At 70.5% G+C, this 114,733-nt stretch carries 100 protein-coding genes (2 of these 100 cut by a window edge); 50 read left to right on the forward strand and 50 right to left on the reverse strand.

The window, feature by feature from the left end; all coding sequences use genetic code 11:
• From mvaD to ACFOW8_RS27575, 6 genes are all read right to left on the reverse strand, one after another.
• Positions 1-574: the 5' portion of a diphosphomevalonate decarboxylase gene (gene mvaD / locus ACFOW8_RS27550; protein ID WP_378554466.1), read on the reverse strand. Its footprint begins 461 nt before the window's first position; the window shows 574 of its 1,035 coding nt (coding positions 1-574); its start codon is at positions 572-574; its stop codon lies off the left edge, out of view.
• The gene (mvk, locus tag ACFOW8_RS27555; RefSeq protein WP_378554467.1) at positions 571-1,599 is read right to left on the reverse strand and encodes a mevalonate kinase; all 1,029 of its coding nucleotides are present in this window, start codon (positions 1,597-1,599) and stop codon (positions 571-573) included. Before mvk ends, mvaD begins: the two co-directional genes overlap by 4 nt.
• Positions 1,600-1,674: 75 nt before the next feature.
• Positions 1,675-2,478 (reverse strand): methyltransferase family protein, encoded by an 804-nt coding sequence (locus ACFOW8_RS27560; RefSeq protein ID WP_378554468.1) that lies wholly within the window; start codon positions 2,476-2,478, stop codon positions 1,675-1,677.
• The gene (locus tag ACFOW8_RS27565) at positions 2,469-3,461 is read right to left on the reverse strand and encodes a fatty acid desaturase (protein WP_378554469.1); all 993 of its coding nucleotides are present in this window, start codon (positions 3,459-3,461) and stop codon (positions 2,469-2,471) included. Before ACFOW8_RS27565 ends, ACFOW8_RS27560 begins: the two co-directional genes overlap by 10 nt.
• 58 nt (positions 3,462-3,519) lie before the next feature.
• The gene (locus ACFOW8_RS27570) at positions 3,520-4,794 is read right to left on the reverse strand and encodes a hypothetical protein (protein WP_378554470.1); all 1,275 of its coding nucleotides are present in this window, start codon (positions 4,792-4,794) and stop codon (positions 3,520-3,522) included.
• Positions 4,791-5,873 (reverse strand): polyprenyl synthetase family protein, encoded by a 1,083-nt coding sequence (locus ACFOW8_RS27575; protein WP_378554472.1) that lies wholly within the window; start codon positions 5,871-5,873, stop codon positions 4,791-4,793. Before ACFOW8_RS27575 ends, ACFOW8_RS27570 begins: the two co-directional genes overlap by 4 nt.
• A 662-nt stretch (positions 5,874-6,535) precedes the next feature.
• Here ACFOW8_RS27575 and ACFOW8_RS27580 point away from each other — a divergent pair.
• Positions 6,536-7,027 (forward strand): HIT family protein, encoded by a 492-nt coding sequence (locus ACFOW8_RS27580; protein WP_378554473.1) that lies wholly within the window; start codon positions 6,536-6,538, stop codon positions 7,025-7,027.
• 4 nt (positions 7,028-7,031) lie between these two features.
• Here ACFOW8_RS27580 and ACFOW8_RS27585 read toward each other — a convergent pair whose 3' ends face one another.
• A complete protein-coding gene (locus ACFOW8_RS27585; protein ID WP_378554475.1) occupies positions 7,032-7,640 on the reverse strand; it encodes a hypothetical protein in 609 nt (202 codons plus the stop codon).
• 265 nt (positions 7,641-7,905) lie between these two features.
• The gene (hutC, locus tag ACFOW8_RS27590; RefSeq protein WP_378554700.1) at positions 7,906-8,685 is read right to left on the reverse strand and encodes a histidine utilization repressor; all 780 of its coding nucleotides are present in this window, start codon (positions 8,683-8,685) and stop codon (positions 7,906-7,908) included.
• A gap of 137 nt (positions 8,686-8,822) precedes the next feature.
• On the opposite strand from hutC, the gene hutU reads away from it, so the two are divergent.
• Both hutU and ACFOW8_RS27600 read left to right on the forward strand, forming a co-directional pair.
• Positions 8,823-10,502, forward strand: a complete 1,680-nt coding sequence (hutU, locus tag ACFOW8_RS27595; protein WP_378554476.1) for a urocanate hydratase — start codon at positions 8,823-8,825, stop codon at positions 10,500-10,502.
• A 230-nt stretch (positions 10,503-10,732) separates the two neighbouring features.
• Positions 10,733-11,863 (forward strand): Fic family protein, encoded by a 1,131-nt coding sequence (locus ACFOW8_RS27600; protein ID WP_378554478.1) that lies wholly within the window; start codon positions 10,733-10,735, stop codon positions 11,861-11,863.
• A gap of 49 nt (positions 11,864-11,912) precedes the next feature.
• On the opposite strand, the gene hutH is transcribed toward ACFOW8_RS27600, so the two are convergent.
• Positions 11,913-13,469, reverse strand: a complete 1,557-nt coding sequence (gene hutH / locus ACFOW8_RS27605) for a histidine ammonia-lyase (protein WP_378554479.1) — start codon at positions 13,467-13,469, stop codon at positions 11,913-11,915.
• Positions 13,470-13,735: 266 nt separating this feature from the next.
• On the opposite strand from hutH, the gene hutI reads away from it, so the two are divergent.
• Positions 13,736-14,920, forward strand: coding sequence for an imidazolonepropionase (gene hutI, locus ACFOW8_RS27610; RefSeq protein WP_378554480.1), 1,185 nt, complete (start codon positions 13,736-13,738; stop codon positions 14,918-14,920).
• Positions 14,917-15,834 (forward strand): formimidoylglutamase, encoded by a 918-nt coding sequence (gene hutG, locus ACFOW8_RS27615; RefSeq protein ID WP_378554481.1) that lies wholly within the window; start codon positions 14,917-14,919, stop codon positions 15,832-15,834. The genes hutI and hutG overlap by 4 nt, the downstream gene beginning before the upstream one ends.
• Positions 15,835-15,849: 15 nt before the next feature.
• On the opposite strand, the gene ACFOW8_RS27620 is transcribed toward hutG, so the two are convergent.
• The 4 genes from ACFOW8_RS27620 to ACFOW8_RS27635 form a co-directional block, all read right to left on the reverse strand.
• Positions 15,850-17,043, reverse strand: coding sequence for a cation:proton antiporter (locus tag ACFOW8_RS27620; RefSeq protein WP_378554701.1), 1,194 nt, complete (start codon positions 17,041-17,043; stop codon positions 15,850-15,852).
• 10 nt (positions 17,044-17,053) lie between these two features.
• Positions 17,054-17,536 carry a cation:proton antiporter regulatory subunit gene (locus tag ACFOW8_RS27625; RefSeq protein WP_378554483.1) on the reverse strand — a complete coding sequence of 161 codons (483 nt, stop codon included), beginning with the start codon at positions 17,534-17,536 and terminating at the stop codon, positions 17,054-17,056.
• A 64-nt stretch (positions 17,537-17,600) separates the two neighbouring features.
• On the reverse strand, positions 17,601-18,080 hold the full coding sequence (locus tag ACFOW8_RS27630; RefSeq protein WP_378554484.1) for a cation:proton antiporter regulatory subunit: 480 nt from the start codon (positions 18,078-18,080) through the stop codon (positions 17,601-17,603).
• A 216-nt stretch (positions 18,081-18,296) separates the two neighbouring features.
• Complete coding sequence (locus ACFOW8_RS27635; RefSeq protein ID WP_378554485.1) at positions 18,297-18,821, reverse strand: pyridoxamine 5'-phosphate oxidase family protein; 525 nt, start codon at positions 18,819-18,821, stop codon at positions 18,297-18,299.
• 186 nt (positions 18,822-19,007) lie between these two features.
• Between ACFOW8_RS27635 and ACFOW8_RS27640 the strand changes: the two genes are divergently transcribed.
• Positions 19,008-19,343, forward strand: a complete 336-nt coding sequence (locus ACFOW8_RS27640) for an STAS domain-containing protein (RefSeq protein WP_378554486.1) — start codon at positions 19,008-19,010, stop codon at positions 19,341-19,343.
• A 64-nt stretch (positions 19,344-19,407) separates the two neighbouring features.
• Here the strand turns inward: ACFOW8_RS27640 and ACFOW8_RS27645 are convergent, their stop codons facing one another.
• A complete protein-coding gene (locus tag ACFOW8_RS27645) occupies positions 19,408-20,445 on the reverse strand; it encodes an LLM class F420-dependent oxidoreductase (protein WP_378554488.1) in 1,038 nt (345 codons plus the stop codon).
• 151 nt (positions 20,446-20,596) lie between these two features.
• Between ACFOW8_RS27645 and ACFOW8_RS27650 the strand changes: the two genes are divergently transcribed.
• The 3 genes from ACFOW8_RS27650 (at position 20,597) to ACFOW8_RS27660 (ending at position 23,909) form a co-directional block, all read left to right on the forward strand.
• Positions 20,597-21,256, forward strand: coding sequence for a cyclodeaminase/cyclohydrolase family protein (locus ACFOW8_RS27650; protein ID WP_378554489.1), 660 nt, complete (start codon positions 20,597-20,599; stop codon positions 21,254-21,256).
• A gap of 265 nt (positions 21,257-21,521) precedes the next feature.
• Complete coding sequence (locus ACFOW8_RS27655; protein WP_378554490.1) at positions 21,522-22,274, forward strand: L,D-transpeptidase; 753 nt, start codon at positions 21,522-21,524, stop codon at positions 22,272-22,274.
• Between the two features lie 84 nt (positions 22,275-22,358).
• The gene (locus ACFOW8_RS27660; RefSeq protein ID WP_378554492.1) at positions 22,359-23,909 is read left to right on the forward strand and encodes a hypothetical protein; all 1,551 of its coding nucleotides are present in this window, start codon (positions 22,359-22,361) and stop codon (positions 23,907-23,909) included.
• 19 nt (positions 23,910-23,928) lie between these two features.
• Here ACFOW8_RS27660 and ACFOW8_RS27665 read toward each other — a convergent pair whose 3' ends face one another.
• The gene (locus ACFOW8_RS27665) at positions 23,929-24,780 is read right to left on the reverse strand and encodes a bifunctional 5,10-methylenetetrahydrofolate dehydrogenase/5,10-methenyltetrahydrofolate cyclohydrolase (protein ID WP_378554494.1); all 852 of its coding nucleotides are present in this window, start codon (positions 24,778-24,780) and stop codon (positions 23,929-23,931) included.
• Between the two features lie 170 nt (positions 24,781-24,950).
• Here ACFOW8_RS27665 and ACFOW8_RS27670 point away from each other — a divergent pair, with 170 nt between their 5' ends.
• Together ACFOW8_RS27670 and ACFOW8_RS27675 are read left to right on the forward strand one after the other, a co-directional pair.
• On the forward strand, positions 24,951-25,823 hold the full coding sequence (locus ACFOW8_RS27670) for a YdcF family protein (protein ID WP_378554496.1): 873 nt from the start codon (positions 24,951-24,953) through the stop codon (positions 25,821-25,823).
• A 33-nt stretch (positions 25,824-25,856) separates the two neighbouring features.
• On the forward strand, positions 25,857-26,675 hold the full coding sequence (locus ACFOW8_RS27675) for a putative protein N(5)-glutamine methyltransferase (protein WP_378554497.1): 819 nt from the start codon (positions 25,857-25,859) through the stop codon (positions 26,673-26,675).
• 90 nt (positions 26,676-26,765) lie between these two features.
• Here the strand turns inward: ACFOW8_RS27675 and ACFOW8_RS27680 are convergent, their stop codons facing one another.
• Both ACFOW8_RS27680 and ACFOW8_RS27685 read right to left on the reverse strand, forming a co-directional pair.
• Complete coding sequence (locus ACFOW8_RS27680) at positions 26,766-27,593, reverse strand: SDR family NAD(P)-dependent oxidoreductase (protein WP_378554498.1); 828 nt, start codon at positions 27,591-27,593, stop codon at positions 26,766-26,768.
• A 35-nt stretch (positions 27,594-27,628) separates the two neighbouring features.
• Positions 27,629-29,203: a succinic semialdehyde dehydrogenase gene (locus tag ACFOW8_RS27685; protein WP_378554499.1), complete on the reverse strand. Its 1,575-nt coding sequence runs from the start codon at positions 29,201-29,203 to the stop codon at positions 27,629-27,631.
• A gap of 122 nt (positions 29,204-29,325) precedes the next feature.
• Between ACFOW8_RS27685 and ACFOW8_RS27690 the strand changes: the two genes are divergently transcribed.
• The 4 genes from ACFOW8_RS27690 (at position 29,326) to ACFOW8_RS27705 (ending at position 34,492) form a co-directional block, all read left to right on the forward strand.
• The gene (locus tag ACFOW8_RS27690) at positions 29,326-30,006 is read left to right on the forward strand and encodes a TetR/AcrR family transcriptional regulator (RefSeq protein ID WP_378554500.1); all 681 of its coding nucleotides are present in this window, start codon (positions 29,326-29,328) and stop codon (positions 30,004-30,006) included.
• 124 nt (positions 30,007-30,130) lie between these two features.
• On the forward strand, positions 30,131-30,832 hold the full coding sequence (locus tag ACFOW8_RS27695) for a response regulator (protein ID WP_378554501.1): 702 nt from the start codon (positions 30,131-30,133) through the stop codon (positions 30,830-30,832).
• Positions 30,829-31,848, forward strand: coding sequence for a HAMP domain-containing sensor histidine kinase (locus ACFOW8_RS27700; protein WP_378554502.1), 1,020 nt, complete (start codon positions 30,829-30,831; stop codon positions 31,846-31,848). The genes ACFOW8_RS27695 and ACFOW8_RS27700 overlap by 4 nt, the downstream gene beginning before the upstream one ends.
• A gap of 1,378 nt (positions 31,849-33,226) precedes the next feature.
• Entirely contained in the window at positions 33,227-34,492 is a 1,266-nt protein-coding gene (locus ACFOW8_RS27705; protein WP_378554503.1) for a DUF4153 domain-containing protein, read from the forward strand.
• A gap of 376 nt (positions 34,493-34,868) precedes the next feature.
• Here ACFOW8_RS27705 and ACFOW8_RS27710 read toward each other — a convergent pair whose 3' ends face one another.
• The 3 genes from ACFOW8_RS27710 to recC form a co-directional block, all read right to left on the reverse strand.
• Complete coding sequence (locus tag ACFOW8_RS27710) at positions 34,869-37,019, reverse strand: AAA family ATPase (RefSeq protein WP_378554504.1); 2,151 nt, start codon at positions 37,017-37,019, stop codon at positions 34,869-34,871.
• A gap of 70 nt (positions 37,020-37,089) precedes the next feature.
• Positions 37,090-40,455: a UvrD-helicase domain-containing protein gene (locus ACFOW8_RS27715; protein WP_378554506.1), complete on the reverse strand. Its 3,366-nt coding sequence runs from the start codon at positions 40,453-40,455 to the stop codon at positions 37,090-37,092.
• Entirely contained in the window at positions 40,452-43,820 is a 3,369-nt protein-coding gene (gene recC, locus ACFOW8_RS27720) for an exodeoxyribonuclease V subunit gamma (protein ID WP_378554507.1), read from the reverse strand. The genes ACFOW8_RS27715 and recC overlap by 4 nt, the downstream gene beginning before the upstream one ends.
• A 191-nt stretch (positions 43,821-44,011) precedes the next feature.
• Between recC and ACFOW8_RS27725 the strand changes: the two genes are divergently transcribed.
• From ACFOW8_RS27725 to ACFOW8_RS27740, 4 genes are all read left to right on the forward strand, one after another.
• Entirely contained in the window at positions 44,012-44,218 is a 207-nt protein-coding gene (locus ACFOW8_RS27725) for a hypothetical protein (RefSeq protein ID WP_378554508.1), read from the forward strand.
• A gap of 214 nt (positions 44,219-44,432) precedes the next feature.
• The gene (locus ACFOW8_RS27730) at positions 44,433-45,185 is read left to right on the forward strand and encodes a tat pathway signal sequence (protein ID WP_378554702.1); all 753 of its coding nucleotides are present in this window, start codon (positions 44,433-44,435) and stop codon (positions 45,183-45,185) included.
• A 203-nt stretch (positions 45,186-45,388) separates the two neighbouring features.
• Positions 45,389-46,816 (forward strand): NAD(P)/FAD-dependent oxidoreductase, encoded by a 1,428-nt coding sequence (locus tag ACFOW8_RS27735; RefSeq protein ID WP_378554509.1) that lies wholly within the window; start codon positions 45,389-45,391, stop codon positions 46,814-46,816.
• Between the two features lie 173 nt (positions 46,817-46,989).
• A complete protein-coding gene (locus tag ACFOW8_RS27740; RefSeq protein ID WP_378554510.1) occupies positions 46,990-47,799 on the forward strand; it encodes a hypothetical protein in 810 nt (269 codons plus the stop codon).
• 91 nt (positions 47,800-47,890) lie between these two features.
• Here the strand turns inward: ACFOW8_RS27740 and ACFOW8_RS27745 are convergent, their stop codons facing one another.
• Genes ACFOW8_RS27745 through ACFOW8_RS27760 form a run of 4 tightly spaced genes read right to left on the reverse strand, consistent with a single transcriptional unit; the run spans position 47,891 to position 51,512 of the window.
• On the reverse strand, positions 47,891-48,580 hold the full coding sequence (locus tag ACFOW8_RS27745) for an urease accessory protein UreD (RefSeq protein WP_378554512.1): 690 nt from the start codon (positions 48,578-48,580) through the stop codon (positions 47,891-47,893).
• Positions 48,570-49,277 (reverse strand): urease accessory protein UreG, encoded by a 708-nt coding sequence (gene ureG, locus ACFOW8_RS27750; protein WP_378554513.1) that lies wholly within the window; start codon positions 49,275-49,277, stop codon positions 48,570-48,572. The genes ACFOW8_RS27745 and ureG overlap by 11 nt, the downstream gene beginning before the upstream one ends.
• 39 nt (positions 49,278-49,316) lie before the next feature.
• A complete protein-coding gene (locus ACFOW8_RS27755; RefSeq protein ID WP_378554514.1) occupies positions 49,317-49,967 on the reverse strand; it encodes an urease accessory protein UreF in 651 nt (216 codons plus the stop codon).
• Positions 49,968-50,015: 48 nt separating this feature from the next.
• Positions 50,016-51,512, reverse strand: coding sequence for an MFS transporter (locus tag ACFOW8_RS27760; protein WP_378554516.1), 1,497 nt, complete (start codon positions 51,510-51,512; stop codon positions 50,016-50,018).
• Between the two features lie 92 nt (positions 51,513-51,604).
• Between ACFOW8_RS27760 and ACFOW8_RS27765 the strand changes: the two genes are divergently transcribed.
• Both ACFOW8_RS27765 and ACFOW8_RS27770 read left to right on the forward strand, forming a co-directional pair.
• Positions 51,605-52,291 (forward strand): TetR/AcrR family transcriptional regulator, encoded by a 687-nt coding sequence (locus tag ACFOW8_RS27765; protein ID WP_378554517.1) that lies wholly within the window; start codon positions 51,605-51,607, stop codon positions 52,289-52,291.
• Positions 52,292-52,338: 47 nt separating this feature from the next.
• Entirely contained in the window at positions 52,339-53,319 is a 981-nt protein-coding gene (locus ACFOW8_RS27770) for a zinc-binding dehydrogenase (protein ID WP_378554518.1), read from the forward strand.
• Between the two features lie 58 nt (positions 53,320-53,377).
• Here the strand turns inward: ACFOW8_RS27770 and ACFOW8_RS27775 are convergent, their stop codons facing one another.
• Together ACFOW8_RS27775 and ACFOW8_RS27780 are read right to left on the reverse strand one after the other, a co-directional pair.
• A complete protein-coding gene (locus ACFOW8_RS27775) occupies positions 53,378-54,643 on the reverse strand; it encodes an MFS transporter (RefSeq protein ID WP_378554520.1) in 1,266 nt (421 codons plus the stop codon).
• 77 nt (positions 54,644-54,720) lie between these two features.
• A complete protein-coding gene (locus ACFOW8_RS27780; RefSeq protein WP_378554521.1) occupies positions 54,721-55,953 on the reverse strand; it encodes a DUF418 domain-containing protein in 1,233 nt (410 codons plus the stop codon).
• Positions 55,954-56,141: 188 nt separating this feature from the next.
• Here ACFOW8_RS27780 and ACFOW8_RS27785 point away from each other — a divergent pair, with 188 nt between their 5' ends.
• Both ACFOW8_RS27785 and ACFOW8_RS27790 read left to right on the forward strand, forming a co-directional pair.
• A complete protein-coding gene (locus tag ACFOW8_RS27785; protein WP_378554522.1) occupies positions 56,142-57,149 on the forward strand; it encodes an alcohol dehydrogenase catalytic domain-containing protein in 1,008 nt (335 codons plus the stop codon).
• A 61-nt stretch (positions 57,150-57,210) separates the two neighbouring features.
• On the forward strand, positions 57,211-57,333 hold the full coding sequence (locus tag ACFOW8_RS27790) for a hypothetical protein (protein ID WP_378554523.1): 123 nt from the start codon (positions 57,211-57,213) through the stop codon (positions 57,331-57,333).
• 43 nt (positions 57,334-57,376) lie between these two features.
• Here the strand turns inward: ACFOW8_RS27790 and ACFOW8_RS27795 are convergent, their stop codons facing one another.
• The 4 genes from ACFOW8_RS27795 to ACFOW8_RS27810 are packed head-to-tail and all read right to left on the reverse strand — an operon-like array spanning position 57,377 to position 62,400.
• Positions 57,377-58,624, reverse strand: a complete 1,248-nt coding sequence (locus ACFOW8_RS27795) for a cytochrome P450 (protein WP_378554524.1) — start codon at positions 58,622-58,624, stop codon at positions 57,377-57,379.
• 31 nt (positions 58,625-58,655) lie between these two features.
• Positions 58,656-59,951, reverse strand: a complete 1,296-nt coding sequence (locus ACFOW8_RS27800; protein ID WP_378554525.1) for an FAD-dependent oxidoreductase — start codon at positions 59,949-59,951, stop codon at positions 58,656-58,658.
• Positions 59,948-61,165, reverse strand: coding sequence for a cytochrome P450 (locus ACFOW8_RS27805; RefSeq protein ID WP_378554526.1), 1,218 nt, complete (start codon positions 61,163-61,165; stop codon positions 59,948-59,950). The genes ACFOW8_RS27800 and ACFOW8_RS27805 overlap by 4 nt, the downstream gene beginning before the upstream one ends.
• Positions 61,162-62,400: a cytochrome P450 gene (locus ACFOW8_RS27810; protein ID WP_378554527.1), complete on the reverse strand. Its 1,239-nt coding sequence runs from the start codon at positions 62,398-62,400 to the stop codon at positions 61,162-61,164. Before ACFOW8_RS27810 ends, ACFOW8_RS27805 begins: the two co-directional genes overlap by 4 nt.
• A 214-nt stretch (positions 62,401-62,614) precedes the next feature.
• On the opposite strand from ACFOW8_RS27810, the gene ACFOW8_RS27815 reads away from it, so the two are divergent.
• From ACFOW8_RS27815 to ACFOW8_RS27840, 6 genes are read left to right on the forward strand one after another with little or no spacing between them, the layout of a single operon-like run.
• Complete coding sequence (locus ACFOW8_RS27815; RefSeq protein WP_378554528.1) at positions 62,615-64,267, forward strand: AMP-binding protein; 1,653 nt, start codon at positions 62,615-62,617, stop codon at positions 64,265-64,267.
• Between the two features lie 39 nt (positions 64,268-64,306).
• On the forward strand, positions 64,307-65,095 hold the full coding sequence (locus ACFOW8_RS27820; protein ID WP_378554529.1) for a ferritin-like domain-containing protein: 789 nt from the start codon (positions 64,307-64,309) through the stop codon (positions 65,093-65,095).
• Entirely contained in the window at positions 65,095-65,637 is a 543-nt protein-coding gene (locus tag ACFOW8_RS27825; RefSeq protein WP_378554530.1) for a PaaI family thioesterase, read from the forward strand. The genes ACFOW8_RS27820 and ACFOW8_RS27825 overlap by 1 nt, the downstream gene beginning before the upstream one ends.
• Positions 65,634-65,897, forward strand: coding sequence for an acyl carrier protein (locus tag ACFOW8_RS27830; RefSeq protein WP_378554531.1), 264 nt, complete (start codon positions 65,634-65,636; stop codon positions 65,895-65,897). Before ACFOW8_RS27825 ends, ACFOW8_RS27830 begins: the two co-directional genes overlap by 4 nt.
• The gene (locus tag ACFOW8_RS27835; RefSeq protein ID WP_378554532.1) at positions 65,894-66,727 is read left to right on the forward strand and encodes an SAM-dependent methyltransferase; all 834 of its coding nucleotides are present in this window, start codon (positions 65,894-65,896) and stop codon (positions 66,725-66,727) included. The genes ACFOW8_RS27830 and ACFOW8_RS27835 overlap by 4 nt, the downstream gene beginning before the upstream one ends.
• A gap of 6 nt (positions 66,728-66,733) precedes the next feature.
• Complete coding sequence (locus ACFOW8_RS27840; protein ID WP_378554533.1) at positions 66,734-67,576, forward strand: acyl-ACP desaturase; 843 nt, start codon at positions 66,734-66,736, stop codon at positions 67,574-67,576.
• A 49-nt stretch (positions 67,577-67,625) separates the two neighbouring features.
• On the opposite strand, the gene ACFOW8_RS27845 is transcribed toward ACFOW8_RS27840, so the two are convergent.
• On the reverse strand, positions 67,626-68,093 hold the full coding sequence (locus tag ACFOW8_RS27845; protein WP_378554534.1) for a PaaI family thioesterase: 468 nt from the start codon (positions 68,091-68,093) through the stop codon (positions 67,626-67,628).
• 152 nt (positions 68,094-68,245) lie between these two features.
• Here ACFOW8_RS27845 and ACFOW8_RS27850 point away from each other — a divergent pair, with 152 nt between their 5' ends.
• The 4 genes from ACFOW8_RS27850 (at position 68,246) to ACFOW8_RS27865 (ending at position 71,388) form a co-directional block, all read left to right on the forward strand.
• Positions 68,246-69,472, forward strand: a complete 1,227-nt coding sequence (locus ACFOW8_RS27850; RefSeq protein ID WP_378554535.1) for a cytochrome P450 family protein — start codon at positions 68,246-68,248, stop codon at positions 69,470-69,472.
• A 297-nt stretch (positions 69,473-69,769) separates the two neighbouring features.
• Positions 69,770-70,666 (forward strand): alpha/beta fold hydrolase, encoded by an 897-nt coding sequence (locus tag ACFOW8_RS27855; protein WP_378554537.1) that lies wholly within the window; start codon positions 69,770-69,772, stop codon positions 70,664-70,666.
• A gap of 105 nt (positions 70,667-70,771) precedes the next feature.
• A complete protein-coding gene (locus tag ACFOW8_RS27860) occupies positions 70,772-71,110 on the forward strand; it encodes a type II toxin-antitoxin system RelE/ParE family toxin (RefSeq protein WP_378554538.1) in 339 nt (112 codons plus the stop codon).
• On the forward strand, positions 71,110-71,388 hold the full coding sequence (locus ACFOW8_RS27865) for a helix-turn-helix domain-containing protein (RefSeq protein ID WP_378554539.1): 279 nt from the start codon (positions 71,110-71,112) through the stop codon (positions 71,386-71,388). Before ACFOW8_RS27860 ends, ACFOW8_RS27865 begins: the two co-directional genes overlap by 1 nt.
• Positions 71,389-71,392: 4 nt before the next feature.
• Here the strand turns inward: ACFOW8_RS27865 and ACFOW8_RS27870 are convergent, their stop codons facing one another.
• Positions 71,393-72,328: a PDR/VanB family oxidoreductase gene (locus ACFOW8_RS27870; protein WP_378554540.1), complete on the reverse strand. Its 936-nt coding sequence runs from the start codon at positions 72,326-72,328 to the stop codon at positions 71,393-71,395.
• A gap of 162 nt (positions 72,329-72,490) precedes the next feature.
• On the opposite strand from ACFOW8_RS27870, the gene ACFOW8_RS27875 reads away from it, so the two are divergent.
• From ACFOW8_RS27875 to ACFOW8_RS27910, 8 genes are read left to right on the forward strand one after another with little or no spacing between them, the layout of a single operon-like run.
• Positions 72,491-73,651 (forward strand): acyl-CoA dehydrogenase family protein, encoded by a 1,161-nt coding sequence (locus tag ACFOW8_RS27875; RefSeq protein ID WP_378554541.1) that lies wholly within the window; start codon positions 72,491-72,493, stop codon positions 73,649-73,651.
• A 12-nt stretch (positions 73,652-73,663) separates the two neighbouring features.
• Positions 73,664-74,188 carry a YiiD C-terminal domain-containing protein gene (locus ACFOW8_RS27880; protein ID WP_378554542.1) on the forward strand — a complete coding sequence of 175 codons (525 nt, stop codon included), beginning with the start codon at positions 73,664-73,666 and terminating at the stop codon, positions 74,186-74,188.
• Positions 74,185-75,105: an alpha/beta hydrolase family protein gene (locus tag ACFOW8_RS27885; protein ID WP_378554543.1), complete on the forward strand. Its 921-nt coding sequence runs from the start codon at positions 74,185-74,187 to the stop codon at positions 75,103-75,105. The genes ACFOW8_RS27880 and ACFOW8_RS27885 overlap by 4 nt, the downstream gene beginning before the upstream one ends.
• An 8-nt stretch (positions 75,106-75,113) precedes the next feature.
• Entirely contained in the window at positions 75,114-76,244 is a 1,131-nt protein-coding gene (locus ACFOW8_RS27890; RefSeq protein WP_378554544.1) for an ABC transporter ATP-binding protein, read from the forward strand.
• Between the two features lie 33 nt (positions 76,245-76,277).
• Positions 76,278-77,645: an ABC transporter substrate-binding protein gene (locus ACFOW8_RS27895; RefSeq protein WP_378554545.1), complete on the forward strand. Its 1,368-nt coding sequence runs from the start codon at positions 76,278-76,280 to the stop codon at positions 77,643-77,645.
• On the forward strand, positions 77,645-78,496 hold the full coding sequence (locus tag ACFOW8_RS27900; protein WP_378554546.1) for a metallophosphoesterase: 852 nt from the start codon (positions 77,645-77,647) through the stop codon (positions 78,494-78,496). The genes ACFOW8_RS27895 and ACFOW8_RS27900 overlap by 1 nt, the downstream gene beginning before the upstream one ends.
• Before the next feature lies 1 nt (position 78,497).
• Positions 78,498-79,451: a carbohydrate ABC transporter permease gene (locus tag ACFOW8_RS27905; RefSeq protein WP_378554547.1), complete on the forward strand. Its 954-nt coding sequence runs from the start codon at positions 78,498-78,500 to the stop codon at positions 79,449-79,451.
• The gene (locus ACFOW8_RS27910; RefSeq protein WP_378554548.1) at positions 79,441-80,253 is read left to right on the forward strand and encodes a carbohydrate ABC transporter permease; all 813 of its coding nucleotides are present in this window, start codon (positions 79,441-79,443) and stop codon (positions 80,251-80,253) included. Before ACFOW8_RS27905 ends, ACFOW8_RS27910 begins: the two co-directional genes overlap by 11 nt.
• Positions 80,254-80,537: 284 nt before the next feature.
• On the opposite strand, the gene ACFOW8_RS27915 is transcribed toward ACFOW8_RS27910, so the two are convergent.
• Complete coding sequence (locus ACFOW8_RS27915) at positions 80,538-81,755, reverse strand: pyridoxal phosphate-dependent aminotransferase (protein WP_378554549.1); 1,218 nt, start codon at positions 81,753-81,755, stop codon at positions 80,538-80,540.
• Between the two features lie 87 nt (positions 81,756-81,842).
• On the opposite strand from ACFOW8_RS27915, the gene ACFOW8_RS27920 reads away from it, so the two are divergent.
• The 4 genes from ACFOW8_RS27920 (at position 81,843) to ACFOW8_RS27935 (ending at position 83,585) form a co-directional block, all read left to right on the forward strand.
• Positions 81,843-82,406: a winged helix-turn-helix transcriptional regulator gene (locus ACFOW8_RS27920; protein WP_378554550.1), complete on the forward strand. Its 564-nt coding sequence runs from the start codon at positions 81,843-81,845 to the stop codon at positions 82,404-82,406.
• Positions 82,407-82,598: 192 nt separating this feature from the next.
• Positions 82,599-83,075 carry an excisionase family DNA-binding protein gene (locus ACFOW8_RS27925; protein WP_378554551.1) on the forward strand — a complete coding sequence of 159 codons (477 nt, stop codon included), beginning with the start codon at positions 82,599-82,601 and terminating at the stop codon, positions 83,073-83,075.
• A 133-nt stretch (positions 83,076-83,208) separates the two neighbouring features.
• Positions 83,209-83,457, forward strand: coding sequence for a hypothetical protein (locus tag ACFOW8_RS27930; protein ID WP_378554552.1), 249 nt, complete (start codon positions 83,209-83,211; stop codon positions 83,455-83,457).
• Positions 83,430-83,585: a hypothetical protein gene (locus ACFOW8_RS27935; protein ID WP_378554553.1), complete on the forward strand. Its 156-nt coding sequence runs from the start codon at positions 83,430-83,432 to the stop codon at positions 83,583-83,585. The genes ACFOW8_RS27930 and ACFOW8_RS27935 overlap by 28 nt, the downstream gene beginning before the upstream one ends.
• A gap of 3 nt (positions 83,586-83,588) precedes the next feature.
• Here the strand turns inward: ACFOW8_RS27935 and ACFOW8_RS27940 are convergent, their stop codons facing one another.
• The 12 genes from ACFOW8_RS27940 to ACFOW8_RS27995 form a co-directional block, all read right to left on the reverse strand.
• Positions 83,589-85,256, reverse strand: coding sequence for a carboxyl transferase domain-containing protein (locus tag ACFOW8_RS27940; RefSeq protein WP_378554555.1), 1,668 nt, complete (start codon positions 85,254-85,256; stop codon positions 83,589-83,591).
• Positions 85,253-86,809 carry a PfaD family polyunsaturated fatty acid/polyketide biosynthesis protein gene (locus ACFOW8_RS27945; RefSeq protein WP_378554556.1) on the reverse strand — a complete coding sequence of 519 codons (1,557 nt, stop codon included), beginning with the start codon at positions 86,807-86,809 and terminating at the stop codon, positions 85,253-85,255. Before ACFOW8_RS27945 ends, ACFOW8_RS27940 begins: the two co-directional genes overlap by 4 nt.
• The gene (locus ACFOW8_RS27950) at positions 86,809-89,085 is read right to left on the reverse strand and encodes a beta-ketoacyl synthase (RefSeq protein ID WP_378554557.1); all 2,277 of its coding nucleotides are present in this window, start codon (positions 89,083-89,085) and stop codon (positions 86,809-86,811) included. Before ACFOW8_RS27950 ends, ACFOW8_RS27945 begins: the two co-directional genes overlap by 1 nt.
• Positions 89,082-95,585, reverse strand: coding sequence for a beta-ketoacyl synthase N-terminal-like domain-containing protein (locus tag ACFOW8_RS27955; RefSeq protein ID WP_378554558.1), 6,504 nt, complete (start codon positions 95,583-95,585; stop codon positions 89,082-89,084). Before ACFOW8_RS27955 ends, ACFOW8_RS27950 begins: the two co-directional genes overlap by 4 nt.
• A gap of 12 nt (positions 95,586-95,597) precedes the next feature.
• Positions 95,598-96,206, reverse strand: a complete 609-nt coding sequence (locus tag ACFOW8_RS27960; RefSeq protein ID WP_378554560.1) for an SGNH/GDSL hydrolase family protein — start codon at positions 96,204-96,206, stop codon at positions 95,598-95,600.
• On the reverse strand, positions 96,203-97,450 hold the full coding sequence (locus ACFOW8_RS27965; RefSeq protein ID WP_378554561.1) for an NAD(P)/FAD-dependent oxidoreductase: 1,248 nt from the start codon (positions 97,448-97,450) through the stop codon (positions 96,203-96,205). Before ACFOW8_RS27965 ends, ACFOW8_RS27960 begins: the two co-directional genes overlap by 4 nt.
• A gap of 142 nt (positions 97,451-97,592) precedes the next feature.
• Positions 97,593-99,263: an AMP-dependent synthetase/ligase gene (locus tag ACFOW8_RS27970; RefSeq protein ID WP_378554562.1), complete on the reverse strand. Its 1,671-nt coding sequence runs from the start codon at positions 99,261-99,263 to the stop codon at positions 97,593-97,595.
• 87 nt (positions 99,264-99,350) lie between these two features.
• A complete protein-coding gene (locus ACFOW8_RS27975) occupies positions 99,351-100,274 on the reverse strand; it encodes a LysR family transcriptional regulator (protein WP_378554563.1) in 924 nt (307 codons plus the stop codon).
• Positions 100,275-100,491: 217 nt separating this feature from the next.
• A complete protein-coding gene (locus ACFOW8_RS27980; RefSeq protein WP_378554564.1) occupies positions 100,492-101,163 on the reverse strand; it encodes an O-methyltransferase in 672 nt (223 codons plus the stop codon).
• A gap of 27 nt (positions 101,164-101,190) precedes the next feature.
• Positions 101,191-102,174, reverse strand: coding sequence for a WXG100 family type VII secretion target (locus ACFOW8_RS27985; protein ID WP_378554565.1), 984 nt, complete (start codon positions 102,172-102,174; stop codon positions 101,191-101,193).
• A 2-nt stretch (positions 102,175-102,176) separates the two neighbouring features.
• Positions 102,177-102,506 (reverse strand): type VII secretion target, encoded by a 330-nt coding sequence (locus ACFOW8_RS27990; RefSeq protein ID WP_378554566.1) that lies wholly within the window; start codon positions 102,504-102,506, stop codon positions 102,177-102,179.
• A 113-nt stretch (positions 102,507-102,619) separates the two neighbouring features.
• A complete protein-coding gene (locus ACFOW8_RS27995) occupies positions 102,620-103,153 on the reverse strand; it encodes a YbaB/EbfC family nucleoid-associated protein (RefSeq protein WP_378554567.1) in 534 nt (177 codons plus the stop codon).
• Positions 103,154-103,414: 261 nt separating this feature from the next.
• Here ACFOW8_RS27995 and ACFOW8_RS28000 point away from each other — a divergent pair, with 261 nt between their 5' ends.
• Positions 103,415-104,719: a lipase family protein gene (locus ACFOW8_RS28000; RefSeq protein WP_378554568.1), complete on the forward strand. Its 1,305-nt coding sequence runs from the start codon at positions 103,415-103,417 to the stop codon at positions 104,717-104,719.
• Positions 104,720-104,776: 57 nt separating this feature from the next.
• Here ACFOW8_RS28000 and ACFOW8_RS28005 read toward each other — a convergent pair whose 3' ends face one another.
• The 4 genes from ACFOW8_RS28005 to ACFOW8_RS28020 all read right to left on the reverse strand — a co-directional run bounded on the left by ACFOW8_RS28005 (position 104,777) and on the right by ACFOW8_RS28020 (position 107,628).
• Entirely contained in the window at positions 104,777-106,498 is a 1,722-nt protein-coding gene (locus ACFOW8_RS28005; protein WP_378554569.1) for an urease subunit alpha, read from the reverse strand.
• On the reverse strand, positions 106,495-106,830 hold the full coding sequence (locus ACFOW8_RS28010) for an urease subunit beta (protein ID WP_378554570.1): 336 nt from the start codon (positions 106,828-106,830) through the stop codon (positions 106,495-106,497). The genes ACFOW8_RS28005 and ACFOW8_RS28010 overlap by 4 nt, the downstream gene beginning before the upstream one ends.
• A gap of 9 nt (positions 106,831-106,839) precedes the next feature.
• A complete protein-coding gene (locus ACFOW8_RS28015; RefSeq protein WP_218716289.1) occupies positions 106,840-107,142 on the reverse strand; it encodes an urease subunit gamma in 303 nt (100 codons plus the stop codon).
• Between the two features lie 102 nt (positions 107,143-107,244).
• Complete coding sequence (locus tag ACFOW8_RS28020; RefSeq protein WP_378554703.1) at positions 107,245-107,628, reverse strand: PaaI family thioesterase; 384 nt, start codon at positions 107,626-107,628, stop codon at positions 107,245-107,247.
• A gap of 369 nt (positions 107,629-107,997) precedes the next feature.
• Here ACFOW8_RS28020 and ACFOW8_RS28025 point away from each other — a divergent pair, with 369 nt between their 5' ends.
• From ACFOW8_RS28025 to ACFOW8_RS28035, 3 genes are all read left to right on the forward strand, one after another.
• On the forward strand, positions 107,998-108,510 hold the full coding sequence (locus ACFOW8_RS28025; RefSeq protein ID WP_378554571.1) for a L,D-transpeptidase: 513 nt from the start codon (positions 107,998-108,000) through the stop codon (positions 108,508-108,510).
• A gap of 2,423 nt (positions 108,511-110,933) precedes the next feature.
• Entirely contained in the window at positions 110,934-111,971 is a 1,038-nt protein-coding gene (locus tag ACFOW8_RS28030; protein WP_378554573.1) for an alpha/beta hydrolase, read from the forward strand.
• Positions 111,968-113,386, forward strand: coding sequence for a wax ester/triacylglycerol synthase domain-containing protein (locus tag ACFOW8_RS28035; RefSeq protein WP_378554575.1), 1,419 nt, complete (start codon positions 111,968-111,970; stop codon positions 113,384-113,386). Before ACFOW8_RS28030 ends, ACFOW8_RS28035 begins: the two co-directional genes overlap by 4 nt.
• Here ACFOW8_RS28035 and ACFOW8_RS28040 read toward each other — a convergent pair.
• Entirely contained in the window at positions 113,383-114,087 is a 705-nt protein-coding gene (locus ACFOW8_RS28040) for a hypothetical protein (protein ID WP_378554577.1), read from the reverse strand. The genes ACFOW8_RS28035 and ACFOW8_RS28040 overlap by 4 nt on opposite strands.
• A gap of 111 nt (positions 114,088-114,198) precedes the next feature.
• On the opposite strand from ACFOW8_RS28040, the gene ACFOW8_RS28045 reads away from it, so the two are divergent.
• Positions 114,199-114,733, forward strand: the 5' portion of a protein-coding gene (locus tag ACFOW8_RS28045) for a FecCD family ABC transporter permease (protein WP_378554578.1). Its footprint extends 512 nt past the window's final position; only the first 535 of its 1,047 coding nucleotides appear in the window; it begins with the start codon at positions 114,199-114,201; its stop codon lies off the right edge, out of view.

Here is a 114,733-nt window from a genome sequence, read left to right on the forward strand (position 1 = left end):
CCGGATCCAGGTCGCCGCCGCCGATCGGCTCGGCGTAGGAGCTGAGGTCGCCCGCCGCCCCGTCGCCCTCGCCCGCGTGCCACACGACGAAGCCGCCGAAGATCGAGCGCGACGCCGAACCGGAGCCGCGCCGTGCCAGCCGCGACAACGCGCGCCCGTCCAGGTCGAGCCCATAGGCGGCGGCAGCGGCAGCGGCCAGTGCGGCGAACCCACTGGCCGAGGACGCCAGGCCCGCTCCGGTCGGACCCGCGTTGGCGGTCACGACTTCGGCCCGGTCGGTGCGGCCCGCGTGCGCACGGACCAGGTCGAGGAACTTCTCGATCTTGGTCAGCGCGGCGCCGGTGGCGGGGCGGTCGTTGAACAGGACGGTGTCGGCGGGGCCGTCGATCAGCCGGACCGCCGTGGTCGTCGGGAACACGTCGAGCGTCATCGACAGACTGCCGGTGACCGGCAGGAACAGGGTCTCGTCGCGCTTGCCCCAATATTTGACCAGGGCGATGTTGGGGTGGGCGACGGCGACGGCTCGCTCCCCCGGTCGCACGGACACGGCCGGGGCCGCGGAAGTGGATGTCATGACGTGATCTCGCGTTCCGGTATCGGGGTCGGGGACGAGCGCAGGCTCTGCGCGGTGACCGTCCAGGTCCGCACGGCACCGGCGCGGCGCAGGGCGTCACGCACCGCGGGCGCGGTGCCGGTGGCGGCGAGCGCGAGCACGCAGCCACCGAGTCCGGCGCCGGTGAGTTTGGCGCCGAACGCGCCGGCGTCGAGCGCGGCGCGCACGAGCTCATCGATCTGCGGGGTGCTGACGCCGAGTTCGGCTAGCAGCCCCTGGAATTCGAGCATCGCCGCGCCCAGCGCCGCCGTCCGTCCCGCGGCGAGATCGGCGGCGGCGGACGTGATCAGCGCATCGGCTCGGTCGAGCTGCCCGCGCGCGGCGCGCGGATCGCGCGCGAGTCTGCGCCGCACTCCGGCGACCGCCTGCTGGGTGGAGCCGGGTACCCCGGTGTCGGCGAGCACGAGGTCGGCGTCGACCGCGAACGCGATCGGCCGGGCGATACCCCGCTCGAACAGGATCGGTCCGCTCGCCAGCACCGCGCCGGCGTCGATCCCACTGGCGCGGCCGTGGGCGACCTGCTCACCGCACTGCACCAGCTCGTACAGGCTGCCGGGATCGACGATCCGCCCGTACAGGTCGGCGACGGCCCGCACCGCGGCACCCGCGCACGCGGCACTGGAGCCGAGCCCGCGCGCCAGCGGGATATCGCAGTCGATGCGCACCTCGACGGGTTCGCCGCCGAGCCCCCAACGCCGCAGTGCCTCCTCGACCGCCACCCGCGGCCCCGACTCGGTCCCGTCGGCGCCGACCGCTCCGACCGAAAACCGGAAATGGCCCGCGGCGCCGGGGCCGAAGTCCGTATCGTGGAGACCACGGCGGGCGATCGCGCGAACGGGCAAGGCGGGCAACGGAAACGCGACCGCCGGGGTGCCGTGCACCACGGTGTGCTCACCGAGCAGGATCGCCTTGGCATGCGAATGTCCCACGCCGACGGCCGGATCCGGCACGGTGGCGCGGCGATCTCGAACGGGCTGACCGTTCACGTCGATTCCTCTCCCGAACCAGGGCAGTGTCCGCCCAGCGTGCTCCGGCACCGGAGCACGCTGGGCGGCACAAGCTTACGGTTGCCGATTCGATCGGCCGAAGCTGCGGAGCACGGACGGGAAGAACGCGGGGACCTGCGCGGCGTAGGCGCGGTAGGACGCGCCGAAGCGCGCGATCAGATCACGTTCCTCGAGATAGGTGCCGAGCAGGATGTAGCCGGTCAGACCGAGCGCCCACACCAGATGACCCACGGTGAACGTGCTGGCGAACCAGAACGACACCAGCAGACCGGTCATCAGCGGATGCCGCACGAAGCGGTACACGCCGTGTACCTGCAGCCGGTCGACGGTGGCGTCGGGCACCTGGAGTACGTACTCGCGGTAGGCCTGGCTGATGCCGAGCAGGTGGAAGTGGTTGAGCAGCAGCGTCGCCGCGTACACCAGCACGAAGCCCACCCAGAACCCGGCGTCGAGGACCAGCCCCGCGGTGCCGTCGGCCGACCACAGCTCGATCGGGATCGGCTGCCAGGCCAGCATGATCACCCACATGACCAGGCACACCATCACGATGTAGACCGTGCGTTCCAGCGCCTCCGGCACCCAGCGGGTGACGAAGGCCTTGAACGCGGGCCTGGCCATACCCGAATGCTGCAGCCCGAACAGCGCCAGCAGCGCCACATCGATGGCCAGGGCCGGGACGGTCGACAGGTGCGGACCCTTGTCGATCGTCTTCGGCAGGAACCAACCGCCGGCGAACAGCAGCATCAGCGGCACGGTGATCCCCGCGACGCCGTAGACGGCGAAGGCGAACAGGAACCCGGCGAGCCGCGAACGGCTCGTCAGGACCTCCCGTGCCTGGGTGGGCGTGATCAGATCCATGCGAACCACGGCAGGTACCGCGACCGCACGGTCCCGGCTTCGAGCCGCTGCTCCAGCCGGGCCTTCCACTTGGTGCCGTAGCGCTCGTTGAGGAAGCCGCCCGGCCAGAACAGCCGCCAACCGGACTGGGCCACCATCCAGTAGGGCACGATGACGCCGGGGTTCACGTCACGCATGTAGTCGAGCTTGTCGGGGATCTGGCTCCAGTGGATACCCGGGTAGCGGTGGTGCACGCTGTGGTAGCCCTGGTTGAAGATCAGGAAGTTCAGCACGTTGCCCGCGTTGTTGAGCGAGGTGCTCGGGTCGTCCTCGAACTCCTTGGCCGGGGCGTGGCTGAGCCAGGCGAAGTACCCCGCGTTGACCTGGGTGATGAAGAACGGCACCCAGTAGAACAGCACGAACCGGTCGAAGTCGACCAGATACCAGACCGTGCCGATGACCACGGCGTACAGCGCCATGTCCAGGATGAACTGGTGCCTGGTGCGCTTGCGGCGCGGCGCCGGATCGGGCGCGAAAATGGTACGCACCGTGTGGATCTTGACGATGGCGCCGTAGCGGACCCAGTACCAGATGGCGCCGAGGCCCTTCTCCATGCCGGTGGTCGAGGTGACGTCACCCGGCCCGTCGTTGAAGCGGTGATGATTGAGGACGTGCACCTCGCGCATCTCCGCGGCCGTGAGGTTGCCCGGCAGGCAGCACAAGACGTCGACCACCCGGTTCGGGAACTTCGAGACGAACAGCGGCCGGTGGGTGTGCATGTGCATCACGCCGATGGTCAGCGAGAGGTTCAGCAGCGACAGCACGATGATCAGCGGTACCGCCAGGTACCAGTTGGTCGCGGCGGGCACGAAAAGGCCGAGCGCGAGCATGCCGATCCACAGCGCGATGTGCAGCAGCGGACCGACGTTGGAGGCGTGCTCGAGCTTGAGCACGCGCTTGCTGAACGGCGCCTGTTCCGGTGCGACGGGCGTTCCGGTGCTCATAGCAGAGCTCCTTCGCTAGAGGTGTCGAGAACGATGAGCGAGGATCTGGTGCGGATGCTCATGGGCGGCTCCCTGAGGTGCTCGGGTCTAGGGCGGCGAGTTGGAGTCTGGTGGCGAGGGCGGCCAGCGCCTCAGGTTCGTGCGGCGACACCCGCTCCATGGCACCGAAGGCCAGGTGATCGGCGATCATCATGGTGCGGACCTCGGCGTCGGGGAGTTCGCCGGTGAGCTTGTCCTCCGGCAGGGTCCGCACGAGGGTGAAGGTGGTGTCGACGATCAACGGCACCAGCGAAGTGGGCATCGTGCGCGGATCGCCCGCCCCGAGCACCTCGGTGGTGCGGCGCCCGCCGTCGGCGGCGGCTTCGGGTGCGGCGTCGAGCATCCGGTGGATCGCCTGGTCGGCGCTGCGGCGAACCCGGTCCAGCATCCTGGTCCAGTGCTTCGAGGAGGACGCCGCCAGCAGGGCGGCACCGACCTTGCGCCGGTACGGCGCCGGCGCGTCGACGACCGCGCACAGGAACGCCGAGGTCGTGATCGTCATATAGGCCATGGCCGCGCGGGCACCGAGGCTCGGGGTGCCCGGTCCGAGCCTGCCGAGCAGGGCGAACCCGCCCAGCGCCGGGGCGAGCAGCTGCAGCATCACCCGCCGCTTCAGTTCCTCGGCGTCGGCCACCCCGTAGATCTCGAACTCGCCGTCGCGCAGGTCGTTGGCGGACTGCGCGATGACCGCGACACAGCCGGTGAGTTCCCGCAGGTCCGCCTCCGAGAGCACATCGCCGGCGACCAGTTCGCACGCGTAGCGGGTCACCCGGCCGAGCACACCCTCGCTGTAGGCCACCCGTGACAGCGGCGAGTCGAGATTGTGTGCCATCACGCCGGCCACATCGCAGATCACCGCGCCGACCCGCCCGCGCGCCGCAGGCGAGAGCGCGTTCACCAGGGCCCTGATGTCGGCGATCCGCGCGGCCAGCAGCCGGTCGACTGCTTCGCTGTCGCGGGTGTCGGCGGTGTCACCGGGCAGCGCGGGCGGGGCGGTGTCGGAAGTGCCGTCGAGATAGTCGGCGGCGGCGAGCACCGCGGCGGCGGCCGTCGTACGGTCGCTGAGGTCCTCGAACGCGTCGAGGACCCGGCAGGCCAGCAGTGCCGCGGTGGCCTCGGCCCGTAGGTGCGCGGGCAGGAAACTCACCGAGATCCCGAGATTGCGCCCGGCCGGGATCAGCGCGAGCCGCGCCAGCTCCTCGGGTGTCTTCGCGGCGGCGAGCGCGGTCAGGTCGGGGGCGCGGCGCAGGTGCCGCAGGCCGTAGGCCAGCGCGCCGATTCTGGTCCGTCTCATCGGTTGATCACCTGCTGCAGAAGTTCGCGGAGGTCGTCGGCGGCAGGCGAGGACGGGAAGATATCCAGTGCGGCGCTCGCCTTTTCGGTGGCGCCGATGGCGAAGTCACGGGCCGCGGCGGTCGCCCCGGTCTCGACCAGGTCGGCCTGCAGCGTCGCGCTGGGTGTCTCGTCGGACAGCCACATCTCCCTGGCACCGGGGCGGGTCGCGAGCCATTCGATCACCGGCCAGGTCGGCACGCGGCGTTCCAGGTCGCCGCCGGCATCCTTGCCCAGTTCGGGACCGCCCTCGACATCGCGGACGTCGTCCATGATCTGGAAGGCGAGAGCCAGCTGGTCGGCGTACTCCATCAGGGCCCGCAGCTGCCCGGCATCGGCGCCGCCCGCGGTGCCGCCGTAGGAGCAGGACAGCCGGAACAGGGTGCCGGTCTTCGCGCCGGCCACCAGTTCGTAGTGGCGACGCAGCGCGGTCGCGTCGACGGCGGGCGGCATCGTCTCGATGAGCTGGCCGAACGACAGGTCCGAGAGCCGGTCGGCGTAGGTGACGCCGGGCGCGTCACCTACCCCGGCGAACACCGCGGGATGCGCGGCCAGCACCTGGGCCACCACGCCCATCGCGGTGCCGGCCAGATGGAAACCGGCCCTGGCCGCCAGGCGCACGCCGAAGGCGGCGGGCACCGAGGGCGCGCCACGGCGCAGCAGCGAACCGTCGCAGATGTCGTCGTGCAGCAGCGAGGACTCGTGCAGCATCTCCATCGCGCAGGCCAGGTCGATCGCGGCCGACGGCGGCGCCGCGGCCACCTCGGGCAGCAGACCGGCGCAGGAGAGCACCAGCCTGGCCCTGACCCGCTTGCCCGGCGCGGCCAGCACGTGCCGGTAGATCTCGTCGAAATCACCGCCGGTGAGCAGGACTTCACGGAGCCGAGCGGTCACCGGACCGAGTAGCTCGGCGGGCGCCGCGGCCGGTCTCGGCATGACCGCGACCTGGTCGCCCCGGCGCTCGGCGGGATGGTCATCCTGGTGGTGCGCTGCAGATAGCGCGGGATTGTCCATGGCGCTGAACTCCTTAGGTGTGGTCACGGTGGCAGTGCGAATCACCCCGACTGGCGCACAGCGGGTTCCGGTGTCCCGAGATCAGCACGCTGCGCGATCACATCGCGCACCGTCGGATCCGAGGATCCCGATCGCCGGGCTACCGACGGGTAGTTTTGTAGACAGATCAATTAATTGTCAAGCGGTACAACAGATTTCAAGTTTCGTGCACGTATCTCACAGGGCGCCGACGCGACCCGGGGCCGATTTCAGATCATGACGCGGCAGACGCCGCTTGACGTTTGCGCAGGAAACGGCACATCCGTTGTGCTCCACTGCCTTTCGTGATCGTACGGCGGGAGCGTTGCATCCACGTTGCATGCCGATCACGGCTACCCCGGCGCGACCCACCTCGATGTGCGCGCGCCTCGACGACGGCGCGGCCCGATCCGCGCTCGTCGCGAGCCTATGCCCACGCTCCGGCTTCCGCGAATCGAGCCGGTCGCATGGTGAACATCTCCGACATTCCCGCCGCCCGATTTGGCAGATTTCCCAAATCCGATCCGCCATGTCAGCGAAGCACGTTCCCGCGTTTGACAATTAGCCAATCGATGGCAAATCGGCATAGCCCGGCCGACCGTATTCTCGACCTGCGAGCCGACCAGGCGTGTAGCATCGCGGCCTGCCCACCGGCGAACGAACGGACACCGATGACCATCGACTACGATGCGACCGACGATTGGCGAGCCGACCGCGCAGGCACCGCGGCGGCGGGCACGAACCCGACCGTCCTGTGCCGGATGGCCACCGGATGGGCGGTCATCGGCGATACCCAGCAGCTCCCCGGCTACTGCGTGCTCATCTACGACGGTGCCGCCGACCAGCTCACCGAGCTGCCACGGCCGGAACGGATCGCCTTCATGGCGGATCTGGTGATCCTCGGAGAGGCGGTCGAACGCGCCTGCCGCGCCGCTGATCCCGCGTTCCTGCGGATCAACTACGAAGTACTCGGCAACACATGGGGACACCTGCACGGCCACGTGCACGCGCGGTACCGATGGGAGCCCGACGAGCTGCGCGTCGGCCCCGTACACCTCTACGGTGCCACCCGGTACGCACCGGAATACGCGCTGGCCGCGCGCCATGACCAGTTACGCACCGCCCTCACCGTGGCGTTGACCGAGATCCTGGCCGAGGGCTGAGCGTTCAGCGCGCCGCGGTGGCGCCGAGGACCAGCAGGTCCGGCCGCGGCTGGGCGCGATCAGCGGCCGGACGCGCCTGCGCCGGTACCGGCGCGCGCCGCACGACCGCGCAGCGGCGGGCCACCACCGCACCGCAGGTATCGATCGTCGTGGTGATCAGATCCTCGGCCAGCGGCAGGTCGTCGTCGCGGAATCCGTACACCGAGAACCGTACGGCCACTGGATCGGTCATCGCCCCCGACCGCGCGACCGCCCCGGCCGGACACCCCGACAGCAGGGTGATCGCGGCGGCGAAATCGTGCAGCGGATCGCGTGCGGCGATCTCGCGGCCCGCGGCGATGCTCGTACACATCGCGCGCAGGCACACCTGCTCGGGAATCTCGGGATCGGCGCCGCGGTACTGCGCCCACCGGTACAGGCCGGGATGACCGGTCACGTCGGTGCGCGCACGCCACCGCCGCCTGCCGCAGGCGAACAGCCGGGCCGTCGCCGCGTGCCATGCGCCGGGTTCATCGATCAGGGCCACGATCCGCAGGTGCCGGTACTCGTCGGCGCCGGGCATCGGCTCGACGACGGGAATTCCGGCACCGAACGCCGGACGATGGGTTTGCATGGCACCTCCCGAGAAACCCGCGATCGTGGGCTACTCAAGGTATACCCAGCGACACCGAATCCACGTCTTTCGTCACGAAAAGGAGATAACCCGATACCGCCGCAAATCACCGTGAACTGCATCTATGCAGGTGGCAAACCATTTGTGAGTTAGCCGACAATTTGCCAGACGGCTCGAATATCCCGTTCGCATAACAGTTCATCGCATTCGGTGAACGTGCAGAATTCGCCCTCGCGAGTGTGCGTACCGGTCGGAATGGAAACCGCTATTCCCCCACGTTCGACACCGGCCCGAAACTTCCCTCCAGCCGGTTCCGCGACCCGGGATGAACCAGGCGTGCCGCGCTCACCAGCCCACCCGCAGACCAGGTCCGGCGCCGGATGAGCAAGCACGGCTCGTCGAGTTCGATCCGCAACAGCGCGCACTCCTGCGGCGTCGCGCGGACCGCCTCCACCACATGCTCACCACGCAGCAGTGGGGCCACCTCGCTGAGATAGGTGTTGGGCGTGACAGTGGCGAAATCCTGGGCCAGATACTCCGGCGCCTGCACCGGGTCGACGTAACGGTCCTCCACCTGGATCGGCACCTCGTCCTCGATATGCACGAGCAAGGAGTGGAAAACCCTGCCGCTCATGGCATTTCCGAGCACGGGATGCCGGGCATCGGCCTCCTCGGCGCGGACGAACACCACCTCGGTGCGATGCCGATGCCCACGCCGGGAGATCTCGTCGGCGATGTTGCGCACCTCGAACAGCGACGAGGCGGCTTTGGCGGGTGCGACGAAGGTGCCCACCCCCATCACCCGGTTCAGCACACCGTCGGCGGTGAGGTCGCGCAGCGCGCGGTTGATCGTCATGCGGGACAGGCCGAGCGCGGTGACCAGCTGGTTCTCCGAGGGGATCTGCGCGCCCTCGCCCCAGCGCCCCGCCGCGATCTGCGCCATGATCAGCTGCTTCACCCGCTCGTACGCCGCGAACTCGGTCCCCAGTTCGCCGTACTGCGCGGCCAGGTCCGCCTCGACCACTTCGATCGCCACCACCGATATCCGTTCCCTCAGTTCCCCAGAGAATACGTTGCCCCGACGGGAGCCCCGCGCTTGACAATCTGCTTGTATATACAGGACTATACCACTGATCCGGGTATCGGTGACCCAGGACACAGACGCCCTCCGAGGAGTGAACGATGACCGACGCACCCGTCCCCCCAATCACGGGCCCACGCCCCGTGTCCGCTCCGCGCGGCACCGAGCTGCACACCCGCGGCTGGCAGCAGGAGGGCGCGCTGCGGATGCTGATGAACAACCTCGACCCCGAGGTCGCCGAGCGTCCCGACGATCTCGTCGTCTACGGCGGCACCGGCCGGGCGGTCCGCAGCTGGGCGGCGTTCGACGCGATCGTGCGCACCCTGGAAACCCTCGCCGGCGACGAGACGCTGCTGGTACAGTCCGGCAAGCCGGTCGGGGTGTTCCGCACCAACGAGTGGGCGCCGCGCGTGCTGCTCGCCAACTCCAACCTGGTCGGCGACTGGGCGAACTGGGACGAGTTCCGCAAACTGGAACAGCTCGGCCTGATGATGTACGGCCAGATGACCGCGGGCTCCTGGATCTACATCGGCAGCCAGGGCATCCTGCAGGGCACCTACGAGACGTTCGGCGCGGTGGCGCGCAAGCGGTTCGGTGGCACGCTGGCCGGGACGATCACCCTCACCGCGGGCGTCGGCGGCATGGGCGGCGCGCAGCCACTGGCCGTCACCATGAACGGGGGCGTCGCGTTGTGTGTCGACTGCGATCCGGCCCGCATCGAACGGCGCATCGCGCACGGCTACCTCGACACCAAGGCCGAATCCCTGCGACAGGCGCTGGATCTGGCGATCGCGGCGCGCGACGAGCGCAGGGCACTGTCGATCGGTCTCGTCGGCAATGCCGCCGAGGTGTTCCCCGCGCTGCTGGCGATGCGGGCGCCGATCGACATCGTCACCGACCAGACCTCGGCCCACGATCCGCTGTCCTACCTGCCGATCGGGGTGGCACTAGAGGACTGGCACACCCTGGCGGAGAAGGATCCGGTCTGGTTCACCGCCGAGGCACAGGCGTCGATGGCCAAGCATGTCGAGGCGATGGTCGGGTTCCTCGATGCCGGCGCCGAAGTGTTCGACTACGGGAATTCGATTCGCGACGAGGCCCGCAAGGGCGGTTACGACCGGGCGTTCGCGTTCCCCGGCTTCGTTCCCGCCTATATCCGGCCGTTGTTCGAGGAGGGGCTCGGCCCGTTCCGCTGGGCGGCGCTGTCCGGGGATCCGCGCGATATCGCCGCCACCGACCGCGCCATCATGGAGCTGTTCCCCGACAACGACCATCTGAAGCGCTGGCTGACGATGGCCGGGGAGAAGGTGCAGTTCGAGGGCCTGCCGGCGCGAATCTGCTGGCTCGGCTACGGCGAACGGCACCGCGCCGGCCTGAAGTTCAACGAGATGGTCGCCTCGGGCGAGCTGTCCGCCCCGCTGGCCATCGGCCGCGACCACCTCGACTCCGGTTCGGTGGCCTCCCCCTACCGCGAAACCGAGGCCATGGCCGACGGTTCCGACGCCGTCGCCGACTGGCCGTTGCTCAACGCCCTGCTCAACACCGCCTCCGGTGCCTCGTGGGTCTCGATCCACCACGGCGGCGGCGTCGGCATGGGTCGATCCATCCACGCGGGCCAGGTCTGCATCGCCGACGGTACTCCCCTCGCCGCCGAGAAGCTGGCACGGGTGCTCACCAACGACCCCGGCATGGGCGTCATCCGCCACGTCGACGCCGGCTACGAGCACGCCGCCGAGATCGCCCGCACCCGCGGGGTTCGAATCCCCATGCAGGAGAGCTGATCCCCGCCGCCCGCGCCCTTCCCGGCGCGGGCGAGACCGATCACCGGGTGCGGCGCTACTGGGACCTGACCGGCAGGATCCTCGGTCCGCGCATCACCGTGGGCCGGGCGCTGAGCTGGGTACACGGTGCGCTGACCCACTCCGTCGAGGCGGCGGCGCGGTAGCCACGCAGGGAACCTGCGAAACACCGCAATGCCAGAATCATTAAAGCATTTTGGTATTATCGTCTTGTGCTGTACACACCACCCGCTCTCGAAGCAGTCGACCACGAAGTGCTCGGCGAGCTGGACAGCCTTCGGGAATCGCTGCGCCACCAGGTCTCGGAACCTCGACGATGGACCGGGGCCCTACGCCGGACCCTGATAGCCGCGGCGATCCGGGGGTCGAACTCGATCGAGGGATATCAGGTCACCCAGGATGATGCCGAGGCCGCTGTTCGCGGAGACGATCCGCTCGACACCGATTCCGATACCTGGTCCGAGATCACCGGGTACCGGGATTCACTCACCTACGTTCAGCAACTCGCCGACAACGAACAATTCGCCTGGGAGCAGATGCTGCTCAGCGCCCTGCACTTCATGCTGCTTCGGCACCACATCCTGATCGGTCCCGGCCGGTACCGGAAGGGCCCCATCTACGTGTCGGACTCGACAACCGGCACCGTCGTCTACCGCGGCCCGGAAGCGGATCGGGTTCCCGAGTTGGTGGACGAACTGTGCACCGGCTTGGCCGAGGACACCACCGATCTGCACGTGTATGTGCGGGCAGCGATGGCGCATCTCAATCTGGTCAGCATCCATCCGTGGCGTGACGGCAACGGCCGGATGTCTCGATGCCTGCACACCCTCGTGCTTGCCAGGGACGGAGTCCTCGCTCCGGAGTTCTCCTCCATCGAGGAATGGCTCGGAACCGGCCGAAACACCTACGACTACTACGACGCGCTCCGCGACGTGCAGCGCGGCGTGTTCGAACCGCACGGCGACACGCTGAGCTGGGTTCGGTTCTGTCTGCGTGCCCATCATTTGCAGGCCCAACTGGTCCAGCAGCGCTTCGACGCCGCGGGACGGCTATGGTCGGCCGTCGAAGACCTCGTGACGGCACGCGGACTGCCGGAGCGGACCGCGTCGGTACTGTTCGATGCCGCGATGGGATCGAGAGTCCGCCGCACAGGGCATCAACGCGACGAGCATCTCACCCTCGATCAGGCGGTCCGCGACTTGCGTGAGCTGTTGCGGGCCGGGCTGCTGGAACAGCGTGGGCAAACCCGTGGCCGCCACTACGTCGCTTCGGACATGCTCCGCGACCACGTCGCGGATGTGCGCGCCGACCTTCGACCGCCGCGCGACCCCTACGCGACCTGACCGCACCGGTCCCGTCTCCGCATTCGGCGGAGCTGCGAAGCCTGCTCGATCAGTCCAGCGGGCCGACCACCGTTTCGGCGGCGGTGACCAGCGCTCCCGACGCGGCAAGGGCGACGGCCGCCTCGATGTCCGGCGCCAGGTATCGGTCGGGGCCGGGGCCGGGAACGCGGGTGCGCAGGGCGTCGCGGACCGCGGCGGTGGCGGGGGACGGCACCAGCGGGGCGCGCAGGTCGAGGGCGCGGGCCGCGGTGAGCGCCTCGATGGCCAGGACGCGGGTGAGGCCGTCGACCGCGCGGCGGAGTTTGCGGGCCGCCGACCAGCCCATGGAGACGTGGTCCTCCTGCATGGCCGAGGACGGGATGGAGTCGACCGAGGCGGGCGCGGCCAGACGCTTGAGCTCGGAGACGATGGCGGCCTGGGTGTACTGGGCGATCATGTGCCCGCTGTCGACACCGGGATCGTCGGCCAGGAACGGGGGCAGGCCGTGGTTGCGGGCCTTGTCGAGGAAGCGATCGGTGCGGCGTTCGCTCATACTGGCGACGTCGGCGACGACGATGGCGAGGAAGTCCAGGACGTAGGCGACCGGCGCACCGTGGAAGTTGCCGTTGGATTCGACCCGGCCGTCCAGGGTGACCACGGGATTGTCGACGGCGCTGGCCAATTCGCAGGAAGCGACCCGCTCGGCGTGGGCCAGGGTGTCACGGGCGCCACCGGCCACCTGCGGCGCGCAGCGCAGCGAGTAGGCATCCTGCACGACGGTGCAATCGGGCGTGGCGTGGCTGGCCACGATCGGCGAATCGGCCAGCAGCCTGGTCATGTTGGCGGCGGCGACGGCCTGGCCCGGCTGTGGTCGCAGCGCTTGCAGATCGGCTGCGAAGACCTTGTCGGTCCCCATCAGGGCCTCGACGCTCATCGCGGCGGTGACATCGGCCAGCCGCAGCAGCGCGCGTAGGTCGTGGCAGGCCAGCACCAGCATGCCGAGCATGCCGTCGGTGCCGTTGATCAGCGCGAGCCCCTCCTTCTCGGCGAGTTCGACCGGCGCGATGCCGGCGGCGGCCAGTGCGTCCGCCGCGGGTAGCAGGGTGCCCGCGGCGTCGCGGACCGTGCCTTCGCCGAGCACCGCCAGCGCGACATGGGCCAGCGGGGCGAGGTCACCGGAGCAGCCGAGGCTGCCGTACTCGTACACCACCGGGGTGATCCCCGCCGACAGCAGCGCGGCATAGGTCTGCGCGACCACCGGACGCACCCCGGTCCGGCCGGTGGCCAGGGTCGACAGGCGCAGCAGCATCAGCGCGCGCACCACCTCCCGCTCCACCTCGGCGCCGGAACCGGCGGCGTGCGAGCGAACCAGGCTGCGCTGCAACTGCTTGCGAAGTTCCTGCGGGATGTGCCGCACGGCGAGCGCGCCGAATCCGGTCGATACCCCGTACACCGGCTTCGGGTCGGCGGCCAGCGCCTCGATCCGGCGTCTGCTGTCCGCGATCGCGGTGAGCGCTTCCTCGGACAGGGCGACCGGGGCGCCACCCCTGGCCACCCGCACCAGCTCCGGTGCCGCCACCGGTCCGGTGCCGACGACCACCGGGGCAAGGTCCGAGTCGATGCTCACTGTGTTTCTCCATTCCGAATCGGCGGGCGGGACGAATCCCTCGCACTGCTCACCGCCCGATCGCCACGGGTCGCCCGTGGGGCCGGTCACAGCGACGGTACATGTATAAACCTGTATAGACAGCCCTGTCAACGACGTGAGGAACCGCCCGCAGCGTACCGCTTGACGCGGTTGTCTATACAGGCCTATACATATCGAGTGACCCACCATACACATCCTGGCGCGATCACCGCCCCGCTCGTCGCCCGCAGCTAGGAGGACACCCGGTGCCATCCACCGCACTGACCGCCATCGGCACCCTGGTCACCAACGATCCGGCGCTCGGCGATGGACCGCTCGGCCTGCGCCGCGACGCCGCCGTGGTCTTCGAGGACGAGACGGTGGTGTGGGTCGGTGACAGCGCCGCGGCCCCGGCCGCCGATACCGGCGTCGACCTCGGTGGTCGCGCCGTCCTGCCCGGATTCGTCGAATCGCACGCGCACCTGGTGTTCGCCGGTGATCGCGCCGAGGAGTTCGCCGCCAGGATGGCGGGGCGGCCGTACGCGGCGGGCGGTATCCGCACCACCATCGCCGCGACCAGGGCAGCCTCCGACGACGCGCTCGCCGCGAACCTCGCGCGCCTGTTCGACGAATCGGTCCGTGCGGGCAGCACCACCGTCGAATGCAAGAGCGGCTACGGCCAGACCGTGGCCGACGAGCTGCGCAGCGTACGGATCGCGGGCCGGTTCACCGGCGAGGTGACCCTGCTCGCCGCGCACGTCCCGCCGCCGGAGTACGCGGGCAGAGCCGACGACTACGTGGCGATGGTGATCGCCGAGATGATCCCGCGCTGCGCGCCGCACGCGCGCTGGATCGACGTGTTCTGCGAGCAGGGCGCGTTCGACCGGGACCAGGCGCACGCGGTGCTCTCGGCCGGCATCGAGCACGGCCTGGTGCCGCGGGTGCACGGCAATCAGCTGCACCAGGGTCCGGGCGTTCGGCTGGCGGTGGAGCTCGGTGCGGCCTCGGTCGACCACGTCGCCCATGTGTCCCCCGCCGATATCGACGCGCTCGCGGGCAGCGACACGGTGGCCACGCTGCTGCCGGGCGCCGACTTCTGCACCCGCAACAGCTATCCGCCCGCCAGGGCACTCATCGATGCCGGGGTCACCGTGGCGCTCGGCGCCGACTGCAATCCCGGTACCAGCTACACCACCAGCCTGCCGTTCTGTATCGCGCTCGCGGTGCGGGAGCTGCACATGACCCCGGACGAGGCGGTGTGGGCGGCGACCGCGGGTGGCGCGAAAGCACTGCGCCGCACCGATATCGGCAGACTGACCCCCGGGGCTCGGGCCGACGCGATCGCACTCGGCGCGCCGTCGCATCTGCACCTCGCCTATCGCCCCGGTGTTCCGCTGATCGACCGGGTGTGGCGCGCGGGCGCCGTCGTGCACGCGGGTCTGCCGCGATGACTGCCGCATCCTGGACCGGCCGCGTCGACGGCACCACACCCGAACATCTGCGGTGGCACCAGGCCGTCACCGAATACGTGCCGGGCGGCGACACCGGCGCGTGCGCGTTCCTCGGCTTCGCCAGCGATGCCGGCATACGCCGGAACAAGGGCCGCCCCGGCGCCGCGCAGGGCCCCGGCGCGCTGCGCAGAGCACTGTCACCGATGGCGCTGCGCACCCCGCTGCGCGCTGTCGACGCGGGCACCGTCACGGTGTTCGGCGACGATCTCGAGGGCGGTCAGCACCTGCTCGGGACAAAAGTATCCGGCCTGCTCGACGACGGCGCCTTTCCGGTGGTCCTCGGTGGTGGGCACGAAGTCGCCTACGGCACCTATCTCGGGGTGGCAGGCTCGACCCGGCGCACCACGGGCACCAGGGTCGGCATCCTGAATCTGGACGCGCATTTCGATCTGCGCCCGGATCCGGTCCCCAGCTCGGGGACACCGTTCCGGCAGATCCTCGACGCCGACCCGGACGTGCGCTACGCCGTGCTCGGCATCAGCCAGCCGAGCAACACCACCGTGCTGTTCGACACCGCGGACCGCTTCGGCGTGTCCTATCTGCTCGACGACGACTGCGAGCCCACTCGCGCGGGTGATTTCGTCGCCGGGTTCCTGGCCGGGATCGATCTGCTCCACCTGACCATCGACCTGGACGTGCTGCCCGCAGCGGTCGCACCCGGCGTGAGCGCGCCCGCCGCCTTCGGTGTCCCCCTGTCGGTCGTGCAGGCGGTCTGCGACCAGGTGACCGGTTCCGGAAAACTGGCGGTGGTCGATGTCGCCGAGCTCAATCCCGCGCTCGACCCCGATCAGCGCACCGCCCGCACCGCCGCCAGACTGATCCACCGCATCGTCACCGGGCACGTGCGCGGCTGAACCTGCCTTCGGTGGTCACTCGGCCACCGGGACCTCCGCGCCCCTGCTCCTTCGGCTCACGATCCCGCGCATGACCGGTTCGACGACGCGTGCCGCGATCGGGCCGATGATCGCCATCAGCAGCACATAGGTCGTGGCCAGCGCTGCGAATCCGGTCGGGACCGCGCCCGCGGCCACGGCGAGGCCCGCGATGACGATGGAGAACTCGCCGCGGGCGACCAGCGCGGTACCCGCTCGCGCCCGGCCCAGCTGCGAGGCGCCTGCCCGTTTGGCCGCCCACCAGCCGGTGGCGATCTTGGTCGAGGTGGTGACCACGGCGAGCAGCAGCGCCCAGCCGAGCACGGGCGGGATGTTCGCCGGGTCGGTGCTCAGCCCGAACAGGACGAAGAACATGGCCGCGAACAGGTCGCGCAGCGGTTCGAGGATCTTGGTCGCCTCGTGCGCGGTGGAGTCGGAGATGGCGATACCGAGCAGGAACGCGCCGACCGCCGCCGACACCTGCACCGCCGAGGCGAGACCGGCGACAAGCAGCGCCGAACCGAGCAGCTTGAGCAGGAAGATCTCGCGATCCTCGCTGGCCACGATCGCCGAGACATACCGGCCGTAGCGCAGCGCGACGAGCAGTACCAGGGTCACCGCGACGAGCGCGATGCCGACGGTGGTCATCCCGGCCACGAACCCGACACCGGCCAGCACCGCGGTGAGCACCGGCAGATACACCGCCATCGCCAGGTCCTCGAAGACCAGGATCGACAGCACCACCGGGGTTTCCCGGTTGCCCAGCCTGCCCAGATCGTTGAGCACCTTCGCGACGATGCCGGAGGAGGAGATATAGGTGACGCCCGCCATCGCGATCGCCCCGGTGGGGCCGAGTCCGAGCATGAGCGCGACGATCACGCCCGGCGTCGCGTTGAGCACCAGGTCGACCAGCCCAGCCGTCCACGACTTGCGCATGCCGGTGACCAATTCCCCGGCCGTGTATTCCAGACCGAGCAGCAACAGCAGCAGGACCACGCCGATCTCGCTGGCGATGTGGATGAAATCGTCCACCTCGTGCAGCTCGATGAGTCCACCGGTGCCGAACACCAGGCCGCCGAGCAGATAGAGCGGGATGGGTGAGAGACCGACGCGGGCCGCGATCCGGCCGAGCACACCGAGCCCGAAGAAGACCGCGCCCAGCTGGATCAGGGCGAGTGCGGAACCACTGATGTGCACCGGCTCAGCCGTCGCTGAGGATCACGGCGGCGGCATCGAGCCCCGCCTTGGTACCGACGACGACCACCATGTCCCCACCGAGGAATTCGAACTCGGGGCCGGGCGAGGCGTGCACCTGGCCCGCCCGCAGCACCGCGACGATCGAGGCGCGGGTTCTGGTACGCATCTCGGTCTCGCCGAGGCGGCGGCCCGCGTAGGCCGAGTGCGCCGGCACCGGCATCGAACGGGTACTCACGCCGTCGAGGTCGCGGTGCTCCTCGCGCAGCTGTGCGACCAGTTGCGGTGCGCCGAGCAGGCCGGCCAGGGTGCGGGCTTCGGCATCCGACAGCGGGACCTGGACCGTGGTGTCCGGGTCACCGACCTTGGTGAAGATCAGATCGGTGCCACCGTCCTTGCGATCCACCACACCGATGCGGCGGTCCACCTTGGTCAGCGAAAACTCTTTCCGCACACCGATACCCGGCAGCGAAGTGACATCTACGTTCATTGTTGGATCACCTAACCTCAGCTAGGCGATACCTTACCTGCCCTTTACCCTTCGGGCGTTCTCGTCAGCCCTGGTCGAGCAGGCGGCCCGCCGCTTCCAGACCCTCGTCGGTGCCGACGACCACCACCAGATCGCCGGCGATGAAGGTGAAATCCGTTCCCGGCGACGGGGTCACGTCACCGGCGCGGACCACCGCGACCACCGAGGCCTTGGTCCGCGTCCGCATGGCGGTGTCGCGCAGCTGCCTGCCGTCGAAGGGGCTGCCACGGTCGATCGCGAACTGGCGGGTCGTCAGCTCGCCCACGCCGAGTGACTCCGGGGTCTTCTCCACCACTTGCGGCGCGCCGAGCAACCCGGCCAGGACGCCGATCTCGGTACCGGACAGGGGAATCGACGTGGTGGTGTCGTAGTCCCCCGCTCGCGAGACGACCAGATCCACCGAGCCGTCGCGGTGTTCGACCACGCCGATCCGGCGCCGGGCCTGCGCCAGCGGAAAATCCTTGCACACGCCGATCCCCGGAAGTGGCGTCACATCGATGTTCACGCCCTCACAGTACGACTAGTCGGGAACAACTACAGCCCCACCCTCGTACTCCCGCGTTCGCCGGATCATCGGCGAGGCATCGGCCATATTTGTTGCCCTCGGCGCGTGTCCCGACCACCACCGCACCCCGGCCACCTGTCGGTCGGCCGGCGCTCTCGCCTGCGACTGCCCTGCTTGCTCGGTCCCGCGGCTGGAACTCACGCCCGTACCGATGGGCTAGGGCGCGAACTTCCAGCGGGTGGCCCCGTGCGGATCGGTGAGCGCCACCCCGACCGCTACCCGCGGCACGAAGCGATACAGGTACCACGGAGCCGGGCCCGCGCTCTGCGCGCTGAACGGGGCGGTGACCGCGTCGCCGTCCCGTTCGGCGGGCCAGCCGCCGTCACGGTAGACGGCGGTGACCCGGTCGAGTTCGGCGTGGTCGGTGGTGCGGGTGGCCACGCCTTCGAACACGACGTCGATGTCGTCGACGAAGCGGAACGACAGCGTGCACGCCGGGTTGCCGGTCAGATGCCGGGATTTGCGGCTTCCCGGCCCGCTGGTGAAGTAGAGACAACCGCCGACCAGGCACGCACCGATCCCGGCGGAGTGCGGGCGCCCGTCGGCGCCGACGGTACCGAGGAACTGGGTGGTCTCCAGCGCGGCGAGCCGCTCGTCCAGCGCGGTGCGCACCCGGCTCCACGGCAACTGGTCGGTGTTGTAGATGTTGAGGTCGGTGGCCTCGACCGGGTCGGGCAGCATCGGTACTCCTCTACGCGGCGGGGCCCCGGCGGCGACGCGGGTCCGGGGTCGAGGGAGGACTCACAGTGCCCGTCGAGTATAGGTGCGCACGGGCCGGGAGGTCGTTGGCTTGCGCATTCCGGCGAAGTTGTGTGTTGTTGAGTCGTGACCAACTCATCCGGAGACGCGTATCCCCTCACGGACACGATGACCACCACGACGGCGGTACACGACGGCGTCACGGTGCTGACGGTGACCGGCGAGGTCGATCTGGCGACCGCACCCGCGCTCGACGCCACGCTCGAAGCCGTCCTCGCCGCCAAGCCCGCGACGCTGGTGATCGACCTGACCGCCGTCGGTTTCCTGGCCTCGGCGGGCATGGCGACGCTGGTCGCCGCGCATCAGCGGGCAGGCGACACCACCGCCATCGCGGTCGTCGCCGACGGGCCTGCCACCAGCCGTCAGCTGAAGATGACCAGCCTGGACCAGGTGTTCGCCATGCACACCACGCTGGCCGCCGCCCTGGCATCGTTCACGTCCTGACCTGCGAGACAACGCGCCGCCGTCCGGATCACCCCGGCGGCGGCGCGTTGCGTCGTCCGCGCGGTCAGCAGAGACCGCGCAGCTGCTCGATCAGCTTGACCCGGCCCGCCGCGTTCTCGGCAAGCGGCGTCACGTTCAGCGTGGTGACCCCGGCCTCGGCCATGGCCGCGATGCGGTCCTTGACGAAGCTCTCCGGGCCGATCAGCGAGACGTCACGCACCAGGTCGTCCGGCACGGCCTGCGCGGCGGCCTGCTTGTCCCCGGCCAGATACAGCTCCTGGATCCGGTCGGCGGCCTCGCCGTAGCCGTACTTGGTGGCGAGCGTGTGATAGAAGTTCTTGCCCTTGGCACCCATGCCGCCGATGTAGAGCGCCAGGTGCGGCTTGACGAATTCCAGCAGCGGTGTGACGTTCTCGCCGATGGCCAGCGCCGGACCGGCGAAGACCTCCAGCTCGCCGAGCGCCGGGTCGCGCTTGGCCTTGCCCGCGGCCAGCGCGTCGCCCCACACCTCGCCCGCCTTCTCCGGCAGGAAGAAGATCGGCTGCCAGCCCTCGGCCAGTTCGGCGGCCAGCTCAACGTTCTTCGGGCCGAGCGCCGCGAGCAGCACCGGAATGCGTTCGCGCACCGGGTGATTGATCAGCTTGAGTTCTTTGCCGAGTCCGGTGCCGCGGTCGGCGGGCAGCGGGATCTGGTAGTGCTTGCCCTGATAGTTCAGCTTCTCCCTGCGCCAGACCTTGCGGCAGATCTCCACCAGCTCGCGGGTGCGGCCGATCGGGGCGTCGTAGGGCACACCGTGGAAACCCTCGATGACCTGCGGACCCGACGCGCCGAGGCCGAGGATGAACCGGCCGTCGGAGACGAAGTCGAGGCCGGCCGCGGTCATCGCGGTCAGGCTGGGGGTTCTGGTGTAGATCTGCAGGATGCCGGAGGCCAGCTGCACCCGTTCGGTGCGGGCGGCCAGGAACCCGAGGGCGCTCACCGCGTCGAACGAGTACGCCTCCGGGACGAAGACGATGTCGAGTCCGGCGCGTTCCAGGTCGGCGACCTCGGCCGCGACCTCCTTGAAACCGCCCGAGTAGTTGATGCTCAATCCGATCCGCATGTCACCCAACATAGCCCCGTCGGCACCGGCCACCCCGACCGGTCGGTCCGCGCGCGCTGCCGCAGGTCGGCCGGGGTGAGCGGGCACGCACGCGGTAGCGTTGACGGCGATTCCCCGAGTTCTCCGCACCGCACCGAAAGGCCACCACGTCGTGTCGCAGCCCACCGCCTCGCCGCAGCAGATCGCCCCCTCCATCGGTGCGGTGACGATCGAGCACTATCTCTCGGAGCTGGGCGCGAAGGTGCCCGCGCCCGGTGGCGGTGCGGTGGCGGCCCTGCACGCCGCGCAGGCCGCGGCGCTGGTGGCGATGGTCGCGCGCTACACCACCAGGGCCAAGGACGCCGAGCACCGCCCGGTCGTCGACCGGCTCATCGAGGCCGCCGACGCCGCGCGGGAACGGGCGCTGGCACTGGCCGATGCCGATGCCGCCGCATTCACCGCGGTCGGCGCGGCCTACAAACTGCCCAAGGACACCGACGCGGAGCGCGCCGCCCGCACCGAGGCGATCAATGCCGCGCTGGTCGAGGCCGCCCGGGTGCCCGCCGCGGTGGTCGACGAGGCCGACGAGATCCTGTCGCTGGCCGCCGAACTGCTGCCGATCGGCAACCCGAACGTGGTCACCGACATCGGCGCCGCCGCCGACGCGGCCCGTGCCGCCGCGATGAGCTCCCAGCTCAATATCGAGATCAATGTCGGCTCGCTGCCCGCCGCCCTCGGCGACGGCTTCGCCACCGCCCTGCTGCGCGTCGACACCGTCGCCGCCCGCGCCGACGCGCTGCACGCCGACGTGCTGCACGCCGTCCGCGGCTGAATCAGGCCGCGGCAGGAACGCGCCGCCGACGAGATCGCCACCACCAGTACCGAATTCGACGTCTTCACGCGGATCGGACCGACATCGTCGCCGCGCGGCGGGCTGCCCAGGTCTCGAATCAGGACACCGCCACGGGCGCCTTACCAGCGCGAACACAAGACGACACTCCGATGGACAAGCAGGCCGTTACCACTTCGATAGGTCTAGTTGATCATGGCGGCCTAGACTTGGAGTCCGCCTACGAGTGACCGAAGGGGTGGCGTTTATGAGGAACGCACTTCGTTTCCTGTTCGTCGCGTTGCTGGCGGCACTACTGGCCGCATTCTGGTCGGGGGCCGCGTCGGCGGCGCTCGTCGGGGGAAGTCAGGGTCCGCGGGTCACCGCGATCTCACCGGCGCCCGGCCAGGTGGTCGGCATCGCCGCGCCGGTCACGTTCAGTTTCGCCGCGCCGGTCACCGACCGCGCCGGCGCCGAACGGGCCGCCTCGATCAGCGCCACCGAGACGCTGCCCGGCACCTTCGCCTGGCTCGACGACGCCACACTGCGCTGGTCACCCACCGGCACGCTGCCCGCCGCCGCGCCGATCTCGGTGCGGTTCGGCGAGCTGCGCACCGAGTTCCGGACCAACGGTGGCGTCTACGCCGAGGCGAACCTGTCGGCGCACACGTTCACGGTGAGCATGGGTGGCCAGGTGGTGCGGCAGATGCCGGCCTCGATGGGCAAGCCCGGCTTCGAGACACCGACCGGCACCTTCCCGGTACTGGAGAAGTTCCGGTCGCTGGTGTTCGACTCGCGCACCATCGGCATCCCGCTCGACGACCCGGAGGGCTACATCATCGACGGCGAGTACGCCGTGCGGCTCACCTGGGGCGGGGTGTTCGTGCACTCGGCACCGTGGTCGGTGGACTCGCAGGGCTACGCCAACGTGAGCCACGGCTGCATCAATCTCGCCCCCGCCGACGCCGCCTGGTACTACGAGAATGTCGGGATCGGTGACCAGGTCTACATCCACTGGTGAGTATTTCCCTCGTGGCGTTCGGCGATCCCTCGTCCTGCGCAGTATCGTGCCCCGTAACGAAATCGTTGTGATGAAGGCGGGGCAATGGATCGACCGGATGCGCACAGACCGACCGGGGCTCGACAGCACGACCCTGGATCGGTCGGTGGTCCGTTCGGCGCTGCCCCCGGCAGGCATTCGGCGCGCGATCTCGGCGCCCCGCCACCCCGCCGGGTGACCGCCACCGCCGACTCCGACACCGGTCCACGGCACCGGCTCGGCGGCGGACCACGCACCCCCGCCGGCATCCCGGTCATCTCGTTGCCGCCGGTTCCCGCACTGAACATGGGCACCAAGGACGGGTACGCCACCGACCGGCTGCCGATCGTCGGTGGCCCCCTCGACCCCGGTGCGCACCACGCACTTGCCGACATCCCCTCTCCGGCACCGACACACGGCAGCGGTCCGGCCACCGAACGGTTCCCGACCAGCACCGACACCGCGTTCGGGCACGCCCCCGGTGCCGGGACGCACGCTCCGGACGCGATGTCCGCCTCCACCGGGACACACACGCCGGTGCCATCACCCGCACCGACCCCGGCGCCCGGATCCACCGCGACAGACCCCCGTCCCGCGGCCCCGGCACCCACCGCAAGGCAGCCGCGTGTGCCATCGCCGGCACGCGTCCAGGCGTACGCCCCGGCCACCTCCGCCACGACCCGAGCGCCGATGTCCGCACCAGCACCCGCCCGCATCGCGACAGACGCCACGCGACGCCACGCACCCGCGGCTACACCCGCGCCGATCTCACCGCGCGGGCACTCATCGACGCCCGCTCGCCCGGCACCGCACGGACTTACCCCATCCCCCACACCCGCCGCCGTTTCCACACCGGTCTCCTGGCACGGGCCTGCCGCGACATACGAATCCGCACCGACGGCAGCCGCCGCACCCGCCGCGGTGCACGCGCCGACGACACCGCGCGCATCCACCGCCGCATCGCAGGCACCTGCCGCGTCCGCTACCGATCCCGATTCCCTTCTCGCCCAGCACGATCCCGATCCGTCGCGCCCCGCTCCCGATTACGGTGGCGACGACGAGGTGTTCGTCAGGATGATCAACCGGTCCAAGCGCCGTCGGCCGCCGCGCTGGGCGGCGCCGCTGGCGGCGTCGATGGCCGGTGCCCTGCTGATCGGTGGCGGGTACTTCCAATTGCGTGGTCCGGCACCGGAATCCGCCGCGGCAAGCAGCCCGATCGGCGCGGGCAGCGCCCCCGCGCCGAGCAGGTGCCCCGCCGAGCAGGTGGGCAGCAGGATCCAGGGCAACGGGCCTGGCGGTACCGAGAACGGGGTCGCGGCGATCCTGGCGTTCCAGCACGCGTACTACGTGGCCCGCTCGGGCGATCAGGCCCGCACCTTGGTGTCCAAGAACTCCGACCTGCCCTCGGGGGCCGACATCCAGGCCGGGATCGACACCATTCCGGCGGGCACCACGCACTGCCTGTCGATCACCCCGGCGGCCGACGCCGGACAGTACTTCGTCGAGATCACCGAGTTCCGGCCGGACGAGGTGCCGATCACCTACAACCCGCAGCTGGTCGGCACCGCCGAGGTGGGCGGCAAGTACCTGATCACCTCGATCGGGCCCGCCCGCTAGCCACCGGGGCGAAAGCCGCTCAGCCGCGCGCCTTCTCGGCCGCCACCACCACGTGCCGCATCAGCAGCGCGGTGGTCACCGGGCCGACACCGCCGGGGACGGGGCTCAGCGCGGCGGCCTTCCCGTCGACCGAGGCCGCGTCGACATCGCCGACGATGCCGCCGTCGGCGGCCTCGTTGGTGCCGACGTCGATCACCACGGCGCCGTCGCCGATGTGCTTGCCGGTGACCAGCCCGATCCGGCCCGCCGCGGCGACCACGATGTCGGCGGGGGTGGTGACGGCGGCGAGGTCGGCGGTGCGGGAATGGGCGACGGTGACGGTCGCGTTCTCGGCGAGCAGCAGCTGGGCCAGCGGCTTGCCGACGACATTGGACCGGCCGACGACGGTCACCAGGCGGCCCCGCAGCGCGATGCCGTGGTGCTTCAGCAGTTCGACCACGGCCTCGGAGGTGGCGGGGACGAAGCCGTCCAGGCCTGCGGCGAGCAGGCCCAGCGAGAGCGGGCTGACCCCGTCGACGTCCTTGTGCGCGGCGATGGCCGAACTCACGTCGTCGAGGCTCACGCCCGCGGGCAGCGGGGTCTGCAGCATGATCGCGTCGGTGGCGGGGTCGGCACTGCGCGCGGCGAGCTCGGCACGGATGGTCTCGGCGCTCGCGTCGGCGCCGAGATCGATCCGCTCGCACGCGATTCCGAGCCGTTCGGCCGCCTTGCGCAACGAGTTCACATACCAGGCGCTGGCCGGGTCGTCGTTGGCGACGATCAGCGCCAGCGTCGGCGCGGGGCCCGCGGCGGTGAGCGCGGCGGCGCGTTCCTTCGTGTCGGCGTTGATGGCGGCGGCGAGTTCCTTGCCGGTCAGCGAAGCGGTATCCACGGTGGGTCAGCTTATCCGCCGCTACCGACCCCGGTGCGCACCGGGCGGCGACGCGCGGAAGGTCGTCGGGGTCCGTAGCCCGCGCGGGCCGCGGCCGTAGGGTGTCGCCAGCTCTGCCAGCAGCTCTGCCAGCACGTACCGAACCGTTCGCGGGAAGGGTGTCGACTGTCGTGACGATCTCGAGGCATTGGAAGCAGGCGGCCGCCGCCGTACTCGCGGCGGTCGCGATCACCAGCGCCGGGGCGGGTCCGGCCACCGCCGAGGCGGACGTGACCGCGCTGTACAACTCCGCGCAGCAGCACTTCACCAACGGCGACGACGCCGCGGGACGGGCCGATCTGCGTGCCCTGATCGACGCCGATCCGAACGACGCCGAAGCGCTCGCGTTGCAGGCCATCTGGTCGCATTACGCGGGTGATCCGGCCGCGGTCGGCGCGGCGATGGCCCGCCTCGGCGCGCTCGACGCCGGGATGGCCGCCGGCACCTCGAACGTGTTGCGGGCGGTCACCGCCGCGGCCGCGACCCTGCCCAATCCGCTGCCCGCGTTGATCGGCCCGCAGACCGGGATCGTGGTGCTCGGCTACGGGCTGCTGCCCGACGGCGCGCTGCGCCCGGAACTGGAGAACCGGCTGACCGCGGCCTGGCTGCAGGCGATCGCGGCGCCGCTCTCCCCCGTGATCGTCACCGGCGGCAATCCGCGCAACGGCATCTCCGAGGCGGAGGCCATGCGGCGCTGGCTGGTCGGGCGCGGCCTGCCGAACGAGCGCATCCACGTGGAGGACCGGGCCGGATCGACAGTGCAGAACGCGCTGTTCAGCTCGCGCCTGCTGCGTGATGTCGGCGCGCACAGTGCCGTGGTGGTGACCTCGCCGAACCACATCCGCCGCGCGGTCGCCGATTTCCTGGTGGCGGGGACGAACGTGGTCGGGGCGATGACCTCGCTCGAGCAGCTGGTCTCCCAGCTGCCGCCACCGGCGCGGGCCGCGCAGCGCGGCATCTACCTCGACGCCACCCGCACCTTCCAGCTCGCCACCGCGCGCTGAAAATTCGGTTGTCCCGTCGGGGACAATCGCCACATGGGTGTTTCGGTTCCCGGCGATGTGGTCGTCGCGCTGCGCACGGCGGGTTGCGTCTTCGCCGAGGACGAGGCGGCGCTGCTGCTCGAGGCCGCCGCGGGTGACCAGGCCCGGCTGGCGGCGCTGGTCGCGCAGCGGGTGGCGGGCACGCCGCTGGAGTACCTGCTGGGCTGGGTGGAGTTTCGCGGGCTGCGGATCGGAGTGCGGCCGGGCGTGTTCGTGCCGCGGCAGCGGACGGCGTTCATGGTCGAGCAGGCGCTGGCCACCGTCGCGCCAGGCAACCAGCAGGTCTGTGTGGTCGATCTGTGTTGCGGCTGCGGCGCACTCGGGCTGACCGCGGCGACCGAACTCACCGCGCGCGGTCACACGGTCGAGCTGGCCGCCGCCGATATCGATCCGGTGGCGGTGGCATGCGCGCGGGAGAACCTGGCGCCGTTGCACGCACCGGTGTTCGCCGGCGACCTCTTCGACGCGCTGCCCCGTGATCTGCGCGGCCGGATCGAGGTGCTGCTGGCGAATACCCCGTATGTGCCGAGCGACCGGGTCGCGGAGATGCCGCCGGAAGCGCGCGAGCACGAGCCGCTGGTCGCGCTCGACGGCGGCACCGACGGTCTCGCGGTGTTCCGGCGGGTCGCGGCGGACGCGGCGGACTGGCTCGCGCCCGGCGGCACGGTCGCGGTGGAAGTGTCGACCGGACAGCTGGATTCGGCCCGCGCGATCCTCAGCGGGCACGGGCTGCCGACACGGGTGGCGGAGTCGGCGGAGCACTACGCGACCGTGGTCCTCGGCACCAAGCCCTTGCGGGCGGTGCACCACTGACCCGTACATCGGCAGTGGGTGCACCACCGCACCCACTGCGCGCGCAACGACGATGCCCCGGCGAGCTGCTCACCGGGGCATCGGACACACCTACTTGCGGCCGGTGAACTGGTCCATCGAGTGGTACACACCCACCGCGTTGAGGTAGAAGTCGCGCACCTTGATCGGCAGCAGGCCGGTCAGCGCGCGGTTCATCCGCGAGGTCCACGGCAGTACCACCAGCGCGCCGCCGTTCTTCATCTCCCGCCACGCGGTGTCGACCACATCGTGCTGCTCGAGCATCGGTGTGAACAGGATGCCCTTGGCGCCGTCGAACATGCCGGTGTTGATGTAGGTCGGGCACAGGGTGGTGACCTTCACGTGGTCGTGCCCGGCCTGCTCCAGCTCCAGGCGCACCGAGTCCGACCAGCCGAGTGCGGCCCACTTCGAGGCCGCGTAGACGGCCATCCGCGGGTTGGCGACCAGACCGGCCGAGGACGCGATGTTGAGCACGCGCGCCTGCCCCGCGCCCGCGACCATGCCCGGCAGGAACTCGAGCGTGAGGTACATCGGCGCCAGCGAATTGATCGCCATGGTCTTGTCGATATCGGCGCGGTTCTCGGTTTCCCAGAAGTAGGTGTTACCCCGCACGATGCCCGCGTTGTTGACCAGGATGTCGATCCCGCCGATTTCGGCGCGCACGGCGGCGGCGGCCTCGCGGATCGCTTCCTGCGAGGACACGTCGACGACGTACTGGTGCACCTTGCCGCCTTCGGCGGCGAGCTGGGCGGCGGTCTCGCGCAGGGCGAGCTCGTTGACGTCCCACAGCACCACCGCGTCGGCGCCCTCACGCACCGCGTGCTCGGCGAACAGCTTGCCGAGTCCCATGGCGGCACCGGTGACCAGCACCCGCTTGCCCGCGACCGTTTCCAGTTTCATGTCCTGCCTACCCCTGCTTCGTCCGGTCCTCGCCGCTACTTCTGCCGCAGCGTCTTCATGACGCCGAAGACCAGCGTCATCGTCTTGGCCCAGGTCTGCTCGGACATGCCGGGCAGCGGGGCGATGGGGAGCACCCGCTGGACCGCGACGGTCTGGGTGTCCACGTACTTGAGCAGGCCCTCAGGACCGTGCCTGCGGCCCTGGCCCGAGATGCCGAGACCGCCCGACGGCGCGTCGATGCTGCCCCACGCGGCGATGAAGCCCTCGTTGACGTTCACCGAGCCGGCGTTGATCCGGGCCGCGACGGCCTTGCCGCGCTCGACGTCCTTGCTCCACACGCTGGCGTTGAGGCCGTAGGCGGTGTCGTTGGCCGCCTCGACGGCGTCGTCGTCGGAGTTCACCCGGTAGATCGAGACGACCGGGCCGAAGGTCTCCTCGCGGTACACCGTCATTCCGGGTGCCACGTCGACCAGCACGGTGGGCTCGTAGAAGTACGGGCCGAGGTCGGGGCGGGCGCGGCCACCGGCGAGCACCTTGGCGCCCTTGGCGACGGCGTCGTCGACATGCGCGGAGACGGTGTCGAGCTGACGCTGGAAGGTCAGCGAGCCCATGTCCCTGCTGTAGTCGAGCTCGCCACCGAGCGTCATGTTCTTGACATTACCGACGAATTCGGCCACGAACTGGTCGTAGACCGTCGCGTCGACGTAGATGCGTTCCATCGACTCGCACAGCTGCCCGGCCGAGGCGAAGCAGGCGCGCACGGCCAGCTTGGCGGCCTTGGAGACATCGGCGTCCGAGAGCACCAGCAGCGGGTTCTTGCCGCCGAGTTCGAGCGAGTAGCCGATCAGGCGCTCACCCGCCTGCCGGGCGATGGTGCGGCCGGTGGCGCTGGACCCGGTGTAGTCCACGTAGTCGGCTCTGGCGATCACGTCGCCGCCGATCTCGCGGCCGCGCCCGAGCACGGCCTGCCACAGCCCCCGCGGCATGCCTGCGCGTTCGGCGGCGTCGATGGCCCACAGTGCCGACAGCGCGGTCTGGTTGTCCGGGCGCGCGATGACGGCGTTGCCTGCGACGAGGGCAGGCAGCGCGTCGGAGGCCGACAGGGCGAGCGGGTAGTTCCACGGCGAGATCACCGCGACGACGCCCTTGGGCCGGTTGTGCACCTCCACCGAGGTGAGCACCGGCAGCACGCCGCGCGGCTTGCGGTCGGCCAGCAGCTTGGGCGCGACCGCGGCGTAGTAGCGCGAGTTCAGCGCGACGTCGCCGACCTCGTCGAAGGCGTGCGAGCGGCACTTGCCGGTCTCGGTCTGCACGATATCGAGGATGGTGTCCTGCTCGGCGAGCACGATGTCGTGGAAGCGGCGCACGATCTCCACCCGCTGCTTGACCGGCACCTTGGCCCAGTCACGCTGGGCGTGCCTGGCGACGGCGAAGGCGCGGTCGATATCGGCGATCGAGGACTGCGGCAGGTCACCGATCTTGTGTCCGGTGGCCGGGGCGAAGACCGGCACCGACGGGGCACCGCCCGCCACCGCGCGGTCGAACAGGGGCTTGACCAGCGCGGCGGGCAGCGCGGTCGGTTCGGCGGTCAGCTCGGGGGCTGTCGTCATTGTCGGCCCTTCTCCTCAGGCGGATGGCTCGCGGCGGTTCTGCTATTTGCTGAACACTGGTGTTAGATTAATGGTTGCCGCCGGTGCCGTGTCAAGCTTCCAGTGGTTGTGAGGGAGGTGTGATGTCCGGTGATTCCGCAGTGGTGCGCCGTGGGCGGCCGCCGCAGACCCAGGAGCAGGCCGAAGAGGTCCGCGCCAGGATCGTGGAGGCGGCCGCGGCCGTGTTCACCCGCAACGGGTCGCGTGGGCTGAGCGTCGCCCAGATCATCGAGCAGGCCGGGCTGGCCAGGCCGACCTTCTACCGGTATTTCGGTAATGCGACCGAGCCGTTGCACGTGGTACTCACGGCCTCCAACGACGGCTTGGTCGGCGGGATCGCCGATGCGCTCACCGGCAGCGGCGAACCGGTGCAGCTGGGCATCCGGCTCATCGACGCCTACGTGGACTGGGCGCGTGGGCACGGCCCGATGCTGCGTCCGCTGTTCGCCGAGCTGCACGACCCCGGCTCCCCCGTGTCGGCCTACCGGGAGCGCGCGCTCGACGACATCCGCGATCTGGTGCGCAAGACCTTCGGGGAACTCGGCCGCCCCGTCCCCGCCCCGCTGGACCTCGATGCCGCCCTGCACGTGTGCGAGTACGTGGTCTACCGGCTCACCGTCGGTGCCGATCCTGACCACGATCCCGCGCCCGACCTGGTCTCGGAGGCCAGACTGACGATGATCCGGATGCTGCTCGTCACCCTCGGCACCAAGGACGACCTCGCCTACGCGATGGAACTGCCCGGCTTGTTCCCCGACGCCTGAGGCTCACTCGGCAGCTCCCTCGCACAGCGGCGCACTATGCGCCCGCGCCCGGTCGTATCGGGCGCACACAGAATCTCCACAAGTGGCGCCGGATCCCTCCACACCGGCTCGCTAAGGTCGCACCATGGAATTCAGTGGGGGCTCGGCCGCGTCTCCGGCCCGCCGGGTACTCGTCGTCGACGACGAGGTGACGATCGCGGAGTCGGTGGCGGCCCGCTTGCGGGCCGAGGGATTCGCGGTGGCGGTGGCGCACGACGGGCCGGGTGCGGTGGCGGCGGCCGCCGCGGGGGAACCGGACCTGGTGGTGCTGGATGTGATGCTGCCCGGGTTCGACGGGCTCGAGGTGTGCAGGCGAATCCAGGCCGACCGGCCGGTCCCGGTGCTCATGCTCACCGCACGGACCGACGAGACCGATCAGCTCGTCGGGCTCGGCGTCGGCGCCGACGACTATCTGACGAAACCGTTCTCGATGCGGGTGCTCGCCGCCCGCGTGCACGCCCTGATGCGCCGGGTCGACCGGGCCGCCGAACGGGACGCCAGCACCATCGTGGTCGGCGATCTGCGCATCGATCTCGACGAGCGCCGGGTCTGGCGCGGCGGGACCGAGGCCAGGCTGACACCGCTGGAATTCGAGCTGCTGGCCCGGCTCGCGCACCGGCCACGCGCGGTACTCGGCCGGGAACGGCTGCTCGAGGACATCTGGGACTGGTCGGACGCGGCGGGCACCAGGGCGGTCGACAGCCACATCAAGGCGTTGCGCCGCAAGCTCGGCGCCGATCTGATCCGCACCGTGCACGGGGTCGGCTACGCGCTGGACGCCCGATGAGCACCGTGGGCGACCGGCTGGCCGAACTGCTGCCGCGGCCATTGGATCCGCTGCGGTCGATCAAGCTGAAACTGGCCGTGCTGATGGTGAGTTCGGGGGCGGTGGCGTTCGCCTACTTCTGGTACCGGATCGGCTGGCTGCCGACCTTCACCACCCTCACGGCGATGATCATCGCGCTGGTGACTTCGCAGTTCCTCGCCCACGGCATCACCAGGCCGCTGCGCGAGATGACCGCGGCGGCGCGGCGAATGGCCCACGGCGACTACAGTTTCCGGGTGCGGGCCAGCTCCCGTGACGAGGTGGGGCAGCTCGCGAACGCGTTCAACCAGATGGCGGCCGATCTCGCGGCGGCCGACCGGCAACGCCGCGATCTCATCGCCAATGTCTCACACGAACTGCGCACTCCGGTGACGGCACTGCACGCGGTGCTGGAGAACATCGTCGACGGGGTGAGCGAGCCGGATCCGGCGACGCTGCGGACCGCGCTGGCCCAGACCGAACGGCTAGGCCTGCTCGTGTCGGAGCTGCTCGATCTGTCCAGTATCGAGGCGGGCGCGTTCACCCTCGACCGCGAGATCCTGCCGGTGGCACCGCTACTGGCCGAGGTGATCGCCGAGGCCGAGGTGATGACGGCCGCGCTCGGCCGCGGCGTCCGGTTCACCACGAGGATCGAACCGGAAGCGATGACCGTCGACGCCGACCGGGCCCGGCTGCACCAGGTGCTGTTCAATCTGCTCGACAATGCGGCCAGGCACGGTCCAGCAGGCGGCGAAGTGCGGGTCAGCACCCGGGCGGTACCCGGCGCGACCGTACTGGAGATCGCCGACGACGGCCCCGGCATCCCGGAGGCCGACCGCGCCACCGTCTTCGACCGGTTCACCCGAGGTGGGCCGACCGACGGCGGCGGGACCGGCCTCGGCCTGGCCATCGCCCGCTGGGTGATCGACCTGCACGGCGGCACCATCGCCGTCGCCGACCCAGGCTCCCGCATCCGCGTCGTCCTGCCCACGACCTGACCCCATTCACCTACCAGCCCCGGACCACCAGTCCAGGGCCGATTCCACACACCTTCCGGAGGGGACAACCATGCCAGAACACACCGCGACCGGCGATCAGGACGACGGCACCGAGACCACGCCTCAGGTGCCGACGGCGCAGGAGGGGATGTCCCGCGCTGAACCCGCCGCTCCCGCGCAGAACCACACCCTGCTGGCGGGCTCGGGCGTGACACCAGGATCCGCTGCCGCGCACGGCAGTAGCCCGGAGCCGCAACCGGGACCGGCCACCACGCCCGAACCTGCTGTCGCACAGAGCCGAAGATCGCCGGAATCATCGGCGCAGGGGTCGACGTCCGCGATGGAAGGCGAGGAGAACCACAGCCCGGCGGAGCCACCGGGCCCGAGCGTGGCACCCGAATCCGCTGCCACCCAGGGCAGCAGCAAGCCGGAGTCGCAACAGGGTCCGGCCGCCGAGCCCGAACGGGTCCCCGCGCCGAGCCAACGACCGACGGAACCACCCGCGCCGACCACGGCATCCGGGCCCGGTGCCGCGTATGGCAAGAACACCGAGCAGCCACCGTGGACGCCAGGACGGCAACCGCCCATGCCGCCCCTTCCCCCTCCGCCGCCGCGGGTCCGGGCGCGGTGGGAGCGGGTCGCACGGCCCGCAGGCGTCCTGCCCGCCGCCGCGATTACCGGAATCGTCGGCGCCACAGTGATTCCCATCGACCGGCCCGGCATCGGCTGGCTCGTCGCGGGCGCGACGACCGCCGCGGCCCTGTGCGCCGTCGACTACCGGGCGCGCTCCCGCCGCGCGAACACGGCACCGCCGCCGACACCAGCGGTGGCGGCGCCGTCCGTCCTCGGCGACCTGTCGTTGTCCGCAGGTGCGCCGGGACCGGATGGGGGTCCAACCACCCCGGCGAGCACAGGCTCGGAGACGCCGCCGAACCCGGCGCCCACTACCGCGGCGAACGCCGCACCCAGCGCCACACCGGCGAACCCAGCGCCCACTACCGCGACAGCTAACGCGGCACCGAGCATCACCTCGGCAGCTGATGTCGCGTCGGAGTCCGCGATGCCGCTTCCCGGTGGGCAGGCACACGCCGGTGGGCAGGCACACGCACCGGGGGCTGCCGTCCGACCGACGCCCGCGACAGCGGCTGCGACCATGTCAGGGGCGGGACCGTCGCAGGCAGCCGCACAATCGGCAGCGGCAGCACCGTCTACGCCAGGTGCAGAACCGTCGTCGGCAGCAGCACCACCAGCAGCGGCACCGCCGTCTACGCCAGGGGCGGGACCGTCGCCGACCGCGGCACAATCGGCAGCGGCAGCACCGTCTACGCCAGCGGCAATACCGCCGTCGGCAGCAGCACCATCAGCAGCAGCGGCGCCTGTGCCAGGGGCGAAGTCCGCCGCCGCCGACGCTACCGACGTCGCGGATGTGCCGGTCGCGGGGCGGGATCGGCTGTGGTGGGGTGCGGTGGCGCTGGCGTTGCTCGGGGTCGGAGCGGTGCGGGCGGCGGGGTGGCTGTTCGTGCTGTGTGTGCTGGCCGCCGGGGTGGCCGGGTCGCTGGCGGTGCTCGGGCGGCGCAGTTCGCGCGGGATCGCGCACGATGTGCTCGCGGTGCCGTTGGCGACGTTCGGCGCGGTGCCGTGGGCGTTCTCCGGGCTGCGGGAATCGGGGTCGGCGCGGGTGTCGGGCCTGCGCAGGTACGGTGTGTCGGTCGCGGCGACCGTCGGTGTGCTCGTGGTCTTCGTTCCGCTGCTCGGTGGTGCCGACGCGACGTTCGCCGAACTGCTGAGCGGGGTGGTGCCGTCGGTGGATCCGGCCGGTACCTGGCAGTGGCTGGGGCTGTTCGGGGTGGTCGCGGTCGGTGCGCTCGGCGCGCTGTATCTGCTCGCCGGTCCGCCCGCCCCGGCACCGGCGGGTCAGCGGCCTGCCCGGCAGTGGTCGCGCAGCGAGTGGGTACTGCCGGTGAGCGCGTTGACGCTGCTGTTCGCGGTGTTCGTCGGCGCCCAGTTCGTCGCCCTGTTCGGCGGCGACGACTACGTGCAGCGCACCGCCGGACTCACCTACGCCGAGTACGCCCGCAGCGGATTCTGGCAGCTGTCGGTGGTGAGCATCCTGACCCTGGCGGTGATCCTGGCCGTACTGCACTGGGCCACACAGGAGTCCGCGGCCGACCGGCGCTGGCTGCGGGTGCTGCTCAGCGCGGCGAGCGTGCTCGCCCTGGTGATCGTCGGCTCGGCGCTGGCCAGGATGTGGACCTACCAGCAGGCCTACGGCTTCACCGTGCTCCGGCTCCTGGTCGAGGTGTGTGAGCTGTGGGTGGGCCTGGTGTACGTGCTCGTCCTCGTGGCGATCGCCGGGTTGCGCTGGCGCTGGATGCCGCGCGCGGCCATCGGCACCGCGCTCGGCACGCTGCTGGCGCTGGCGCTGCTGAATCCGGAACGCCTGGTCGCCGAACGCAATATCGACCGCTGGGCCACCGGCGAGCGCCTCGACTCCTACTATCTCAGCACCCTGTCCCCCGATGTCCTCCCGGCGCTCACCCGCCTGCCCGCGCCACTGCGCACCGATATCGAGGACCCCATTCTGGACAGACTCGACGACGACCCCTGGTGGTCGTGGAACTTCGCCAGGAGCACAGCCCGCTGACCGAACGGGACACGGCCGTCGACCTCGCTGCCCCACCGGCCCGTGCGATGGGACCGCCTGGCACCGGCGCCGGAACCGGTTCGCGCGCATCGCCTTCCGGGACGAGCCGAGGACAGGCACAGCGCAGCATCGGTCGCCGAGCCTCGCCATCGACGGCCCGCTCCGGTCGGCTCGACGGAGATCTCCGGTGGGCGCGGAAGTTCGCGGGTAGCACCTCGCGGACCTCCGAAGATGCTGCGCGACACCGCCCGCAGCACCGGACAAGTCCATCGCTGTCGTCGAAGGTTACCGGGTTCGGATCTCCGAGACAGACACGAAGCGGCACGGAGACGAGGAGGCGATCGGGTCGGTCGCGGGACTTCCGCACCGCGTCCGGTCAGCTAGGCGTGCTGCGGGACAGTCCACTGGCCCGCAGCACCCGGCGTCCGATCGCGGCGCGGATCGCGTCCTCGCTGCCGATGACGCGGACGTGGGTGCGGGCGCGGGTGATGGCGGTGTAGAGCAGTTCCCTGGTGAGCAGCGTGGATTCGGGTTCGGGCAGCACCACCGAGACGGTGTCGTACTGGCTGCCCTGACTGCGGTGGATCGTCATCGCGAACACGGTGACCACGGCGGGAAACTGGGTGGGATGCACCAGGTACGGCTCGCTGCCACGTTGCAGCGCGGCGCGCAGCGAGCCGTCGGGGCGGCGCACGATGACGCCGGTGTCACCGTTGTAGATGCGTGCCTCGTGATCGTTGGCCGTCACCAACAGCGGCTGACCCGGATACCAGACCTGCTGTGGCGCAGCGGGTCCCGCCCCGCCTGCCGCCGCCCACTCCGCCGCCATCCGGTCCCAGCGTTCGACACCGAACGGGCCCTGCCGGTGCGCGCACAGCAGCCGGTGCGATTCCAGCGCGGTCAGCGCACCGACCGCATCGCCCGCCTCCGCCGCCGCGGTGACCGCCAGCGCCGTGCCGGTGACATCGGCGCGCACCGCGGCCGTGTCGTCGGTGGCGCACAGCGAGACATCCACCCCACCGGCACGCAGGATCGACAGCGCGGTATCGGCGTCGCCGGCGCGCACCGCGATCGCCAGCTCCGCGATGCGCCCACCGAATCGCCTGCCCCTGGTGAGCCGCACGATCCCACCGGCGAGCCTGCGCTGCTCGACGGCGCTCAACGCGCCGCCGCCTGCGCCGGGGCGCCCCGCAGGAGGCACCCAACCGCCTGGCGCACCGTACACAGCGCCCACCTCACCGCCGGGCCGTCCAGCGCGACCCGCCGAACCGTCGGTCCCGGACCGGGGCGTTCCCGTGTCAGGAGACTCAGCTGGGCCGCCATCGAGCACCCGACCGCTGCTCGCCGACTCCGCAGGCACACCGGGGCGGTCCGCTCCGGTGACCGGGTGGACCTGTACGGGTGTGCCCGAGGCCGCGCACTCGGCGATCGACCACGCGCCGAGCGCCGGATCCGCGGCGACCAGGTCCCACAGCGACGGGTTGGGTGCGGCGCCGACCGGGCCTGCGACCAGGTCGGCCAGTACGGCGCCCGCGTCGACGGAGGCGAGCTGGTCGGGGTCGCCGACGAGCACGAGCCTGGTATCGGGCCGCAGCGCGGAGAACAGGTGACTCATCATGGTGAGCGAGACCATCGACGTCTCGTCGACCACCACCACGTCATAGGGCAGCCGATTGTGTTCGTGATGCCGGAAGCGGGTGCTGCGGCCGCGCTGCCAGCCGAGCAGCCGGTGCAGGGTGGCGGCGGTCAGCTCGGGCAGGCCGAGTGCGGCGGCCTGCCCGCGGACGGCTTCCTGGAGCCGGGCCGCGGCCTTGCCGGTGGGCGCGGCCAGTGCGATGCGCAACGCGGGCAGTCGCGGCGTGGCGCGCCGCTGCGCGGTGAGCAGCGCCAGGATGCGGGCGATGGTGTGGGTCTTGCCGGTGCCGGGCCCGCCCGCGACCACGGTGGTCCAGTGTGTGGCGGCCAAGGCGGCGGCCAGCCGCTGCCGATCCGGCCCGTCGCCCGCGGGGCCGGGGAACAGCCGATCCAGCTCCGCACGGACGAGATCGGTATCGATCACGGGGTGGTCGGCACCGCGTTCGGTGAGCACCCGGCGCAGCGTCTGCTCCTGCTGGTAGTACCGGTCCAGGTACAGCAGCGCCCCGCCGTCGGTGTCGGCTTCGACCAGGCGCAGCGGTCGCAGCGGCCCCGCGACCCCGCCCTGGATCAGCGGGCTGCGGCGCAATGCCGCCAGCACCACATCGGTCTCCGGCCACGGCAACGTCGCCGGATCGAGTCCGGTTGCGGCGTCGCGGCTTTCGTCGGCATCGATGCCGATCTCGCGCATCCGCGCCACCTCGAGGCAGACCGATCCCGAACGCACCGCGCGCACCGCCAGCGCCGCCGCGAACAGCACCTCCGCGCACTCCTCGCGGCCCATCCGGCCCAACCGCACCGCGACGTGCACGTCGGCGGCCGAGAGCACCCCGGCCTCGTTGAACACCCGCAGCAGCCCGGTCCCCCGCTGCGCCACCTGAATCGATGTCATCGCCCACGCTCCCTGTCGGCGACCGGACCGGCGTCGGATCGGGTGACGGCCGTGCCGAGCCACAGCTCGGTCATCGCGCACCGCCGGCGAGCAGATCCGACAGCGCCACAACGAGTCCGGCGGGCGGGCGCCAGTCGAAGACACCGTGCCCCTGCGGTGTCGCCGCGCCGATCATGCCGCGTACGAACAGGTAGCGCGCGCCGCCGAGGTGCCGTGCCGGATCGTAGCCGGGCAGCCGCCAGCGCAGATAGCGGTGCAGCGCCACCGCGTAGAGCAGGGCCTGCAGCGGGTAGTGCGAGCGGATCATCTCGGCCGCCATGTGCTCACGCCGGTAATGCTCCACGGTGAGGTCGCCGGTGCCGAGCCGGTTGGTCTTGTAGTCGACGAGCAGGTAGCGGTGCGCGCCCGCGTCGTCGGGCACCCGCAGGACGGCGTCGATGCTGCCGGTGAGATAGCCGCGCAGCACGGTGTCGGGCAATGCGGCCAGGTGCTCGGCGTAACCGGCCAGCACATCGTCGGCGGGCAGGTGTGCGCGCAGCAGCGCGGCGATGTCGCTCGTGCTCGCGGGGCGCGCGGCCGACCGGTCGCCCCCGCCGAGCGGAAGCTCGAACTCCAGCTCGCACAGTCGGTCCCGCGTCGCCACGGCCGCGAGCGAGCCGAAATCGGATGGTGTGCGCAGGACTTCGAGCAGCGCGTGCGCGAGCAGCTCGGTATCGAGCTCGGCCATGGTGTGCTCGACGACCTCGCGGGTGCGCGCCCGCACCTCGGCGGCGAGGTCGGGAACCGAGGTGTCGACCTTCTCCAGGACGCCGTGCACGAGGGTGCCGAACTCGGCGCCGTAGGGCAGCGCGTTCATCAGCGAGGGCGCGCCGGTGCCCCCGCTCGGCGCGTCGAGCGGCGCGTCGGCGGGTTCGTCGTCGGGGCCGGGCCCGTCCTCGGGCTCGGCCGCGGCGACGCCGCCGAGCTCGTGCGCGCCCGCGGTGAGCGCCGAATAGGACGTACGCCGCCACTGCTGATCGAGCGCCCTGGTGAACTCGGCGGCGGCGAGTTCCCCGGTCGGCAGGTCGGTCCGCACCCGGCGCGGGGCGATATCGTCGGGGCGGTCCACCGCGGTCACCGAGATCACCTCGGCGGCAGGCGCCGCCCACTCCGACATCCGCGCCGCGGCAGCGCGCTCGGCGGGGATGTCGGCACGCCGCGGCACCTGCGCCGATCCGGGCCTGCGGCCGAACAACATCCGGTGCAACGGTGCGGCGGCGGTGGTCACCGCGGGCGCCCACCAGGCGACGACCTGACACATGGCCCTGGTCAGCGCCACATACAGCAGCCGCAGCTCTTCCCCCGCCTCCTCGGCCTCACAGCGCAGCTGCCGTTCCCCGTACCCTGGCGCCTCCTTGCCGCCGATATCGAGGACGCGGGTGCCGTTGTCGTCGTGGAACAGCAGGGTCGCCGGATACGGGTTCTTGGCGCTGTCCCACGCGAAAGGCAGGTAGACGACCGGGAATTCGAGTCCTTTGCTGGCGTGCACGGTGGCGATCTGCACGGCCGCGGCGTCGCGGTCGAGACGCCGGGACCGCCCGCTGACGCTGCCGGCCTCCGGGTCACGGACCCGGTCGGCCAGCCAGCGGGTCAGCGCGGTCAGCCCGAGCCCCTCGGCGAGGGCCACCTCGTCGAGCAGCTGGGCGAGATGACGCAGGTCGGTGAGCTCGCGTTCCCCGTTCTCCAGCGCGAGCAGCCGGGGCGCCAGCTCGGTGTCGGTGGCGAGTTTGTCGAAGACGGCGGCGAACCCGGCCCGCCCGAACAGCCGGGCGGCTTCGCGCAGCTGAGTCGACACCCGGCCGACGAGATCGGCTCCCCCGGCATCGATCTCGGTCGCGGTGACACCGAGGATCTGGGTGCAGGCCGCGAGCCGCACCCGGTCGCCGCGGTGCGGCTGCTCCAGCGCCCGCAGCACCCACAGCCAATCGGTGGCGGCCGCCGTGGCGAACACACTGGTGCCACCCGCGAGCACGGACGCCACACCGACCCGGTCGAGGGCGGCCCGCACCACGTCGATCTGGGTGCGGGTGCGAACCAGCACCGCGATGTCGCCGGGCCCGATCGGCCTGCGCACCCGCCCGTCGCCGATCTCGGTCAGCGAATGATCCACGCCCCGTTCCGGTTTCGCGTCGATCATGATGCCGGATTCGAGCAGTGTCACCAGATCGGCGGCCAGATCGGCGGCCACCGCGCCCCGCTGCCTGCCGACCGAAGGGAAGCCGGAGCGGTTGCGTGGCCCGGCGCCGGTGCGCGGCAGCACCCGCAACCGCAGCGGGGTGATCACGGCGGGGTCGCCGTGCAGCCTGCTCGCCGGTCGGGTCGGGGTCACCGGATAGACGCCGATCTCGGGGTGCCCCAGTTCCGCACCGCCGCACAGATGATCGAGCGCGCGTAGCAGCCCGGCGTCGCTGCGCCAGTTGCGGGTGAGCTCCCTGCGCTGCCCGGCCACCGCGACGGCGTCGAGGTAGCTGAGCACCTCCGCGCCGCGGAAAGCGTAGATGGCTTGTTTCGGGTCGCCGACCAGCACCAGCGTGGCATGGTCGTGGAAAGCCAGCCGCAGGATGTCCCACTGCAGTGGGTCGGTGTCCTGGAACTCGTCGACCAGGGCCACTCGGTAGCGCTGCCGGATCCGCGCGCATGCGCGCGGCCCGTGCTCGGGGTCGGCGAGCACCTCGTGCAGCAGCACCAGCAGATCGTCGAAATCACGCAGTCCCGCACGGCGTTTGCGGCGTTCGGTCTCGGCGCGCGCCGCCGTCGCGAACGCGACCCGCTCGCCTGCCGCGCCCTCGGCACTCGGAGCGAGTTCGGCGTGCCGGTCGTGCACCGCCGCCAGCGCGAGCGTGTGCGCCTCGCGCAGGGTGAACGGGGCTCGATCGCGGGCATAGCGCGCCAGGTACAGGTCGTCGGCGACGGTGCCGACGAGCTCGTCCACCGATTCCACCAGCCGGGCCCCCGGATCGTGTTCCCCGGCGAGCCCGAGTTCGTCGAGCATCCGCTGACAGAACGAATGCGTGGTGGCGATGGTGCCCGCGTCGAAATCGGCCAGGGCGGTGAGCAATCGGTGCCTGCGTAGCCGCAGGGTGGCCGGATCGGTGTCGGCCAGCGCCCGGACCAGCTCGTCGGAATGCGCACCGGCGATGCCGGGATCGGCCAGCGCGGCGGCCACCGAGACGAACCGGTCCCTGGTGCGTTCGCGCAGTTCCTGGGTGGCGGCGCGGCTGAAGGTCACCAACAGCAGTTCGGTGATCCCGATGCCCGCTTCGGCGACGTAGCGCACGGCCAGGCCGACGATGGCGTGGGTCTTGCCGGTGCCTGCACTTGCTTCCAGCACGGTGATGCCGGTGGGCAGCGGGCCCGCGGCGTCGAACGCCGTCGGCGCGGAAACGGTTCCGGTCATGGCTGCCCCTGGGTCTCGGCACCGAGCAGCGGCGCCCACCAGCGGCGGGCGATCGCGCCGAACCTGGTGCTCTCCGGTTCGCCCGCGCGGGCCGGTTCGGCGGCCAGGCTGTCGAACCGGGGTGCGCGTCCCCAGACGTAGCGCAAGTAGCGGTCGGTGTGGTCACCGAACTTGTCCGGTCCGTTGGGACCGCCGTCGAAGGCCTGTTCGGCGGCGACCAGCGCGTCGGCGATGCCGTCGCCGCGGAACCGGCGCTCGGCGTAGGCGGCGGTGGCGCTCGGCGCGACCGGCAGCGGCGCGCACAGGCCCTCGTCGCGCAGCCGCACCAGATCACGCAGGATCGCCAGCGCGGCGGGGGCTTCCGGGGCGGTGAGCGCCGAGCGGGCCACCGGCCTGCTGCGGAACTGGCCGCGGCCGGTACTGATCGCCCGCCACGTCCGGTCCTCGGTGGCCGCCAGCGCCAGTACCGACACCCAGGCTGCCAGCCGGTGTTTCGGTGCCAGCCGGGAGTAGGTGGTGCGGACCAGCGTCTCCCCACGCACCTCGGGCACCGTCCCCGCCAGGGTGCGGCCGTTACCGAGATCGACGGCGATGTCCACCGCGCGCGGCGGCGCCTCGTAGTCGGGCAAGGCTGTGCGCACGATGGTGTCGACGGTGCCCTCGACCTCGTCGAGCACGGCGGCGCCGAAGGCGAAGGGCGGCAGGGTGCCGCGCCGCCATTCCGCCGCGCGCAGCCCGGCCGGGTCGGCGCCGGTGAGCCGGGCGCCGAGCATGCGTTCGCCGAGATCCCATTTGGCCAGGCCGTCCAGTTCGATGGGCAGCTGGTCGGCGATGTCCTCCCCGTCTTCGGGCACCCGCAGGCCGAGCCGCTGCCACAGGAACGCCCGCACCGGATGTTCGGCGAACGCGATGAGCTCGGCCAGCGCCACATCGGCGAGTGGTGCCGGGGGCAGCGGGTCGGCCAGCAGCGGTGGGCGCGGCCGGGTGGGACGGGCGGCGGCCCTGGCACCGGCGAGCGCGACGGTGTCGAAGCTGCGTGGCCGGGCCTGGTCGAAGTTGCGGCGGTCGAAGGACTGCAGCGGATGCCGCTGCAGTACCCGATCCAGCGCCGCCCTGCCGACGTGCGCGCTCAGCACGTCGAGCAGTTCGGCCACCGGCACCGCGGGCGGCCGGGCGGCACCGGTCACCGGGTCGGCGCCGGAATGCACGACGAGCAGCCGCTTCCCGGCGGCCATGATCGCGTCGAGCAGCAGCTGCCGGTCCTCGCCACGGGCGTCGCGTTCGCCGAGCTGCGGATTCCTGGCCAGCAGATCGTCGCCGTCGACGCCGCCGGGGCGCGGGAACACGTCGTCGTCGAGGCCGAGCAGCACCACCACCCGGTGCGGGACCGAGCGCATCGGCACCAGCGTGCACACGGTGAGTTCGCCGGTGCGGAAGTTCGCCCGGCCGGGTCCGCCCGCCAGCCTGCTGGTCAGCAGCACCGCCACGTCCGGCAGGCGCAGCGCGGTGTCGCCCGCGTGTTCGGTGGCGGCGACGATCTCCCGTCGCGCCTCGGTCCTGATCCAGGAGTGCGCGTCCGGCACGTCGGTGAGCAGGTCGATGGCACGCAGCAATACCGCCGTCCACTCGGCGGCGGGACGCGGGCCACGCAGATCCCGCAGGCAGACGGCGAGCCGGTCGACGAATTCGGCGAATCGCCCCGCCAGGTCGACATCGTTGGAATCGACGTCGTCGAGCGGCAATGCCAGATCGAGCCAGTCGTCGCCGGATTCGTCGGCGGTGACACCGAGCAGGATCCGGTCGACCGCGGCGTTGAGGGTGTTCTGGGCGAAGTCCGCGAGCCCGAACGCCTCGCGCTGCCGCTGCCCGATCCCCCAGCGCGCCCCGGACTCGGCGGCCCATTCCCGCAGTCGTTCGATGTCGTCGTCGTCGAAACCACAGCGGCGGCGGACGGTCTCACTCGCGGCGAGGTCGAGCACCTGCGTCACCGTGACGCGGCCGTCGGCGAGCTCGAGCAGATCGATGATCACCGCGAGTATCGGGTTGGTCACCGCGCGTCCCCGGTCGGCGAGCCGCACCCGCAGCTGGTGTGCGGGATGCTCGCCCTCGACCGGCAGGTCGACGCTGCCGCCGCCGCGCTGCCCGAACGCGGCACGGACCAGCGGCGCGTAGGCCTCGACATCCGGGCACATGATCAGCACGTCGCGCGGCTGGAGTTCGGGGTCGGCCGAGAACGCGGTCAGCAGCAGCTCGCGCAGCACCTCCACCTGCCGAGCCGGGCCGTGACAGGCGTGCACCTCGACGGTGCCGTCGGGCTGTGCGCCCGGCTCGGGAGCGCGGTCGTCCCGGATCGCGGCCTGGACCGCACCCAGCAGGGTGTGCGCACCGAGCTCGGCAGGCACGTGGATATCGGTGTCGAGCACCGGTTCCAGGCGCTGCTGCAGTTCGCGCACGTCCCTGGCCAGCCCGGCGAGCAACGGGTGATGGACCAGGCCGGCGGTGGTGTCGGTGGATCGCGGCCAGGAACCGGCGCCGAGGTCCGGCGCTTCGATCGGCGGGCCGCCGGCCCGGCTCCCGGCGTGTTCCGAGAGCGCGGTCCACATCGCCGGGCTCGGGTGCGCCAGCCACAGATGCACGTCACGGTGCGCGGCGATGGCGGTGACGACGGCGAGCTGGTCGGCCGGAAGCCGGGTCAGGCCGAACAGTGACAGCCGCGCCGGCAGGTCGACCATGTCCGGTTCGGCCCGCAACCTCGCGCACGCGGCGGTCAGCCGTTCGGCCGGGCTCGGCGCGCCGACCGCCGTGCGTACCTCCCGCCACAGCCGGGGCTGCCAGGCGAGGTCGTCGGGGACCGGTCCACCCGCGCCGTCGGTGTCCGTGCCCGCCGCCCACTCGAGCAGCAGTCGTGGGCGTTGCGCGGCATAGGAATCGAACAGTGCCGCCAGGTGCGCGGCGGTGGCGTAGCGGCGGCCGACGCGGTGTCCGGCGCCATGGCCGAGGTGGCGGGCCAGCACCCTCGCCCATGGCTGTCCGGCGGCGGCGTCGAGCACGTCCAGAACCGTCCACACCAGCCGCTTGCCCGCCCACGGGTCCTCCTCCGGCGCGACCCCGCTCACCGCCGCCAGCACCTCGGCCACCAGCGTGGCGGGTGCGGGGAACGCGATATTGGCGGCCACCCCGTCGCCGTCGGTACCGCCGGTGCCGAGCACACTCGACAATCGCTGCGCCAGCCACCGCTCGATGCCCTTGGCCGGGACCGCGACCACCTCGGAGGTGAACGGGTCGGATGGCGCCGCGCCGAGTATCCGACTTAGTCCATCGGCCAGCGCGTCGGCGCGTTCGGCACGATGGAGATGCAGCGGCATCCGTCGTTTATACGCCCAGCGACCGACCCGCAATCGTGCGGCCCCGCCGCCACCACCGCACAGGGCGAGTGAAATAGGCCACACTGCAACGTGTTACCAGCCGTGTCGGCGCGACGGAGGTAACTGCCCGTGAGATCGTGACCGCTCGGGTGGGGACAGTTCGGCCGCAGGCGAAAGGCTGGTCCGGTTGCATGTTCACGCAGGTGATACCCCTGGTTCCCGCCGGCGGTTTCGTGGTCCGCAGGGCCGGTGACCGCTGGGAACTGATCAATTCCCGCCGCTACGGGGCCGACCAGGTGCTGCATTCCTGGCCGCTGGACCGGCACGGCGAGGCGTTCGAACACTGTCACCGGCTCAACGGCTGCACCATCGCCACCCCGCACGCCGCCCACCACTGAAGTCGCTGCAACCGCACCGTGACACAACGGATTTCGGCGTGCGTCGTGCGCCGCGGACGCAGGTGTGCGAAGGTGTTGCCTCGTGCGTGACCGTTCTTCTTCACCCCGTGTCGTCTCCCGGGTCGCAGCCACCGCCTGCCTCCTCGCCGCCGCAGGCGTGCTCACTCCTGGTATCCCGGCGCTCACCGCGCCCGCCGATGCCGTACCACCCGCCATGACCCAGGTGTCGGTGCCCGGCTTCGACAGCAATATGAGCGCACGGATCGCGCGAGCCGACGCGTACCTGGCCGGCCGTCCCGGTGTCGCGGGCTACGTGCTGCGCGATCGGGTGACCGGCGGTATCTACGCCAACGAGCACGCCGAGAACCTGGTGTGGACGGCCTCCACGATCAAGCTGGCGATCGCCGCGGACCTGCTCAACCGGGCCAGGGCAGGCGCCATCGGCCTGTCCCCCGAGGACCGCGCCAACATGGAGGCGATGCTGGCCACCTCCAACGACCAGGCCACCGACGTGCTGTGGCACAAGTACATCGGCTTCGACCGGATGGCGTACAACAACGCCTTCCGCGCGTACGGCATGGTCAGCCTGATCCCGCAGCCGACCACCTCGGCCCTGTTCCCGGACTGGTCGTTCCAGAAGTGCACCGCCGCCGACCTGGACCGGCTGATGAACACCATCCTCGACACCATGCACCCCGACGATCTCGCCTACCTGCTCGATCGGATGCGTTCGGTCGACTCCAACCAGCACTGGGGCGTGTGGGGCGCGGGCGCCGGGATGCGGCCTGGCCTGAAGAACGGCTGGTCGGCCGAGGCCGACGGCTGGGTGGTGAACTCGGTCGGCGTCGCGGGTGACGGCGAACGCTACACCCTGGCCATCATGAACGCCCTCGGCGCCGAGGGCGGCTACACCGAGGGCGCCGAGACCGACACCGAACTGGCCCGGATCCTGCTTGCCGGTCGCTGACCCCACCCATCCCGTATTCTCGATCTTGTCGACCGGTCCCGCGGGCCGCGGTGCGCTCACCGTCGCCCGCTCGACCCGGTGAACGAACGCACCACACCAGGCTCGGTTCCGGGATCTCGTGGCGACGTCGCTTCCGGAGCCGACTACGGTAATCCCTGTCACCACCGTTGCGGGGCCACCCAAGTCTGTCGAGGAGCAAGGCGATGAGCACTCAGTCTGTCGGGAACCAGCGACACCGTGTGGTGGTGATCGGTTCCGGGTTCGGCGGCTTGTTCGGCACCCAGCATCTGCGCAAAGCCGATGTCGACATCACCCTCATCTCCAAGACCTCCACCCATCTGTTCCAGCCGCTGCTGTACCAGGTGGCCACCGGCATCCTGTCCACCGGTGAGATCGCGCCCGCCACCCGGCTGGTACTGCGCAAGCAGAAGAACGCGCAGGTGCTGCTCGGTGACGTGCACGATGTGGACCTGGCGAACAAGACGGTCACCTCGCGGCTGCTCAACCGCGACACCGTCACCCCCTTCGACAGCCTCATCGTCGCCACCGGTGCGCAGCAGTCGTACTTCGGCAACGACCACTTCGCCACCTTCGCGCCCGGCATGAAGACCATCGACGACGCGCTGGAACTGCGGGCACGCATCCTCGGCGCGTTCGAACAGGCCGAACTGGCCACCACCCAGGAGGAGCGCGACCGGCTGCTCACCTTCATCGTCGTCGGCGCGGGCCCGACCGGGGTGGAGCTGGCCGGGCAGATCGCCGAGCTCGCCGACCGCACCCTCGACGGCACCTTCCGCACCATCGACCCGCGCGACGCCCGCGTCATCCTGCTCGAGGGCGCCGGTGCCGTGCTCGGCCCGATGGGTCCGAAGCTGGGCGCCAAGGCCGCCAAGCGGCTGACCAAGATGGGCGTGGAGATCCAGCTCAACGCCATGGTGACCGATGTCGACGCGCACGGCGTCGTGGTCAAGGACGCCGACGGCAGCACCAGGCGGATCGAATCCGCCTGCAAGGTGTGGTCGGCCGGTGTGCAGGCCAGCCCGCTCGGCAAGATGATCGCGGAGCGCTCCGACGGCACCGAGGTGGACCGGGCGGGGCGCGTCGTCGTGGAGCCGGACCTCACCGTGAAGGGTCACCCGAACGTCTTCGTGGTCGGCGACCTGATGTCGGTGCCCGGTGTGCCGGGGCAGGCGCAGGGCGCGATCCAGGGTTCGGTCTACGCGGCCAAGGCGATCAAGGCCGGGCTCAAAGGGCAGACTCCCGAGCAGCGCGCGCCGTTCAAGTACTTCAACAAGGGCTCGATGGCGACCATCTCCCGGTTCGACGCCGTCTGCCAGATCGGCAAGTTCGAGTTCAGCGGCTTCATCGCGTGGCTGGCCTGGCTGGCGCTGCACCTGTACTACCTCGTCGGTTACCGCAGCCGGATCGTCACCGTGATCGGCTGGTTCGTCTCCTTCCTCGGCCGCAACCGGGGCCAGATGGCCGCCACCGAGCAGTGGGTCTTCGCCCGGCTGGCGATCGAGGAGGTCCAATCCGATCAGCAGGACGCCGACGAACTGCACGCGGCGCTCGGCGCTCCACCGAGCAACTCCAAGCCCGCCGCGGTGCCCGAACAGCGCGAAGTCGGCTAGACATCCACGGCGACGGCCGGGTGGTGCGCGGCACCGCCCGGCCGTCGGCGTTTATCCGCGCCGGGTCACCGGATGATTTCCGGCCAGCTGCCGTTTCGGACCCATCCGGGTCCGGTACCGGTCCGAATGCCGGACGTCATATGTGTGACCAATCCCAGGATGAAAGGTGATCTATGGCGACGGGGAAACACAGGGCGCCGAGCCCGCAACGACAGAAGATGGGTTCGGTCGTCGCGGCAGGAGCGGTCCCCCTGGTCATGGCCCTGATCGGCACGGGCACCGCGAATGCCGAGCCCGCCCAGGCGACGGTGACCCAACCCGATCAGCAGGCCGGGCCGGCGTTCGACGCCGTGGCGCCCAACGCCACCCCCTATGTGGGCAAGCAGATGCCGGAGAACACCCGCAGCTCGCTGCAGTGGTCGCGCTCCGGCCCGGAGACGGACTACCTGTCGCCGGTGGGCACGTTGCACGCCCCGGAGCCGGTCGAGCCGGTCCCGCCGATCCTGCCGCCGCCCGGGCAGTTCCGCTTCGGTGACCAGCTGGTCCCGGTGCCGGACTTCGTCCCGGTGGACGCGTCGATCCAGATCAACGACGCCGCCGCGAACACCGAGGCGAACCTGGCGACCTTCCTCGATTCGGTCGGGCTCGAGCGCAGCCGCTCCGATCACATCGCCGCGTCCACTCTCGGCAGTGCCGCCCGCGGCGCGGCGGTCGGGTCGACGGTGGCGATCCCGCTGGCGATGGCGGCCAGTACCGGTGGTGCGCTCGCCGGCCTGGTCGCCGGGGTGGTGTTCCTGCCGGTCGGCCTGGTCGCGGGCCCGATCCTGGGCGGCATGGCCGGCTACATGGCGGTGTCGGTGCCCGCCACGGTCGTCGGCGCCGGTGTCGGCGCTGCGGTCGGCGCGGCCAGTGGCTTCCTCACCCCACCGCGCGCGGCGGCGCCGGAAGCGGTCGCCGAGCACGCGGAACTGGTCACCGCCTGAGCGGTCAGGGAACCACACCGCCTGACCTTCGCGGTGCGAACGCAGCAGTGGGAGCCGGGAAACCGGCTCCCACTGCTCGTTTCGATCGGTCTCAGCCGACGGGGACGGCGGGTTCGGTGGCCGTCGGCATTTCGACGCTGAGCCGGGCGCCGGTGCGGGTCGCAAGCGTCCCGCCCGCCGCGAGCGGCAGCCGGACCGCGTCGATGCCGCCGGTCCATGCGGGCCGATCGTCGGGATAGCGCAGTTCGCTGTCGAGCGCACGGGGTGCGCGCAGCCGGTCGTCGGTGCACGATCCGGCACCGAGCTCGAGCCGATGCCGCAGCAGCGGAACCGCACCGAGGTCGGCGACCAGGTCGCCACGCCAGCCGCCCTCGTCCTCGCCGCTGCGGCCCAGCTGCACCCGCTCGCGCAGCCGCAACCGCGCATCCCCAGCCAGCCGCACGGTGGTCACCGTGTGGTGCACGGCGCCGCCTGCCACGATCGTCGGTTCCGGATCGAAGTCGAGCACGCCGCCCTCGCCGACCTCGACGTCCCAGTGCGCCGTCGACAACGGGGTCAGGGTGCTCGGCAGCGCGATGGTCGCCGCCACCGACCGGACCGTCAACCGCGCGCCGGGCCGGACGACGATGCGGATGTCGAGTTCGTCACCACCGAGTGGGGTCGCCGCGGTGCCGATCAGATGCACCGTGTCCGGGCCGGTGTGCCGCCCGGCCAGCCCACCCGCCGCCTCGATCCGGGGCAGCCTGCCCGGGGCGGCGACAATGCTCAGTTCAGTGCGCAACGCCGGTGGCCGCGTCCTGTTCGGCGGCCAGGCGCAGCTGCTCGCGCACCCAGGCCAGCACCGGGGTGGCGGCCGGGTCGTCGGTGAGCGACACCAGGGCGGTGGGGCGGCCCTCGCGCACCTTGGCGGCGTCGCGTTCCATCACCCCTAGGTCGGCACCGACGAGCGGGGCGAGGTCGGTCTTGTTCACCACCAGCAGGTCGGAGAAGGTGACGCCCGGTCCGCCCTTGCGCGGCACCTTGTCGCCGCCCGCCACGTCGACGACGAAGATCTGCACGTCGATCAGCCCGGAGGAGAAGGTGGCGGTGAGGTTGTCGCCGCCGGATTCCACCAGGACCAGATCCAGCGGCGGGTTGGCCGCGACGAGATCGTCGATGGCGTCGAGGTTGGCGGTGATGTCGTCCCGGATGGCGGTGTGCGGACAGCCGCCGGTCTGCACGGCGGTGATCCGCTCGTCGGGCAGGACGGCGTGACGGCGGAGGAAGTCGGCGTCCTCGGTGGTGTAGATGTCGTTGGTCAGCACAGCGAGGGACAGTTCGTCGCGCAGCTGCCTGCACAGGGCCGCGACCAGCGCGGTCTTGCCGGAGCCGACCGGGCCACCGATGCCGATGCGCAGCGCCTCGCCGGGCGCGCGGTGGCGCTTGGGGCGGTCATGGCTGTGCTCGTGCGGTTCACCATCGATCAGATGGGGTGGCATGGGAACTCCTTCTCGTGCGGACGGGGATAGTTGGGGGGGTCAGGACGCGAACAGGGGCATGTCCCGGTCGAGATGCCGCTGCGCCATCGCGTCCTGCACCGGATCCGACAGCGCCGCCGGTCCGGTGACGGCCTCGGCGGCGATCCGGTCACACAGGGGAGCCAGGCGAACGGTGCCGTCGGCGATGGCGGCCGGGTCGAGGGCGAGCAGCCGCTGGGCGGCGGTCGCGGCGCCGGTCAGGGTCGTGTACACGACCACGCCGGCGAGTTGCTCCGGGGTGGCGCCGCAGGCTCGGCCGACCATGCCGAACACCGTCGACAGATGCGGGCGGGCCCCCACCAGGGCCCACTCGTGGTGCGGCCACAGCTGTTTGGCCAGACGCAGCAGCCCGCGGCCCTGCGCGCGGGAGGCGGTGCGCGCCGCCGGGGAGGGGGTGCGGGCGTCGGCTTCGAGTTCGGCGCGTTCCGGTGTCATCGTCGCGGCGCACACCGCCGCGGCCAGGGACGCGGCGACAAGTCCCGAGGTGGCGATCCGCCTGCGCAGATACAGCTCGACACTCGCGGTGTCACGCACCAGCCCCGACGCCACCGCCTCCTCGACACCACCGGAGTGCACGTGCCCGCCGATGGGCAGGCGCGAGTCGGCGAGCGCGAGCAAGGTCGCCAGACCGGCGCCACCCTCGTTTCGCATCCGTCGATCCTATGCAACCGAGCCCGCGGGTACCCCCGGTGAGTCCGCTCAGTGGTGCCGGTCACCCAGGGTCACGGTCGTCGCCGTGCGCGCCGACCGCCAGGCCACCACCGCCATCGCGATCAGCAGCAGCGCGCCACCGGCGGTGGCGACGTGCATCCCGCTGACGAAGGCTTCCCGCGCCGCCGTCACCAGGGCGGTGTCGCCGTCGGCGTGCAGGATCGTCTCACCGAGGGTGTCGCCGAATTCGCCGCCGGAGCGGAACACCAGGGCGGCGACCGAACCGAGCAGCGCCAGCCCGAGCGAGTTACCGAGTTCGAAGCTGGTCTCGGAGATGCCGACCGCGGACCCGGCCCGCTCGGCGGGCACCGCCGACACCGCCACGTCCGACACCAGGGTGAACGAGATGCCGTAACCGATGCCCGCGATCGCCGAACCCAGGATGTACCAAGCCAGCCCGCCGTCGACACCGACGCCGAGCAGCATCAGATTGCCCACCGCCGACATCACCAGGGCGAGGGTGAAGGTGGCCCGCACCCCGAGCGCCTGCCCGACCCTGGCACCGCTCATCGAGAACACGAACACCGCCGCCGCCATCGGGATACCGAGCAGCGCGGCCTGCAGCGGATCGCGTCCGGTCACCGACTGGAGGTAGAGGCTGGTCAGGTAGCTCATCGCGGCCAGCGACATCATCCCGACCAGGCTGGCACCGATCGCCACCCGGAACAGCGGCCGGGTGAACAGGCTCAGGTCGAGCAGCGGCTCGGCGAGGACGCGCTGCCTGCGCACGAACACGACCAGGACCGCGACCCCGATCGCGGCGATCACCAGCGACGCAACGTCGAAGCCCTCCGCCGCGATGTGCTTGATGCCGTAGACCACCGGCAGGATGCCGGCGATGGAGAGCGCGACGCTCGGCAGATCCAGCGGGCCGAGCGCGGCGGAGCGGTGCTCCGGCAACAGCATCGGCCCGAAGACGAGCAGGATCGCCAGCACCGGGATATTGATCAGGAAAACCGACCCCCACCAGAAGTGGTGCAGCAGTACTCCGCCGATGATCGGGCCGACGGCCGAACCGCCCGCGAAGAACGCGGTCCAGATGCCGATCGCGGTGGCGCGCCTGCGCGCGTCGGGGAACAGGCTCGAGATCAGCGCCAAGCTGGACGGCAGCAGGGTCGCGCCGCCGATGCCCATCAGCACCCTGGCGCCGATGAGGAACTCGGGGGTCGGTGCGAGGGCGGCGAGCACCGAGGCGAGGCCGAAGACGGCGGCGCCGAGTAGCAGGATATTGCGCCTGCCGATGCGGTCGCCCAGGTTACCCATCGTGATGAGCAGGCCGGCCAGCATGAAGCCGTAGATGTCGAGGATCCAGAGCTGTTGGGAGGCACTGGGATCCAGGTCGGCCGTGAGGGTCGGCATGGCGAGGAACAGGACCGAGATGTCCATCGACACCAAGAGCACCGGCAGCAGCAGCACGCCCAGCCCGAGCCATGCGCGGCGGCCACCGACAGCCGCGGTGGGCAGCGCCGGTTCCAGCTTCGTCATTCCGACATCCTTCCAGGGGTTTGCGTACACCGTACGCGGGGAATGGGTACAGTGTACGCACAGGTCGGGGATATTGGAAAGAGAAACATAGGATGACTGAGCCGAAACTCACTCGCGCGGCGATCGTCGACGCGGCGATCACCCTCGCCGACGCCGACGGACTCGGCGCGGTATCGATGCGGCGGATCGCCGAGCGGCTCGAGGTGGGCACCATGTCGCTGTACCGGCACGTGACGAACAAGGACGAGCTGATCGCGGCTATGACCGACGAGATCGGCGCCCGTCATCAGTATCCCGACCCGGCCGGACGGGACTGGTCGTGGCGGGACCGGGTGCGGATCGCCGCGCTCATCGACTGGGAGCTGTACCAGCAGCATCCCTGGGTGCTGCTCACCTTCGCCGTCCCCCGTTACAGCTTCGGGCCACAGGGGCTGGCGAGCCTGGCCTGGCTGGTCGAGGGTTTGCGTGCGCTGGACGTGTCGGCTCGCGAAGCCACCACCATGGCCTTCGCGGTCTGGAACTACATCTCCGGCGCGAGTCTGCCGGTGGTCGGTGGCGCCCTGCTGACGGACAAGCGCACCGCCACCGACGATTCGAACGGCCTGCGCGAGCTGCTCGACGGCACCCCGTCGTTTCCGGTACCGCCGGCGCTGGCCGAGCTGAACGGCGCCGGGGTGGGTGAGCTGACCTCGCAAGACCTGTTGTTCCTCGGCCTGGACGCGCTGTGTGACGGGTTCGCCGCGCGGGCCGGGTGGAGGGCGACGAACACCGAGCGCTGACCGGAGCGCTTGACATCAACCGCACTTCAGGTCGAACGATGGAGCGCATGCGCGCGATCAGACTGCACGAATTCGGACCGGCCTCGAACCTGCGGTACGAGTCGGTCCCCGATCCAGAACCCGCCGCGGGCCAGGTGCGGATCGCGGTGGCCGCCAGCGGTGTCCACCTGGTCGACACCACGATGCGGCGGGGTGAGCCGGGCCCGTTCCCGGTGGCCGAGCTGCCGACCATCCCGGGCCGGGAGGTCGCGGGCACCGTCGACCGGGTGGGCGCCGGGGTCGATCCGGCACTGCTCGGGCGCGCGGTGGTGACCCACCTCGGTGCCGCGCCCGGCGGATACGCCGAGCTCGCGGTGGCCGACGCCGATCGGCTGCTCGACATTCCCGACGGCGTGTCCCCGGCGACCGCGGTCGCCATGCTCGGCACCGGCCGCACCACCCTCGGCATCCTGCTGTTCACCGAGCTCGACCCGAACAGTGTCGCGGTGGTCACCGCCGCGGCGGGCGGCATCGGCACCCTGCTGGTGCAGTACGCGCGCTCGGTCGGCGCGACCGTGATCGGGCTGGCGGGCGGACCGGCGAAGATGGATCTGGTGGCGGCGAACGGAGCCGACCTCGCCGTCGACTACACCGCCGCGGACTGGCCGGACACGGTGCGCGCCCACCTCGGCGGACGCACCGCCACGCATGTCTTCGACGGGGTCGGCGACCCGATCGCCACCACCGCCGTCGACCTGCTCGGACCCGGCGGCACCCATCTGAGCTACGGCTGGGCGGGCGGAACCGCGACCGCGCTCGATCCCGCCGTCCTCGCCGCCCGCGGCGTCACCTCGGTCCCGGTGCTCGGCCCGCCCATGCTCGAACGCGCCGGCGGCGATCTGCTCACCCTCTCGCGCCGGGCGATCGCCCTCGCCGCCGACGGTGTCCTCACTCCCGCCCGCACCGAATTCCCGCTGTCCGACACCGCTGCCGCGCACGCGGCCCTCGAATCCCGCGCCACCACGGGCAAAGTCGTCCTGATCCCCTGAGCCGGTGCGGGCGCTGCCCTTCGGCGCCCGAGGCCGGGCTTCGCCAGGGCCGCCTCGGCTAGCTCGCGTGATCGCGGGGACGTGGCGCGCTCGCGGCCAGGGTCGTGTGCAGGGTGTCCGGGCCGATGCCACCGGAGAGTCCGCGCAACAGGACCGCACAGCCCAGGGCCGAGAGGACCAGGCCGGTGGCGAACAGGGCCGGATAGCCGGCCAGGTCGCCGATGACCCCGGCTGTCATGCCCGCGATGCCCTGGGCGACGACGACGGCGCAGGCCAGCAGGGTGTAGTCGGCGCCGGCGTGGTCGGGATCGGCGGCGTCCATCATGAGGGCGAAGACGGCGACGGTGGCGGCGCCGCCGAAAAGGTGTTCGGCGAGGGTCGCGGTGACCAGCAGCCCGAACCCCCCGATATCGCAGGCCGCCACCAGGTAGAGCGCGATACTCGCCGTCTGGGTGACCCCGCCGATCAGCAGGGCCTGCCTGCGCCCGTAGCGATAGGCGAGCCAGCCGCCGAGTGCCGCGCCCGCCAGCGCCCCCGCCGACGACAGGGTGCCCTTGATCAGCGCGATCTGGGCCAGATCGAGGCCGGCGTCGGACAGGAACGGGCCGGTCAGCGCCGACGCCATGGAGTCGCCGAACTTGAAGGCCACGATCAAGCCGATGAACGCGAGCACCCCCGGCCTGCGCAATCTGGTCAGCCAGGCTGCAGCCGGCCTGCCCGGCACCGGCGCGGGCGGCCGGTCGGTGACCGGTTCACGCAACGACCACACCGGGACGGTGGTGAGCACGATCAGCACCGCCATGGCCACGAACAGCACTCGCCACCCGGCGATGGCGAACAGCCACAGCAGTGCCCCGCCACCGACGATCATGCCGATCCGGTACGCACCGACCTGGATCCCGTTCCCCAGCCCGCGTTCTCGCGGTCCGAGCAGCCGCACGGCCAGCCCGTCGGTGGCCACGTCCTGGGTGGCCGAGAGCAGATTGACCACCGCGACCCCGACGAACAGCCAGCGCAGCGACGACGACAGATCCAGCGTGGCGAGCACCAGCGCCACGGCCGCCGCCGCGAGCTGCACCACCAGCAGCCACGTGCGTCTGGTGCCGTACCGGTCGATGTAGGGCGCCCACAGGAATTTCAGCGCCCACGGCAGGAACAGCATCCCGGAGGCGCTGATCGCGGTGAGCGAGTACCCGGCGTCGCGCAGCAGCACCGGCACCGCCTGGGTGAAGAACCCGTACGGCAGACCCTGGGCGAAGTACAGCGACGACAGCAGCACCACCGTGCTCACGGTGATCGCACCCGGCCGGGTGGGGAAACTCATGGCCACATCGTCGCAGGCCCGCCCCGGGTGGGCAGCGCGGGTGGTCGCGCTCGACAGCGGCAGCCGAATCGAGCGCGCTACCCCGCTTCGGTACGAACAGGCTGTGCGGCAGCCGGTTCCGCCGGGCGGCGCCACGCAGGCCACTCGAGGTAGGTGGCGGCCCGCAGCAGCCATTCCACCGGTCCGAACGGATGGCGGCGCAGCCACCAGAGACTGACCACGAGCTGGACGGCGAAGGTGACCAGCCCGATCCCGAGCACGGCGAGCGGCGGCACCGTGCGGGCGAGGGCGAGCCCGTATCCGGTGTAGACCAGCATGAGTACCACCGACTGGCCGATGTAGTTGGTCGCGGCCATCCGTCCCGCGGGCGCGAGCAGCGCGGTGATCCCGGCGGTGCGCGACCACCGCGCCAATCGCAGCACGACCGCGAGATACGCGAAGGTCATGGCGGGCGCCACGCAGTACTGCAGGCCGTGGACGATACCGGGCGGGTTCCACCAGCCCATGAGCTCGGCGAAGGTCATGGCCGAGACGGGCAGGCCGAGGCCGAACCCGATCAGCATCGCCCGCGACGACCAGCGGCGCACCGTCGCCGGGTCCTCGAGCAGTTTCCGGTTGCCCGCCGTCATCCCGAGCAGGAACATGGCCAGGCTCGGTACGCCCTGCCCGAACCAGATCAGCAGCAGGAACCAGGGTGCGGTGGCGGTCTGCGCGGCGAAGGTATCGGCGAAGGAGCCGGTGTAGTCGGCCGACATCTTCGGCAGGTCGAGGAACGCGCCGAGACCGAGGATGCCCGGTTCGTCGGCGGGCAGGAACGCCCAGACCGACCACACCGTGTACAGCGCGATCGCGGTGCTGATCGCGGCGCGCGCCTTGACCTTCCGCAGTGCGATCAGCGCCAGACACAGCACCGCGTACAGGGTGAGGATGTCGCCGATCCACAGGAACCAGACGTGCGCGAGCCCGATCGCCAGTAGCGCCGCGCACCGGCGCAGCAACCGCCGTGTCGGTGTCACCCCGGCCCGCTGGGCCGCGGCGATCTGCAAGGTGAACGAGTACCCGAACAGGAACGCGAACAGCAGGTAGAACCGGCCGGTGAACAGCGCGTCGACGGTCGCGCGGACAGCCTGGTCGACGGTCCCGTCGAACAGTGGCACCGGATCCGCGCGCGTACCCGTCGCCGACCACAGCGTGGTAGCCACGATCGCATTGGTGATCAGGATCCCGAACAGCGCGAAGCCACGCAGAATGTCCACCTCGGCGATGCGCGGGCCGGAAGCGCTTGCGGGTAAGCGGGTTTCAGCTGTCATCGCTCGAGCGTAGGCGCGCCGCGCGCCCCGGCTCGTCCACCACGAGAGCTATTTCGTGGCGTGAGCGTGCTCCTCCCCGATCCACCCAGCGGCGTATTGACTTCCGGCACGGGGCCTGCCCGCCGCACGCCGCTGCCCTGATCAGCGCCGCCGCGGTGCCACAATGGGACGCGACTCGGGAGGGACTCGTGACCACCACGGAGGCAGACATGCACGCTGTTGTCATCGACGGGTTCGGCGAACCGAAGGATGTGCTCACCACGCGGGAGCTGCCCGCTCCCGAGCCGGGCCCCGGCGAGGTGCGGATCGCGACGATCCTCTCGCCGATCCACAATCACGACCTGGCCATCGTGCGCGGTGTGTACGGCTATCGGCCGCCGCTGCCCGCGACCCCGGGCACCGAGGCGGTCGGCGTCGTCGACGCGGTCGGGCCTGGCGTCACCGGCGTCGAGACCGGGCAGCGGGTGGCCGTGGCAGGTGCGCGGGCCACGTGGGCCGATTCTTTCCTGCACCGGGCCGAGCAGCTGGTGCCGGTCCCGCCGGGGGTTCCGGACGAGACCGCCTGTCAGCTGCTGGCGATGCCGTTGAGTTCGCTCATATTGCTCGACGATCTGGGGGTCGGCCCCGGCGAGTGGATCGTCGTCAACGCCGCCAACGGCGCGGTCGGCAGGCAAGTCAATCTGTTCGCCCGGCAGCGGGGGGTACGGGTATTGAGCCTGGTCCGCGGTCCCGCGTCGGTGCGCGCGCTCGAACAGCTCGGATTCGGTCCGGTCCTCGACACCGAAGTCGATGGGTGGGCCGAGCGGGCCGCTGAGGTCACCGAGGGTGCACCGATCGTGCGGGCGGTCGATCAGATCAGCGGGCGGGCCGCCGGTGCGCTGATGTCGCTGCTCGCCCCGCGCGGCGAGCTGGTGTCCTTCGGCGCGCTGTCGGGGCAACCGCTGATCGTCGACACCGGCGCCGTCATCTTCAAACAGGCGGTGGTCAAGGGGTTCTGGGGGCAGCAGCGCGGCGCCGAGATCGACCGCGCCGACTACCTGCGGCTGATCACCGAACTCGTCGGACTCGCTGCCGACGGCACCCTGCGGCTCGAGGTCCAGGCGGAGTTCCCCCTTGACCGGGCCGCCGAGGCCGCCGTGCTGTCGGAGACGCCCGGCCGCAACGGTAAGGTGGTCCTGCGGGCCTGCGCCCGCTGACCCGGTCATCGGCCGTGCGGTCGGGGCCGATCGGAGGGCACACGCACCCCACCTCACCGGCGTGCGCACCGTCGAGGTGACCGACGCACCGACCCGCGTCGAATACGCCGTCTGGAACCTGGCGGGCCGCACCCCCGCCGCCACCGAATGCCTCACCGCCCTCGGTATTCCGGTCCGAACCTGATCGTCGCGCACCGGGTGTCCATAGCGGGCGACGGTCGGCCGGGTCAGGCCGGGGTGACCGCCACCGGAAGCGACTCGAGACCGCGGATCACCACGTTCGGCTTGAACACCGGATTCTCCGAACGCAATTCGAACGAACCCACCTTGCGCAGTAGCACGTCGAGCAGGATCTCCATTTCCAGCAGGGCCAGCGGGGCGCCGAGGCAGTAGTGGATGCCGAGGCTGAAGCCCAGGTGCTTCTTGGCCGGATTCATCGGATCGGAGTAGCGGGTCACATCGACGCGTTCAGGATCGGGGAAGGCGGCGGGGTCGTGGTTGCTCGAATTGATCAGCACGACTACGCCTTCGCCCGGCTCGAACCGATGTCCGGCGACGGTGATCGGCCGGGTCGCCGCGCGGGTGGTGATCTGCACCGACGGGTCGAGTCGCAGCAGTTCGTCAGGCGCGTACGCGGTCAGGCCCGGCCGGTCGCGCAGCAGCTGGATCTGGTCGGGGTTGCGCAGCAGGCGCAGCATGCCGGTGCCGATGAGGTTGGCGGTGGTCTCGTGCCCGGCGACGAAGGTGGTGATACAGGTGGCGAGCAGTTCCTGTTCGGTGAGCACATCGCCGCGGTCCTCGACCTGCGACAGCACACTGAGCAGGTCGTCGCGCGGGTCGGCCCGGCGTTCGTTCAGCAGTTCCCGGAAGTAGCCCATGAAACCACGGGACGCGGCGCTGCGCGCCCGCAGGCATTCCTCGGGCAGCGTGTAGTCGTGGTCGAAGCCGCGGGCCAGGTCCTGTGACCACCGGTGTAGCTGGTCGTAGGCCTGTTTCGGCACCCCGATCAGTTCGCAGGCGATGATCAGCGGCAGCGGGTAGGCGATGAGTTCGACCAGATCGAATTCGCCCGCGGCCAGCGCGTCGTCGACCAGTTCCTCGCACAGCTGCTCGATGCGCGGGCGCAGCCGGGTCACCATGCGCGGGGTGAACCCCTTGGTGACGAGGTTGCGCAGCCGGGTGTGGTCCGGCGGCTCCATCCACAGGAACGAGGTGGGCAGTTCCTCCGGCGCGTTCTCCGGCGACACCGTGGGGTGCATCATCGCCGCCTCCTCGGCGTGGCTCCACGCGGTGGTCGACAGCACCGCCGCGCAGTCCTCGTACCGGGTGAGCACGTGGTGCCCGAGCGGGGTCTGGTGGATCGGCCCCGCCTCGCGCAGCACGGCGGCCGGGGAGTACGGGTCGGCGCGGCCGTCGGGACCGAACAGCTGGATCAGCGCGGTCCGAACGGCCTCGGCGTCGATCGTGGAGGTCATGGGCTGGCTCCTTGGTGCTCCGGGTTCGTGGTCAGGACAGGAGGATGCGGCGCAGCGTGCCCGGCGCGGTGAGTGCGGCGGGCGGGTCTACCAGATGGGCGACCCGCAGGAAGGTCCGCGCCACCCGTGGATCGTGGTGGGCCACCCGCTGCACCCTGGTGACGAACACATTGGTGAGCCGGGTGCGCACGGTGCGCCTGCCCTCGACGCCCGGATGCCGCAGATCCGAGCCTGCGGCCAGCTGCCAGGCCACCGCGATCGCGTCGGCCGCGGCGGCGTAGAAGCGCGCGGGCAGGTCGTCGTCGGTGTCGAGGCAGTCCCGCAGCGCGGCGGCCTGCAGTGCCGCGACCGACATGCCCTGGGCGTAGAGCGGATTGAACGCGCACTGCGCGTCACCGAGCACCACCAGTCCCGCCGGCGGGGCGCTCTGCCGGTCGAAGCGCCGCCGCACCGCGGTACGGAACCGGTACGGCACCGCCTCGCCGAGGGGTTCGGACCCGGCGACGATGGTGTGGATGTCGGGTGCCGACAGCGACGCGGCGTAGGCGCGGAACCCGTGGTCGTCGGTCGGCGGATGGTCCCCGAGCATGCCTGCGAGGGTGACGTGCCAGCGCTCGCCCTCCACCCGGACCGCCCCGCCGCCGCGCCCGTTGTCGCCGGTCGAGACGATCACCGAGGCCTGGCCGCCGAGCTGGCCCGGCCGGTGCCGGAAGAACCGGGAGGTGTACCCGAGGTCGACGTCGAGCCGTTCCTCGACGGGGATCTCGGCGCCGATCTCGGACAGCCACGGCAGGATGCGTGACCCGCGGCCACCGGCGTCGACGATCAGGTCGGCGGCGATGGTCCGGCGGCCCGCCGGGCCGGACACGGTCACCGCGCGCACCCGCCCTGCGTCACCGACCAGGCCCTGCACCGTGGTGCGGGTGAGCAGTTCGATCCCGCGCTGTCGCAGCGTCCGCCTGCGCAGCACGTTCTCCAGCAGCGAGCGGGTTGCGATCACCGAGGTGAGGCCGGTGGACCCGGCCGCGAGCCGGGAACCGCCGACATACCAGCGGGTGCCGACCAACACCTCGGCGACGGTGGCGCCGTCGGCGACCGCCTCCTCGGTGAAGCCGGGGTACAGGTCCTCCATGATCCGGCGTCCGCGGTCCAGCAGCCCGTGCAGATGCCAAGCTTGCGCAACGCCGCGGCGCACCGACTCGTTCGCGGCGAGTTCGTCGCGCTCCACGAGGGTGACCCGGTCGAATCGCTCGGCGAGCACCCGCGCCGCGAGCAGCCCGGCGACACCGGCGCCGATGACGAGCGCGTGCCCGCGCCGCGCGGTCACAGGGTCACCGGGAGGTGCCGGATCCCACGGTGGATCAGGCTGGGACGGTATTCGACCGGACCGTCGGCCATGGCCAGCGCGGGTGCCCGATCGAGCAGGGTGCGGATGGCGGTCTCGGCTTCGATGCGGGCCAGCGGCGCGCCGACGCAGTAGTGGATGCCGAGGCTGAAGCCGAGATGCTTACGGGGCGGGCGGTTTCCGGCGAAGCGGGTGATGTCGAAGGTGTCGGGGTCGGCGTACACGCGTTCGTCGCGGTTGGCCGACCCGGTGAGTACGACGACACCGTCACCGCGGCGGAAGGTGTGCTCGCCGACTTCGGTGTCGGCCAGCGCGACCCGGATGGTGAACTGGGTCGGCGCGTCGTAGCGCAGCATCTCGTCGATGGCTGGGCCGATGAGGTCGGGCCGTTCGCGCAGCAGCGCCAGCTGCTCGGGGTGGCGCAGCAGGGCGAGCATGCCGTTGCCGATGAGGTTGATCGAGGTCTCCATGCCCGCGACCAGCAGCAGCAGCGACATCCCGATCACCTCCGGCTCGGTGAGGAAGTCGCCGTCCACACTGGCCGCGACCAGTTCGCTGAGCAGGTCGGGGCCGGGCCGCTGCTTCTTCTCGCCGATCAGCTTCGCGAAGTGCCCCATGCAGGCCAGCGCGGCGTCGGTGCGGGCGCTGATGTCGTCGGGGCCCAGCAGCGAGTCCGGGTCGCTGCCCCTGGCGATGGCCAGCTGCCAGGCGCGGAAGCTCGGCCCGTCGGCGGCATCGGCGCCGAGCAGCCGCACCGCGACCATCGCCACGGCCAGCGGCACCGCCAGATCCTCCAGGACGTCGAGCTCGCCGCGTTCCAGCGCGGCGTCGACCAGCCCGTCGACGACGGTGCCCGCTACCGGCGCCAGCTCGCCGATCATCTTGGGGGTGAACGCCTTGGCCACCAGCTTGCGGTAGCGCCCGTGCTCGGGCGGGTCCATCCGGACGAAGGAGCCGGGGATGGCGGCGCTGGTGTCGCGGAACGGGCTGATGCCCGCGGCGTACCCGTGGCCCCAGTCGGTGCCGGTGAGGACCGCCGCGCATTCCTCGTAGCGGGTCACCAGCTGCACCGGGACCTCGCCGAGGGTGTACGGGAACAGCGGGGTGGCGCTGCGCACCCGCCGGTAGGCGGGGTACGGGTCGGCGCGGTGGTCGGGGGCGAAGGCGTCGAAGGTGAGGTCGGCGGTGATACTCATCGGCCCTCCAGGCTGATTCGCAGTTCGGACATGCCGCGCACCACCACATTCGGGCGGTACGGGGGTTCGGCGAGCAGCTGCATGCGCTCGACCCTGGTGGCGACGGCGCGCAGCACCGTCTGCATCTCGAGGCGGGCCAGGGGCGCGCCGAGGCAGTAGTGCAGTCCGAGCCCGAACGACAGGTGCCGTTCGGGTCGCTGTCCGGGTCGGTAGCGGCCGACGTCGAACCGGTCGGCGTCGGGGAACGCCTCCGGGTCGCGGGCCGCCGACCCGATCAGCACGATCACCGCGTCGCCGGGCACGAATGTCTTTCCGGCGAGCTCGATCTCGTGCCGCGCGGTGCGGGTGGTGAGGTGCACGGGCGGGTCGTAGCGCAGCACCTCGTCCACGGCGGGACCGCACAGGGCCGGGTCGTCGCGCAGCCGCTGGAACTGGTCGGGGTGCCGGATCAGCGCGAGCAGCCCGTTGCCGATGAGGTTGACGGTGGTCTCGTGTCCGGCGACGACCAGGATCAGCAGGGTGCCGATGAGTTCGGTGCGGGTCAACCGCACCCCGGCCTCCTCGGCGTGCACCAGCGCGGTGATCAGGTCGTCGCGCGGGTCGGCGCGCCGCTGGGCGACCAGGTCACCGAAGAAGTCGGTGAACGCGTGCACTGCGGTGGTGCGGGCGGCGAGTTCGGCGGGACTGAGCAGGGTGTCGGGGTCGAGGCCGCGGGCGATGTGCGCGGAGATCTCCCGCACGTGCGCGTGCGCTTCGGCGGGCACCCCGAGCAGTTCGCAGATCAGGGTCAGCGGCACCGGATAGGCAAGAGCCTCGAGCACATTCGTCTCGCCCTCGGCCAGCATCGCGGTGAGCAGGCCGTCGACGAGCCGTTCGGCGCGTTCGTGCATGCCCGCCACCGTGCGGGCGGTGAACGCCTTGCCGACCAGGCCGCGCAGCCGGGTGTGGTCCGGCGGCTCCATCCACAGGAACGACCCCGGCAGTTCCACGTCGCTGTCGCCGTGTAGCAGTTGCGGTTCCTCGGCGTGACTCCAGCGCGGGTCGCTCAGGATGGCCTGGGCCTGCGCGTGCCGCGGCACCAGGTGCATCTCGCGCGGTCCCGGCACGAACGGGCCTGCGGCGCGCAGGGTCGCGTAGCTGGCGTACGGGTCGTGGCGCCGGTGCGGCGCCACGCTCTCCAGCACCGCCAGCTGCACCGGGGTGGGATCGTCGACCGCGACATGATCGGTAGTCACCGGCAGCTCCTCGTGGCGATTTCGGTGCGGGGATTTCGCCGCTCATCGTCGCCGGGTGGCCACCGCGAATTCGTGCAGTATTGTCTGCTCCGATCGGGCGATAGCCGAATATCTTTATCGGGCAGGACAATTGGCCGATCGACGGTGATTATCGGCGCGCGCATTTCGGCATTCGTTCAACGCGATGTCATATGCCGCTGTTGTCGTTTCCGGCATGAATTCCTCGCGTTCGGGTGACACCCTCACCACGTTGCTCGCCGATGTCGCGGCCGCGCATCCCACGGTGCGGGCGACGTTCTGGTCGGTGTCGGAGCAGCTCGACTACGCCGAGCTCGAAGCGCGGGCCGCGATGGTGGCCACGGCGCTGGTGCGCCGCGGGATCGGCCGTGGCGAGCCGGTGGGCGTACTGTGCCCGAACGCGCCGGAGTTCCTGACCTCGCTGTTCGGCATCGCCGCCGCCGGCGCGGCCGCCACTCCCCTGCCCCTGCCCGCCGGTGCCCGTGCGACCGCGGCCTACCCGGCCAAGCTGGCCGCGATCACGGCAGCGGCCGGGATGCGCACTGTGCTCGTCTCGCCGCGGTTCGCGTCGATGACCCCGCTGATCGGGGAGATCGGTGTCGAGTTCGTCGACACCACCGCCCTGGTCGACGGCGTTACGGCCGATCCCGCCGCCCTGCCGACACCGGCTCCCGACGATCTGGCGATCGTGCAGTTCACCTCCGGCAGCACCGCACTGCCCAAGGGCGTGCGCCTCACCCACGCCAATGTGGTGAGCGGGCTGGCCGCCATCCGCACCGGGATCGATCTCGGTCTGGCCGACCAGGGTGGGTTCTGGCTGCCGCTGTTCCATGACATGGGTTTGTTCGGCACGCTCTCGGCGATCCTGCGGGGCATTCCCGCCCATGTGTGGTCACCGATCGCGTTCGTGAAGGATCCGGCGCGCTGGCTGCGTGAATTCGCCGCGACGAAGACAACCATCACCGCCATGCCGAATTTCGGGTACGAGGCGCTACTCGGCGCCATCGGACCCGACCAGGTCCCTGAACTCGATCTGCGGCATTGGCGGATCGCGTTCAACGGTGCCGAACCCATCTCCGAGGCGGTGGTCACCGCGTTCTGCGACCGGTTCGCCCCGGCCGGCTTCGCGCCGTCGACCATGTTCGGGGTGTACGGCATGGCCGAGGCCACCCTCGCGGTCGCGTTTCCGCCGCTGCTGCGCGAGCCGGTGTTCGAGTGGGTCGATCGCGCGCTGCTCGCCGATGCCGCCGTGGCCGAACCGGCCGTCGCGGGCGCCGAGGGCGCACGCGCGGTCGCCTCGGTCGGCTCCCCCGTCGCGGGGATCTCGCTGCGTGTGGTGCATCAGGACACCGGCGCCGAGCTGCCCGACGGCCGGGTCGGCGAGATCCTCATCCAGGGTGCTCCGGTCACCGACGGCTACCTGACCGCCGATCCGAGCCTGGTCGCGGACCGGCACACCGACGGCTGGTTGCGCACCGGCGATCTCGGCTACCGGCGCGGCGCCGAGCTGTTCGTCACCGGCCGCTGCAAGGACATGATCACCGTGCGCGGGGTGAACTACTACGCCCAGGACGTCGAGGCCGCCGTCCGCGATCTGGACGGTATCCACAAGGGCCGCTGCACCGCGGCGGTCGACCCGGACGGCGACGACGTGATCGCCCTGATCGCCGAGACCGAACGCACCGGCACCGCCGCCGACGACCTCGCCACCGCGATCCGCGCCGCCGTCACCGCCGAACTGGGGCTGCGCGCGATACAGGTGCACCTGGTCGCGCCGCGCAGCATTCCCCGCACCAGCAGCGGCAAGCTCCAGCGGCTGGCCGCCCGCGATCTGATCGGCCGGCGATGACGCCGCGCCGGGCTTCCCTTCGACCGAACGGAGTGCCTCGTGCACAGCTTTGACGTCTTCCGCCACTACGAACGCCTGCACTGGAAGCTCAGCGATCTGGACCTGCCCGCCGTCGACCCGGCACTGGTCCGACCGGAATACATCACCCTCGCCAAGAGCGCGGCCATGGGCGAGTCCAATGTCATCGCCGCGGTGCACGGGTTCCTCGACGAGTTCGTCGACGACTACGACTTCTCCACCTTCGCGGTGGTGTGGGGCTATCAGGAAGTACAGCACCACTACGCCTTCCGGTCCTGGCTCGGCGCGATCGGCGAGGACGTGGCTGACCGCGCGGTCGACGCGATGCGCGAACCGTACGCGCCGGGCACCACCCCCGCGGCGACGCTGGCCACCAACATCATCTCCGAGCTGACGGTCAACCACGTGTACCGGGCGGTGTCGAGCTGGGTGGGCGAGCCGGTGCTGAAAGAGTTGCTGCTCAACGCCAGTCGCGACGAGGCCGGACACGCGCGCGAGTTCATCCACTACACCACGCAGCGGCTGCGGCGGCGTCCCGAGGAGCTGCCCTCGGTACTGGAGACGCTGTACGTGTACAGCTCCGAAGCCAAGATCAAGCATCCGGTGAGCACCTTCAAGGCGGGCATCGCCGAACTCGGCGACCACGAGACCATCGACACCGGGTTCGACCTGTTCCTCGAACAGGTCGCCGCCGAGGGTGAGCTCGAGGTGCTGCACGACAAGGTGCGCCGCACCTTCGCCTCGATCACCGGCCTCGACCTGTCCAGCAATGCGAAGGTGCGTCGCGCGCTGGCCGACGCCATCGCCTGATGACGGCCGACGAACCGGCCGCCGTCGAGGTGCCCTGGTCGGTGATCCCCGACTATCACTGCTTCGGCTGTTCCCCGCACAATGCCACCGGCCTGCGCCTGCGCTTCACTCCGCGCGCCGACGGCGCCCTGGTGGCGGCGTTCCGGCTCGGCCGCGCGTTCGAGTCCTATCCCGGTGTCGTGCACGGCGGCCTGATCGGCGTGGTGTGCGACGAGGTGATGGGCAATCTGATCGTGCTGGCCCGCAATGTCCCCGCCTTCACCGTCTCCCAGCGCACCCGCTTCCTCACCCCGCTGCTGATCGAGCGCGAATACCGCTGTGTGGCAACGCTGCCGCCGCAACGCCGCGACGGCCCGATCCCGGCGCACGCCGAGATCCTCGATGCCGACGGCGCGGTGTGCGCCACCTCGACGGCCACCTATCAGCCCTTCGACCTGCACGCGGTCCGCGATCAGCTCACCCTCGACGACGACGAAGTCGCCCTGCTCGACCACGCCCTGTCCACGGCGAACACCCTCTCCCCGAACGGAGCCCGGCCATGACCACCACTTCCGCCGACACCATTCTGCGCACCGTCACCGAGATCGCGCTCAGCGAGACCGGCCTGTCCGCCACCGAACTCACCCCCGACGCCGATCTGCGCGGTATGGCGGGCGTCGACTCGGTCCGAGTACTGCGGATGATCGCCAGGATCGAACGCGCCTTCGACATCGAGCTCGAGGACTCCGATGTCTTCGGGATGTCGACGCTGGCCGAGGTCACCGCCGTCGTGGAGCGGTCGGTGCGCGAGGCCACCTCATGACCGCGGTCGCCGATACCAACCAGCACTACGATCTCGATCCCGACATCTTCGGCCAGTTCCTCGACCCGCTGCGCAAATACAGCGCCGCCCGCTACGACGCCGAGCACGACACCCTCGAATCGGCGCAGCGCAACAAGCTGCGCTTCGTGGCCGACCGGCTCGGACTGCGCGGCGGCGAGCGACTGCTCGACGTCGGCTGTGGCTGGGGTTCGCTGATCCTGTACATGGCGAGCGAACTGGGCTGCCGGACCACGGGAATCAGCCCGGCCCCCCGCCAGCACGGCTATATCGCGGAACAGGCGGCCGCACGCGGCGTCGCCGAGCTGGTCGAGACCAAGGTGGGTCACTTCGAACGGCTCGACCTTCCCGCCCGCGGTTTCGACGCGGTCACCCTGCTCGGCTCGATCGTGCACATGCCCGATCCGGACGAGGTGTTCCGCCGCGCCAAGACGGTACTGCGCCGCGGCGGCACCCTGTACGTGTCGGAGAGCTGCTTCCGTAATACGGCCACCCGCACCGCGTTCGACGATCGCGACGGCACCGGATTCGTCCGGGAGGACATCTTCGGTTTCGGGGAACTGCGCCCGCTCTCCGAGCTGATCGCCGCCGCCGAGAACGCGGGCTTCTCGATCACCTCCGTCGACGATCTGACCGACGACTACCGACGTACCATCGCCGACTGGATCGCCAATGTCGACGCCGCGGCCGCGCGCATCGACGCGCACGGTCCCGGCCTTGCGGCGAAACTGCGCCACTATCTCGAGATCGCCAACGCCGGCTGGGGTTACACCACCAAGCATTACGCGCTGGTGTGCCGGAATGCCAGGTAGGCCACCATGATCAGCACTCAGGGACTGCTACCCGTCGCCGACCTGACCGCCGCGGTGGACGGATTCCTCGCCGCCTCCCCCGCGGCCCGCGCCTGGGACGTGGAGTCCGCTGTCGACTGGGCCGCCGCCGACGCGGGCAGGCTCACCGAGGGGCAGCGTTCCGCCGTCGAGTTCGTCACCCTCATCGAGGACCATCTGCCCGGCTATTTCGATGTCTACCATCGGCACTTCCCGGTGGACGACAGCGTGGATCTGCCGACCTTCGAACACAATCGGGAGCTCTACCATTTCACCGTCCGGTGGGCGGTCGAGGAGGACACCCACGCGCGGGCATTGGCCCGCTACCAGGAGGCCGCCGGCATGGCCGAACGGGCCACCCTGCGTTCGGCACTGGCGGTCGAGGGCCACAAGCCGTTCGAGCTGCCCTACGACCACCCGGTGCAGTTCTTCGCCTACGCCCTGGTGCAGGAGAAGGCGACGCAGATGTATTACCAGCAGCTGCGCGACGTGGTGGGCGATCCGGTGCTGGCGTCGGTGCTCACCCGGCTCTCGCGTGACGAGGCCCGGCATTTCAGCTTCATGGCCGAGGTGGTGACCCGCTACCTGCGCCACGACGGTGACGCGGTGGTCGCCCCGATCCGCGACGTGATCGCGAACTTCCGGATGCCGCTGTCGGACACCCTGCGCGGCTACTGGCGCTGGGCACTGCGGATCGCCGACGTGGCCGATTACGACCACACCGCCGCCTACGAACATCTGGTGAAGGTGATCGACCGCGCCGTCGACACCCGCACCGAGCCGGTCGACGAGCTGGTCACCTTCGTCGAAAGCTGTCGCACCATCGCGTGAGCACACGTGAAGCGGCCCTGCTGGATGCAGCAGGGCCGCTTCACCGCGCTCAGTTGCCCTGGGCCAGTACCAGAATCGTGGTTGTCCCGTGCGCGATGAGCTTGCCCGCGGCGTCGGTGATGCGGCCCTCGGCGGTCGCGGTGCGCCTGCCGACGTGCACGGCGGTCGCGTCGCAGGTGAGGCGGCTGCCGTCGAGGGTGACCGCGCGGATGAAGTTCACCTTCAGTTCGAGCGTGGTGTAGGCGACGCCGTCGCCGAGTTCGGTGAACACCGCGCTGCCCATGGCGGTGTCCATCAGGGTGGCCAGCACACCGCCGTGCACGGTGAACATGGCGTTGATGGTGGCCGGATTCGGGTCGAGGTAGTACCTGGTGCGGCCCTTGGCCGCGCTCTCCAATCGGATGCCGAGCGAATCACCGACGCCCAGCTTCTCCTGCAGCCCGCGTTCGAAGACCGCGGTCAGCTCGGCGACGCGCCGGTTCGCGGCCGCGTCGACATCCACGTCAGTACTGGTCATGGTTTTCCTCCCTGCGGACGATTCCACCTGCATTCGACCAGCGGGGAGTGAATTCCGTCTTGCGGCAAGCCATTCCATGCCGAGCTCCGATCGCCTGATCGAGATCACGCGTGTCCGGCGAGTCGTTCACCCGGCGCCGGTACCGTCGCGGGATGGCCGACATCACCGCAGCTGCCTCCGTCGCGTCCATCGGCGCCGACTTCTTCGACGATCCGCACGCCCACTTCCGGCGCTGGCGCGCCACCGGCCCGGTGCATCGGGTTCGCTTCCCCGACGACATCGTCCGCTGGGTGGTGGTCGGCTACGCCGAGGCCAGGCAGGCGCTGGCCGATCCCCGGCTGGCCAAGGACATCGTCCGGGTCGACGCGATCCTGCACGAGAAGCGGCGCACCACCCCGACCGACCCGAACGCGCTGACCCTGCTCAGCCACATGCTCAGCACCGACCCGCCCGAGCACACCCGGCTCCGCAAGCTGGTGAACAAGGCCTTCGCCGCCAAGCAGGTGGCCGCGCTGCGCCCACGAATCGAGCGGATCACCACCTCGCTGCTCGACGGCTTCGCCGACCGCGACGAGGTGGATCTGCTGGCCGAGTTCGCCAATCCGCTGCCGGTGACGGTGATCTGCGAACTGCTCGGCGTGCCGTTCGCCGACCGCGCCGACTTCCAGGCCTGGACCAGAGCGCTGGTCACCGTGGTCGGCGAAGGCGAGGAGACCGAACGGCCCGCCGCGTCGGCGGCCATGGTCGGCTATCTGGCGAACCTGGTGCGCATCAAGCAGGCCGAGCCCGCCGACGATCTGCTGTCGCAGCTGATCCTCGCCGACGACGACGGTGACCGGCTCACCGACCGGGAACTGGTGTCCATGGCGTTCCTGCTCCTGGTCGCAGGCCATGAGACCACCGTGAACCTGATCGGCAACGGGGTCAACGCGCTGCTGCGCGACCGGACGCAGTGGGACGCGCTGTGCGCCGACCCGGCCGGCGTTCCCGGCGCGATCGAGGAGTTCCTCCGCTACGACGGCCCGGTCGGTATGGCGACGGTGCGCTACACCACCGAACCGGTCACTCTCGGCGACACCGAGATCCCGGCAGGCGAACTGGTCTACGTGGCGGTTTCCGCCGCCAACCGCGACCCCGCCCGCTTCGCCGATCCCGACACGCTCGCCACCGAAACCCCGTCCACCGGCCACCTCGCCTTCGGCCACGGCATCCACTTCTGTGTCGGCGCCCCGCTGGCCCGCCTCGAGGCCGACATCGCCTTCACCGCACTGCTCGCCCGCCACCCCGGTCTGCGGCTGGCCGAGACCGCCGAGTCGGTGCGCTGGCAGACCAGCACCCTCATCCGTGGCCTGCTCGAACTGCCGGTCCGCCTGCGCTGACGGTGGAGCGCTACGCCCGCGGGCGTAGCGCCGAGACGATCACGGTTGCCTCGGGAAGGTGCCGTCAGCTAACGTTTTCGCCATGTCCTACATGTTCGTTCGCCTTCGCGCTGTCTGAGAACGCAGCCCGTACGACCGTCCGGCGACCGGAGCGAGTCGAGAACCCGCGAGTGATACCGCGGTCTCCCGCTTCCGCTGAACGGTGAATTCACGGCTCCGGCCGACACGCTCCCGTTTCCGGTCGTCCTTCCGACCGTGCGTGACCGCCGTGCCGCCCCGAACAAAGGACCAGCTCTCATGTCGTCTTTCTCGAACTCCGCTACCCGCCCGCGCCAGTCCAGCGACGCGGCAACTACTTTCGTGCTCGTGCACGGCTCGTGCTCCAGTTCGTCGATGTGGGCGCCCATCCAGCGTGAACTCGCGCTGCTCGGGCACCGCAGCTACGCGGTCGATCTGCCGGGGCACGGCCTCGACGCGCAGTACCCGGCCGCCTATCAAGCCCCACAGGACCTCGACGCCTGGGCGGTCGAGCCGTCGACGCTGGCCGGAGTCACCCTGCAGGACAACGTCGACATGGTCGTCGATGCCGTCCGGCGGCTGGCCGAGCACGGGCCGGTGGTCCTGGTGGGCGCCAGCCTCGGCGGCACCACCGTCACCGGGGTGGGCAACACGGTTCCCGAGCTGATCAGCAGGCTGGTCTACATCTCCGCGTGGTCCTGCGTGCGGTGCTCGAGTCCCGTCGAGTACATGCAGGAACCCGAGTTCGCGGAGAACCTGATCGCCCCGCTGGCCGCGTTGAACGTCGGCGACCCCGCCGAACTGGGCGTCGGCCGGGCCAACTATCGCACCGCCGATCCTGACCTGTTCGCCGCCGCCAAGGCCGCGATCATGGCCGACGGCACCGACGACCAGTTCCGGGCCTTCCTCAACATCCTGCAGCCGGACGAGTCCCTGGCGGTGATGATGGCGGATGCGCGCGCGCACGCCGACACGTGGGGCACCATCCCCCGCACCTACATCCGGCTCGCCGAGGACCGGACCCTCCCCGTGGCCATGCAGGACCGATTGATCGCCGAATGCGACGCGCTGACACCCGACAACCCGTACGACGTCCACACCCTGTCCACCAGCCACACCGGCTTCGTCCTCGACCCGAAACAGTTGGTCACCATCCTGGACCAACTCACCGACTGACCCACCCACCTGCGGGCCGAATCGCGCTCCCGCGATTCGGCCCGCGCTCCGCCGACCATCCAACCAACGCTTGCCGCGTATACAAACACTTGTATACTGAATGCGGTGAAGCGAATAGAGTTCGTTGGCACAGCCCTCGACGACCTGCGCGAGTTCCCGGTCGCCGCTCGCCGTGAGTGTGGCTATCAACTCGACCGCGTGCAGCGCGGACTGCAACCCACGGATTGGCGACCGATGCGATCAGTTGGGCTCGGGGTCTGCGAAATTCGAGTCCGCGAGGACTCGGGCGCCTTCCGTGTCATCTACCTGGCGAAACTCGCGGACCGTATTCTTGTGCTGCACTGCTTCCAGAAGAAGACACAGAAGACTGCCGAGTCCGATCTGGCGCTGGCTACGAAGCGATACGCACTGGCGCGCGTGTCGAGCGAGAAGGGAGAGCGCTGATGGCGGACGAGACGTTCGACAGCGTGTGGGATGCGATCGAGGACACCCCACAGGAAGCCGAGAACATGCGGCTGCGGTCGCGCCTGATGAGTGCCCTGGCCGAACAGATCGCGGTATCCGGGTGGACGCAGGTGGTGGCGGCCGAACGGCTCGGCGTCACCCAGCCGCGGGTCTCGGATCTGATGCGCGGCAAGATCGACCTGTTCAGCCTGGACTCCCTGGTGAACATGGTCGTCGCGGCGGGCATGCACGTCGAGTTGAGTGTGCGGGCCGCGTAGCCGCTCAGAGGTCAAGGACCAGCGTCTGGGAGCGGGCGCGGGAGACGCAGAGCATCATCGTCGTGCCGGACTCGCGTTCCTCGGCGGTGAGCAGGGAGTCGCGGTGGTCGATGTCGCCGTCGAGGACCGGGGTCTCGCAGCTGCCGCAGGTGCCTTCGCGGCAGGAGGTGATCACCGGAACGCCCGCTGATTCGAGGACGTCGACGATGGAGCGGTCGGCGGCCACGCGCAGGGTGCGGTCGGTCCGGGCCAGGTGGATCTCGAAGGCCGCGTCGGGGCCCGCGGGCTCGACCGCGCGCGGAACGAACCGTTCGGTCCGTACCGGGACGCCGTGGCGGGCGCCCTCGGCTTCGACCGCCGCGAGCAGCGGCTCGGGGCCGCAGCAGTAGACCGTCGTATCCGGTCGCGCGGTCAGCAGTTCGGCCACGGGCAGCAGTCCCGCCTCGTCCTGCGGGAACAGCCGCACATCCGGATAGCGCTCGGCCAGCACGTCCGCGAAAGCCATATGGGAGCGGCTGCGCGCACCGTAGTGCAGCGACCAGCGGGCACCGGCGGCTTCGGCGGCGGCGATCATCGGCAGGATCGGCGTGATCCCGATCCCGCCTGCCACGAAGGTGTATTCGTCGGCCGCGTCGAGGACGAAGTTGTTGCGGGGCAGCGAGACCGACAGTTCGGTGCCGGGCATCGCGGTCCGGTACAGCAGGTCGGAGCCGCCGCGCCCCGCCGGCTCGTGCAGGATCGCGATCCGCCAGCGGTCGCGCTCGGCCGGGTCACCGCACAGCGAGTACTGGCGCACACCCGCCGCCCCCACCGCCACATCGATGTGGGCCCCCGGCGTCCACGACGGCAGCTGTCCACCGTCTGCCGCACCGAGTGCCAGCGCGAACACCGCGTCGGCCTCGTCGGTTCGTTCGATCACCCGCACGGTCAACCCGGTCACACTCGTGCCCTTTCGCAGTCGGCCACCCTCACGGCGAGGTCGTCCCCTTCACCGTGATCGTCCGGCGACGGGCATGTCGCCACCGCATACCGAGTCGATTGGACCGATCGACATTCACTATCGCCCCGGCAACCACCACGCGCCCCACCCGAGACTGACGACATGACTCCAGTGGCGGAACTGGTCGACAGGACCAGGCAGTTCGTAACAGACCACGTCATCCCGGTGGAACGTGAGGTCGTGGTCGGTGGCCGGGTCACCGACGACGCCCTGCGCCTAGACCTGCAGAAGAAGGCCAAGGACGCCGGTGTCTTCGGCCCACTGTCCGACCCCGCCTACGGCGGCCTCGGCCTCGACACCAGGGCGCAGGCCTCGGTCCTCGAGGCGGCGGGCGCCAGCCTGCTCGGCCCGCTGGCCGTCAACGCCTGGGCCCCCGACGACGGCAATATCCACCTGCTGGCCGCGGTAGCGAATCCCGAACAGCAGCAACGGTATCTGGCGCCGCTGGCCTCCGGCGAGGTGCGCTCGGCCATCGCCATGACCGAACCGGCGCCCGGTGCGGGCTCCGATCCCCGCATGCTCGCCACCGTCGCCGAGGAGACCGACAACGGCTGGGTCATCAACGGCCGCAAGCACTTCACCACCGGCGCCCAGGGCGCGGCGTTCACCATCTGTGTCGCCGCCACCACCGACGGCCCGACCATGTTCCTGGTCGACCAGGACAATCCGGGCCTGAAGGTGGGCCGCCGGATGCCGACGCTGGACCACACCAGCGCCCCCGGCGGACACTGCGAGGTCGAGTTCACCGACTGTGAAGTGCCCGAGTCGGCGATCCTCGGCGCCGTCGGCCGCGGGCTCGAGCTGGCGCAGGTACGGCTGGCCCCGTCCCGGCTGGTGTTCTGCATGAACTGGCTCGGCCTGGCGGTGCGCGCCCAGCAGCTCACCGCCGCGCACATCACCGGCCGCACCTCCTTCGGGGTCCCGATCGCCGACCACGGACTCGCGCAGGGCCTGATCGCCGACAACGAGATCGATATCGCCGCAGCCCGCAGCCTGATCCAGGCCACCGCGGCCACCATCGACGAGTACGGCGCCACCTCCGCGCAGGCCAGGCACGAGGCCTCGATCACCAAGACCTTCGTCTCCGAGGCGGTGTGGCGGGTGCTGGACCGGGCGGTGCAGCTGCACGGCGGGCTCGGCGTCTGTGAAGACCATCTGGTGGCCCGCTTCCTGGTCGAGGCAAGGGCATTCCGCATCTACGAGGGTCCGTCGGAGGTGCTGCGCTGGTCGATCGCGCGGCGCGTGCTGCGCGGACCGCGCTGAGAGGAGCACGTCATGACCCGCAGCATCGCCGGTTTCGGCGCCGCCTATCCCGCGCTCGATCCCGAGTCCGTCGACTTCACCTACCTGCGCGAGGCCTCCCAGGCCCTGGTGCCGTTCGGCGCGCACGTGGGTACCGAGATCACCGAGATCTCCCCCGCCAGGTCGGTGGTGGAGATCCCCGCCGAACCGGTCATGTGCAACCACATGGGCACCGTGCACGCGGGAGCGTTGTTCACCGCCGCCGATATCGCCGGCGCCGCGGCGTTCGTCGGCGCGGCGGCGCACCGCCTGCACACCATCGACCGCCTCGTCCTGCGCGGCGGCACCGCCGCCTACCGCAAGCCCGCCCGTGGCCGGATCCGCGCGGTCGCCACCGTCGACGCCGCGCAGCTGGCACCGATCCTGGCCGCCACCGAGTCCACCCGCTTCGGCCTTTCCGGACGCGCGGAGCTGCTCGACGACAACGACGTGCTCACCGCCGAGTTCACTTTCGACTACGTGTGCGATGTCCGCATCGCCGGAACGGACGACCGATGACCCCCCCAACCCGCATCGATGCCGGCAAGGGTGGCGACCGGGTGCCGGGCGGCCCCGCGACCACCCCCGACACCACCACGGTCGAGACCGCCGACGGCGTCCGGTTCACCGTGCGCTGGCTGGCCGCCGCCGATCCGGCCGCCCCGGTGGTGCTGATCCTGCCCGCCATGGCCATGAAGGCCCGCAACTACCAGGCGCTGGCCAAGGCACTGCACGCCACCGGCGTCTCGGTGGCCACCTGCGATCTGCGCGCGCACGGCGAGGCCGAGCCCGCGTTCGGCGAGCACACCGACTTCGGCTACCGCGAAATGCTCGAAATCGACCTGCCCGCCATCGTTTCCACCGTCCAAGGCCGGTTCCCGCAGGCGCCGCTGCACCTGTTCGGGCACAGCCTCGGCGGTCAGCTGGCGCTGTTGTTCGCCGCCGCCGAACCCGAGCGGGTCGCCGGGGTCACCGTGATCGGCACCGGCACGGTGTTCTGGTGGGCGTTCGGTCCGCGCCGCTGGTTCGAGGCGCTGAGCCAGATCCAGTGGATCGGGCTGATCTCGCGGGTCAAGGGGCACTGGCCCGGTGGGGTGCTGATCCCGGCGCCGATGCCGGGCGGAGTGATGGTCGACTGGTCGATCCACTCGCTGACCAGCTACTACCGTCCGCGCGGCACCACCCGCCGCTACAACACGCTGCTGGCGAATATGACGGTCCCGGTGCTGGCGATCTCGCTGAGCGAGGACGTGCTCGGCCCGAAATCCAACGTCGACTTCCTGGTCTCCCGGATGCCGAGCGCACCGGTCACCCAGTGGCACATCGACGAGAACTCGACGGTCGAGAACCGCGACCACTTCCTGTGGTTGAAGGACTCGCCCGCCATCGCGACCGCGGTGTCGCGGTGGATCACCACCGGCACCGCGCCGGCCTGAGGAGAGACGTGGCACGACTGCAGATCCAGTCGGTATCGAAGAAGTTCGACACCGACTACGCGGTGCGCGAGGTGAGCCTCGACATCGCCGACGGCGAATTCATGGTGTTGCTCGGCCCGAGCGGCTGCGGCAAATCCACCCTGCTGCGGATGATCGCCGGGCTGGAGGAACCCAGCGAGGGCCGGATCCTGGTGGGCGGCAACGATGTCACCGACGCCGCGCCGCAGCGCCGTGATCTGGCGATGGTGTTCCAGAGCTATGCCCTCTACCCGCACCTGTCGGTGGCCAAGAACATCGGGTTCCCGCTGCGCGCGCGGCGCAGGCCGCGCGCGGAGATCTCCCAGCGGGTCGCGGAGGTCTCGGCCACCCTGGAGCTGTCGGAGCTGCTCGACCGGCGCCCGGTCGCGTTGTCCGGCGGCCAGCGTCAGCGCGTCGCGCTGGCCAGGGCCATGGTGCGCGACCCCGGTGCCTTCCTGATGGACGAGCCGTTGTCGAACCTGGACGCCAAGCTGCGCAGCGCGACGCGCGCCGAACTGATCGCCCTGCACCACCGGCTGGGCGCCACCTTCCTCTACGTCACCCACGACCAGGTCGAGGCGATGACGATGGCCTCGCGCATCGCCCTGCTCAACGCGGGTCAGGTCGAACAGTGTGGCACCCCCGCCGAGCTCTACGACCAGCCGCGCTCCACCTTCGTCGCCGGATTCCTCGGCTCCCCGCCGATGAACCTGTTCCCCGCCGTCGTCACCGCCGGTGCGGGAGCGCTGCGGGTGCGCGCCGACGGCGTGGACGCCGCGCTCGACATCACCGACGACCTGCCCGCCGACACCTCGGTGATCGCGGGCATCCGCCCCGAACGGCTGCGCATCGACCCCACCTCCACCGACGTACGCGGCACGGTGCGGATGGTCGAGAACCTGGGCAGCGAGGAACTGGTGCATCTGGACGCGGGCGCGACCAGCCTGTGCGTGCGCGCCGCGCGACCTGCCGGGGTCAGCGCGGGCGAGGACATCGCCCTTCGGGTCGATCCCGCCGACATCCACCTGTTCGACCCCGATACCGGGTTGCGGCTGACCTGGCAGGCGTCGCGACCGGACACCGAGAAAGCCATGGACGCGGCGGCCGTGCCCGTCCCCTGATTTCCACCGCACCATTCGATGAGGAGAACCACCATGAAGCGCACCCTGCCCATCTTGGGCGTGGTGTTCACCACCGCCGTCGCCCTGAGCGGCTGCGGTCTGGGCGGCACCGTGTCCTCGGACACCACGACGACCGCGCAGATCCCGGAGCTGGCCCCCGACCAGGAGGTCTCGATCGTCTTCGAGTCCTACAACTACGGCCTCGCCGGCGCATGGACCGACACGTTCAACGAGCTGATCGGCGACTTCGGCGAGAAGTACCCGAACATCAAGGTCACCGCGCAGAAGCCGCAGGGCAACAGCCCCAACCCGGCCACCGACACCATCTCGAGCATCCAGAACCAGATGGCCGCAGGCACCCCGCCGGATGTGGCGCAGCTGGGCTTCTCCGACCTGGACTTCACCATCAACCAGCTGCAGGCCAAGCCGCTGGACACCCTCGTCGGCGAGGACGAGGTGCAGCGCAACTTCGACGGCGAGCACGCCTACGCGCCGCGCGCCAGGGTGCTCGACGACTGGGACGGCCACACCTACGGCGTGCCGTTCGTGTTCTCCACCCCGGTGCTGTACATGAACGCCTCGCTGTTCACCGAGGCCGGACTCGACCCGGCGAACCCGCCCGCCACCTGGGCCGAGGTCGCGACCGCGGCCAAGCAGATCGCCGACCGCACCGGTAAGGGCGGAGTGTATGTCGACTGCCTGACCAAGACCGCCAAGGACTGGTGCTTCCAGTCGCTGGTGCGCTCCAACGGCGGCCGGGTCATCTCCGAGGACCGGCGCACCCTCACCTACGCCGAGCCCGCGGTGGTCGAGGTGACGCAGATGGCGCAGGACCTGGTGAACTCCGGCAGCATGCCCAAGTTCAACCAGAAGCAGGGCTACGAGGCGTTCACCCGCGGCGAGATGGGCATGCTGCTCGAGACCAGCGCCATCCAGGGCATGTTCGTCAAGGGCGCCAAGGACAAGTGGGACCTGCGTTCGGCGCCGATGCCCGCCTTCGGTGACAAGCCGACCGTGCCGACCAATTCCGGTGCGGGCCTGCACATCCTGTCCAACGATCCGGCCAAGCAGCGCGCGGCGTGGGAGCTGATCAAGTTCCTCACCAGCGAGGAGTCCTACATCAAGATCGCCAAGAACATCGGCTACCTGCCGTTGCGCACCGGCCTGCTCGACCAGCCGGACGGGCTGAAGGACTGGGCCGAAGAGAACCCGCTGCTGAAGCCGAACGTGGCGCAGCTGGCGAAGATGGAGCCGTGGGTGTCGATGCCCGGCAACAACTACCTGCAGATCCGCAACGGCATGATGGACGCGGTCGAGGCCGTCGTGTTCCAGGGCCAGGACCCGCAGTCCACCCTCAGCGCCGCCCAAGCCGAGGGCGCCAAGCTCCTGCCGGGCGCATGATGAGCGAACTGACCGTCGTCCAGCTCACCGACACCCACCTGCGTCCGGCCGGTGAGCTCGTCCACGGTGTCGTCGACACCGACGCGAACCTCGCACGGGTGCTCACCCAGCTGCGCGAGGCCGGGCAGCGCATCGATGCCCTGGTGCTCTCGGGTGACCTGGCCGACAACGGGTCACCCGAGGCGTACCGGCGACTGCGCGCGGCTGTCGAGCCGGTCGCGGCCGAGCTCGGCGCCGAGATCGTCTATGTGATGGGCAATCACGACGAACGCGCCGCCTTCGGCACCGAACTGCTCGACCTGGAATCGGTGAACCCCGAGCGGCCATATGATCGCTGTGTCGAGGTGGCGGGCCTGCGGATCGTCGTGCTCGACAGCACGACACCGCTGCGGCACGAGGGCAGGCTCGAACTCGAGCAGCTGGCCTGGCTGACCGATCAGCTGCGGACCCCCGCGCCGCGGGGCACACTGCTGGTGCTGCACCACCCGCCGATCCCCTCCCCCGTCGCCACCGCCGACTTCCTCAAGCTCGAGGACGCCGACCGGCTGGCGGAGGTCATCGAGGGCACCGACGTGCGGATGGTGCTGTGTGGGCACAACCATCTGACCGCCACGGCGGCGATCGCCGGGATCCCGGTGTGGGTCGGGCCCGCCATGTCGTACCGGATCGATCCGATGGCGCCCGCGGGCAGGCATCGCGGCTTCGCCGGATTCGGCTACAGCCGCATCGATCTGGTGGGTTCGACGTTGCTGGCCACGGCGATCGAAGCGACCCCGGCCACGCCGGTCTACGACCGCGCCGAGGCCGAGGTGCTCGAGCAACTGGCGGCGATCGCCGCACGGACGCGGTGACATGTTCGTCATCGACGAGCGGCAGGCCCCGGCGCGGGCGGTGGTCTCCACCCCCGCGCCGGGGCCGCGCCGGATCACCCGCCGTACGCTCGCCCGGCTGGTCGCGCCCTACCTGTACCTCGCGCCCGCGCTGATCCTGCTGGTGGTGTGGACCTACCAGCCGCTCGCCCAAGCGGTGCAGCTGTCGACAGTGTCGTGGAATCTGCTGCCGACCGCGCCGATGACACCGGTCGGCACCGCCAATTACGAACGGCTGTTCGATCTTCCGGCCTTCTGGGGTTCGCTCGGCCGCACCGCCAGCCTGATCCTCGGGCTGTTGCCGTTCACCGTGGGACTGCCGGTGCTGATCGCGCTGGCGAGCAGGCGGATGCACGGGCGGGCCCGCACGTTCTATCAGGCGCTGGTGTTCACCCCGTTCCTCGTCGCGCCGGTCGCGGCGGCGGCGGTATGGCGGTGGCTGCTGCATCCGGGCAGCGGATTCGTCGACCAGCTACTCGGCACCGGACACAACTGGGTCTATGACGCCGCGACCGCGCAGGCGGTGATCATCGTGATCACCGGCTGGCAGCTGCTCGGCTTCGCGACGCTGGTCGTGTGGGCGGGGCTGGCCGGGATCAGCGGCGACTACAGCGAGGCCGCCAAGGTCGACGGCGCGAGCGCCGGGCAGATCCGCCGCTGGATCACGCTGCCGCTGCTCTCGCCCACCCTGATGTTCCTGGTGCTGACGACCGTGCTGCTCAGCCCCACCCTGTCGTTCCCGCTGATCGACTCGATGACCCAGGGCGGGCCGTCCCAGGCCACCACCAACATCTACTACCTGCTCTGGGACTACGCGTTCCACACCTTCGACGCCGGGCTCAGCGCGGCGGCCGGGGTGCTGCTGTTCGTCGGGTTCGGGGCGCTGGCCGCGGCGCTGGTCTGGATTTCGGAAAAGGTTGCCGTTCATGATGATTGACCGTCTGCGCGCGGCGGGCAGCCACCTGCTGCTCGCCGGGGTGGCGCTGGTGTGCGTGTTCCCCATCTACTGGCTGTTCGCGACGGCGCTGCGCAGGCCGGAGGATGTCAGCTCGCTCTCCCCGCTGCCGTGGCCGCTGTCGCTGGCCAACTATGTCGACGCGGCCCAGAAGGTGGATGTGGCCGGGCTGATCGCCAACACGTTCTTCGTGGCGATCATGTCCGCGACTGGCCAGCTGCTGATCGCCCTGCTGGCCTCCTACGCCTTCGCCATGTACACCTTCCCGCTGCAGCGGTTGATGTATCTGGCGTTCGTTGGGGTGTGGCTGGTGCCGTTCCAGGTCACCATGCTGCCCAACTTCATCCTGCTCAACGAGCTGGGGCTGATCAACACGCTGATCGGCTGTGTGCTGCCGACCCTGTGCTCGGCGCTGGGTGTGCTGCTGTTGCGTCAGCACATGGACGCGTTCCCGAAGGAGCTGATCGCGGCGGCGAAGATGGACGGCCGTTCCTCCTGGGCGATCCTGTGGACCGTGGTGGTGCCCAACCTGCGCCCCGCCCTCGCCGCACTCGGCATCCTGCTGTTCATCAACGCCTGGAACGAGTACTTCTGGCCCGCGGTGGTGCTGCGCCAATCCAACGATGTCCTCCAGTTGGGCCTGCGTAGCTTCATGGGTACCGAAGGCGACCAGTGGGGCCCGATGATGGCCCTGGCCAGCCTGGCCTGCCTGCCCGTGCTGCTGCTCTACCTGGTCCTGCAGCGCCACATCGTCAATGCCTTCGTCCGCTCCGGACTCAAATGAGCCGGTAGCCCGGCGGTATGGCCGGCGCGACGATGCGACGACGCGATCCCGCGCGCAACGCCGCACCGTATACCCGCGCCTTCCTGGCGGTGTACGACCGCCAGGTGAACCGGTTGAGCAACCGATTCGCCTGGCGGTGCCCGGCCGAGGCCATGCCGGGCCCCTACGACGAGCACGTCGGCTCCCTTTCCGTCGGCCGCTCGCCTAGCGTGACGACCTCCGCGTTACCCGCGCCGAGTACCACCGATACACAGATCGGACCGCCCGTTATCGGCGAGACGACGTCACTGCCGGTAGGTCGACAGGAAGCGGCCGATGCGTTCGATGATCGCTTCGAGTTCGTCGGCGTGGGGCAGGGTGACGATGCGGAAGTGGTCGGGCCGGGGCCAGTTGAAGCCGGTGCCCTGGACGATGTGGAGCTTCTCCTGCATCAGCAGGTCGAGGACGAACCTCTCGTCGTCGTGGATCGGGTACATGTCCAGGTCGATGCGAGGGAAGGCGTAGAGAGCGCCCTTGGGTTTGACGCAGCTGACGCCGGGGATGGAATTGAGCGCTTCCCACGCGCGGTCGCGCTGTTCGCGCAGGCGACCGCCCGGCAGGGTGAGATCGTAGACGCTCTGATATCCCCCGAGCGCGGCCTGGATCGCCTGCTGGGCAGGCACATTCGCGCACAACCGCAATCCGGCCAGCATGGTGAGACCCTCGAGATAGCTCGCGGCGTGCTGCGTGGGGCCGGAGACAACAAGCCAGCCCGAGCGCAGGCCGGCGGCGCGGTAATTCTTCGACAGGCCGGAGAAGGTCAGGCACAGCAGGTCGGGGGCGAGCGAGGCGATCGCGGTGTGTTCGAGGTCGTCGTAGTAGATCTTGTCGTAGATCTCGTCGGCGAAGACCACCAGATTGTGTCTGCGGGCGATTTCGAGGATCTCGCGCAGCACCTCCGGCGGATACACCGCGCCGGTCGGATTGTTCGGATTGATCAGCACGATGGCGCGGGTGCGGTCGGTGATCTTGGCGGTGATGTCGGCCAGGTCCGGGTACCAGTCGGCGCCCTCGTCGCACAGGTAGTGCACGGGGGTACCACCGTTGAGCGCGGTCGCGGCCGTCCACAGCGGGAAGTCGGGGGCGGGGACGAGGACCTCGTCGCCGTTCTCCAGCAGCGCCGTCATCGCCATCATGATCAGCTCGGAGACGCCGTTGCCGAGGAACACCTCCTCGACGGTCACGTCGGACACCCCGAGGGTCTGGTAGTACTGCACCACCGCGCGCCGGGCCGAGAGCAACCCCTTCGACGAGGTGTAGCCGGTGGACGTGGGCAGCGTCCGGACCATGTCCTGCAACAGATCCGGCGGCGCGTCGAACCCGAAGACGAGCGGATTGCCGGTGTTGAGCTTGACCACATGGTGCCCCTCGGCCTCGAGCCGGGCCGCCTCCTCGGCGACCGGGCCGCGAATCTCGTACGACACCCCTGACAGCTTGCTGGACTGCTTGACCTGCATGAACATCCCTCCGAACCGTGGTTGCCGCACACACTACTTGGTATTTCCAAGATTTCACTTGGTTTTTCCAAGCCCCCGGCTAAGGTAGTACACATGCCCCGCCGAAGCTACGACCACTACTGCGCTGTCAGCCGTGCCCTCGATCTCGTCGGCGACCGGTGGAGCCTGCTCGTGGTCCGCGAACTGTGCTCGGGCCCGCGCCGTTACAGCGATCTGTTCGCCGATCTGCCCGGGATCAGCACCGACATGCTCGCCACCCGACTCAAGGGACTCGAACGCGAGGGCCTGCTCACCCACCACCGAGACGGCATGCGCTCGAGCTACCAGCTCACCGAGGCGGGCCGCGACCTGCGCCCGGTGCTCGACGCGCTCTCGGCCTGGGGCACCCCCAGGCTCGGCGACCGCAAGCCGACCGACGCGGTGCGCGCCCACTGGCTGGCACTCCCCCTCGGCCGCGCCATCGGCGACCTGGTCCCCGAGGGCACGGTCTCCGTCCACATCGGCGACACCGCCCTGCATTTCGTGCTCACCCCCGACGGCATCACCCACCACGACGGCCCCGCACCGGTCGCCGACCGGGAACTCCACCTGTCCCTGTCCGAAGCCACCGAGATCGCCGCGGGTTCGCGGTCACTGCGAGACGCCTGGAAAGATTGACACACCCGACTGCCCGGCAGGCGTCGCTATCGGCAAGGGTCGGCCAGGAGTGCATCGGGAATCGTCCAGATGTGCGCAGAAAGCGCGACCAGGAGTGCCCCCGACGTCCGTCCGGCCATGCATCGATGGGCCGCAACGTGCACTCCTTCGTTTTATTCGAAAATCGGGGATGATGGTGTCCATGGAGGCACGATGACCGAGACATTGAACGAGCGCACCCTGCTGCCGCAGCATCTGGAGCAGCTCGCCGAGGTGCGCCGATTCTTGGAGACCGCGCCCGAATCGTCTGGTGTAGCAGTCCTGCGGTCGGCGGAGGGCGAGGTGGTTGCGCTGCCCGCCGAACTCGTCGAGGGCCTTCGTCTTGTCGCACTCGCGCTGTCCGAAGGAAAAGCGGTGACGGTCGCGCCGCTACACACGACACTGACGACGCAGGAGGCCGCGGAGCTACTGGGGATGAGCAGGCCGACATTGGTGAAGTTGCTGGACACCGGCGAGATCCCGTTCACCCGTCCAGGACGGCACCGTCGGGTTCTGCTGACCGACGTGTTGGCCTTCCGGGAGTACCGCCGTGCCGAGCGCACCGCCGGATTGTCCGAGCTGACCAGGATTTCCGAGGATCTCGGTCTGTACGACGACGACCCGGCGGAGCCGCTCAGGCGGCACGACTGATGCAGCGAGTATTCCTCGACACCTGCGTGCTGTTTCCGGCCCACTTGCGCGATACGGTTCTGCGCTGGCCGAGCTGCACCGAAACATCTGTGCCAGACCTGACGGCAGCTCGTCTGCTACGAGTGCTGACCGGTTGATCAGCACCTTGACCGGATTCTTCTCCGACGCGTTGGTCGAGCGCTATGACGAACTGGTCCAGCGGATGGAGAATCATCCAAAGGACCGCCATGTGCTGGCGGCGGCGATACACGGCAACGCCGATGTGCTGCTGACCTTCAATCTGAAGGACTTTGCCGTACGGCCCGTCGGCGCGGGTTTCCCCGAATTACTACACCCGGACGATTCCTCCTCGACTTGCTGGATCTGGCTCCCGGCCCGGTGATCCGGCAGCTGTACAAACAGGTCGCCGAACACAAGCGTCCGCCGAAACACATCCAGGGGTTGCTCGATGTGCTCGATCGGACCGGCGTGCCGGGGTTCGCCGGCGAGGTGCGCAGGCGTATCGACTGAGCGTTACTCGTCGGTCGCCATGTTCTCGGTGCGGTTCGGGCTGTCGCCGCGGAAGCGGCTGTGCCGCTGGGTGATCAGGTCCGCGGTCGGCAGGTCGCGCAGCTCGTGTACGGCCTGGCGCAGCGCTCGCTGCAGCAGGGCGGCCGCGGCGACGGGATCGCGGTCGGCACCGCCTTCGGGTTCGGGGACGATGGCGTCGGCGATGCCGAGTTCGAGCAGGGCGACGGCGTCGACTCGCAACCCGGCGGCCACCTTCGGCGCCGCGGCGGAGGCCTTCCACCTGATGGTGGCGCACTCTTGCGGGCTGATGACCGAGTAGCTCGCGTTCCCGCACACCAGGACCCGGTCGGCGAGCGCCAGCGCGAGCGTTCGGCCGCTGTCGGCGTCCCCGGTGATCACGGCGACCACCGGAACCGGCAGCTCGGCGAGCAGGTCCAGTGACTCGGCGATGGCGACGGCCTGAGCCTGTTCCTCCGCTTCGATGCCGGGGTGCGCACCCGCGGTGTCGACGAGGGCGACGACCGGCCTGCCGAGTTTCGCGGCCAACCGCATGATCCGCACCGCCTTGCGGTGGCCGGCGGGGGTGAGCATGCCGTAGTTGCGCGCGGTGAGCTCGGGGCCGGTGTGCCCTTTCCGGGTGCCGAGCACCACCACCGGGAGACCGTCGAGCCGGGCCGTTCCGGCGATCAGCGCGGGGCAGTCGGCGGACATGCGGTCGCCGTGCAGTTCGACGAAGTCGTCGAAGACCGTCGTGAAGTAGTCCAGGCCGGTCGGGCGGTCCCGGCGGCGGGCGGCACGTACTCGATCCCACGGTTCCCGCGCGGTCGGCGCGGCCGGGTCGGTGCCGACGGCGGCCACGTCGCCGGGTGCCGCGCGACGCGGCGGGCGGTCGGCTGCCTCGACCAGCCGGGCGAGGCGGATGCGCAGCGACGTTCGGTGGCAGATCATGTCGACGATGCCGTGCGCGAGTAAGGATTCCGCGGTCTGGACACCGGCGGGCAGGGTCTGGCCTGCGGTCTGCTGGATCGCTCGCGGCCCGGTGAAGCCGAGCCGCGCGCCGGGTTCGGCGACGATGATGTCGGTCGAGGTGGCGAAGGAGGCCACGATACCGCCGTCGGTCGGGTCGGTGATCACCGAGATGGTGGGTACGCCCGCGGCGTCGAGGCGGCGCAGCGCGCGGCTGGCCTCGGCCGTCTGCAGGAGCGCGGCGATGCCCTCCTGCCTGCGCTCACCCCCGGACGCGGTGACGACGACCAGCGGCGCGCGATCGGCGAGCGCCGCCGCGGCCGCCGCGGTGACCGCCGCACCGACGGCACGGCCCGAACTGCCGCCGCGGGACCGGAAGTCCATGACGGCCAGCACGATCGGGGTACCGCCGACGGTGCCTCGGACACAGCCGATCGCCGCGGGCAGCGCTGTGACCTCAGGTGCGGCGGCGCCGCGTTCGGGGCAGGCGCCGGTGACAGTGTCCGCGGTGGCGATCGGCTGCGCCGAGTCCGGGTCGAGCAGCAAGGCGATGCGCTGGGCGGCGGTGAGCATGCCGTGGCCGTCGCATTCCGGGCACACCCGGTGAGCCCGCTCGTAGCGCTTGCGGTAGATCATCCGATCGCAGCTCGGGCACAGCGCCCAGGCGGTGCCGGTGGTCGCGGTTTCGATGTCTGCGACGGTCACCGGTCCGCCATGGGACGCGGAACATAGCGGGCGCAGGCGGCAGGCAGCCGCACACCCGCGGTGCGCAACTGGGCGACGCGAGTGAGGTAGGCCGCGCCGTACATGAGCTGGCCGGCGATCTCGGCCACCGCGCGGTTCTCCGGTGCGGCCAGATGGGTGCCCGCGGCCCAGGTGTTGAACGCGCCCATCGCGGGCCCACACCAGATCTGGTAGTCGGCCACCCGGTCGGCCTCGCCACGGATACTCCAGCCCGAGGACAGGCCCAGATACCAGCGGAACACCAACGCCATCTTGGCTTTCGGATCCTGTTCGGCCCCGGCGAGCTGGGCCGGATCGCGTTCGGTGAAGTAGCGCACGCAGTCGCCCCACACCTCGTCGAGCGGCCTGCGGAACAGGGTGCGCTCCAGTTCGGCACGCAGCGGGGCGGGCAGCGCGTCGAGGCCGTCGTAGGCGCGGTAGGTGTCGTAGAGACGTTGGGCGCGGGCGGCGAACATGGTGCCGCGGCGCAATACCTGTACCTGCACACCGAGTTCGAACATGTCCGACGACGGCGACATGGCGCAGTCGGCGAACTCGGCTTTCGCGAGCAGGGACTTGGTCGCGGCGCACTGCGCCGCTTCCCTGGCCGCCTGGTTCACCGAGCCGGTGACCACATACGCGGCGCCGAGGCCGAACGCCGCCGCGACGGCATCGGGGGTGCCGATGCCGCCCGCGGCACCGACTCTGACCCGCTGCGCACCCGTGGTGCGGTCGCGCGCGGCGATCAGCTCCGGCAGCAGCACGGTCAGCGGCCTGCGGTCGGTGTGGCCGCCGGAGTCGGCTTCGGCGGTGATGTCATCGGCCATGGGCACCTGCTCGGCCAGCCGGGCCTGCTCGGCGGTGATCGCGCCCGCGCTCACCAGTTCGCGCAGCAGCCGCACCGGCGCGGGCCGCAGGAACAGGTCGGCGACCTCGACGCGGGAGACCTTGGCGATCACCCGGTGTCCGCGTTCGATACCGCCGTGCCGGTCGACGGTCAGGCCCGCGGCCCGATAGCGCACCACCTCGGCGGTGAGGTCCATGAAAGCCGAGGCCTCCACGCAGCGCACACCGTGCCGCAGACACGCGTCGACGATGGCGCGTTCGAGCGCGGGCTCGCTGGGACTGTGGATGAGGTTGCAGGCGAACGGTTGTCCGCCGAGTTCGGCCGCCAGACCCGCCAGCGCGGCGTCGACCGTGCCCGGCGCGACGCCCGCCGCACCGTAGGCGGCGAGGTAGCCGGCCCGCGCCATCGCCGTCACCAGCTCGGGCGCGGCGATGCCGTTGGCCATGGCGCCGGCGGCATAGGCCGCCTTGACGCCGTGCTCGGCGCGGAAGGCGCTGTCGCCGAGGCGTTCCGGGGGCAGTGGACCGACGGCGGCGAGCACCTGCGCGCGGGCGGCGACGGTGTCGTCGGCGGTGGCACCGACCTGGTCGCCGGTGCGCACGATCCACACCGGGGAGTCCAGGTCCAGCAGCAGGGCGGTGATCTGGTCGACGGTGGTCGCCATCGCCAGGGTCCGCAGGGCGGTCATCACGGTCTCCGATCGACGAGTTCGACGGCGAGGTCGGTGACCTCGTAGATCCGCAGGCCCGGCTTCCACAGCGAGCCGTCGACCACGGCGGTCACCCCGTGCGCGCCGTGGTGCACTGCCTTGATGTGCGCTTCGAGTTCGACGGTGCCGTCGGTGGGCAGGAACTGGCCGCGGTAGCGCCAGCTGAACGGGATGTCGGCCGGGATGCGGAACACGGGGTCGGTCATCCCCGCGGCGTGGCCTGCGTCGAGCAGCCATTCCTGCACGGCGTGGATCACCGATTCGACGCCGAGCGAGCCGGGAATCACCGGGTCGAGGTGGAAGTGGCGGGCGAAGAACCAGTCCTCGGGGTCGATGGGTCGCAGCGAATGCAGGTATCCCGCACCGTGTTTCCCGCCGCCGTCGACCACCTCGACGCGGTCGACGAGGGACAGGGTGCGACGCGAGCACAGCGGTGCGCGTGGGTCGGCGCGGCGGGCGGCCACGTCGATCGTGCGGATCTCGGCCGCCGGATGCTCGGCCAGCCAGCTCGGTGCCTGTCTGCCCGCGTCGAGGCCGGTCTGGTTGGCGAGCGCCTCGTCGCTGAAATAGCCGAACATGGTCTCGCCGGTGTAGAACGGCTCGTCGTCGATACTGAGCGTGTAGTCGAAGGTCTGCAGCGAGGAGCCGGGCAGGATCGTGGTCGACAGCAGGCGGGAGCATTGCGCGATGGTGCGATCGCGCGGATCCACCTGCCGCAGCACGGTCGCGGTGCCGCCGAGATTGCGCAGGCTCAGGGTGGTGCCGGGCTGGGTGAGGGTCGGCCCCGCGTAGTAGCCCATCAGCAGGGCCGCCTGCAACGAGGTCTCCATGTACACGAAGTGCGGCATGGACTCGTTGGCGGTGTCGGCGTAGTACCAGGAATCGGCCGGTGAGTCGTACTCGGTGGTGTACGACGCGGCATCGAGAGTGCCACGCGCGCCGTCGAAGTCGAGCACCCGATCGACCAGGAGCAGACCGCCGGTGGGCAGGCGGGTGGCGCGCACGCCGGTGTAGGGCGCGAACTCCGGTCCCATCGCGATCGCCTGGTCACCACGGGCGAGATGGGTCATGTGGAACTCGTTGAGCAGCAGGCTCGGCACCGCCTGCCCCGGGCCGACACCCGCGCCCGGCGCCTCGGTGACGACCACCTCGACCGCCACGTCCTGACCACCATCGATGCGCGCGGTGCCACGGACATGCGGGCGCGGAACGAGATCCACGCCGGACACGATCAGCTCGACCGTGCCCCGGGTTGGTCCGGTCACCACCGGCGTCGCCCCGGTCAGCGTGCTGCCCGACAGGCACAGGTGCATGCCGGTGAACAGCGCGAACACCTCCGCGGCCTGCCGGGCGGCGGCGCCGGGAGTGCCCTGGTAGGTCGCGCGCACCAGGCCGTCGCCGGCGCCGCCGTAGAGCTCGATCAGCTCGACCCCGGTGAGCACCAGGGGTTCTCCCCCGGCCAGTCGCGCCGCGACGGGGACGCCCGCGCGGTCGTGCGACGGCCCGAAGACCGCGGGGATCGCGCCCTCGGCCAGCAGCGCCAGCGCGGCGCCGTCGAGGCGAGTGCGGTCGCTGCGCGCGAGCGGCTTGAACGCCCCCTCGCGCGCTGCCGTCGGACGCTCATGGCCGGTCGCGGGGGCTACCGCCGACCCTGACCGCGCGGCCGCTCCGTCGACTTCAGTGCCCGCGGTACCGAACCGCACGCCTGCCTGGCGCGACCCGGTCTCGGCCGTCGCGGTGGGCCCGGAGCCGGGACCCGCGCCGATCAGCCCGGCTTCCGCCGGTGCGACGCCGCCAACCGCGCGGTCCCACACCGCTCGCTGCAGGGCGAGCTGCGCGCCGAGGGCCGCGCGGTGCGCGGTGACGAGACCGGCGCGCAGGTCGGCGATCGGGCCGGGCGATGCTGCCGCCGCGGAGTCCACCGTCGTCCGGTCGGCTCCCGGTTGCCCGACCTGGCCGACCGGCAGCGCGCCCGACGGCGGCAGCAAGGAGCCGGTGGCGACCGGCGCGGTGCCGACGAGGGCCTGCGCCGCCGCGTCGTGGCCACCAGTGTCGGCAGGCAGGGAACCTGTCGCGTGCCGATGGCCGGTCGTCGCCGGTGCCGCCGGAACAGTCGGCGCGTCGGCGGGCCAACCCGTCCGCTCCCCCGACATCGCCTCGGCGACCGGGGACGCGGCGTTCGAGTCCATGGCAGTGGGGGCCGCCGGTGTGCCCACCGGGTCGAAGGCGATGCCGTCGAAATCGAGAACTGTCATCGGGTCCACTTCCTCACCGAGGTCTGGAACTTGTCCGTCAGGTCGGGCGTCGTGAGCACGGTGACGTCCGAGAACCGTTGCAGCACTGTGCCGTCGGTGGACAGCGCGGTCGCGTCGATGCGGGCTTCGAGCCGGGTGGCACGTGGGTTGTCGACCACGAGTACGAACGGTGCGTCCGTCGGCAGCGGGTGGTGATAGTCGATCCGGCCGACCCCGAGCGGCAGGCAGGCCGCGCCGAGCAGGCGGTGCCCGAGGACGGGCGGCCCCTGCAGGATCAGGTCGGCGGCGACCGGGTCGTGCAGTCTGCCCGCGTAGGCGCCGCCGGCGACCGGGCCGGTGGGCAGGAAGCACTCGAACACGATCGCGCGCTCGCTCTCGGCCCTGACGGCCCGCAGGCCCTGCAAGGCCGGGGCGTGGAACTGCACCGCCTCGGTGTAGATCCAGGCGGCGTCGGAGCCGGGACCGGCCACCACCGGCCCGCGCTCCGCCTCGGCGGGCTCGGCCGCCAGCAGCAGGGTCGCCCGGAAATGGGCGGCCTTGTCACCGAAGACGGTGGCGCGCACCGCCGTCCGGCCGTCGATGTCGGGAACCGGATCGAGCTCGAGCTCGACCGCGGTGATCGGATGATCGAACACCAGACCCTTGAGGACCTGGTAGTCCCTGACCTCGATCACGCCGAGCCCGGGCCGGGTGCGCTCGGCGAGGTTGATCATCGCGCCGAGCCCGAAGGTGGCGGGCAGCACGATGTGCTCGCCGATCCGGTGCGCCGCGATCACGGGCTCGTCGGTCAGACCGCGCACGTCGCGCCTGGCCCTGACCGGGGCGGCGGGCCGCTGCCCGGTCGACAGCGCGGTCGCCGCGCCGACCAGCAGCACCGGTTCCGGCCTGCGCTCGGTGGTGAACTGCGCGGTGAACGCGGCCGCGCCCGCGGCGGGCTCGAGCAGCGGGATGCCTCTGGTCCGGAAGTGCTCGCGCAGTTCGGCGGTCACCATGCCGCCGTCCCAGGCGCCCCAGTCCAGGGCGGTGACGCGGTGGCCGGGATGCCTGCGCCGCCAGCTCACCGCGAAGCGGCACAGCGCCTCGTTAGCGGCGGCGTAGTCGGCCTGTCCGGTATTGCCGAACAGCCCGGCGACCGAGGTGAACAGCACCAGATCCTTCGGCGCCCCGACGGCGGCGAGGACCGCTGCCAGGCCGCCGAGCTTGGGGCGAAGGACCCGGCCGATCGACTCGGCGGTCTTGTCCGGGATCAGCGAGTCGGCGAGCACACCGGCGCCGTGCACGACGCCGGTGATCGTGTCGCGCCACGGGGCGAGCGCGGCGGCCAGCGCGGTGGCGTCGGTGGCGTCCACCGCCAGGTACTCGGCACGTTCACCGAGAGTGGCCAGGGTGGCGTGGATCTCACGGATCGCCCGGATCTCCGCACACGCCCGGTCGATGTCGCGCGGCGTGACACCGGTTCCGGCCAAGGCCCGCACCGCGGCGGGCTTGAGGTCGGCGTCGGCGACGCCGACGGCCCAATCCGGTTCGTCGGCGAGCCTGGTCCGCCCGAGCAGCACGAACCGCGCCGTGCTGTGCTCGGCGAGGGCGAGCACACAGGTCGCGGTGACCCCGCGCGCACCGCCGGTCACCAGCACGACGTCGTCGGCGGTCAGTACCGAAGGCGCCGATTCCGCTCCGGCGCTGACGATCTCGGTGGTGATCGCGGGTTTGTGCGCACTCGGTACCGGGGTGCGGCGCACACCTGACCCGTCGACGCCGACCTCGACGGTGTCGATCGCGGCGTCACACAGCTCCTCGAGCACGATCTGGGCCACCCGGCCCGGCGTCGCCGCCGGGGCGATGTCGAGAGCGCGGCAGAACAGCGCCGGTTCCTCGGCGGCCAGTGTCTTCACCACACCGCCGAGCCCGCCGAGCAGCGCGGCGACCGGCTCGGCGTCGCCGAGCAGGCCGAGGTGGCCGTCGAGCCGGGTGACGGTGACAAAGCCCGCCCGGCCGCTCGCCTCGCGCAGCGCGGGCAGGACCCGGCCGCTCACCAGGATCGCCTCGGTGAGAACGCGTTCGGCCTGATCCCATTCGGCGGCGACACCCGCGACGACGATGCACACCTCCGCCTGGCCGCTCACGGTGTCGTCCGGGCCGATTCGCCGCACCGTCCAGCTCCGCTCGCGCAGCGCCTCCTCGACGGCTTCGCTGTCGGTCTCGGCCGACGGATCGAGGCAGACCACCAGCGCGCGACCTGCCGGCCGGTACGGATCCACCGCCGGATCGACCGGCGCCAGCGTGACGAGTTCGACGACGTGCCGCGACGTTTCGGCCGCGGCCTCAGCTTTTGGGTGGACATCACCCCCGGCCAGCTCGGCCACGATCTGATCCAGCGAACGCAGGGTCCCGAGCTGTTCGGGACCGAGGCTGGGTAGGTTCGGGAACCGTTCCTGCAGCGTGCCGATCACCTGCACCCGCTTGATCGAATCCACACCCAGATCCGCTTCCAGATCCATCGTGGGGTCGACCATCTCGACTGGGTACCCGGTCTTGTCTGCGACTACTTCGCGCAGCGCCTGGCGCAGGGTGTCGGCGGTCACGGCACCGTCGGACGACGTCGTGCCGGTATCGGTCGCGGCAGTGGCCGCGCTGCCCGTCGCCACCGTCCCGCCGGCACTGTCGCCGGCGCCGAGCAGGTCGGCGATCTGGTCGAGAGTGCGCAGGGTGCCCAGCTGCTCGGGGCCGAGATTCGGCAGGTTCGGGAACCGCTCCTGCAGCGCACCGATCACCTGCACCCGCTTGATCGAATCCACACCCAGATCCGCTTCCAGATCCATGGTCGGGTCGACCATCTCGACCGGATACCCGGTCTTGTCGGCGACCACCTCGCGCAGCGCCCCACGAATGGCATCCCGATCCGCCGCCTGCGCGCCGCTCGTGCCCTGGCCGGATTCGTCGCCGATCGATGCGGCCGAACCGGACGGGTTCGCCGCCGGCACCGTCGCCGCCGGAAGTCCCTGAGCACCGACAGCTCCGGCCTGCGGGGCGGTGCCGACCGGTCCGCCGGTCGGGGCGACAGCGCTCGTCTGGTGGTCGACCGGAGTCCCGCCACCTTGCTGACCGGACGCCTGCCCGTTCCCCGGCACAGCCGGGGCCGCGGTGGGCGCCGACAGTGCTTGGGGGGCGGGGAGAGCACGGGGCTCGACTCGGGTGGCGGTCACGGCGCGGGGCGCGGAGCCCACCTCCAATTCGGCGAGCCGGCCGAGGACGGAGCTGGCCTGCGCGTGGCTCTCGCTGATCGCGACGCCGTGGTCCTTCACCGCCTCGATGGCCCGCAGGGTGCGCTCGTCGAGGGCACCGGAACCGAGCGCGCCGGCCAGCCCCCGCGCCAGATCGAGCTGGCCGTCCAGGTACTGCCGGTGCGTGTCGAGGTGCTGCACCAGGGCGGAGTCGAGCGGGTCGGCGGGGATGGTCACGAGCTGTTCCTCCACGGTCTGGGGTACTACAGGCTGGTGCGGGGACGGTGTGAACTCGGCGACGGCCACCGTGGTCGACGGCGCCGGAGAGGCTGCCGAAACATCCTGGGCGGGTTGGCGTTCGGGAAGTCCAGCGGCCGGACCGCCGTTCGCGGTGAACGCGGGTAGCCCGGTCTCGGACCCGTGCTCGACGGGCGCCGCCCCATCGCTGCCGGCCGCGAGTTCCAGCCGGTAGTCACCGGACAGGACGTCGGCATAGGCCACGCGCCTGGTCTCTGGGACGTATTCCGGAGCCGACAGGGTCACCGTCATCCGCCCCGCCGCGGGCGTGGTCGGCGCGGGGGCCGGGTCGGCGTAGCGGTTGATGCCGCCGAGCGGCACACCGAGGACCGCCAGGCGGACGGCCGCCCGTTTCAGCGCGACGTCACCGTTGCCGATCGGCCCCGAGTCGGTGGCGAAGGCGATCACGTCGTCGCCGAGGGTGCGGCGCACCAGCGAGGTGAGGACCTGTTTGGGGCCGCATTCGACGAACACGGTGCAGCCGTCGGCGTACATGGCCCGCAGCGCGTCGACGAACTCCACCGGCCGGCTCAGCTGCGCGGTGAGGGTCGCCCGGTTGGCGGCGACGTCGGCACCGTAGGACGCGCCCGCGGTGTCGGCGTACACCGGCGCATCCGGCTCGACGATGTCGATGTCGGCGACGGCGGCACCGAACTCGGTAGCCGCATGCGCCACATAGGGGGTATGGAAGGCGGCGGCCACCGGCAGATCCCTGGTGGCCCAGCCCTTCTCGGCACTGCGTGCGACGAAGGCCGCGATCCCGTCGGGGCCACCGCCGACCACGATCTGGTCGGGCGCGTTGTGATTGCAGATCCACACGTCGTCGAGATCACCGATGGCCGCGGCGACCTCATCGCGCGGCGCGTTGACGGCCACCATGGTGCCCGCCTCGACATCGTCGGCGACCGTCATGGCGGCGCCGCGCGCCCTGGCCAGGGTGTAGAAGTCCGCGGTGCTCAGCGCACCGGAGGCCCACAGCGCGGTCAGCTCACCGAAGCTGTGCCCGAGGTAGCCGTGCGCCCGCAACCCGAACTCGGTGAGCACCCGGAACTGCCCGGCCGCCAGCGCGCCGATCGCGGGCTGCGCGAATTCGGTACGGCGCAGGGCCAATTCCTGCGCGGCGCGGGTCTGCTCGGTGAACGCGGGCGGCGGGAACACCACCGCGCCCAGCCGTTGCGGCGCACCGACGAAGGCCGCGTTGGCGGCGTCGAAGGCCGCACCCACCGGCGGATTGTTCAGCGCCGTCTCCAGGCCCATGTCCACGTACTGGCTGCCCTGGCCTGCGAACAGCACACCGATCTTCGGCTCCGCCAGCGCGCGAGCACGGAAGTACACCCCTTCCGGGTGGTCCCACTGCGCGGCATCGGGCTGGCGCACCAATTCGTCGACCGCGAGCGCGCGCAGGTCGGCTGCGGTGTCGTCGTCGACGGAGACGAAGCCGATCCTGGCGTGGTCGGCGGGGATCTCGCCGCCGTCGGTGCCCGGCGTGCTGCGCACCACGTCGATCAGGCTCGCGACATCCGCCGCGTGCCACAGGTGCGCGCGCGGCACCCGGTGCATGACCGGTCCGCGTTCGCCGTCGGCTTCCTCGAGCACCAGGTGGAAGTTGGTGCCGCCGAAGCCCATCGCCGAGGCGGCGGCCCTGCGCACCGGGCGCTGCGGGTCGAGCACCCACGGCCGGGTCTTGGTGTTGACGTAGAACGGGGTCTGCGCGGCGTCGATCTCGCTGTTGGGCGCGTCGACATTGATCGTCGACGGCAGCACCTTCTGGTGCAGCGCCAGGGCCAGCTTCATCACGCCCGCGGTGCCCGCGGCGCCCTTGGTATGCCCGATCTGCGATTTCACGCTGCCGAGCGCGGCGAACCCGGTCTCCGAACTCGCGTCGGCGAGCAGACCTTTCAGCGCGGTGAGCTCGGTCTTGTCGCCGACGGCGGTGCCGGTGGCGTGCGCCTCGATCAGCTCGACATCGGCGGGCGAGCACTCGGCGTCGGCGTAGGCCCGCTCCAGCGCCACCCGCTGACCGGCGGCGACCGGCGCGTAGATGCTCTTGGCCCGGCCGTCGCTGGAGGACCCGAGTCCGCGGATCACCGCGTAGACCCGGTTGCCGTCGCGTCGGGCGTCGGCGAGGCGGCGCAGCGCGAGCATGGTGATGCCCTCACCGAGCAGGGTGCCGTCGGCGGCGGCCGAGAACGGGCTGATCCGGCCGGTCGGCGAGAGCGCGCCGACCTTGCTGAAGCACAGGTAGATGAAGATCGAGTTCTCGGTGTCGACGCCACCGGTGATCATCATGTCGGCGCGGCCGTCCTGCAGTTCGGCGATCGCGGTGCGGATCGCGGCCAGCGACGCCGCGCAGGCCGCGTCGACGGTGCAGTTCATGCCGCCGAGGCCGAGCCGGTTGGCGACCCGGCCCGCCACCACATTGGCCAGCAGACCGGGGAACGAGTTCTCCTCCCACGGCGCGAACGCGGCGGCGAACCGGCGCGAGATCTCCGCGGCGTCGGCATCGGACAACCCGACCGAACGCGCCGCTTCCACCAGGACCGGGGTGGAAAGGCGCGCGGCCAGCGGATGCATCAGCGGCACCGGACCGGTGGTACCGAGCACCACGCCGGTGCGGGCCGGGTCGTACCACTGCGAGCCTGTCGCGCCTGCGTCGGCCAGCAGATCCCGCGCGACGCCGAGGCTCAGGGTCTGCATGGTGCTGGTGACCTCGAGCTGGTTCGGCGGCATGCCGAACTCGAGCGGATCGAAATCCACGTCGGGCAGGAACGCGCCACGGCGCGAATAGGTCTTGTCCGGTGCCGCTCGATCGGCGTCGTAGTAGTCCTCCAGGCTCCAGCGCGACGCGGGCACCTCGGAGGTGCAGTCGACGCCGTCGATGATGTTCTGCCAGTACTCGCGGTGGGTGTGTGCCTTGGGCAGCAGACCCGACATCCCGACAATGGCGATCGGGTCGCGTGCCAGGCGTCGTTCGTCTGTCACGGAAGGTTCCTCTCAGGCGGCGACGGTGGTAGCGGTGGCCGAGGCGATCAGTTCGGCCGCGGCGGCGGCGAACAGGCGGTGGCCCACCGGACTCGGGTGCAGACCGTCGGCGGTCCACACCTCCGGCCTGGCCCATTCGGGCCTGGCGGCGATATCGAGCAACAGGGTGCCGGTGTCGTCGGTGACCCGGGCGAGGACATCGTTGGCGGTGGCGAAACGCTCCCGCAGCAGGGCACGGAAACCGTCGGGGACGGGCAGCCGCGCGGGGATATCGGGGTAGCTGGCGGTGAAGACAGTGGCTTCCCGCGCCCGCAAGGTCGAGAACAGGGTGTGCAGGTTGTCGGCGAAACGAGCCTCGTCATACGCGCTGACCAGGTCGTTCACGCCGACAACCACACCGTAGAGGCCGGCCCGCGCCGACGAGGTGGCCGCGGCGAGCTGGCTCGCCACGACATCGCCGGTGGTGGCGCCGTGGGTGCCGAAGTTGTGGATCGTGGCGGGCCGCAACCCGAGCTGCCCGCCCAGGCGCGAGACCCAGCCCCGGTAGCCACCCGCCGCGGCTGGGTCGCCGCGGCCCTCCACGAAGCTGTCCCCCAGCGCCGTCAGGCCGGCCGCGATCACGCCGACACCCCGGTATTCACCACATGCCGGTCGGCGACCGGAAAGTTCACCTCTTCGTAGAGCGCCGTCAGCTCGGCCTCACCGAAGAACTTGTCCGGCGGGTACAGGCCGGCGATCAGCCCGAAGAACTTCTTCGAGTAATGCTCGCTCATGCTCGCCGCGCGGAACACCGAGTCGTAGTACGGGGTCAGCGTGAGCTCCGAGATCGACTGGGTCAGCTCGTAGGTGCTGGCGCTCTGGGCGTCACGCTCGCGCTGGTACTCCGGCATGGTCTCGGCGAACGGGCGCGCGCCCGAGAGGCTTTCGTGCACCAGATCGGCCAGCAGCTGGCTGTACTTGAAGGCATCGGTGATACCCCAGCCGGTGAACGGGTCCTTGTGGTAACCGGCGTCGCCGACCAGAGCCCAGCCGGGACCGAAGGACTGGCGGCGGTAGTTGTCCGGGTACAGCATCGGCCGGAACGGCTCGACCCGCTTGCCGGTCTCGCGCAGCCGCGCACCGATCTCGGGGTCGATCTGGTCGACGATCTCCTGCACGCCCGCGTCGGGATCGGTGCGGAAGTCGCGGAACCGGTCACGCTTGCGCATCACGGCGACCAGGGCCAGGTCGTCGTTGGTCGGCCAGGAGGCGAACTGCTGCTCGCCGAACCCGGTGCGGTGGTGCATACCCCAGTCCACACCCTCGTAGTACGAGTAGTAGATGAAGCAGGCGGCGGGCGACCCCTCGTAGGTGGCCGCGCCGACCTCCTTGGCGACGATCGAGTTCGAGCCGTCGGCACCGACGACCAGCTTCGCGCGGAACTCCTGCTCCGGGCCGTCACCGACCCGGCCGCGGATTCCCGCCACACTGTCACCATCGCGCAGCAGGCCGGTGACGGTGAAGCCCTCGATCACCTCGGCGCCGGACTCCCCCGCCGCGTCGACCAGGATCTTGTCCAGCACGGTGCGGCGCGGGCAGTACACGGCGTCGATGCCGTCGGCCGACGGATCGGCCATGCCGGGGATCGCGATGTCGGTGTAGGTGAAGTTCAGGTGGCGGATCGGCGGGCAGCCCGCGGCCACCGCGTCGAGCAGGCCCCAGGACTTCAGGAAGCCGAGACCGGCCTGATGGATGTAGTGCGTGGACGGGGTGTCGCTGGGAAAGCTCGCGCGATCCACGGCGAGCACCCGGTGCCCCTGACGGGCCAGCAGCATGGCCAGCGGCGAGCCCGCGACCCGGGTTCCGACGACGATGACGTCATACATGATGTGATCACTTTCGATAGTCGAATTCCGATTTCGAGTGTGTCGCCGGTGGAATGCGGAAACCACTGCTGGGCACCGCAATTCATCGGCCGATCGGTCCCGGCTATCGTCGGCGGGACCGCTGGGAGAATTTCGTGGCGCGTTACCCGCGCGACACGTAGAGCTGATCTATCTCCGTCGAATAGGCGGCGACGATCGCGGCCCTGCGCAATTTCAGCGAGGAGGTGAGCAGGCCGGCCTCGACAGTGAAATCGCCGTCGACGACCCGGAACGCGCGAATCGATTCGGGCCGCGACACCAGCGAATTGGCGTCGTCGACGGCGGCCTGGATCTCGGTGGCCGGATCGGTGCCGGGATGTTCGGCGCGCCATTTCGCCACCCGATCGGCGTCGAGGGTGATCAGCGCGGTCACGAACGGGCGGCCGTCGCCGACGACCATGCAGTTGCTCACCAGCGGGTGCAGGCGCACCCGGTCCTCGAGCGGGGTCGGGGCGACGTTCTTGCCGCCGGAGGTCACCAGGATCTCCTTCTTGCGGCCGGTGATCCGCAGGTGGCCGTCGTCGAGTTCGCCGATGTCGCCGGTGTGCAGCCAGCCCTGCGCGTCGACGGGGCGCTGATCGGCCGCGGCGCCCCAGTAGCCGGGCGAGACGTGCGGGCCGCGGACCAGCACCTCCCCGTCGGGGCCGATGCCGACCTCGGTGCCGGGGATGGGCCTGCCGACGGTGCCGAGCCGGTTGGTCTCCGGTGCGCTCACGGTGACCGCGGTGGCCGCCTCGGTGAGGCCGTAGCAGTTCAGGATCACCACGCCGAACCCGGCGTAGAAGCCTGCGGTGGTGTCGTCGAGGGAGGCGCCGCCGGAGATCACGTAGCGCAGCCTGCCGCCGAACGCGGCCGAGACCGCGTCCTCGGCCGGGGCCGGCGCGGCACCCGGGGTGGCGAGCACGGCCAGGCCGCGCTCGACCGCCGCGGCCTCCTGCTCCTCGGTGAGCAGGGTGCGGGTGTGCTTGCGGATCTTCTCCAGCGCGTACGGGATCAGCGCGAGGAAGGTGGGCCGCAGCCTGGCCAGGGCGGGCACCAGATCGGGTACACCGGGCAGCAGGTATGTGCGGCTGCCGCCGTAGAGGCAGGCGAACAGGATGGTCTGCCCGAACACGTGCGACAGCGGCAGCGCGAGCACCGTCGTCCCGTCGAACAGGTCACCGGTCTGGCGCGCGGTATTGGCCGCGGTGACATACATGTTGCGGTGGCTGATCATGCAGCCCTTGGCCAAGCCGGTGGTGCCACTGGTGTAGACGATCATGGCCAGATCACCGGCCCCGACAGCGGCGATACGCGCGTCGAGATCGGGGTGTTCGGCGGTGCCGGCGGCCATGGTGGCGATGTCGTCGAACGACCACACCGGACCGCTCGCCCCCACCGTGGTCAATCTGGCCGCGTCGTCGGCGGATTCGGCCGCGTACCAGCGGCTGCCGCTGTCACGCAGGATGTGCTCGATCTGCGCGGGCGACGAGGTCGGATACACCGGGACGACCACGGCCCCGACGGCGAGCGCGGCGCAGTCGAGCAGCGCCCACTCCAGGCCGGTGCGGCCGAGCACGGCCACCCGGTCGCCCTGCTCGACCCGCCGTTCCAGCAGGGCCGAGGCCAGGGCACGGACCCGGGTGTCGAGCTCGCCCGCACTCAGCGCAGTGCCGTCGGCGGCGCAGAGCGACAGCCGCGACCGATCGCGCCGTGCCGCCTCGGAAACAATCGCGTACAGACTGGACGAATCGGAGGGAACGAATCCGTTCGCGGTGACAGACACTGTGTTCACGACTCGAATTCTTCACGGCGCCAACCATTCCCGTCGCCGCCGCGGCCACTGTTCCTACCGTACGAAAGTCATGTCCTATCGACAGGTTCAGGCCGACAACGCGCGGGCATCATCGAGCTGTGCCGATTCGATACATTCCAGGAAAAGCGAGACGGCGGGATTCGGCTCGTCGGCACGCCAGACGGCATGCAAATCCAGCGTCGGCACCGGATCGAACAATTTCACCGCCACCGAACTACTGCCCGGCACACCCATTCCCATCGAAATCGCGCGGGGCAGCGAGGCGAATCCCACCAGCGGCCGCACCGAGACCATGTGCGCGGTGGCGCCCGGGTCGTCGGCCGTATGCGTGACATTCAGCGAGATCCTGGTCTCGGCCGCCGAACGCAGAATGGTGTCGTACATCGCCGGACACTGTTCGCGGGCGAACAGCACACAGTCCTGGTTCTGTAACTCGGCGAACGGGACACCGGGCCGGTCGGCCCATCGGTGCCGCCTGCCGACCACGGCTACGAGCGGCACCCGGTGCAGCAGCCGGCGATACCGGAACTCCGCGGTACTGGGATGGCCGTAGACCAGGGCCAGATCGAGTGAGCCGTCGGCGAGGCCTGCCAGCTGCGGGCCGGTTCTCTTCTCCCACAGCGACACCACGATGTCGGGGTGCCGCTCGGTCATCCTGGCCAGTGCTTCCGGGAGCACATGCCTGCTGGCGGGCAGGTTGTATCCGATGTTCAGGCTGCCCGCCCTGCCCTCCGCCGTGGCCTTGGCCACCTGGGCCGCGCGGTCGAGCTGGGCGACGACCTGGCGGGCCTGCTGTTCGAACTCCCGGCCTGCCGGGGTGAGGCGAACTTCGTGGGAGTTGCGGGCGACCAGTTGGACCCCGAGCGACTTCTCCAGCTTCTGCAGCTGGGCACTGAGACTTGGTTGGGTTAGATGGAGGCGCTGCGCTGCGCGACCGAAATGCAACTCTTCGGCGATGGTGATGAACGAAACTAGGTGTCGGAATTCCATGACGCCGGGCTCCTTCCGAGTACCACCACGCTATCGAGACCGGATAACCGGTGATGAATGGCGGTCGCCCAGCAGTCGCCGTGCGTGTTGCCGGTCGGTGAACCCGCACCGGGAACCGGCGCGCCGAGCGCGACGCGCCGGGCCGCGCGGAATGAAAGACTCGCCACAGCAGCGACACTCGCCGGCGAACGCCAGATTCTACCCGACTGTGGCCCGGTCAGCGCGCCGAACCGGCGACCACCGCGTAGGCGAACCCGTCCCAGCCCTTGGCGCCGACGGTCTGGACGACGGTCGCGTCCAGGCTCGGTTCCGCCGCGAGCAGCTCGATCAGCTCGCGGCTGGCCCGCACGTTCGGATCGTCGGACTGCTCGTCGGCGACGGCGCCACCGCGCACCACATTGTCGACGATGATCACCGAACCCGGCCGGGTCAGCCGCAGCGCCCACTGCACGTAGTTCGCGTTGTTGACCTTGTCGGCGTCGATGAACACCAGGTCGAACGGCGCGGTCATGTCCTCGGCGACCTGCGGCAGCGTGTCCAGCGCGGCACCGACCCTGATGTCGACGCGCGCGCCGACCCCGGCCGCGTCCAGATTCGCGCGTGCCACCCCGGCATGGCGTGGCTCGAACTCGAGCGTGACCACGGTGCCGTCCGCGCCGACCGCCCGCGCCAGCCATTCGGTGCTGTAGCCGCCGAGGGTGCCGATCTCGAGCACCCGGCGCGCGCCCGCGGCCCGCGCGAGCAGGTGCAGAAACTTGCCCTGTGGCGGCGACACGTCGATCGGCGGCAACCCGGCCGCGGCATTGGCCGCGAGCGCGGGTGCGCCGTCGCCGCCGATGAGGGTGTCGACGAGATACCGGTCGACCTCGGCCCAGTCGTTGTCGGTCATGATCGCCAGTGTGCCACCATGGCCGCTCTACTTGGCGGTCTCGACCTCCGCGACACCCTTGACCACCTGCACCGCCGCCGAGGCCAGGCTCTTCACCTCGACCAGCGCCGTGCCGAGCTCGATGAGCAATGTCCCGACCTTGGCCGAGGCCAGCCCGATATCGAACAGGGCGCGGGCGATCAGCGCGGGTGTCGCGGTGCCGCCCGAGATCAGCAGCAGCGCGGTGGCCTCGGCGAGCATGCCGGCCAGACTGCTCAGGATCTCCACGATCACACCGCGCACCGCCTCGACGATGCTCTTCATCCCGGTGTTGCAGTCCGACAGGACCTGGGCGACGGCGCCCTGCTCGGCGATCTTGCCCGCCAGTTCGGTGGCGTTGGCCCGGTAGGCCTCCGCGGCCGATCCCGCCCACTCCCCGATCCCGGAATCCAGGGCGGTGGCCAGCTGCTCGGCCGTGGCGGTGAGGTGCTCGCCGATGGCCTGCCACGAGTCGGTGTAGGCCTGCACCATGTCGGGGTTGCCGCTCACCGAATCCAGCGCCTTGCGCAGCGGTTCGACGTGTTCGAGCATCCAGCTCATCAGCTGGGAGCCGAGGAAGTTGAACGGATCGAACTTGGCGAGGGTGGTGGTGCCTTTGATGCCCTGGATGAAGATCGATGCGGCGTCGGCCACGTCGCGGGCGGTGCCGCCCGCCTGGGAGATGGCGTCGACCTTGCCCATCACGTCGCCGCCGGTCGACGAATGGTAGGCGCCGGCACCGCTTTCCAGGACGTCACCGATCAGGGTTCCGGTGAAGAATCCCGCGTCGGGTTCCTCGGCACCGAGATCCGGTGTTCCCACATTCTGCAGGACGGTCGCGGTCTCCTGATAGTAGGTGTCCCGGTAGTCGACCCCGTCGCTGAGCAGGTCGTTCTCCGGCGCGGCCGCGTCGTCGAAGGTGTCGACGTTGCCGGGGACCGGCAGGAAGTTCTCGTTGAGCCAGCGGCCCGCGGTGGTCTGGTCGCCTGCCATCGCTATGCCACATCCATGGTCTCGGCCGCCGCAGCGACCAGCGCGGTCGCACCGGCGGTGTCGGACGCTTCGAAGGTGTCCGCGGCCAGGCGCAGGGTACCCGGTACCTGGTCGCTGCGCGTGCCGAGCAAGCCGAGGGTTTCGGTGATCTCGTCGTGCAGCTCGTTGAGGGTCCGCACCGCGTATTCCTTGACGAACACGCCGTACGCGTCGTCGGCGTGCGCCAGGTAGTCGGCCGCCTCCCGCGCCTTCGCCACGCCGCTCGCGACTTCGGCCACCACAGCGGCGTGGGCCCGGATGGCCATCGCGTCGACATTCACCGCACCGGTCATACTCGTCTCCTCCTCATCCCCGCGGGACGATGCCCGCCTTCTCCGCTCTCACACTGTTTGGACGCGGCTGCCGTCGATCCGGTTCCCGCTGCCGCGGATCGGCACGGCAGCGACTACTGGAGCCAGGACTTGCGCTGGAAGTAGAGGTCCTCGTCGTCGGGCTCCTCCGGTGCGACGATCCGATCGCGATCCGGTCGGCGCGACGTCGTCGGCGCCGGGGTGGGCGATGCCTGGGCGGGGGCACTCGGCCACGGCGCGACGGGCGCCGCCGGTGGCGCCTGCGGCGGTTCGGGCGCGGGGTCGGGGAATCGCTCGGCGTACTGGTCGGTGATCGTCGCCGCGGCCGGGCCGGTGCCGACCAGCGTGTACACCAGCTCCTCGACCTGGCCACGCAGGCGCGCCTGCGCCCGGCGAGTGCAGGCCATGAGCTGCGCCGCGACAGTCGCCGGGTCCATGCCGCGCACGGCGGGCGCGAGGGTGATCGCGGTGGTCGCGCCGTTGACGTCGACGGTCACCGCGATGCGGCCGTCCGGCGTCGATTCGGTGACGCCGAGCTGAGCCATGCGTGCTTGCAGGTCCTGGAATCGCGACGCCTGCCGCTGCAGATCCTGCCCGTGCCGGGTGAGTTCGTCGGCAGCAGTGCTCAATTCGTCCATCGTCGGTGCGTCTCCCCTCCTGCCGGATCGCCGGCGGTGTGCGGCGGAGGGTGCCTGGAATCCCGCCCCCCGATCGGATCCGCCAGAGCCTAGCGGGTGCGGCCGGGCCCCGGAAACGGGCCACCCTTCACCCAAGGCGGTAACCGTGTTACCGTCATGCGCCGCCGGATTTCGTGACGTGGGTCATGCTCGCGCAACGCTGCGGCTCGGAACACGCTCGCGACGGCGCGGGCGTGCAGGAAGGAACATGGTATGCGGCACTCACGAGCGCTGATGCGACGCGCGGCCCTGACCGTCGCGGCGTGCCTGGCCGCGGCCGGAGCCGGCCTCGGCGCCGGACCGGTGGCGGCCGAACCGATGAGCGCGTTCTACACCCCGCCCGCGGACATCCCGCAGGCGCCGGGCGCGATCGTTCGGACGGCACCGATGACACTGCTGGCCACCCCGCCGACGGCACAGGGCTGGCCGACCAGGGCACAACACGTGCTCTACACCTCGCGGCTCCAGGACGGCTCGCCGGTCGCGGTGTCGGGCACCTACATCGAGCCGCAGAACCCGTGGCAGGGCCACGGCCCGCGACCGACCGTCGTGATCGGGCCGGGAACCTCCGGCCAGGGCGATCGCTGCGCGATGTCGGTGGCCTTCGCCACCGGCGTCTCGGTCACCGCCGACCCGCTCGGCCTCTCAGCCAACCAGGAGCTGCCGTCCTCGGCGGTGTGGACCGCGCTGGGCGCCCGGGTGCTGGTCACCGACTACATCGGCCTCGGTACCCCGGGCATCCACACCTACGCCAACCGGTTCGAGAGTGGGCACGCGATCCTCGACGGCGCACGGGCCGCCAACGCACTCGGTGGAGTCGGCCCGGAGACGCCGCTGATCCTCTGGGGCTACTCACAGGGCGGCGGCGCGACCGCCGCGGCAGCCCAGATGCAGCAGGCGTACGCCCCCGAGCTGAATCTGAAGGGCACCTGGGCAGGCGGGCCGGTCGCCGATCTTGCCGCGATCCTGGCACAGATCGACGGCGCCCTGATCGGTGGCGCCATCGGCTTCGCGATCAACGGCATGCTCGCCCGCTACCCCGAACTGCGGACCGCGGTGGACCGGGTGCTCAGCCCGGCCGGGCGGGACATGCTGACCACACTCAGCGATGCGTGCGTGGCCGATCTGATCACCCGGCACCCGTTCCTGCGCACGAATTCGCTGACCGTGGACGGCCGTTCGCTCACCGAGCATCTGGCCGAGATCCCCGAGGCGGCACCGGTGCTCGCCGAACTGCGCCTCGGCGGCGAGCCGCCGGCCACGCCGGTACTGATCACCAGCGGCCGCAACGACGACACCGTCCCCTACGGGCAGGCCCGCCGCCTGGCCGAGGACTGGTGCGGGCAGGGCGCTACCGTCACCTTCCGCACCAACGAACTGCCACCGATCCTGCCCGGCACCACCATTCCCAACCACTTCGGTCCCGAACTGATCGACGGATTCGGCCCGGACAACGCCGTGACCTATCTGCTGGATCGGCTGGCCGACAAGCCTGTCAGCGGATGCTCGTTCGACTGAGCCGACCTGACACGGAGAAAGGGGCCCGCAGCGTCGCGGGCCCCTTTCGCGTACGGCTCAGAACAGGAAGTACCGCTGGGCCATCGGCAGTTCGGTGGCAGGCTCCTCGGCCCACACCTCGCCGTCGACGCGGACGGTGAAGGTGTCCGGGTCGACCTCGATACGTGGCATGGCGTCGTTGTGCGGCATATCGGCCTTGGTGACCCGGCGGACGTTCTTGACCGGCACCAGCTTCCGGCGCACGTCGAGCCGATTCGCCAGCCCGTCGTCGACGGCCTGCTCGGAGACGAAATGCAGCGAGGTGGCCGCGGCAGCGGGTGCGGCCGCACCGAACATCGGGCGCGGCAGCACCGGCTGCGGAGTGGGAATGGAGGCGTTGGCGTCGCCCATCGCGGCGAAGGCGATCATGCCGCCCTTGAGCACCGCGTGCGGGCGGACCCCGAAGAAGGCAGGCTCCCACAGCACCAGATCGGCCAGCTTCCCGATCTCCACCGAGCCGATCTCGTCGTCGAGACCGTGTGCGACCGCCGGGCAGATGGTGTATTTCGCGATGTAGCGCCGGACCCGCGCGTTGTCGGCGCGTCCGTCGCCCGGCAGCGCCCCGCGGCGGCGTTTCATCACGTGCGCCGTCTGCCAGGTGCGCATCACCACCTCGCCGATCCGGCCCATGGCCTGGGAGTCCGAGCCGATCATGGAGATAGCGCCCAGATCGTGCAGCAGGTCCTCGGCGGCAATGGTGGACGGGCGGATCCGCGATTCGGCGAAGGCCAGGTCCTCCGGGATCGACGGGCTCAGATGGTGGCACACCATGAGCATGTCCAGATGCTCGTCCAGGGTGTTGACGGTGTGCGGCCGGGTGGGGTTGGTGGAACTCGGCAGCACATTGAGATGCGAAGCGACGGTGATGATGTCGGGCGCGTGCCCGCCGCCCGCCCCCTCCGTGTGATAGGCGTGGATGCCGCGGCCCGCGATGGCGGCGAGCGTGTCCTCGACGAAGCCTGCCTCGTTCAGGGTGTCCGAGTGCAGGGCCACCTGCGCACCGGCGGCATCGGCCACGGTGAGGCAGGCATCGATCGCGGCGGGCGTGGAGCCCCAGTCCTCGTGCAGCTTGAAACCGGCCGCGCCGCCACGCAACTGCTCCCACATCGATTCCTGGCTGACCGTATTGCCCTTGCCGAGCAGCACGATGTTCATCGGCCAGTGGTCGAGGGACTCCAGCATCCGGGCCAGGTGCCAGGAGCCGGGAGTGACGGTGGTGGCCTTCGACCCCTCGGCCGGGCCGGTGCCGCCGCCGATCAGGGTGGTGATGCCGCCACCGAGCGCCTCCTCGAGCAGCTGCGGGCAGATGAAGTGCACGTGGCAGTCGATCGCGCCCGCGGTGAGGATGCGGCCGTTGCCCGCGATGATCTCCGTCGACGGGCCGACCACCAGGGCCGGATCAACGCCGGTCATGGTGTCGGGATTGCCCGCCTTGCCGATCCCGCAGATGCGGCCGTCGCGGATACCGACATCGGCCTTGACGATGCCCCAGTGGTCGATGATGATCACGCCGGTGATCACGGTGTCGGGCGAGCCGTCGGCGCGGGTCGCGCGGGACTGGCCCACGGATTCGCGCAGGACCTTGCCGCCGCCGAAGACGGCTTCCTCACCGGCCAGACCCGGTCCGCCGCTGCGGTCCTCGGTGATCTCGATGATCAGGTCGGTGTCGGCGAGGCGGACGCGGTCACCGGTGGTCGGCCCGAACAGTTCGGCGTAACGGGCGCGGCTGAGTTCGGTCATCGGTTCTCTTTCGTGTCGCGCGGCGCGTCCAGGCGCCCCGGCGCCGTCGCGCTGATGCCGTAGACCTCGCGGGTGCCACCGAGCGGAACCAGCGAGACACGCTGCGGCAGACCGGGTTCGAACCGGACGGCAGTGCCTGCCGGGATGTCGAGGCGGTGGCCGCGCGCGGCGGCGCGGTCGAAGTCGAGGGCGGCGTTGGCCTGCGGGAAGTGCACGTGCGAACCCACCTGCACCGGCCGGTCGCCGGTGTTGACCACCTCGACGGTGAGCCGGGGCGCGCCCTCGTTCAGCACGATCGTGCCTTCGGCACAGAGGTATTCACCGGGAATCACGGGTTCCACCTATCCGATCGGGTGGTGCACGGTGACCAGTTTGGTCCCGTCGGGAAAGGTCGCCTCGACCTGGACGTCGTGGATCATCTCCGGCACGCCGTCCATGACGTCGTCGCGGGTGAGCACCGACCGTCCCGACGACATCAGCTCGGCCACGGTGCGCCCGTCACGCGCGCCTTCCAGCACGTGGTCGGTGATCAACGCGACCGCCTCCGGGTGGTTGAGCTTGAGCCCGCGTGCCTGTCTACGGCGGGCCAGCTCGGCCGCGTAACTCAGCAGCAGCCGTTCCTGCTCGTGCGGCGACAGGCGCATCGGGTCTCTCCTCGGCGGGTCGATGGCGGTGTGCGACATTCTGGCACGTCGGCGTGTCGCACGCCCGCGCAGTGCGCTCGGACACAGCCCGCCGCGGTCGCCTCAGGCGGCGAGGTTCTGCAGGCGGACCTGTCCACGGGCCACGGTGCGGCCCTCGGCGTCGGTGATCACCACGACCCACAGCTGCTGACTGCGGCCGCGGTGGATCGGGGTTGCCTCGCCGGTGAGCAGGCCGTCGCGGACCGCGCGCAGGAAGTCGGTGTTGTTGTTGACGCCGACGACCGAGCCGCGTTCGCCGAACCAGACGCCGCCGCCGACGCTGGCGAGGGTCTCGATCACGGTGCAGTAGACGCCGCCGTTCTGGATGCCCGCCGGCTGGTGCAGCTGCGGGCGCACCTCCCATTCGGCGCGCACCCGGTCGGGCCCGACCTCGGTGAAACGCAGGCCGATCAGGTCGGTGAAAGTGCCCTCACTGGCCTTGTTCATCAGTTCCGGCGTGATCGTGGTCAGAGACAGGGTGGGTTCACTCATGCGTTCCGGTCTACACCATCGGATCCACCGCACCGCCGACGGGAGACGAAGCGGCGGACCCCGTCACCAGGACGGAGTCCGCCGCGGCAGGAATGAGGGGGTCGACCGCAGCCCTCGGGACCACCGGCTCATTCATACGCCGCGTTGAGCATAGGTCAGGCTTACCTAAGTGGTCAAGTGGGCCGGTGAGCCGGGTTGCTCAACCGGATCGCAATACTTCATGATCACTCCTACCTCTATGTTCCCGAGGCTTGTGTCGATGTTCAGAGCTCATCTCCGGTCGCACGACGGCCGGGGTGGGCGCGGCGAGAGAGGCAAGATTTCGTGAGTAGTAGTCGTATTCCCCGCTGGGTCGTCCAGGCCGCCCTGTGCGCGGCCGTCGCGGGCGCCACCGTCGCGGCACCGGCGCAGGCCGAGCCGCTGTGGCCCGGCGGTCCCGATGTTCCCGGCGTTCCCGCCATCATCCCCCCACCGCCGCCGGAACCGGTGGTGGCACCGTGCGGCACCGAAGCCAGGGCGTGCCTGCAGCTGTCGACCAACCAGGCCTGGCTGATGGACAACGGCGAGGTCACCTACGGTCCGACCCCGATGTCGCACGGCCGACCCGGCTACGAGACCCCGCCCGGCGTGTTCCAGGTGGCGTTCAAGAAGCCGTTCCACTGGAGCACACTGCACAACGCGCCGATGGAATACGCGGTGTTCTTCAACGGCGACATCGCCTACCACATCGGTCCCACCGAAGAGCAGTCCCACGGCTGCATCCGCCTCACCCCCGAGGGCGCCAAGGCGCACTACGAGTGGCTCGAACCCGGCGACATCGTCGAAGTGGTGCCATGATCGATCGTTCATGAACACGGGGAGGCCGGAAACCGGCCTCCCCGTTTTCGTGTACCGGTCGATCCGGGCGCAGTGCTTCGCGGCGCCGGGATCGGCACCGCGAAGCGCGTTGTGGGTGGGGTCGGCCGGCATCGGCGGTCAGGCAGTGACCACCGTCGGCTCGGTCGGGACGTCCTGTGCCGCTTCGGCTTCCGGGACCGCGGTGGCACCGGGCGGGATGCGGCGGAGCTCTACCGCCACGGCAGGCCGCCCGGCGCCGGGTATGACCCGGGGCAGTTCTGGCATGGCCCCGACAACCCCCGATTCCAGGTCATGCGGCTCACCCCGTGGCGGATCCAGGTGCTGCGTGGCCGCGATCTGGTGACCGGTGTCCCCGCCCGGATCTGGCGCGATGCCGATCAGGGGGATTGACACCGGAGATCGCGAACGCCGACGTTCGCCACGAAACTGACGGGACAGGACGTCGGCACAGGTCATCGGGCGGATCTTCGTGACGGACCCCAATCCCGCCGGACACTTCCACCAGGAAGCAGTTCGCACCGCCGCCGTGCTATTGAGCGATTTCCTTGCCGGAGAAATTGAACGGGGCTACCTTACCCACATCACAACCAATCTGACCTGGTCGTGATCCACATCTCGCGCCGTGGGTTTTCCGATTCCAGCGGGATGTTCACCAAGCATGCAAGGAGTTTCACCATGGGTTCATTGACCGAGTTGATGATGGCAGCTATCGCGGGTATCGGTTCGGCAGCTGAGGGCGATGGCCTGCTCGGCGTGTTCCTGGGCTCGGTCGAGGCCTTCTTCCCGTAATTCTTCACACCATTTTCTGAAAGGACAGTCAGATGGGATCTCTCTACGAATTGCTGGAGACCGGCGCGGGCAGCCTCAGCGAGGCCGCACTGCCCTTCATCCAGGCATTGATCTCGGCGAGCGGCGGGACGCCGACACCCGGCAAGTAGTCCACGCACGGAACATCGTCGGGGCGGGCCGCCACGCGGCCCGCCCCGACGCATTTTCACACCACGCGCCGACCAGGCGATAGCAGATGCACATTATCTTCGCCTCAGCGGAGCAGTAGTCGCGAAGCGCCAGGCGCCACTTCACACTGACCGAGACGCCGATCATGGCCGCCATTACGCACACCCCCGCTATCACAGCCCGGCCGACAGCATGCCGGCGCACCACGCTCCCCCTCGGGCGCCACAGCCACCGAACCACTCAGGGCTCGACACCGAACCGCCGGGACGCGCCCCCAGCTCACCGCGTTTCCGCCGGCAATCCATCCCCCTTGACACTCTTGTCGCGAACGTTGCCGTTCGCAGCATCCCGACAATGTCCATACCAGACAGTCGCAGTAACCGCAGGTCACACTTAGCGTTTCGCGACGGTGTAGCAATCGGTTCATTACTTCCACCTAGAAGAACAAAACGAACAATTCAGACGGGAGTGAAACAACCGGTTGCCAGATCTTGGCACCCTCGCTACGTTAGCCACATCACATCAGTAGCCGATCGTGACGAAAATAGTCGGACCGCGCGCCAGACAATTGCGCGGAGCGCGCGGCAGCAGCGCAAGGAGATTCACATTGGGCTCATTCCAAGAGCTACTACTCGGCGTCCTGGGCGGAATGGCCTCGGCAAACCAAGGCGACCTACTGCTCGAAACCTTCCTCGGTTCGGTCGAAGCCTTCTTCCCCTGAACCAACGATCATCAGGAGTACGACATGGGATCGCTGTACGAATTGTTCGCCGACGGCATGGCCAGCCTCGACGCCGCCGCCATGCCCTTTCTCCAAGCACTGATCTCCCTCAGTGGCGGCACCCCCATCGGGGGATAGCCACAGCAGGATAGGCACCTGCCCGGCACCGCTTCGACCTGAAGCAGAACAGCCGAATCACCACGAGTGAAACACCGTTTTGCCACATAATTGGCACGGCGCTGACATCATCGACGGCACACCACTCGCGAGCGTGATTCACCCCTCGGACCGGCATCGGCGCCGAGGTGATCGCATCGACAACGCAAGGAGTACACATGGGTTCGCTGACCGAGCTGCTGACGGCGGCCATCGCGGGACTGGGTTCGGCGGCCGAGGGCGACGGCCTGCTCGGCGTCTTCCTCGGCTCGGTGGAGGCCTTCTTCCCGTAGGCGAGGCCGCCGCCGCGACCACGGCTCGAATCCGAGCCCGATCCACCTCTCGACCAGGAGTTATGACATGGGTTCCCTCTACGAACTGCTGCAGACCGGCGCGGGCAGTCTCAGCGATGCCGCGCTGCCCTTCGTCCAGGCGCTGATCTCGGCGAGCGGCGGTACGCCGACACCGGGCAAGTAGCACCGGTAGATCCGTCGATCGATGTGGCGCGGGGCAGGTCACTGTCCGGCTTGCCCCGCCCCACCCAACAGTCAGCAGGCTTCGCATCACGATGAACAACCACATGCTCCGCGGCATCATCTCCGCCGTCTGTACCACGGCGGTCGCCTCGACGCTCGCCTTCGCCGCCGGCGGGCCGGCCGATGCCGCACCCGGCGCGCAGCTGGTGAGCCGGACCGGATCCGGCCAGACCGTCGACATCGGCGTCTACTCCCCCGCCATGGACCGCACCATCGCGCTGCGGATCCTGCGCCCTGCCGATACCACGACTCCCGCGCCGACCCTGTATCTGCTCAACGGTGCAGGCGGCGGCGAGGATTCGGCCAACTGGCCGGGCCAGACCGACGCTGCCGGGTTCTTCGCGGATAAGCACGTCAATGTCGTCATCCCGATGGAAGGCGCCTTCAGCTACTACACCGACTGGTTGCGGCCCGATGCAGGGCTGGCGGAGAACCTCGAGAACAACGGCCGCAACATGTGGACCACGTTCCTCACCCGCGAGCTGCCGCCGGTGATCGACGCGGCCTTCGACACGACCGGCGACAACGCCCTTGCCGGGATCTCCATGGCGGGTACCTCCGTACTCGACCTGGCCATCCAGGCACCGGAGCTGTATCGCAGCGTCGCGTCCTACAGCGGCTGCGCGATGACCAGCGATCCGATCGGGCGCGCCTTCGTCTCGCTGGTGGTCCGGATGGGTGGCGGGGACGCGGAGAACATGTGGGGTCCCGAAACCGACGCCACCTGGCGCGAACACGACCCATACCTGCAGGCCCATCGCCTGCCCGACATTCCCGTCTACATCTCCAGCGGGACGGGTCTGCCCGGTATCCACGACACACTCACGAATCCGCGCGTGCACATCGCGGGCAAGAATCCCCAGTCGATCCTGCTGAACCAGATGCTCGTCGGCGGCGGCATCGAAGCGGCGGCCGCGTACTGCACGGCCAGTATGGGGCTGCGGGCGCGCGAGCTCGGCCGGACGAATGTGACCGTGAACGTCCGCCCGACCGGCACCCACTCCTGGGGTTACTGGGAGGACGATCTGCACGCCTCGTGGCCGACGATGGCGGCGGCGCTGGGGATATGAACGGCGAGCTCCGGGTCGGCGCCGAACGATTGAAGCCGCGGGACGCGGTGTTCGTCTACGACGAGACCGACCGGCACCTGTCCAATATCGTCGCGATCTACTTCGCCGACGCCACCGGCCACGCGCCGCTGACGCAGGAGCGGGTGCTGGACTGGGCGCGGGCGAGCGTCGGGCACTCGGCACTGTTCCACCGGCGGCTGCGGCACCTTCCGTTCGACCTCGACCTGCCCTGGTGGATACCCGATCCGACACTGTCGGTGCCCGAGCACGTGGCCCTCGATCGTCCCGGCGACGGGTCGTGGCGGGCCGCACGCTCCCGGATCGCCGAGATCACCTCGGCGCGGATGGATCTCACCCGCCCACCGTGGGAACTCCACGTGCTCGACCGGATCGACGGCGTGCCCGCGATGCCGGGTGACACCACGATCGTCGTGCTGAAGTTCCATCACAGTGCCGGCGACGGCGTCGCGACGAGAGCGCTGGAACAACGGCTCTTCGGTACGGCGCCCGCACCGGCGGTACGTCTGACCGACGCGCGACCGGGCCCCCTGCGCACCGCGCTCACCGTGGGCGCGCAGCCGATCCGTTTCGTCACCGGGATGCGACGAGCCCGTACCGCGCGGTCCGCGCTGCGGGCGCTGACCGAGACCGGCGCGATCCACGAACCACTCGCCCAGCGCCCCGCCACCCGATTCAACCGGGACATCGACGCGGAGCTGACCTTTCACCTGCTGCCGATCCCACTGCCCGAGGTGATGGCGGCCAAAGCCGCAGCGCCGCAGCGGGTGACGGTCAACGACCTCATGCTCACCACCATCGGCGGCGCGCTCGCGGCCTATCTCACCGAGCACGGCGAAACACCCGACGGGTCGCTGGCGGCGATGGTGCCGATGTCGATGCGCGGTGTGGCGGACTGGGATTCGGCGAATCAGCTCAGCCAGATGATCGTCGACCTGCACACCGACGTGACCGACCCACTCGCGCGGCTGGCGGCGGTGCGGCAGTCGGCGAGCCGTGCCAAACACCGCACCACCGATCCGGCCGTCCTGCGCGCCGACCGGCTGGTGGAGACCGCGCCCGCGGTCCTGCTGCGGGCGGCGGGCTGGGCCAGGGCGCAACGACGCTTCGACCAGGCGGCTACGGTGCCGTTGTGCAATACGACGATCAGCAACGTGCCGCCCGTGACGGACGAACTGGTCTTCTGCGACCGCCCGATCCGCCGGGCGGTCGGGTCACTGCCGATTCTCGACGGCGACGGCCTGCGGCACCTGATCACCTCCCAGGGCGACGAGATCGTCCTCGCGGTGACGACGAACCCGCGGATGATGCCGGATCCGGAACACTATGGCGCCCTGCTGCTCGGCTCGTTCCGGGCGCTGGCCGCCGCACTGGGCGCCGGCGCGACAGCGAGCTAGCGCTGCAGGCACCCGGTGCGGCGCACCGGCAGACCACGGTCGGAGAGCGCGCCGAGCAGCAGCTGACCGCGCCTTGCCCCCGCGGCGCCGTCGACACTGGCCAGATCGGGGACGTAGGTGGCGGCGCCGATCACGGATTCGCCGACCAGCGACCAGAACCGGCGCGCGGGCAGGCCGGAGCAGCGACTCAGCACCGACTGCAGCGGAATCAGCGCGGTCGCGCTGCGCTGGGCGAGCCACACCGCCATCGCGGCCTCGCACGGCAGCGCCAGCGTGCCACGGCCGGCCCCGGACTCGCCGTCGACGACGCGAATCGTGGTGTCGGACAGGCCTGCCCAGTCGATGCCGCCGTCGTTGTCGTGGTGGATCCACAGATTGTCGCGGCCCGGATCCCAGGCCTGACCGTCCAGCACGAACAGCGCGGTCACCCGGCCGACGACGGCGTGGATGAGCGCGGTCGCCACCACCTCCGCGGCGATGTCGTCGTTGATCATCTCCGCCGCGTGCCTGCGGTACATGAGCTCGACCCGGCCCTCGGACAACCCGTTGGGCACATGCCACCAGCGGCGTTTGCCCTGCTCGGCCATCGCCGCCACGGCATAGACCCGCGGATGTTCGGGTTGCAGCGCTTGCAACCGGGCGCACGCGCGGTCGAACGCGGCGGTGGTGCGGGTCATGGCGGTGGTGACGGGCTCGGGCATCGAACCTCCTCGAACGGTGGGCTCCCGTGACGATGATGTCACGAAACATAGGTTAGGCTTACCAGACCTGACAAGTCGTGTCCGGTCCCGAGGCAGGAGAAGTTCGTCGCCGTGATCCACCCTGGCAGTGTCAGACGTCGTCGTCTGACCGGACTACTGCTGCTCGGGGTACTGCTCGCCGTGGCAGTGCTCGCGAGTGTCGCCATCGGCACCCGCTCCCTCGCACCGGCCACGGTGCTCGACGCCCTCACCCACGCTCTCGGCTGCGACGGCGGACCGTTCCGCTGCGCGGCCGGCTCCACCGCCGAGGAGATCGTGCGTGAACTGCGTCTTCCGCGCACCGCGTTGGCCCTGGTCGCAGGGCTGGCGCTGGGCATCGCGGGCGCGCTCATCCAGGGGTATACCCGGAATCCGCTCGCTGATGCCGGTTTGCTCGGACTCAATGCGGGCGCTGGATTCCTGGCTGCGCTGAGCATCTTCCTGTTCGGCTTCACCATGCCGGGCCAGTACATCTGGTTCGCCTTCGCCGGATCGGCGATCGCCGGCGTCGTCGTGTTCGGCGCGTCGTCGGCGGGCGGCGGCAAGGCGAGCCCGCTGAGCCTGGTACTCGCCGGTGCCGCCGTCACCGCGTTCCTGCAGGCCATGA

The sequence above is a fragment of the Nocardia rhizosphaerae genome, assembly GCF_042650365.1.
Classification (GTDB): Bacteria; Actinomycetota; Actinomycetes; order Mycobacteriales; family Mycobacteriaceae; genus Nocardia; species Nocardia rhizosphaerae.

Coding starts and splice junctions, on each gene's coding strand:
- ACFOW8_RS27560 (WP_378554468.1), bottom strand. CDS start 2,478: ATGGATCTGATCACGCCCACCCAGGCACGGGAGGTCCTGACGAGCCGT.
- ACFOW8_RS27565 (WP_378554469.1), bottom strand. CDS start 3,461: ATGAGCACCGGAACGCCCGTCGCACCGGAACAGGCGCCGTTCAGCAAG.
- ACFOW8_RS27570 (WP_378554470.1), bottom strand. CDS start 4,794: ATGAGACGGACCAGAATCGGCGCGCTGGCCTACGGCCTGCGGCACCTG.
- ACFOW8_RS27580 (WP_378554473.1), top strand. CDS start 6,536: ATGACCATCGACTACGATGCGACCGACGATTGGCGAGCCGACCGCGCA.
- ACFOW8_RS27585 (WP_378554475.1), bottom strand. CDS start 7,640: ATGCAAACCCATCGTCCGGCGTTCGGTGCCGGAATTCCCGTCGTCGAG.
- hutU (WP_378554476.1), top strand. CDS start 8,823: ATGACCGACGCACCCGTCCCCCCAATCACGGGCCCACGCCCCGTGTCC.
- hutG (WP_378554481.1), top strand. CDS start 14,917: ATGACTGCCGCATCCTGGACCGGCCGCGTCGACGGCACCACACCCGAA.
- ACFOW8_RS27625 (WP_378554483.1), bottom strand. CDS start 17,536: ATGAACGTAGATGTCACTTCGCTGCCGGGTATCGGTGTGCGGAAAGAG.
- ACFOW8_RS27635 (WP_378554485.1), bottom strand. CDS start 18,821: ATGCTGCCCGACCCGGTCGAGGCCACCGACCTCAACATCTACAACACC.
- ACFOW8_RS27640 (WP_378554486.1), top strand. CDS start 19,008: ATGACCACCACGACGGCGGTACACGACGGCGTCACGGTGCTGACGGTG.
- ACFOW8_RS27645 (WP_378554488.1), bottom strand. CDS start 20,445: ATGCGGATCGGATTGAGCATCAACTACTCGGGCGGTTTCAAGGAGGTC.
- ACFOW8_RS27655 (WP_378554490.1), top strand. CDS start 21,522: ATGAGGAACGCACTTCGTTTCCTGTTCGTCGCGTTGCTGGCGGCACTA.
- ACFOW8_RS27660 (WP_378554492.1), top strand. CDS start 22,359: ATGGATCGACCGGATGCGCACAGACCGACCGGGGCTCGACAGCACGAC.
- ACFOW8_RS27675 (WP_378554497.1), top strand. CDS start 25,857: ATGGGTGTTTCGGTTCCCGGCGATGTGGTCGTCGCGCTGCGCACGGCG.
- ACFOW8_RS27680 (WP_378554498.1), bottom strand. CDS start 27,593: ATGAAACTGGAAACGGTCGCGGGCAAGCGGGTGCTGGTCACCGGTGCC.
- ACFOW8_RS27685 (WP_378554499.1), bottom strand. CDS start 29,203: ATGACGACAGCCCCCGAGCTGACCGCCGAACCGACCGCGCTGCCCGCC.
- ACFOW8_RS27690 (WP_378554500.1), top strand. CDS start 29,326: ATGTCCGGTGATTCCGCAGTGGTGCGCCGTGGGCGGCCGCCGCAGACC.
- ACFOW8_RS27695 (WP_378554501.1), top strand. CDS start 30,131: ATGGAATTCAGTGGGGGCTCGGCCGCGTCTCCGGCCCGCCGGGTACTC.
- ACFOW8_RS27700 (WP_378554502.1), top strand. CDS start 30,829: ATGAGCACCGTGGGCGACCGGCTGGCCGAACTGCTGCCGCGGCCATTG.
- ACFOW8_RS27710 (WP_378554504.1), bottom strand. CDS start 37,019: ATGACATCGATTCAGGTGGCGCAGCGGGGGACCGGGCTGCTGCGGGTG.
- ACFOW8_RS27715 (WP_378554506.1), bottom strand. CDS start 40,455: ATGACCGGAACCGTTTCCGCGCCGACGGCGTTCGACGCCGCGGGCCCG.
- recC (WP_378554507.1), bottom strand. CDS start 43,820: ATGCCGCTGCATCTCCATCGTGCCGAACGCGCCGACGCGCTGGCCGAT.
- ACFOW8_RS27725 (WP_378554508.1), top strand. CDS start 44,012: ATGTTCACGCAGGTGATACCCCTGGTTCCCGCCGGCGGTTTCGTGGTC.
- ACFOW8_RS27730 (WP_378554702.1), top strand. CDS start 44,433: ATGACCCAGGTGTCGGTGCCCGGCTTCGACAGCAATATGAGCGCACGG.
- ACFOW8_RS27735 (WP_378554509.1), top strand. CDS start 45,389: ATGAGCACTCAGTCTGTCGGGAACCAGCGACACCGTGTGGTGGTGATC.
- ACFOW8_RS27740 (WP_378554510.1), top strand. CDS start 46,990: ATGGCGACGGGGAAACACAGGGCGCCGAGCCCGCAACGACAGAAGATG.
- ureG (WP_378554513.1), bottom strand. CDS start 49,277: ATGCCACCCCATCTGATCGATGGTGAACCGCACGAGCACAGCCATGAC.
- ACFOW8_RS27755 (WP_378554514.1), bottom strand. CDS start 49,967: ATGCGAAACGAGGGTGGCGCCGGTCTGGCGACCTTGCTCGCGCTCGCC.
- ACFOW8_RS27760 (WP_378554516.1), bottom strand. CDS start 51,512: ATGACGAAGCTGGAACCGGCGCTGCCCACCGCGGCTGTCGGTGGCCGC.
- ACFOW8_RS27765 (WP_378554517.1), top strand. CDS start 51,605: ATGACTGAGCCGAAACTCACTCGCGCGGCGATCGTCGACGCGGCGATC.
- ACFOW8_RS27770 (WP_378554518.1), top strand. CDS start 52,339: ATGCGCGCGATCAGACTGCACGAATTCGGACCGGCCTCGAACCTGCGG.
- ACFOW8_RS27775 (WP_378554520.1), bottom strand. CDS start 54,643: ATGAGTTTCCCCACCCGGCCGGGTGCGATCACCGTGAGCACGGTGGTG.
- ACFOW8_RS27780 (WP_378554521.1), bottom strand. CDS start 55,953: ATGACAGCTGAAACCCGCTTACCCGCAAGCGCTTCCGGCCCGCGCATC.
- ACFOW8_RS27795 (WP_378554524.1), bottom strand. CDS start 58,624: ATGACCTCCACGATCGACGCCGAGGCCGTTCGGACCGCGCTGATCCAG.
- ACFOW8_RS27805 (WP_378554526.1), bottom strand. CDS start 61,165: ATGAGTATCACCGCCGACCTCACCTTCGACGCCTTCGCCCCCGACCAC.
- ACFOW8_RS27815 (WP_378554528.1), top strand. CDS start 62,615: ATGAATTCCTCGCGTTCGGGTGACACCCTCACCACGTTGCTCGCCGAT.
- ACFOW8_RS27825 (WP_378554530.1), top strand. CDS start 65,095: ATGACGGCCGACGAACCGGCCGCCGTCGAGGTGCCCTGGTCGGTGATC.
- ACFOW8_RS27830 (WP_378554531.1), top strand. CDS start 65,634: ATGACCACCACTTCCGCCGACACCATTCTGCGCACCGTCACCGAGATC.
- ACFOW8_RS27835 (WP_378554532.1), top strand. CDS start 65,894: ATGACCGCGGTCGCCGATACCAACCAGCACTACGATCTCGATCCCGAC.
- ACFOW8_RS27840 (WP_378554533.1), top strand. CDS start 66,734: ATGATCAGCACTCAGGGACTGCTACCCGTCGCCGACCTGACCGCCGCG.
- ACFOW8_RS27845 (WP_378554534.1), bottom strand. CDS start 68,093: ATGACCAGTACTGACGTGGATGTCGACGCGGCCGCGAACCGGCGCGTC.
- ACFOW8_RS27850 (WP_378554535.1), top strand. CDS start 68,246: ATGGCCGACATCACCGCAGCTGCCTCCGTCGCGTCCATCGGCGCCGAC.
- ACFOW8_RS27855 (WP_378554537.1), top strand. CDS start 69,770: ATGTCGTCTTTCTCGAACTCCGCTACCCGCCCGCGCCAGTCCAGCGAC.
- ACFOW8_RS27865 (WP_378554539.1), top strand. CDS start 71,110: ATGGCGGACGAGACGTTCGACAGCGTGTGGGATGCGATCGAGGACACC.
- ACFOW8_RS27875 (WP_378554541.1), top strand. CDS start 72,491: ATGACTCCAGTGGCGGAACTGGTCGACAGGACCAGGCAGTTCGTAACA.
- ACFOW8_RS27880 (WP_378554542.1), top strand. CDS start 73,664: ATGACCCGCAGCATCGCCGGTTTCGGCGCCGCCTATCCCGCGCTCGAT.
- ACFOW8_RS27885 (WP_378554543.1), top strand. CDS start 74,185: ATGACCCCCCCAACCCGCATCGATGCCGGCAAGGGTGGCGACCGGGTG.
- ACFOW8_RS27895 (WP_378554545.1), top strand. CDS start 76,278: ATGAAGCGCACCCTGCCCATCTTGGGCGTGGTGTTCACCACCGCCGTC.
- ACFOW8_RS27900 (WP_378554546.1), top strand. CDS start 77,645: ATGAGCGAACTGACCGTCGTCCAGCTCACCGACACCCACCTGCGTCCG.
- ACFOW8_RS27905 (WP_378554547.1), top strand. CDS start 78,498: ATGTTCGTCATCGACGAGCGGCAGGCCCCGGCGCGGGCGGTGGTCTCC.
- ACFOW8_RS27910 (WP_378554548.1), top strand. CDS start 79,441: ATGATGATTGACCGTCTGCGCGCGGCGGGCAGCCACCTGCTGCTCGCC.
- ACFOW8_RS27915 (WP_378554549.1), bottom strand. CDS start 81,755: ATGTTCATGCAGGTCAAGCAGTCCAGCAAGCTGTCAGGGGTGTCGTAC.
- ACFOW8_RS27920 (WP_378554550.1), top strand. CDS start 81,843: ATGCCCCGCCGAAGCTACGACCACTACTGCGCTGTCAGCCGTGCCCTC.
- ACFOW8_RS27925 (WP_378554551.1), top strand. CDS start 82,599: ATGACCGAGACATTGAACGAGCGCACCCTGCTGCCGCAGCATCTGGAG.
- ACFOW8_RS27945 (WP_378554556.1), bottom strand. CDS start 86,809: ATGACCGCCCTGCGGACCCTGGCGATGGCGACCACCGTCGACCAGATC.
- ACFOW8_RS27950 (WP_378554557.1), bottom strand. CDS start 89,085: ATGACAGTTCTCGATTTCGACGGCATCGCCTTCGACCCGGTGGGCACA.
- ACFOW8_RS27965 (WP_378554561.1), bottom strand. CDS start 97,450: ATGTATGACGTCATCGTCGTCGGAACCCGGGTCGCGGGCTCGCCGCTG.
- ACFOW8_RS27975 (WP_378554563.1), bottom strand. CDS start 100,274: ATGGAATTCCGACACCTAGTTTCGTTCATCACCATCGCCGAAGAGTTG.
- ACFOW8_RS27980 (WP_378554564.1), bottom strand. CDS start 101,163: ATGACCGACAACGACTGGGCCGAGGTCGACCGGTATCTCGTCGACACC.
- ACFOW8_RS27985 (WP_378554565.1), bottom strand. CDS start 102,174: ATGGCAGGCGACCAGACCACCGCGGGCCGCTGGCTCAACGAGAACTTC.
- ACFOW8_RS27990 (WP_378554566.1), bottom strand. CDS start 102,506: ATGACCGGTGCGGTGAATGTCGACGCGATGGCCATCCGGGCCCACGCC.
- ACFOW8_RS28000 (WP_378554568.1), top strand. CDS start 103,415: ATGCGGCACTCACGAGCGCTGATGCGACGCGCGGCCCTGACCGTCGCG.
- ACFOW8_RS28005 (WP_378554569.1), bottom strand. CDS start 106,498: ATGACCGAACTCAGCCGCGCCCGTTACGCCGAACTGTTCGGGCCGACC.
- ACFOW8_RS28015 (WP_218716289.1), bottom strand. CDS start 107,142: ATGCGCCTGTCGCCGCACGAGCAGGAACGGCTGCTGCTGAGTTACGCG.
- ACFOW8_RS28020 (WP_378554703.1), bottom strand. CDS start 107,628: ATGAACAAGGCCAGTGAGGGCACTTTCACCGACCTGATCGGCCTGCGT.
- ACFOW8_RS28030 (WP_378554573.1), top strand. CDS start 110,934: ATGAACAACCACATGCTCCGCGGCATCATCTCCGCCGTCTGTACCACG.
- ACFOW8_RS28035 (WP_378554575.1), top strand. CDS start 111,968: ATGAACGGCGAGCTCCGGGTCGGCGCCGAACGATTGAAGCCGCGGGAC.
- ACFOW8_RS28040 (WP_378554577.1), bottom strand. CDS start 114,087: ATGCCCGAGCCCGTCACCACCGCCATGACCCGCACCACCGCCGCGTTC.